Origin of the sequence: Paraliobacillus zengyii (assembly GCF_003268595.1) — a bacterium.
GTDB lineage: Bacteria > Bacillota > Bacilli > Bacillales > Amphibacillaceae > Paraliobacillus_A > Paraliobacillus_A zengyii.
The window spans coordinates 2,453,893-2,569,235 of record NZ_CP029797.1; the positions used below are offsets into that span (position 1 = coordinate 2,453,893).

115 protein-coding genes, 3 pseudogenes and 2 other annotated features (2 of these 120 only partly in view) are annotated in these 115,343 nt (G+C 33.9%); of the genes and pseudogenes, 21 read left to right on the plus strand and 97 right to left on the minus strand.

What is annotated here, in order from left to right:
• The 6 genes from racE to DM447_RS12560 form a co-directional block, all read right to left on the minus strand.
• Positions 1-58, minus strand: partial view of a glutamate racemase gene (gene racE, locus DM447_RS12535; protein WP_112181539.1) — the beginning only. It extends 749 nt beyond the left edge of the window; 58 of the gene's 807 nt are visible here — the first part of the coding sequence; the start codon lies at positions 56-58; its stop codon lies off the left edge, out of view.
• Between the two features lie 26 nt (positions 59-84).
• On the minus strand, positions 85-549 hold the full coding sequence (locus DM447_RS12540; RefSeq protein ID WP_112181540.1) for a MarR family winged helix-turn-helix transcriptional regulator: 465 nt from the start codon (positions 547-549) through the stop codon (positions 85-87).
• A gap of 179 nt (positions 550-728) precedes the next feature.
• A complete protein-coding gene (locus tag DM447_RS12545) occupies positions 729-2,183 on the minus strand; it encodes a PASTA domain-containing protein (protein WP_112181541.1) in 1,455 nt (484 codons plus the stop codon).
• Complete coding sequence (locus tag DM447_RS12550) at positions 2,176-2,847, minus strand: ABC transporter ATP-binding protein (protein WP_112181542.1); 672 nt, start codon at positions 2,845-2,847, stop codon at positions 2,176-2,178. Before DM447_RS12550 ends, DM447_RS12545 begins: the two co-directional genes overlap by 8 nt.
• A 16-nt stretch (positions 2,848-2,863) precedes the next feature.
• Positions 2,864-4,342, minus strand: coding sequence for an ABC transporter permease (locus DM447_RS12555; protein WP_112181543.1), 1,479 nt, complete (start codon positions 4,340-4,342; stop codon positions 2,864-2,866).
• A gap of 282 nt (positions 4,343-4,624) precedes the next feature.
• The gene (locus DM447_RS12560; RefSeq protein WP_112181544.1) at positions 4,625-5,059 is read right to left on the minus strand and encodes a MaoC/PaaZ C-terminal domain-containing protein; all 435 of its coding nucleotides are present in this window, start codon (positions 5,057-5,059) and stop codon (positions 4,625-4,627) included.
• Positions 5,060-5,284: 225 nt separating this feature from the next.
• Between DM447_RS12560 and DM447_RS12565 the strand changes: the two genes are divergently transcribed.
• Positions 5,285-5,761, plus strand: coding sequence for a glutathione peroxidase (locus tag DM447_RS12565; protein WP_112181545.1), 477 nt, complete (start codon positions 5,285-5,287; stop codon positions 5,759-5,761).
• A 41-nt stretch (positions 5,762-5,802) separates the two neighbouring features.
• On the opposite strand, the gene DM447_RS12570 is transcribed toward DM447_RS12565, so the two are convergent.
• Positions 5,803-6,996, minus strand: coding sequence for a class I SAM-dependent rRNA methyltransferase (locus DM447_RS12570; protein ID WP_112181546.1), 1,194 nt, complete (start codon positions 6,994-6,996; stop codon positions 5,803-5,805).
• 202 nt (positions 6,997-7,198) lie between these two features.
• Here DM447_RS12570 and nirB point away from each other — a divergent pair, with 202 nt between their 5' ends.
• Together nirB and nasC are read left to right on the plus strand one after the other, a co-directional pair.
• Positions 7,199-9,553 carry a nitrite reductase large subunit NirB gene (gene nirB / locus DM447_RS12575; protein ID WP_112181547.1) on the plus strand — a complete coding sequence of 785 codons (2,355 nt, stop codon included), beginning with the start codon at positions 7,199-7,201 and terminating at the stop codon, positions 9,551-9,553.
• Between the two features lie 68 nt (positions 9,554-9,621).
• Complete coding sequence (gene nasC / locus DM447_RS12580; protein ID WP_112181548.1) at positions 9,622-11,760, plus strand: assimilatory nitrate reductase catalytic subunit NasC; 2,139 nt, start codon at positions 9,622-9,624, stop codon at positions 11,758-11,760.
• Positions 11,761-11,836: 76 nt separating this feature from the next.
• Here nasC and DM447_RS12585 read toward each other — a convergent pair whose 3' ends face one another.
• From DM447_RS12585 to DM447_RS12595, 3 genes and pseudogenes are all read right to left on the minus strand, one after another.
• A complete protein-coding gene (locus DM447_RS12585) occupies positions 11,837-13,012 on the minus strand; it encodes an acyltransferase (protein WP_117161287.1) in 1,176 nt (391 codons plus the stop codon).
• A 411-nt stretch (positions 13,013-13,423) separates the two neighbouring features.
• A pseudogene (locus DM447_RS12590) lies at positions 13,424-13,513 on the minus strand (helix-turn-helix domain-containing protein); the annotation flags it as partial.
• Between the two features lie 142 nt (positions 13,514-13,655).
• The gene (locus tag DM447_RS12595; protein ID WP_112181550.1) at positions 13,656-14,267 is read right to left on the minus strand and encodes a hypothetical protein; all 612 of its coding nucleotides are present in this window, start codon (positions 14,265-14,267) and stop codon (positions 13,656-13,658) included.
• A gap of 129 nt (positions 14,268-14,396) precedes the next feature.
• Between DM447_RS12595 and DM447_RS12600 the strand changes: the two genes are divergently transcribed.
• The gene (locus DM447_RS12600; RefSeq protein WP_112181551.1) at positions 14,397-14,780 is read left to right on the plus strand and encodes a YhfM domain-containing protein; all 384 of its coding nucleotides are present in this window, start codon (positions 14,397-14,399) and stop codon (positions 14,778-14,780) included.
• Positions 14,781-15,020: 240 nt separating this feature from the next.
• Here the strand turns inward: DM447_RS12600 and DM447_RS12605 are convergent, their stop codons facing one another.
• The 4 genes and pseudogenes from DM447_RS12605 to DM447_RS12615 form a co-directional block, all read right to left on the minus strand.
• Positions 15,021-15,374: a hypothetical protein gene (locus DM447_RS12605; RefSeq protein ID WP_112181552.1), complete on the minus strand. Its 354-nt coding sequence runs from the start codon at positions 15,372-15,374 to the stop codon at positions 15,021-15,023.
• 159 nt (positions 15,375-15,533) lie between these two features.
• Positions 15,534-15,623, minus strand: a pseudogene (locus DM447_RS18855) (hypothetical protein); the annotation flags it as partial.
• Positions 15,624-15,792: 169 nt separating this feature from the next.
• A complete protein-coding gene (locus tag DM447_RS12610) occupies positions 15,793-16,017 on the minus strand; it encodes a helix-turn-helix domain-containing protein (RefSeq protein ID WP_112181553.1) in 225 nt (74 codons plus the stop codon).
• A 229-nt stretch (positions 16,018-16,246) separates the two neighbouring features.
• The gene (locus tag DM447_RS12615; protein WP_112181554.1) at positions 16,247-18,913 is read right to left on the minus strand and encodes a YhgE/Pip domain-containing protein; all 2,667 of its coding nucleotides are present in this window, start codon (positions 18,911-18,913) and stop codon (positions 16,247-16,249) included.
• A gap of 207 nt (positions 18,914-19,120) precedes the next feature.
• On the opposite strand from DM447_RS12615, the gene DM447_RS12620 reads away from it, so the two are divergent.
• On the plus strand, positions 19,121-19,555 hold the full coding sequence (locus DM447_RS12620) for a YslB family protein (RefSeq protein ID WP_232824215.1): 435 nt from the start codon (positions 19,121-19,123) through the stop codon (positions 19,553-19,555).
• Positions 19,556-19,622: 67 nt separating this feature from the next.
• Here the strand turns inward: DM447_RS12620 and DM447_RS12625 are convergent, their stop codons facing one another.
• The 8 genes from DM447_RS12625 to zapA all read right to left on the minus strand — a co-directional run bounded on the left by DM447_RS12625 (position 19,623) and on the right by zapA (position 27,995).
• Complete coding sequence (locus DM447_RS12625; protein ID WP_112181555.1) at positions 19,623-20,081, minus strand: hypothetical protein; 459 nt, start codon at positions 20,079-20,081, stop codon at positions 19,623-19,625.
• A 74-nt stretch (positions 20,082-20,155) separates the two neighbouring features.
• Positions 20,156-21,967, minus strand: a complete 1,812-nt coding sequence (gene uvrC / locus DM447_RS12630; RefSeq protein ID WP_112181556.1) for an excinuclease ABC subunit UvrC — start codon at positions 21,965-21,967, stop codon at positions 20,156-20,158.
• A gap of 104 nt (positions 21,968-22,071) precedes the next feature.
• Entirely contained in the window at positions 22,072-22,386 is a 315-nt protein-coding gene (trxA, locus tag DM447_RS12635; protein ID WP_112181557.1) for a thioredoxin, read from the minus strand.
• Positions 22,387-22,519: 133 nt separating this feature from the next.
• A complete protein-coding gene (locus tag DM447_RS12640) occupies positions 22,520-22,927 on the minus strand; it encodes a DUF350 domain-containing protein (RefSeq protein ID WP_112181558.1) in 408 nt (135 codons plus the stop codon).
• 74 nt (positions 22,928-23,001) lie between these two features.
• Positions 23,002-25,344, minus strand: a complete 2,343-nt coding sequence (locus DM447_RS12645) for an endonuclease MutS2 (protein WP_112181559.1) — start codon at positions 25,342-25,344, stop codon at positions 23,002-23,004.
• A 15-nt stretch (positions 25,345-25,359) separates the two neighbouring features.
• A complete protein-coding gene (gene polX / locus DM447_RS12650; protein WP_112181560.1) occupies positions 25,360-27,078 on the minus strand; it encodes a DNA polymerase/3'-5' exonuclease PolX in 1,719 nt (572 codons plus the stop codon).
• A 94-nt stretch (positions 27,079-27,172) separates the two neighbouring features.
• A complete protein-coding gene (locus DM447_RS12655) occupies positions 27,173-27,727 on the minus strand; it encodes a CvpA family protein (protein ID WP_112181561.1) in 555 nt (184 codons plus the stop codon).
• A 7-nt stretch (positions 27,728-27,734) separates the two neighbouring features.
• Complete coding sequence (zapA, locus tag DM447_RS12660; RefSeq protein WP_112181562.1) at positions 27,735-27,995, minus strand: cell division protein ZapA; 261 nt, start codon at positions 27,993-27,995, stop codon at positions 27,735-27,737.
• 130 nt (positions 27,996-28,125) lie between these two features.
• Between zapA and rnhC the strand changes: the two genes are divergently transcribed.
• Together rnhC and DM447_RS12670 are read left to right on the plus strand one after the other, a co-directional pair.
• Positions 28,126-29,058 carry a ribonuclease HIII gene (gene rnhC / locus DM447_RS12665; RefSeq protein WP_112181563.1) on the plus strand — a complete coding sequence of 311 codons (933 nt, stop codon included), beginning with the start codon at positions 28,126-28,128 and terminating at the stop codon, positions 29,056-29,058.
• A gap of 38 nt (positions 29,059-29,096) precedes the next feature.
• On the plus strand, positions 29,097-29,981 hold the full coding sequence (locus DM447_RS12670) for a S66 peptidase family protein (protein WP_112181564.1): 885 nt from the start codon (positions 29,097-29,099) through the stop codon (positions 29,979-29,981).
• A 70-nt stretch (positions 29,982-30,051) separates the two neighbouring features.
• Here the strand turns inward: DM447_RS12670 and DM447_RS12675 are convergent, their stop codons facing one another.
• Positions 30,052-30,318, minus strand: coding sequence for a hypothetical protein (locus DM447_RS12675; RefSeq protein ID WP_112181565.1), 267 nt, complete (start codon positions 30,316-30,318; stop codon positions 30,052-30,054).
• 41 nt (positions 30,319-30,359) lie between these two features.
• Positions 30,360-30,560 carry a DUF4083 domain-containing protein gene (locus DM447_RS12680; protein WP_112181566.1) on the minus strand — a complete coding sequence of 67 codons (201 nt, stop codon included), beginning with the start codon at positions 30,558-30,560 and terminating at the stop codon, positions 30,360-30,362.
• 169 nt (positions 30,561-30,729) lie between these two features.
• On the opposite strand from DM447_RS12680, the gene DM447_RS12685 reads away from it, so the two are divergent.
• The gene (locus DM447_RS12685) at positions 30,730-30,930 is read left to right on the plus strand and encodes a hypothetical protein (protein WP_112181567.1); all 201 of its coding nucleotides are present in this window, start codon (positions 30,730-30,732) and stop codon (positions 30,928-30,930) included.
• 102 nt (positions 30,931-31,032) lie between these two features.
• On the opposite strand, the gene pheT is transcribed toward DM447_RS12685, so the two are convergent.
• The 3 genes from pheT to DM447_RS12700 all read right to left on the minus strand — a co-directional run bounded on the left by pheT (position 31,033) and on the right by DM447_RS12700 (position 35,630).
• Complete coding sequence (pheT, locus tag DM447_RS12690) at positions 31,033-33,456, minus strand: phenylalanine--tRNA ligase subunit beta (RefSeq protein WP_112181568.1); 2,424 nt, start codon at positions 33,454-33,456, stop codon at positions 31,033-31,035.
• Between the two features lie 15 nt (positions 33,457-33,471).
• Positions 33,472-34,506 (minus strand): phenylalanine--tRNA ligase subunit alpha, encoded by a 1,035-nt coding sequence (pheS, locus tag DM447_RS12695; RefSeq protein WP_112181569.1) that lies wholly within the window; start codon positions 34,504-34,506, stop codon positions 33,472-33,474.
• 64 nt (positions 34,507-34,570) lie between these two features.
• Positions 34,571-34,807: a binding site (T-box leader), on the minus strand.
• A 73-nt stretch (positions 34,808-34,880) separates the two neighbouring features.
• Positions 34,881-35,630, minus strand: coding sequence for a TrmH family RNA methyltransferase (locus DM447_RS12700; RefSeq protein WP_112181570.1), 750 nt, complete (start codon positions 35,628-35,630; stop codon positions 34,881-34,883).
• A gap of 99 nt (positions 35,631-35,729) precedes the next feature.
• On the opposite strand from DM447_RS12700, the gene sspI reads away from it, so the two are divergent.
• Positions 35,730-35,945, plus strand: coding sequence for a small acid-soluble spore protein SspI (gene sspI, locus DM447_RS12705; RefSeq protein ID WP_112181571.1), 216 nt, complete (start codon positions 35,730-35,732; stop codon positions 35,943-35,945).
• A gap of 125 nt (positions 35,946-36,070) precedes the next feature.
• The gene (locus DM447_RS12710) at positions 36,071-36,679 is read left to right on the plus strand and encodes a lytic transglycosylase domain-containing protein (protein WP_112181572.1); all 609 of its coding nucleotides are present in this window, start codon (positions 36,071-36,073) and stop codon (positions 36,677-36,679) included.
• 56 nt (positions 36,680-36,735) lie between these two features.
• Here the strand turns inward: DM447_RS12710 and DM447_RS12715 are convergent, their stop codons facing one another.
• Positions 36,736-37,821, minus strand: coding sequence for a M42 family metallopeptidase (locus DM447_RS12715; RefSeq protein ID WP_112181573.1), 1,086 nt, complete (start codon positions 37,819-37,821; stop codon positions 36,736-36,738).
• 69 nt (positions 37,822-37,890) lie between these two features.
• Entirely contained in the window at positions 37,891-38,376 is a 486-nt protein-coding gene (locus DM447_RS12720; RefSeq protein WP_112181574.1) for a dUTP diphosphatase, read from the minus strand.
• A 128-nt stretch (positions 38,377-38,504) separates the two neighbouring features.
• Here DM447_RS12720 and DM447_RS12725 point away from each other — a divergent pair, with 128 nt between their 5' ends.
• Positions 38,505-38,894 carry a sigma-w pathway protein ysdB gene (locus tag DM447_RS12725; protein WP_112182744.1) on the plus strand — a complete coding sequence of 130 codons (390 nt, stop codon included), beginning with the start codon at positions 38,505-38,507 and terminating at the stop codon, positions 38,892-38,894.
• Between the two features lie 29 nt (positions 38,895-38,923).
• Here DM447_RS12725 and DM447_RS12730 read toward each other — a convergent pair whose 3' ends face one another.
• The 22 genes from DM447_RS12730 to DM447_RS12835 all read right to left on the minus strand — a co-directional run bounded on the left by DM447_RS12730 (position 38,924) and on the right by DM447_RS12835 (position 60,634).
• A complete protein-coding gene (locus DM447_RS12730; protein WP_112181575.1) occupies positions 38,924-39,511 on the minus strand; it encodes a TVP38/TMEM64 family protein in 588 nt (195 codons plus the stop codon).
• Between the two features lie 67 nt (positions 39,512-39,578).
• Positions 39,579-39,845, minus strand: coding sequence for a DUF1294 domain-containing protein (locus DM447_RS12735; RefSeq protein ID WP_112181576.1), 267 nt, complete (start codon positions 39,843-39,845; stop codon positions 39,579-39,581).
• A 572-nt stretch (positions 39,846-40,417) separates the two neighbouring features.
• Positions 40,418-40,774: a 50S ribosomal protein L20 gene (gene rplT, locus DM447_RS12740; protein ID WP_112181577.1), complete on the minus strand. Its 357-nt coding sequence runs from the start codon at positions 40,772-40,774 to the stop codon at positions 40,418-40,420.
• A gap of 39 nt (positions 40,775-40,813) precedes the next feature.
• Positions 40,814-41,011, minus strand: a complete 198-nt coding sequence (gene rpmI, locus DM447_RS12745) for a 50S ribosomal protein L35 (RefSeq protein WP_112181578.1) — start codon at positions 41,009-41,011, stop codon at positions 40,814-40,816.
• 35 nt (positions 41,012-41,046) lie between these two features.
• The gene (infC, locus tag DM447_RS12750; protein ID WP_112181579.1) at positions 41,047-41,550 is read right to left on the minus strand and encodes a translation initiation factor IF-3; all 504 of its coding nucleotides are present in this window, start codon (positions 41,548-41,550) and stop codon (positions 41,047-41,049) included.
• 126 nt (positions 41,551-41,676) lie between these two features.
• Positions 41,677-41,808: a sequence feature (ribosomal protein L20 leader region), on the minus strand.
• Between the two features lie 136 nt (positions 41,809-41,944).
• Complete coding sequence (gene thrS / locus DM447_RS12755; protein WP_112181580.1) at positions 41,945-43,897, minus strand: threonine--tRNA ligase; 1,953 nt, start codon at positions 43,895-43,897, stop codon at positions 41,945-41,947.
• A gap of 390 nt (positions 43,898-44,287) precedes the next feature.
• Positions 44,288-45,109 (minus strand): sporulation protein YtxC, encoded by an 822-nt coding sequence (ytxC, locus tag DM447_RS12760; RefSeq protein ID WP_157967360.1) that lies wholly within the window; start codon positions 45,107-45,109, stop codon positions 44,288-44,290.
• Positions 45,110-45,370: 261 nt separating this feature from the next.
• The gene (gene dnaI, locus DM447_RS12765) at positions 45,371-46,306 is read right to left on the minus strand and encodes a primosomal protein DnaI (RefSeq protein ID WP_112181582.1); all 936 of its coding nucleotides are present in this window, start codon (positions 46,304-46,306) and stop codon (positions 45,371-45,373) included.
• A gap of 11 nt (positions 46,307-46,317) precedes the next feature.
• The gene (locus tag DM447_RS12770; protein ID WP_112181583.1) at positions 46,318-47,694 is read right to left on the minus strand and encodes a replication initiation and membrane attachment family protein; all 1,377 of its coding nucleotides are present in this window, start codon (positions 47,692-47,694) and stop codon (positions 46,318-46,320) included.
• A 66-nt stretch (positions 47,695-47,760) separates the two neighbouring features.
• Positions 47,761-48,225, minus strand: a complete 465-nt coding sequence (nrdR, locus tag DM447_RS12775; RefSeq protein ID WP_112181584.1) for a transcriptional regulator NrdR — start codon at positions 48,223-48,225, stop codon at positions 47,761-47,763.
• Between the two features lie 46 nt (positions 48,226-48,271).
• On the minus strand, positions 48,272-48,652 hold the full coding sequence (locus tag DM447_RS12780; protein WP_112181585.1) for a cytosolic protein: 381 nt from the start codon (positions 48,650-48,652) through the stop codon (positions 48,272-48,274).
• A gap of 162 nt (positions 48,653-48,814) precedes the next feature.
• Positions 48,815-49,192 (minus strand): adenosylmethionine decarboxylase, encoded by a 378-nt coding sequence (speD, locus tag DM447_RS12785; RefSeq protein ID WP_112181586.1) that lies wholly within the window; start codon positions 49,190-49,192, stop codon positions 48,815-48,817.
• A 312-nt stretch (positions 49,193-49,504) separates the two neighbouring features.
• Positions 49,505-50,095: a dephospho-CoA kinase gene (gene coaE / locus DM447_RS12790; RefSeq protein ID WP_112181587.1), complete on the minus strand. Its 591-nt coding sequence runs from the start codon at positions 50,093-50,095 to the stop codon at positions 49,505-49,507.
• Between the two features lie 66 nt (positions 50,096-50,161).
• Positions 50,162-50,797: a sporulation membrane protein YtaF gene (gene ytaF / locus DM447_RS12795; RefSeq protein WP_112181588.1), complete on the minus strand. Its 636-nt coding sequence runs from the start codon at positions 50,795-50,797 to the stop codon at positions 50,162-50,164.
• 96 nt (positions 50,798-50,893) lie between these two features.
• Entirely contained in the window at positions 50,894-51,727 is an 834-nt protein-coding gene (gene mutM, locus DM447_RS12800; RefSeq protein WP_112181589.1) for a DNA-formamidopyrimidine glycosylase, read from the minus strand.
• A 15-nt stretch (positions 51,728-51,742) separates the two neighbouring features.
• A complete protein-coding gene (gene polA, locus DM447_RS12805) occupies positions 51,743-54,376 on the minus strand; it encodes a DNA polymerase I (RefSeq protein ID WP_112181590.1) in 2,634 nt (877 codons plus the stop codon).
• Between the two features lie 169 nt (positions 54,377-54,545).
• Positions 54,546-55,940 carry a two-component system histidine kinase PnpS gene (pnpS, locus tag DM447_RS12810; protein ID WP_112181591.1) on the minus strand — a complete coding sequence of 465 codons (1,395 nt, stop codon included), beginning with the start codon at positions 55,938-55,940 and terminating at the stop codon, positions 54,546-54,548.
• A complete protein-coding gene (locus DM447_RS12815; protein WP_112181592.1) occupies positions 55,940-56,635 on the minus strand; it encodes a response regulator transcription factor in 696 nt (231 codons plus the stop codon). The genes pnpS and DM447_RS12815 overlap by 1 nt, the downstream gene beginning before the upstream one ends.
• Positions 56,636-56,695: 60 nt before the next feature.
• Entirely contained in the window at positions 56,696-56,890 is a 195-nt protein-coding gene (locus DM447_RS12820; RefSeq protein ID WP_112181593.1) for a hypothetical protein, read from the minus strand.
• A gap of 606 nt (positions 56,891-57,496) precedes the next feature.
• Entirely contained in the window at positions 57,497-58,768 is a 1,272-nt protein-coding gene (gene icd / locus DM447_RS12825) for an NADP-dependent isocitrate dehydrogenase (protein ID WP_112181594.1), read from the minus strand.
• 198 nt (positions 58,769-58,966) lie between these two features.
• Positions 58,967-60,082, minus strand: a complete 1,116-nt coding sequence (citZ, locus tag DM447_RS12830; protein WP_112181595.1) for a citrate synthase — start codon at positions 60,080-60,082, stop codon at positions 58,967-58,969.
• An 87-nt stretch (positions 60,083-60,169) separates the two neighbouring features.
• A complete protein-coding gene (locus DM447_RS12835; RefSeq protein WP_112181596.1) occupies positions 60,170-60,634 on the minus strand; it encodes a DUF441 domain-containing protein in 465 nt (154 codons plus the stop codon).
• A 112-nt stretch (positions 60,635-60,746) separates the two neighbouring features.
• On the opposite strand from DM447_RS12835, the gene ytvI reads away from it, so the two are divergent.
• Positions 60,747-61,865 (plus strand): sporulation integral membrane protein YtvI, encoded by a 1,119-nt coding sequence (gene ytvI, locus DM447_RS12840; RefSeq protein ID WP_112181597.1) that lies wholly within the window; start codon positions 60,747-60,749, stop codon positions 61,863-61,865.
• A 29-nt stretch (positions 61,866-61,894) separates the two neighbouring features.
• On the opposite strand, the gene DM447_RS12845 is transcribed toward ytvI, so the two are convergent.
• The 6 genes from DM447_RS12845 to dnaE all read right to left on the minus strand — a co-directional run bounded on the left by DM447_RS12845 (position 61,895) and on the right by dnaE (position 70,774).
• Positions 61,895-62,287, minus strand: a complete 393-nt coding sequence (locus tag DM447_RS12845; RefSeq protein ID WP_112181598.1) for an FxsA family protein — start codon at positions 62,285-62,287, stop codon at positions 61,895-61,897.
• An 80-nt stretch (positions 62,288-62,367) separates the two neighbouring features.
• Positions 62,368-64,128: a pyruvate kinase gene (gene pyk / locus DM447_RS12850; RefSeq protein ID WP_112181599.1), complete on the minus strand. Its 1,761-nt coding sequence runs from the start codon at positions 64,126-64,128 to the stop codon at positions 62,368-62,370.
• Between the two features lie 42 nt (positions 64,129-64,170).
• Complete coding sequence (pfkA, locus tag DM447_RS12855) at positions 64,171-65,130, minus strand: 6-phosphofructokinase (RefSeq protein ID WP_112181600.1); 960 nt, start codon at positions 65,128-65,130, stop codon at positions 64,171-64,173.
• A gap of 207 nt (positions 65,131-65,337) precedes the next feature.
• Positions 65,338-66,285 (minus strand): acetyl-CoA carboxylase carboxyl transferase subunit alpha, encoded by a 948-nt coding sequence (gene accA / locus DM447_RS12860; protein WP_112181601.1) that lies wholly within the window; start codon positions 66,283-66,285, stop codon positions 65,338-65,340.
• Positions 66,282-67,145: an acetyl-CoA carboxylase, carboxyltransferase subunit beta gene (accD, locus tag DM447_RS12865; RefSeq protein WP_112181602.1), complete on the minus strand. Its 864-nt coding sequence runs from the start codon at positions 67,143-67,145 to the stop codon at positions 66,282-66,284. The genes accA and accD overlap by 4 nt, the downstream gene beginning before the upstream one ends.
• Before the next feature lie 284 nt (positions 67,146-67,429).
• Positions 67,430-70,774 carry a DNA polymerase III subunit alpha gene (dnaE, locus tag DM447_RS12870; RefSeq protein ID WP_112181603.1) on the minus strand — a complete coding sequence of 1,115 codons (3,345 nt, stop codon included), beginning with the start codon at positions 70,772-70,774 and terminating at the stop codon, positions 67,430-67,432.
• Between the two features lie 175 nt (positions 70,775-70,949).
• Between dnaE and ytrH the strand changes: the two genes are divergently transcribed.
• On the plus strand, positions 70,950-71,282 hold the full coding sequence (gene ytrH, locus DM447_RS12875; RefSeq protein ID WP_112181604.1) for a sporulation membrane protein YtrH: 333 nt from the start codon (positions 70,950-70,952) through the stop codon (positions 71,280-71,282).
• On the plus strand, positions 71,282-71,785 hold the full coding sequence (gene ytrI / locus DM447_RS12880) for a sporulation membrane protein YtrI (protein ID WP_112181605.1): 504 nt from the start codon (positions 71,282-71,284) through the stop codon (positions 71,783-71,785). The genes ytrH and ytrI overlap by 1 nt, the downstream gene beginning before the upstream one ends.
• 72 nt (positions 71,786-71,857) lie before the next feature.
• Here ytrI and DM447_RS12885 read toward each other — a convergent pair whose 3' ends face one another.
• The 11 genes and pseudogenes from DM447_RS12885 to DM447_RS12935 all read right to left on the minus strand — a co-directional run bounded on the left by DM447_RS12885 (position 71,858) and on the right by DM447_RS12935 (position 82,932).
• Complete coding sequence (locus DM447_RS12885; protein WP_112182745.1) at positions 71,858-72,802, minus strand: DHH family phosphoesterase; 945 nt, start codon at positions 72,800-72,802, stop codon at positions 71,858-71,860.
• 50 nt (positions 72,803-72,852) lie between these two features.
• A complete protein-coding gene (locus DM447_RS12890; protein ID WP_112181606.1) occupies positions 72,853-74,169 on the minus strand; it encodes a DRTGG domain-containing protein in 1,317 nt (438 codons plus the stop codon).
• A gap of 75 nt (positions 74,170-74,244) precedes the next feature.
• Positions 74,245-74,472: a hypothetical protein gene (locus DM447_RS12895; protein WP_112181607.1), complete on the minus strand. Its 228-nt coding sequence runs from the start codon at positions 74,470-74,472 to the stop codon at positions 74,245-74,247.
• A 72-nt stretch (positions 74,473-74,544) separates the two neighbouring features.
• Positions 74,545-76,233: pseudogene (locus tag DM447_RS12900) on the minus strand (IS1182 family transposase).
• 172 nt (positions 76,234-76,405) lie between these two features.
• On the minus strand, positions 76,406-77,086 hold the full coding sequence (locus tag DM447_RS12905; protein ID WP_112181608.1) for a metal-dependent hydrolase: 681 nt from the start codon (positions 77,084-77,086) through the stop codon (positions 76,406-76,408).
• 795 nt (positions 77,087-77,881) lie between these two features.
• A complete protein-coding gene (locus DM447_RS12910; protein ID WP_112181609.1) occupies positions 77,882-79,432 on the minus strand; it encodes a polyamine aminopropyltransferase in 1,551 nt (516 codons plus the stop codon).
• 110 nt (positions 79,433-79,542) lie between these two features.
• A complete protein-coding gene (locus tag DM447_RS12915) occupies positions 79,543-79,938 on the minus strand; it encodes a DUF350 domain-containing protein (protein WP_112181610.1) in 396 nt (131 codons plus the stop codon).
• A gap of 18 nt (positions 79,939-79,956) precedes the next feature.
• Entirely contained in the window at positions 79,957-80,601 is a 645-nt protein-coding gene (locus DM447_RS12920) for a DUF4247 domain-containing protein (protein ID WP_112181611.1), read from the minus strand.
• A gap of 118 nt (positions 80,602-80,719) precedes the next feature.
• Entirely contained in the window at positions 80,720-81,388 is a 669-nt protein-coding gene (locus DM447_RS12925) for a PspA/IM30 family protein (RefSeq protein ID WP_112181612.1), read from the minus strand.
• A gap of 17 nt (positions 81,389-81,405) precedes the next feature.
• The gene (locus tag DM447_RS12930) at positions 81,406-81,915 is read right to left on the minus strand and encodes a DUF4178 domain-containing protein (RefSeq protein ID WP_112181613.1); all 510 of its coding nucleotides are present in this window, start codon (positions 81,913-81,915) and stop codon (positions 81,406-81,408) included.
• 270 nt (positions 81,916-82,185) lie between these two features.
• Positions 82,186-82,932 (minus strand): SDR family oxidoreductase, encoded by a 747-nt coding sequence (locus DM447_RS12935; RefSeq protein WP_112181614.1) that lies wholly within the window; start codon positions 82,930-82,932, stop codon positions 82,186-82,188.
• A gap of 169 nt (positions 82,933-83,101) precedes the next feature.
• Between DM447_RS12935 and DM447_RS12940 the strand changes: the two genes are divergently transcribed.
• The gene (locus DM447_RS12940; RefSeq protein ID WP_112181615.1) at positions 83,102-83,563 is read left to right on the plus strand and encodes a universal stress protein; all 462 of its coding nucleotides are present in this window, start codon (positions 83,102-83,104) and stop codon (positions 83,561-83,563) included.
• Positions 83,564-83,621: 58 nt separating this feature from the next.
• On the opposite strand, the gene DM447_RS12945 is transcribed toward DM447_RS12940, so the two are convergent.
• The 4 genes from DM447_RS12945 to DM447_RS12960 form a co-directional block, all read right to left on the minus strand.
• Positions 83,622-84,806, minus strand: coding sequence for an acetate kinase (locus tag DM447_RS12945; RefSeq protein WP_112181616.1), 1,185 nt, complete (start codon positions 84,804-84,806; stop codon positions 83,622-83,624).
• 134 nt (positions 84,807-84,940) lie between these two features.
• Positions 84,941-85,924 (minus strand): class I SAM-dependent methyltransferase, encoded by a 984-nt coding sequence (locus tag DM447_RS12950; protein WP_112181617.1) that lies wholly within the window; start codon positions 85,922-85,924, stop codon positions 84,941-84,943.
• A 112-nt stretch (positions 85,925-86,036) separates the two neighbouring features.
• The gene (ytfJ, locus tag DM447_RS12955; RefSeq protein ID WP_112181618.1) at positions 86,037-86,453 is read right to left on the minus strand and encodes a GerW family sporulation protein; all 417 of its coding nucleotides are present in this window, start codon (positions 86,451-86,453) and stop codon (positions 86,037-86,039) included.
• A 39-nt stretch (positions 86,454-86,492) separates the two neighbouring features.
• Positions 86,493-86,978 (minus strand): DUF2953 domain-containing protein, encoded by a 486-nt coding sequence (locus DM447_RS12960; RefSeq protein WP_162632652.1) that lies wholly within the window; start codon positions 86,976-86,978, stop codon positions 86,493-86,495.
• 233 nt (positions 86,979-87,211) lie between these two features.
• On the opposite strand from DM447_RS12960, the gene DM447_RS12965 reads away from it, so the two are divergent.
• A complete protein-coding gene (locus DM447_RS12965) occupies positions 87,212-88,012 on the plus strand; it encodes an NAD kinase (protein WP_112181620.1) in 801 nt (266 codons plus the stop codon).
• A gap of 41 nt (positions 88,013-88,053) precedes the next feature.
• Here DM447_RS12965 and DM447_RS12970 read toward each other — a convergent pair whose 3' ends face one another.
• From DM447_RS12970 to ezrA, 6 genes are all read right to left on the minus strand, one after another.
• Positions 88,054-89,652: an amidohydrolase gene (locus DM447_RS12970; RefSeq protein WP_112181621.1), complete on the minus strand. Its 1,599-nt coding sequence runs from the start codon at positions 89,650-89,652 to the stop codon at positions 88,054-88,056.
• A 151-nt stretch (positions 89,653-89,803) separates the two neighbouring features.
• Complete coding sequence (locus DM447_RS12975) at positions 89,804-90,016, minus strand: alpha/beta-type small acid-soluble spore protein (protein WP_112181622.1); 213 nt, start codon at positions 90,014-90,016, stop codon at positions 89,804-89,806.
• 113 nt (positions 90,017-90,129) lie between these two features.
• Positions 90,130-91,332: a tRNA uracil 4-sulfurtransferase ThiI gene (gene thiI, locus DM447_RS12980; protein ID WP_112181623.1), complete on the minus strand. Its 1,203-nt coding sequence runs from the start codon at positions 91,330-91,332 to the stop codon at positions 90,130-90,132.
• 5 nt (positions 91,333-91,337) lie between these two features.
• Positions 91,338-92,477, minus strand: a complete 1,140-nt coding sequence (locus DM447_RS12985; protein WP_112181624.1) for a cysteine desulfurase family protein — start codon at positions 92,475-92,477, stop codon at positions 91,338-91,340.
• Positions 92,478-92,624: 147 nt separating this feature from the next.
• A complete protein-coding gene (locus DM447_RS12990) occupies positions 92,625-92,981 on the minus strand; it encodes a hypothetical protein (protein ID WP_112181625.1) in 357 nt (118 codons plus the stop codon).
• 14 nt (positions 92,982-92,995) lie between these two features.
• Positions 92,996-94,690 (minus strand): septation ring formation regulator EzrA, encoded by a 1,695-nt coding sequence (gene ezrA / locus DM447_RS12995; RefSeq protein ID WP_112181626.1) that lies wholly within the window; start codon positions 94,688-94,690, stop codon positions 92,996-92,998.
• A gap of 307 nt (positions 94,691-94,997) precedes the next feature.
• Between ezrA and DM447_RS13000 the strand changes: the two genes are divergently transcribed.
• Positions 94,998-95,477 carry a GAF domain-containing protein gene (locus DM447_RS13000; RefSeq protein WP_112181627.1) on the plus strand — a complete coding sequence of 160 codons (480 nt, stop codon included), beginning with the start codon at positions 94,998-95,000 and terminating at the stop codon, positions 95,475-95,477.
• A gap of 38 nt (positions 95,478-95,515) precedes the next feature.
• Here the strand turns inward: DM447_RS13000 and DM447_RS13005 are convergent, their stop codons facing one another.
• Positions 95,516-97,381 (minus strand): sensor domain-containing diguanylate cyclase, encoded by a 1,866-nt coding sequence (locus DM447_RS13005; protein ID WP_112181628.1) that lies wholly within the window; start codon positions 97,379-97,381, stop codon positions 95,516-95,518.
• 402 nt (positions 97,382-97,783) lie between these two features.
• Here DM447_RS13005 and rpsD point away from each other — a divergent pair, with 402 nt between their 5' ends.
• Positions 97,784-98,386: a 30S ribosomal protein S4 gene (gene rpsD / locus DM447_RS13010; protein WP_112182746.1), complete on the plus strand. Its 603-nt coding sequence runs from the start codon at positions 97,784-97,786 to the stop codon at positions 98,384-98,386.
• A gap of 555 nt (positions 98,387-98,941) precedes the next feature.
• Here rpsD and DM447_RS13020 read toward each other — a convergent pair.
• From DM447_RS13020 to DM447_RS18380, 18 genes are all read right to left on the minus strand, one after another.
• Positions 98,942-99,961 carry a hypothetical protein gene (locus DM447_RS13020; RefSeq protein WP_112181630.1) on the minus strand — a complete coding sequence of 340 codons (1,020 nt, stop codon included), beginning with the start codon at positions 99,959-99,961 and terminating at the stop codon, positions 98,942-98,944.
• Positions 99,962-100,201: 240 nt separating this feature from the next.
• Positions 100,202-101,215: a DUF4062 domain-containing protein gene (locus DM447_RS13025; protein ID WP_112181631.1), complete on the minus strand. Its 1,014-nt coding sequence runs from the start codon at positions 101,213-101,215 to the stop codon at positions 100,202-100,204.
• A gap of 483 nt (positions 101,216-101,698) precedes the next feature.
• The gene (locus DM447_RS13030) at positions 101,699-103,189 is read right to left on the minus strand and encodes a hypothetical protein (RefSeq protein ID WP_112181632.1); all 1,491 of its coding nucleotides are present in this window, start codon (positions 103,187-103,189) and stop codon (positions 101,699-101,701) included.
• A complete protein-coding gene (locus DM447_RS13035; protein WP_112181633.1) occupies positions 103,189-104,250 on the minus strand; it encodes a hypothetical protein in 1,062 nt (353 codons plus the stop codon). The genes DM447_RS13030 and DM447_RS13035 overlap by 1 nt, the downstream gene beginning before the upstream one ends.
• A 207-nt stretch (positions 104,251-104,457) precedes the next feature.
• On the minus strand, positions 104,458-104,889 hold the full coding sequence (locus DM447_RS13040) for a hypothetical protein (RefSeq protein WP_112181634.1): 432 nt from the start codon (positions 104,887-104,889) through the stop codon (positions 104,458-104,460).
• 50 nt (positions 104,890-104,939) lie between these two features.
• The gene (locus DM447_RS13045; protein WP_112181635.1) at positions 104,940-105,479 is read right to left on the minus strand and encodes a hypothetical protein; all 540 of its coding nucleotides are present in this window, start codon (positions 105,477-105,479) and stop codon (positions 104,940-104,942) included.
• Between the two features lie 262 nt (positions 105,480-105,741).
• Entirely contained in the window at positions 105,742-106,056 is a 315-nt protein-coding gene (locus DM447_RS13050; RefSeq protein WP_112181636.1) for a hypothetical protein, read from the minus strand.
• Between the two features lie 12 nt (positions 106,057-106,068).
• Positions 106,069-106,758 (minus strand): head maturation protease, ClpP-related, encoded by a 690-nt coding sequence (locus DM447_RS13055; RefSeq protein ID WP_112181637.1) that lies wholly within the window; start codon positions 106,756-106,758, stop codon positions 106,069-106,071.
• A 13-nt stretch (positions 106,759-106,771) separates the two neighbouring features.
• Positions 106,772-107,371, minus strand: a complete 600-nt coding sequence (locus tag DM447_RS13060; RefSeq protein WP_112181638.1) for a hypothetical protein — start codon at positions 107,369-107,371, stop codon at positions 106,772-106,774.
• 177 nt (positions 107,372-107,548) lie between these two features.
• Positions 107,549-107,989, minus strand: a complete 441-nt coding sequence (locus DM447_RS13065; RefSeq protein ID WP_112181639.1) for a hypothetical protein — start codon at positions 107,987-107,989, stop codon at positions 107,549-107,551.
• Between the two features lie 2 nt (positions 107,990-107,991).
• Complete coding sequence (locus DM447_RS13070; RefSeq protein WP_112181640.1) at positions 107,992-108,495, minus strand: hypothetical protein; 504 nt, start codon at positions 108,493-108,495, stop codon at positions 107,992-107,994.
• 139 nt (positions 108,496-108,634) lie between these two features.
• Entirely contained in the window at positions 108,635-108,859 is a 225-nt protein-coding gene (locus DM447_RS13075) for a hypothetical protein (RefSeq protein ID WP_112181641.1), read from the minus strand.
• Positions 108,859-108,981, minus strand: a complete 123-nt coding sequence (locus DM447_RS18705) for a hypothetical protein (protein ID WP_277871492.1) — start codon at positions 108,979-108,981, stop codon at positions 108,859-108,861. The genes DM447_RS13075 and DM447_RS18705 overlap by 1 nt, the downstream gene beginning before the upstream one ends.
• Before the next feature lie 189 nt (positions 108,982-109,170).
• Positions 109,171-111,333, minus strand: coding sequence for a phage NrS-1 polymerase family protein (locus DM447_RS13080; RefSeq protein WP_112181642.1), 2,163 nt, complete (start codon positions 111,331-111,333; stop codon positions 109,171-109,173).
• 222 nt (positions 111,334-111,555) lie between these two features.
• Positions 111,556-111,867, minus strand: a complete 312-nt coding sequence (locus tag DM447_RS13085) for a hypothetical protein (RefSeq protein ID WP_112181643.1) — start codon at positions 111,865-111,867, stop codon at positions 111,556-111,558.
• A gap of 138 nt (positions 111,868-112,005) precedes the next feature.
• Positions 112,006-112,284 carry a hypothetical protein gene (locus DM447_RS13090; protein ID WP_112181644.1) on the minus strand — a complete coding sequence of 93 codons (279 nt, stop codon included), beginning with the start codon at positions 112,282-112,284 and terminating at the stop codon, positions 112,006-112,008.
• A gap of 18 nt (positions 112,285-112,302) precedes the next feature.
• The gene (locus DM447_RS13095; RefSeq protein ID WP_112181645.1) at positions 112,303-112,785 is read right to left on the minus strand and encodes a hypothetical protein; all 483 of its coding nucleotides are present in this window, start codon (positions 112,783-112,785) and stop codon (positions 112,303-112,305) included.
• Positions 112,763-113,029 carry a helix-turn-helix transcriptional regulator gene (locus tag DM447_RS18380; RefSeq protein ID WP_112181646.1) on the minus strand — a complete coding sequence of 89 codons (267 nt, stop codon included), beginning with the start codon at positions 113,027-113,029 and terminating at the stop codon, positions 112,763-112,765. Before DM447_RS18380 ends, DM447_RS13095 begins: the two co-directional genes overlap by 23 nt.
• 146 nt (positions 113,030-113,175) lie before the next feature.
• Here DM447_RS18380 and DM447_RS13105 point away from each other — a divergent pair, with 146 nt between their 5' ends.
• The 3 genes from DM447_RS13105 to DM447_RS13115 all read left to right on the plus strand — a co-directional run.
• Positions 113,176-113,742 (plus strand): helix-turn-helix domain-containing protein, encoded by a 567-nt coding sequence (locus DM447_RS13105; RefSeq protein WP_112181647.1) that lies wholly within the window; start codon positions 113,176-113,178, stop codon positions 113,740-113,742.
• A gap of 85 nt (positions 113,743-113,827) precedes the next feature.
• Positions 113,828-115,021, plus strand: a complete 1,194-nt coding sequence (locus DM447_RS13110; protein ID WP_112181648.1) for a tyrosine-type recombinase/integrase — start codon at positions 113,828-113,830, stop codon at positions 115,019-115,021.
• Between the two features lie 196 nt (positions 115,022-115,217).
• A protein-coding gene (locus DM447_RS13115; protein ID WP_112181649.1) for a hypothetical protein crosses the window boundary here: on the plus strand, positions 115,218-115,343 show its 5' portion. Its footprint extends 534 nt past the window's final position; the window shows 126 of its 660 coding nt (coding positions 1-126); it begins with the start codon at positions 115,218-115,220; its stop codon lies beyond the right edge, outside the window.

Consider the following 115,343-nt stretch of genomic DNA (forward strand, 5'->3'; position numbering starts at 1 on the left):
CACTCGCTACTGTCAGACCACCAACACCTGAGTCAATGACTCCAATCGGTTGATCCACTATAAATCCCCTCTTATCTTAAATGTTTACACATTACTATTTTTATCTTGATCCAGTTTCATTTGTTTGTGAAGCAACTTCAAAATATCATACAATACATCTACTCGGTCTGTTGAAACATCTTCTAAGACATCTTCTAAATAATCCTGTCTTTTCTCGATTACTTCTTGAATAATATCTTTACCTTTGTCTAATAAATGTATTCGAACAACACGTCGATCTTTTGTATCTCTTTTTCGTTCCACTAAAAGATTTTTTTCCATTCTATCTATTAAATCAGTTGTTGTACTGAAAGCTAAATTTATTTTATTCGAAACTTCTCCAATTGTTAAATCCCCATCTTCTAATAACCACTGTAAGGCTATAAATTGAGGTGTCGTTATCGGATAGTTTTTTAAAATTTCACGACCCTTTTGTTTAATTATTCCAGAAATATACCGTAGTTCTTTCTCTACTTCTGCAATTGTCGCTGCGTTTTTAACTTCATCCACGAATACTAAACCTCCTTTGACTAAGCTATTCTATTTGTATCATATCATTTTTTTATCAAATTAGGTCAAAATTTGATTATTTCTATATCATGATAAAGTTAAACTATAGCTAGAATATAAAATCAAAACACAAAAATAACGCATGGATCTGATTAAGCACCCATACGTTATTTCTTATGTTATTTCTCAATTTGTTCTGGTAACTCCTCATCTGTTACTGGTTCTATCGGTTGATCAAATTCTTCTTCGTCATCTTCCAAAGGATTGGACGTTGATGCAGCTGAAGCATTATTACTAATCCGCACTTCAACGGTATAATCCATAGAAACAAATGCATTAAATTTACTCATGCTAACAACTGTTCCCTTTACCTCATTAGACTCAACATATTTAACAATATAATCAATTTCTGCCCCTTTAGATTGATAGTCTTCATAAAATAACTTTGGTAAATCTCCTTCCATCACACCACGGTAGTCAGCTAGAAAAGGACGACCTTCAGAATAAGTAACTGTGATAGCGGGAGCCTCCTCACCGGTTAATTTAGTTCCTGCTTCAATCGATTGAGAAACTAATCTTCCATAAGATAGTTTTGATTGAAATTTCTGTTTGACCGTTACCGTTAGTCCAGGATAACTGGCTGCTTCATCCATTGTAAGTTCACCGAAATTTGGTACGACTATCGCTTTACCTACAGATATCTCGACGGTCATTTTATCTTTCTTAGCAATTTTTTCTTCAGCTTTTACACTTTGACTAATAACCTTGCCAACTTCTATCGTATTAGAATCTTTATCTTCAAGCGTTAATGCAATTTCATTCGTATCTGCCCATTGTTGTACTTCTTCTTTTGTACTCGCAGAAAAATCTGGGACACTAATATTCTTCTCAAATACTTCTTCACCTTTAGAGTAATAGACAGCAGCGCTATCCTTGCGACGATATGTTACTTCATCAATTTCGCTATCCTTAATAACAAGTTTAATAAATGAACCAGACTCGACTTTATCACTATATTCTGAAACCAACTTAAGGTTATCAGCTTGTTGCTCCTCTATCCAGAGCTCTGTATCGCTTTGGTTCATTTCAGAAAAGTCAGGTAAGGGAATAACTTCTTCAGGATCTGGTCCTAAACTACTAACTATCGAAAGCGTTTTCCCCTTTCGAATGTTTTTACCTTCTGATATACTTTGAGAAATTACTCGATTAGCTTCAAGATCTGCACTATATTCCTCTGTTAGTTCAATAGCTACATCATTCGTATTGGCCCATGCTCGTGCTTCAGAAACTGGTTTATCCCTAAAATTCTCCACTTCTGCATGAACTACATTATAGTAAGTAACACACATTACGATAAAAGCTAGAGTTGATCCAAGAATAATAAATAACAGCTTGCGGCGTTTTTTCTTCTGATAAGTCGGATCAAACTCTAATTCTTCTCCTACAATACTTCGACGACTACTAGTTGAAGAGAGCGGTTTTGTTTCTGGAATAACTTTCTCTTCTTCTTTTTCTATCACACTATCTTCTGGTTTTGCTATCGAATCTTTCGCTTCAGTTGATTTTCCTTCATCTTGTTCAATCAAAGTACCATCATATTTTTCTTTATTAAATTTTGATAAAAAATCACTCATAAGCTGATAGAGTACCTTTCTGAAGAGTGAAAGTTTGGTCAGATTGTTGTGCAATTTCATTCGAGTGCGTTACAACTACAACACATTTATCATGTTCGTGTGCCAATTTCTTAAAGATATTAATAATTTCTTGTTCCATTTCCTCATCTAAATTACCGGTAGGTTCATCAGCAAGAATTAATTCCACATTTGTAGCTAATGCACGAGCAATGGCTACACGTTGTTGCTCACCACCAGAAAGTTTATTCACAGAACGATCTGCTTTGCTTTTTACAATTCCAATATAGTCTAATAGATTATAAGCAACTGTATTTTGGTCTTTCGGAATTTCATTTTCTGTAATAGACATTGGAACTAGCACATTTTCTACTGCTGTAAACGCAGGAATTAGATTATAACTTTGAAAAATGATGCCGACATTATTGCGTCGATATTGCTCATAACCTATTTCTTTTATGTCTTTTCCATTAAATAATACTTTACCACTCTGTGGTGAATCTAAAGCACTAAGTAATGCTAAAAGTGTTGTTTTACCGGAACCAGATTGACCTAATATTGTATAAAACTTTCCCTTTTCAAATCCAACATTTGTATCCTTCAAAATATAACGACGACTTTCTCCATCTTGATAGAAATAATTCAAATCTATTGCTTCTAATATCATCTATTTCACCTCTCTACTACATCATTATTTTTTTAGGATTTAATCGAACAATATATATTAATGGTATGATTGTTGACACTAGAATCGTTAATAATCCTACTAAATAAAACATTAGTATATAGCTAGAATCCAGTTTCACCTCATACGAATCCATTACATCATCCGTTGTTACACTAGATTGATATGCCTCCAATTCACTGTAATACATCATGTCCTCATCACTTTGAGTATCTTCAGCATTGAGCAACGTTTCAGATATACCCTGCGCCAAAAAATTCCCGCTGAATAGCGATAAGGTAATACCGATTAGTGCGACAACCATTACTTCAATTAAAATTTGGCCTACTACACGAGCACGTCGTTCACCTAAAGAGAGGTAAATCCCTAATTCATGTTTACGATCTCGAAGGAACAATAATACAACTAAACCAATAATTAATACAGTAGCAATTACGGCAACAAGTAAGACATAACCAGCTAATTTAGACATAGATTTAACTGGTGCTGCGATTGTGTCATATTGATCGCTAGCATTACTAACTTTATAAAGTTCTGGTAATAATGGTTGAACTTCTTCCTCAAATGCAATACTATCCTCTGAATTATTCAACACAAAAATAGGTGTATAGTATTCCGTGAGGGCTTCTGCATCTGCTTCAATCATTGCGGCATATTCTTCATCAATTTTCATATACTCTTCATTATAATACGTTAATTCACTACTAACGACTTCATTAGGAACATAAATAGTATTTTGATATTCTATATTCATGAAATCCATTTCTCCACTTTCTTCACTTTCTTCAACACTTGCTGATTTAGGTTCAAATAAACCAATAACTTCTAATATAACATCTCGAGAAGTTGCTAATTTTTCTTCTCCAGTTTCTTCATCATAGCTGTATACCTCATTAGTTAATGTGATATTATCACCAATTTGCAAATCATTTTTCTCTGCTAACTTACTAGATATTATCGCGACACTAGAACCGTTCTCTATTTCACCTGATTCAAAAACGCGACCCTCAATTAAGTTCCCTATTCCTTCTTCAAAATCAATTACTGGTGCATAATTAATACCTTTCAACATGAAGTCGATACTAGGGCCTTCATATTCTACTTCAACCTCTTCTTCCATACCTTCGCCTTGATAACTTTGAACGTTCTCTGATCCTAACCATGTGGACAGGTTATAGTCATAATATTTCACATAAGAAAGCTCTCCAATTTGTTTTATTAATTCAAGATCTAAATTAGATATTTCTAATGTCATTTGGTCTTCTTCATCCATATTTTCTAACTTTTCATAATCAAGTTCAACAGTTGCTGCAGCACCTAATTTTTCTTTTATATTTGTTTCCACATTGTCTGTAGCCTGTTGGATCGAAATAGCACCTGATATTACGTTCCCTAAAATAAATATTACAGCCAATAAAATTAGTGACTTTCCTTTTTTTCTTGAAATACTTAACAGTCCACGCTTAATAAAATTCATTACTAACCCCCTCAAATTAAAAACATTGCATAAATCAAGATTCATAAAAACTGATGTCATGATAATTATTATGTATCAATTCCAAACTCTTCTATTAATCTGTCAATATAAACTTAATTATACATTTACAAACAGAATATACACAACCTAAATTTTGAAATAAATTGTATAATTTTAGTATACATAAACACTGAAATAACTAACCACTTTTCCTCAAAAAGCGCTATTCATAAAATGAATAGCGCTTAAGTTTATCTAAATTATATAATTGGATGATTTACTTTACTCTCTTGTTTTTAACAGTACATCAATCGAAAAGGTTGTAACAGTCTCTTTATTTTGATTATTTATAGTGAACGAAAAAGTTACCGTACCTCTTCCACCTCTTGAAGATAATCGTTTATTCATCACCTCAACAGTACCAATCAATAAATCATTAGGATAGACAGGCTTTGTCCATCTAATTTGGTCAACTCCAGCACCAGCAATCACCTCATCACCCAATACATCCGCTTCAATCCACCTGGACCATACCAGACCGATTGTTTGATACCCAGATGCAATAATTCCTTTAAACATCCCTTGCTTTGCAAATTCTTCGTCAATATGTATACGTTGTGGATCATATTTTTTTGCGAAATCTAAAACATCTTCTTTCTCTACCTTGATTGGTTCTAGATTAAATTGTTGACCGACCTTCAAATCTTCTATATACATTATTATCCACCTTCACAGCTAAATTAAAACCAATAAATATATTACACCAACTTGCTTTATTTTCCAAAAATAATCTACTTTATAATCAAATAATTTAATTGATCGCAAAATAATTAAGCTACTATCAGTAATTTAAATACGAGTAATATTACTAGTCATTATTCTTTAAAGTGTTATACTAATTATATTGTACACAATTTAATTTCGTAAGGGAGTGGGTCAGTTATGAGTATTTACGATATCACAGTTAAAAAGTCTAATGGCACAACATACCAACTTGATGCATACAAGAATCAGGTTATGTTAATAGTAAATACGGCATCCAATTGTGGACTTAACGGTCAATTTGATGGACTTGAAGAAATTCACCAGAAGTATAAGGATAAAGGCGTTGCTGTACTTGGTTTTCCAAGTAATCAGTTTGCTAACCAAGAACCAGGTACATCGGAAGAAGCGGAAGAGTCTTGTCGAATCAATTTTGGTGTAACATTCCCAATCCATGAAATCATTGATGTTAATGGTAAGAATGCACATGAATTGTTTCAATATTTGAAAAGTAATTCCAAAGGATTTTTAGGTAATAACATTAAATGGAACTTCACTAAGTTTTTAGTAGACCAGAATGGTGAGGTTATCGAACGTTTTGGACCTAAAGTTGAGCCAGCTAAAATTGAAAAGAAAATTGCACGTATTGTTTCTTAATAATAAGGAATCCTTCAGTCTATCTAAGGATTCCTTTTTTATTAGAGTTTTTTAAGAAATAGTACTTTGAGATAGTCTCCCTCTTTATACTGCTTTATTGTCTTAAAATCATCTGGTAAAGAAAATGTCTCAATAACCCTGTAAGCCTCATCCATTTCCTTAAAAGCTTGATTAACAAAGTTCTTAAACTTATCCATGCCAAAACCACTAGCATTCGTTGACGCAACAATGATCCCTTGATCCGCTGTAATAGCAATTGCTTCTTTAAGTAAGTTCACATAATCCTTTGACGCACTAAACGTATGTTTCTTGGATCTAGCAAAACTAGGGGGATCAAGAATAACCATGTCAAAATTCAGATTCTTTTTAACCGCATATTTAAAATAATTAAAAACATCCATCACTCGAATGATATGATCGTTCTCATCTAGGCCATTCACTTGAAATTGTTCAATCGTTTTAGGTAAGCTACGATTCGCAAGGTCAACACTCGTCGTCTGTTCAGCACCACCCAGTGCTGCAAAAACAGAGAAAGCACCTGTATATGAAAAAGTATTTAATACTGATTTTCCATTAGCATACTTGTCTCTTATTGTTTTTCTTACCTGCCTTTGATCAAGAAAAATTCCAGTCATTGGACCATCATTTAAATAGACGGCAAAATTCACACCATTTTCCTTGATAATAATCGGAAAATCGCCGCGTTCTCCGGCAACAAAATCATCGTCTTCTAGGTATTTTCCACCAGTATCAAAACGTTTTTTCTCGTAAATACCTTTAAATTCAACTAAGTTCTTTAGTGAATTCAGTATAAGCTCTTTGAACAGATAAATCCCTTGACTATACCAATTTACAACATAAAACCCTGCATAGTATTCAATAGTCAGACCGCCGATCCCATCTCCTTCTCCATTAAAGACACGAAAAGCAGTTGTATCTTTATCTTTATAATAGGCACTTCTTATATCTAATGCCTTTTCGATTTTTTTATCAAAAAACTGCTGATCAATTGGCTCATTTTCATTTTGAGTTAATACCCAACCGAATCCCTTGTTTTGTCTACCATAATAACCTCTTCCAAGAAAATGATTTTTCTCATCAACTAATTGAACGATTATACCTTCTTGATCCAGTACCTCCATATTTAAGATGGCTTCTTTAAATATATGTGGAAAACCTATTTTAAATTTATTAACAAATTTATCTTTAATTTTCAATTGTACGTCATTCTGCATTTCCTTCATCCTAACTGTTTATATATGTACTTACTTTATCATTTGACTTTCTATAAAGCTAGCTTCAATAAGTCTTCCCTCGTATATAACAAATCTAATTCAGGGAATTATGTGTGTAATATTTTCTTACAAACAAACAGATTATTCACCATATGTATGCTAACATTAAATCCAAATTCAGATTTTCTGGGGGATAACTATGATGGGAAAGCAAAAACTTGTTTTAATCGGAAACGGTATGGCAGGTTTGCGCTGTATCGAAAATATTTTAAAAGAGGATAATACCCTTTACGATATCACCATTTTTGGTAGTGAGCCTCACGTGAATTACAGTCGGATTATGCTATCTTCCGTACTACAAGGAGATACAACATTTAATGATATCACAATAAATGACCGTAACTGGTATGATGATCATGATATCCTTCTTCATACTGGTGAAACCGTTACAAATATTAATAAAGAAAAGAAGCTAATAGAGACCGATAAAAGCACAATAACCTCTTATGATAAACTCATTATAGCAACTGGTTCTAACCCTTTTATTCTACCCTTACCTGGTAATGACAAAGAAGGTGTTGTCTCTTTTCGCACAATAGATGACTGTCACAAAATGATCGACACGGCAAAGAAATATAAGAAAGCGATAGTAATTGGCGGTGGACTCCTTGGCCTTGAAGCAGCAAGAGGCTTATTAAATTTAGGAATGGAAGTTGACGTTGTTCATATTTCTGAATATTTAATGAATAAACAATTAGATGAAACAGCAGCACATATGCTCCAAAGTGAATTAGAGTCACAAGGCATGCATTTTCTTCTAGAAAAACAATCTGAAGAAATCATTGGAGACGCTAGGGTTGAAGGAATTCGATTTAAAGATGGAACAATAGCTAAGGCAGATCTTGTTGTGATGGCAGTGGGTGTAAAACCAAACATTCAATTAGCGCAAAAAGCCGGTATTGAAACTAACAGAGGTATTCTTGTCGATGATTTTTTCGCAACGCGTTCAGAGGATATTTATGCTGTTGGTGAATGTGCAGAACACAACGAAATGGTATACGGTCTTGTCAAACCGCTTTATGAACAAGGAGCTGTACTCGCACGACATTTGTGCGCCAAGGATAATGAGCCATATAAAGGATCCGTTTTATCAACACAGTTAAAAATATCAGGAGTTGATGTATTTTCTGTCGGACAATTCTATACAGATGATCAAACAAAGGCCATTCATTTTCATGATGAAGTTGCTTCAACTTATAAGAAAGTTTTCTTTAGAGGTAACAAAGTGGTTGGCAGCGTCATGTTCGGTGACACTAAAGAAGGACCTAGATTGTTAGATATAATTATAAAACAAAAATTCGTCGCTGATCAAGAAAAGGTTGCTTTACTTACGCCTTTAGATCCAAGTGAATCTTATGTAGCTACAATGCCAAAAAATGAATTTGTTTGCACATGTAATGCTGTATCTAAAGGTACTATTATTGAAAATGTCCAACAGCACGCGCTTACTACTGTTGATGAAGTTCGCCAATGTACGAAAGCTTCCAGCTCATGTGGTGGTTGTAAACCAATTGTTAGTGAACTACTAACCTATATAAATAGTGAATATTTTAATGAAGCAGTTGAAGATAAAAGATTCTGTTCTTGCACTAAACTAACTGAGGATGAAATAGTTACAGAAATACAAACGAAGCATTTAGCTAGTGTTACGGAAGTTATGGAAACACTAGGATGGGGAACGAATGACGGTTGTGCAATTTGTCTTCCCGCTATAGAGTATTATTTAGAAATGATCTATCCAGAATATGAACAAAATCAAGAAACAATCTATGTGAATGAAAAGATGAATGCAAAACTTCGTAAAGATGGCACCTATACGATCGTTCCACAACTATATGGTGGAACAGCTCAGACCAGTCAATTGAAAACTATTGCAAAAGTTGCAGAAAAGTACAATATAACTACCCTACCATTAACAAGTGCACAAAGAATTCATTTAGAAGGCATTAAAAAAGAAGATTTATCTTCTGTATGGACAGATCTCAATATGAGGCTTCACTCCGCAGCTGCAAATACAGTACAGAGTATTAAAACTAGCAGTGGTGATCATTTATGCGAGTGTGATAAACTACCAGGTTATCATATCGCACATGAGCTTGAGCGGAGAATGGAATTTCTAAAAACACCTTATCGTATCAGGATTGGAGCATCTGCTTGTAAACATAATGGAGCTGGTTCCACTACAAAAGATATAGGTATTATCAAAATGGATAGAGGATGGGAAATTTATGTCGGAGGTAGTAGCGGTCGCAACAGTCGCTTAGGTGAATTATTAGCTGTCACCGAATCACAGAAAGAAGCAGTTAACATTATTCTTGGTTTCGTCCAATACTACCGTGAATCTGCCAATTACTTAGAACGAACATGGCAATGGATTGATCGAGTAAGTTTAGTTCACCTTCGTGAAGTGCTTTTTGATGAAGAATTACAAAACTATCTAATTGATAGATTAGAAAGAAGTGTGAAGCAGCGTAAATTGTTATTACTAAGTAATTAATAGGTTTCATACTTCTTAACTCTATAAACCAGAACTCCATTAAATCAGCGAGCAAAGGATGAGATATCTTGACAGAGTTACTATTGAAATACTTCAGAGATAAGCAACAAAAAGCTGAAACAGAGAAAATTTATGATTCACAATGCCCTTATTGTAGTATGCAATGCAAGATGCAATTAGTAGAACAAAAAGTTGTTTCGAGAAAAACATATAAAACAATCGGAAAAGATAACCCAACCTCTGAAGGACGGCTTTGTATTAAAGGATTAAATGCCCATCAGCATGCACTTCATAAAGACAGAATTAAACAGCCATTAATGAAGGTTAACGGTGAATTCGTTACTGTTTCTTGGGAAGTCGCATTAGAACAGATAAAAGAGAATTTCAAAAAGATTCAGCAACAAGATGGTCTTGATGCTTTATCGGTTTATGGTAGTGCTTCAATCACTAACGAAGAAGCGTATCTATTAGGTAAATTCGCACGCGTTGGCTTACAAACAAAACACATTGATTACAATGGTCGTTTATGTATGGGAGCTGCTGCAACAGGTGCAAATCAAACGTTTGGTGTAGATCGCGGATTTACGAATACAATAAAGGAAATTCCTAATACGCGCTGCATAATCTTAGCTGGAACAAATATCGCTGAATGTCAGCCGACCATCATGCCTTATTTTGAAAGAGCCAAAGAAAATGGCGCATACATCATTGCTATAGATCCACGCGAAACAGCCACAACCAAATTAGCAGATTTGCACTTAAAAAACAAACCAGGTTCAGATGTAGCCTTAGCTAATGGATTATTAAAGGTAATTATTGAGAATAACTTAGTTGATCAGGCATTTATTCAAGATAGAACTAATGGATTTGAAGAAGTAAAAGAACTAGTAACATCTATTGAGCTTGAGGAAACAGCGCAGTTAACAGGCTTAACTGTTGAGCAAATTAAACAGGCTGCTACTGCTTTTGGACAAGAAACATCAGGTATGATCTTTACCGCAAGAGGCATTGAACAACAAATTGATGGAACAGCTGCAGTACGCTGCTTTATAAACATTCTTTTAGCTACTGGGAAAATCGGAAAACCTAATTCTGGTTTCGGTGCAGTTACTGGTCAAGGCAATGGTCAAGGAGCGAGAGAACACGGACAAAAGTCAGATCAATTACCAGGTTATCGCTCGATTGAAAACGATGAGCATAGAGAATATATTGCAAATGTTTGGGGAGTTAATGCACAAGACTTACCTAGAAAAGGCGTATCTGCATACGAAATGTTTGAGGAAATTGAGCAACAAAAAATTAGCGGTATGTTCGTTATGTGTTCCAATCCAGTTGTTTCAAATCCAAATGCTAACTTCGTCAAAAAAACATTAGAACAATTAAAATACCTAGTAGTTGTTGATATGTTCGTTTCAGAAACAGCAAAACTAGCAGACATCATCCTACCAGCCTCTTCCTATTTAGAAGATGAAGGAACTATGACTAATGTCGAAGGTCGCGTCATGTTAAGAGAAGCAAGCTTTCCACTACCTGGTGAAGTACGACATGATTGGCAAATCATTTGTGATATAGCAAAAGCATTAGGAAAGGAACAGTATTTCCCCTATCAAAGTGCTGAAGATATTTTTGAAGAACTTAGAGTCGCAAGCCGTGGTGGTAGAGCAGATTATTATGGCATTACCTATAATCGGATTCGAAAAGAAGATGGTGTCTTATGGCCATGCCCGGATCCGAATGAATCTGGTACAGACCGTTTATTTGAAAATTCATTTGCTCATGAAGATGGTAAAGCAAAAATGGCAGCCATTTCACACAAATTAAAAATACCCAAACCAATACCTAGCGATGCTTATCCGCTCTTTTTAACAACTGGCCGTGTCATGTCACACTACCTAACTGGTGAGCAAACAAGAAAAAGTCCTTCGCTTGCTGCAAGAAATATTGAAGCGTTTATGGAAGTCCATCCAGATACAGGTTTAAAATATAATCTAAAAGAATCAATGCTTGTAAAAGTCGAGTCAAAACAAGGCTCTATCGTTGTTAGAACGAAATGGTCTACTACAATAAGAAAAGACACCGTTTTTGTACCATTCCACTGGACAGAATCACAAAATGTTAATCGATTAGTTTCTGATGAATTAGATCCTCACTGCAAAATGCCTGGTTTTAAAGTGAGCACAGTTAAAATTAGCCCAGTAAATAGGTAAGTAATTTAGTAATCTATTAAATAAGTCGACTGTTTCAAATAGAAACAGTCGACTTATTTATTTTATGAAACTCACACTACATATCTTTTTTAATTTCATTTTTACTTTGATAACTTCTTTTGATTAATTCGAATGGCTTAAGCATTATCCTACGAAACTTCCTTCTATTAACATCTTGTTGAGTTGCAGGTAATTTACCGAAAATTAAATGAGCAAGCGGTATATAAAGATGAATGGTGCGAATAACCAAATAACAGAAAATGACTGTCACCATATATCGAATCGTTATGTCAAAATGAAACCAATAATTTGGTCTTGTTGGAGTATATACTGCAACTTCTCTTAGGATTAACGGATGAATTAAGTAAAAGGCAAAAGAATAAACTGCGAAGTGTTTTACTCTACCAATCATTTTAGTTGATCCCATTGCTGCAAATTTCTCTGCTAGCTTGTAAAAGAAATAACTTCCTATTACTAAATAGGTAATTTCAGTTAACGTGTAAACTGTACCAGTTACCGTTATTTCTTGGAGTGTATAGCCATAGTAATGTAAATAAAATAAGCTTGATCCCGTAATAAGTGTCATCACACCAAATATAATGATAGGGATGTTATTTTTCCCTTTAGCTTTTTCTGTTTCATAGTGTAATCCTATCCAACCGCCTAAAAGTAAATACGACATATTACTAAGAAATATATGAGAACTCGTTAAATCAAATGTAGATTGGATGACAAAATAAGTGAATTGAATAAGGATACCGCATAACCAAAGGTATTTCTTAATAATTGAAAATCGTTGTGAAATCCAAATTACTGCAGGTAATATCATATAAATTTGAACGATAATAAAAATAAAGTATAATTGATAGTGGGATTCTCCTTGTACTATCCGACTGATAACATCTCCTATAACGAACTCACGTCCTAATCGGGAATACGCATAAAACTCATAAACACTAGCCCATATGAGATAAGGTACAATAATAAACTTAAAACGTTTTTTATAGTAATCTAGTAGATTATCTTTCGTCCATCTTTTTTGTGCATGACTATAGAAAAAAACCAGTCCCGTCAACATAATAAAAATACCCTTTTCCACACGGAGCGTTCGACTTAAGTAATGATACTTTTGAAATGCACCGCTATCCATCTCAAACGAAGTATAATAAGCACCAATTGTATGGATTAACACTACCGATAACATTGCAAACGTTCTTAAAAAATAAACAGCCTCAATATTTTTATTTTTCATTCTATGCCTCTCCCAACAATTCACTTTTATTCCAGCGTGAAATATAATTACTATTATTATAATAATTACATTAACGTAATTTTCTATAAAAATGGAAATTACAATATAAATAATACAATTCTTCATAGACACTTTACATTAGTTATCTACACCACTTTATAAGACGCAAATAAACCGACTTCCCATAAGAATGTCGGTTTTTATTAGAGCTTTAATATTCATCCATTCTTAAAAGCTCTACAACTGCTTGGAACACCCCTTTAGATCAAGACTTTGTATAATCAATACTTATACATTAGTGTTCATTTTATTAATTTGATAAAATTATTACGATTGATTATTTAACTCACTACAGAAGGAGTTCGATCACCAAGCAAAAAAACCGACTTCCCATAAGAAAGTCGGTTTTTATTAGAGCTTTAATTCACCCATTCTTAAAAGCTCTACAACTGCTTGCGAACGCCCCTTTACACCAAGCTTTTGCATTGCATTTGAAATGTATAGTAATTGCGTAATATTTTACTTATCAATAGTACTTAAATATCTAAATAGACCGAAAGATTTAGATATTGTAAAACTATCTGTGTTATTAATTAAAATATTTCACAACCTACTAAACCAGCATAAACAACTTAATCTTATTTTATCTGTATAGTACTTTTATATAAGTTCTCTGAGAAGTTGGGACAGTTTCATAATATGTGTCTAACAAAGTGCCTGAACTGTTGTATTTTTTCACTTCGAACCTATCAAGTACCAGTCGTCCATAAACGGCTGGTCTACTCCACCTGTCGTAGTCAGCATCAACACTGAATCCTGAACCACCGCCTCTCGCGACAGCGATACCTACAACACCGTACGATAAAGAAAAACTGAAATTTGTGGTAGAGCTACTAAACCAGTAAGTATCGGCACGAGTATAACCATTAAAATCTGGATGCCAGCCAAATTTATAGTCATAGTCTGCTATCGATGATGATATCTTAGTGTAATCATAGTGATAACATGTTGCACAAAGGATACCGATATTATTAGATTCCTTTGTTAAATTAAGTGGTGTTGATGTTGAAAAGGTGTTAGGTAATTCCTCATAAATTGTCTTAATATTACCGTCTTCTTGAGTGACATCTACTACTTCTCTATTTAGTAATTTATTTTCTATAGTACTATCAGTAGATGCCGAAATTGAATCTACGACTATAAAAAACATGAAACATATTAAAAAGAAGCTTAAACCTATTTTAAATCTATTCATTTTCTCACCTCCTTAAATAAATAATACCATATTTTCCTATAAATTAAAACGCTTTCAATGGAAAAAATGGTTTTTTACTGTTAAAATTTATAATAAGAATTAATTAGATTACAAAAGGGAGTGTTTTTCTTGAAAAAGGCAACTTATATTTTACTTTTAATGTTTTTATTTCTAAGTGGTTGTGGAACTGATGAATTGTTATTAATAGGAAAAAGAACAGATACAGATATAGTTGAATATAACCAAGAAATTAAAGAGGAAAATATCATTACTCAAGTTAATAATATATTAGAAAATAAAACGAAAAATCAGATCTCAGAAAAACCTAATGTATATCCAGATTTTATATTACTATTGAAAAATAAAAAAGAAAATATAAGTATTTTTAACTATGCTGTTTGGCTAGATAATCGCGAGAATGCTTTATTAAGTGATGAAACCTCTGAAAATAAAAATTATTATAGGCTTTCTAAAGAAAACACAGAAGAATTAAAAGAGATACTAAATAAATGATTGAGATGTGAAATTATCATCCCTTTTTGAAAGGGTAAACGTAAGATAGTCCACACCTATTATTAAGATGTGGACTAATATTATGATTTATATAGATTTATTTGGAACTCGATTTTCACCGTGAACATAGTAAAAGTTGAGCTAACTTAGGCTTTATTAGATGTATTCATATTAGGGAGTTTCTCACACAGATATTGGGTAAATCCGTTTTTCTTGCTCCTTTGCAATGGTTGGTATCTATTATAGGAATGATTTATACTTTTCCTCTTCAGTAGCCTGGAATGTATATTTTAAATCAATTTGTCCATTCTGATACACAACACCAAAATCAATTAATGCCTGGAAAACGTGAAATAAATCCTTGTCTGTATCGTTTAACGCTCTAATTTCTTGCTTTATATACGTTATATTAACTTCATTTTTCTCCTCACTACTTAATAAGAAGAGTTCGTCATTCATACGAGTAATCTCTTGTTCAAGTCTTTCCCTTTTTGCTTCATATTCATACTTATTTATCATTTCATCTAAATAAAGATCTAGTAATCTATTCTTCTTTTGTTCGGTTACTGCAATCGTATGATCCAGCTTCTTCATTCTTTGATCTTTGTTATCGCTCAGTGATTTTTCAAGATTAAAGTTTACTTTTTAGCTTTCACTGATTAAATCTTTTAATATAGTAATCCTTAAATTTTCATAAGTCATTGGAACATGACATTTATATACATTGACCAGAACGTCTATAATTACTACATTTCAGATAGCACCAATGTGTTCCATCTTCTTTCGTTTGCCTGTTTGATTAATGATCATACTACAACCGCAATGTGAACATTTTAATAATCCTCTAAACTCATATTAAATAGTGATATCTTCTTTATTTAATACTTTTTTACTATTTGCTAGATCAAAAACTTCTATTTATACAATTGCTGTATGTGTGAATACATATTTTTCTTTCACTCTACAAAAAGTGTGCAAAAAAACCGACTTCCCATAAGAAAGTCGGTTTTTATTAGAGCTTTAATTCACCCATTCTTAAAAGCTCTACAACTGCTTGCGAACGCCCCTTTACACCAAGCTTTTGCATTGCATTTGAAATATGGTTCCTTACTGTTTTTTGGGATATAAACAGTTCTTGGGCTATATCTTTTGTTGTTTTGTCCTGTACTAATAGCTCAAATACTTCTTTTTCACGTTTCGTTAATAGTTGCTTCGGCTTGTAGTCACTATCTGTCAAGTCTTAACCCCTCCTTGCTATCTTTAGAGTCACACTGTGAAGGGTATTTATTTAGTCAAAGTATTCTATGTTAAAAAAATCCTTTCCGTGCTTGCTTCTATCCCGATTAAATAGAAATACACCTTTGTCCTATGGTAACGCAGCCATTTATCTTGTTTTCACATAAAAAATAAAGCGACACTACTGACTATTCAGTTATGTCGCTTTACTTTAACATTACATATTGCTCTTAATGAATCAATTCACTTTTTTTCGCTTCATTTGAAACATGATCGATTTTGTTTGCTAATGGTTTCTTCAAGAATACAGCAAACACAATGGCGCCAATCATAAAGGCTAGTAATACTAAAATATCTCGAATCACAATAGCCTGAATCATTCCACCTACTGCTTCACGTAATAAGCTAATCGCATAGGTGAATGGTAAATATGGATTAATCGCTTGAAAGAATGGTGGTGCAACTTGGATTGGGAAAGTTCCACCAGATCCAGATAGTTGAAGTACTAGGAATATAATTGCTACACCTTTACCAACATTTCCAAATACAGATACAAGCGTGTATACAATTGACATGAAAACCAAACTAATAAAGATACCAAATATAACAAACCAGATTGGTTCTGCGACATATGCACCTAAAATAAACATATCACCTAATGTTACGATCAGAGCTTGCATAATACCTATAGAAGCAAATGTTAATCCCCTGCCAAAGTATATATGCGTATGTTTATACAATTCATCTTTATTCGCAACATCGACTCGAAGTAGTGAAATTAAAAGTAATGCACCTACCCACAAGCTTAATGTCGTATAGAATGGTGAATTTGCTGATCCATAATTAGGAATAGGAAATACCTTGTTCTCTTTTAATTCAATTGGATTTGCTAAGAAGTCACTCTCTTGTTTAATATCATTCTTTAACAGTTTAATAATATCGGCTAAATCTTGTTCTGATTCAAATTCTCGAATCTTATCAGCTGTATTTCGGACCGTGTCTTCTAAACCTGGTAAATCATCCCTAACGAGGTCAGCGATTTTCCCAACAGCTTCTTCTACCTGTGGCAGTTTGTTTTCAATGAAATCTGCTACTTTAGTGATTTCAGCGGCTGCTTCTGGTAAATCATTATTTACAAAATCTGCTGCCTGATGGATTTTTTCCTCTATTTCTGGAAAGCTATTTTCATAAAAATCTGCAGCAGCATCTATTCCAGCCATTACGTCATCCATTTTTTCATTTATTGCTATTGCAGTTTGATGAATTTCATCACCAATTTCGGGTAACTGTTCTTGTAATTGACTTATTTCTTCTTCACCATATTGTAAAGAGTTTTCCGTGTTTTCTAATATCGTTTCAATTTCAGGCAAGTTTTCTTGTGCTTTTTGTAAATCTTCTGACGCATTAGTAGCATCTATTTGTAATTGTTCAAGTCCACTACTAAGTAATGGATTAATTGTTTCATCAAAACGGTCAACCAGATCAGTAGAAGTTGCTACTGCCTCTTCCGATACATTAACTAATTGGTTGATTATTTCTTGGGAAATACTTTCCACATCTTGGTTCATTTCGGTTATTAAAACTTGTTCTTCTTCAAAATTAGCTCCCAATGCTTTTAGTTTCTCTATATCAGAAGTAAGTGCATCATCGTTTTGTTGTTGATTAATAGCTTCCATCACTTGTACTGATTGATCAATACTTGTTATGCTTGCTTCTAAATCTGTGTTTAACACAGGAATTTTTTCCTCTATTTCACTTGTTGATAGTTCATCATTGTCAAGTGCCACTGCAAATTGATGAACTTCTTCCGCTGTTTGTTGATACAAAAGTAGATTTTGTTTTAAAACAGGTGTAACTGTATCAAAAGCATCTTTATTGTCTTCTAAAAAGGTAGCTATTGCATCCGTATAAGCTGCACCAGATTCCGCAATTCTTTCGATTTCCGGCAAGGCCTCTTGTGCTCGAAATACTACTTGCTGTGCCTTTTGTATATCTTCTAATCCATCACTTACTAACTGTTCAACTTGATTGAAGTTTTCATCCACTTCAATAATTGCATCTGCAATACGTTGAATTTCTGGCATTTCTTCTTGGATAATTAAAATTTCATCCCCGACTTTTTCAATTTCAGGTAACTTATCCTCAAGTGTGACGACTGTTTCTGCAGCTTCCATAATTGCGGGCATCTCTGCTTCTAATTGTAAGATTTTATCTGCCTGTTTATTAATTTCAGGAATTTTCTCTTCTAATTGAATTGCTTTATTACCCATCTCTTCAATATCTGGCAAGCGATTTTCTAATGCAAAAATTTTACTTTCAATATTCCTTATTGTTGGCAATTCTTGTTCTAATTCAATTCCTATATCATTAAATATAGTTAATACTGATTCACTGACTGTTTCTATGAAAGTATCACTTGTTTGCGCTATTATTGTTGTCGCGCCAGAAGATGCCATTTTAGGAGCGATCGCATTAATTTTTTCATTAACACTATATTCTATCTCCGGTTTAATTTGTTCATCATCTAATAAAGTCCCGATCTTTTCTGAGAAGTCCTCGGGAATAGTTATACTTGCATAGAAATCTCCATTCCTTACTCCTTTTTCAGCTGCTTGTTTTGAAACAAATTGCCAACCAAGTCCATCATTCTCTTTTAAATTCGCAATAATTTGATCTCCAACGTTAACATCATCATCTCGAATTATTGCGCCACTATCTTCATTGGTAACTGCTATTGCGATATCACTTGTATTGGAATAAGGGTCCCAAGATGCCTTTAAGTTAAACCAAGCATATAGGGATGGTAATATCATTAAAGCCACAATCAAAAATAAAGCAACTGGTGTTTTGATTATATTAAACCAGTCCGTTTTAAAAATCCTGCCAATGTTACGCAAACGTCAACACCTCTTAGTTGTTTATCAAATTTAAATTCATTTTTTAGTCATAAAGAACATTTTAAAACTTTTTATCTTATCTGTCACGTTATATTTTAATATATTTGTTAAATACATAAGCTAAATGATGGTTGCATTCCCTTCTGTTTCAAGCGATAATAATGAATAGACTAATTTATTGTTACAGTTATGGAAGGGGACAGACTTGTGCATCACAATTTAAATATGACAGATCAAATAGCAGAGCAGCTTCAAACAACTGGTTCTGGATATGATTTACTGCGCTATGTATGCTTACCAGACTTACTCGGAAAAGATGCTACTACAATTTTATATGTACTCGGGAAAAATATCGCAAGACAAATAGAGTGGCAAACTTTTGATCAAGTCGCTGATTTTTTTAATAATACTGGTTGGGGATCACTCACAGATATTAAACAAAAAAGAAGTGAACATATTTTTGAATTAACAGGACCAGCAATTAGTCAACGTATGAAATCTGATCTAGTCGTTGATTATCGACTAGAGGCAGGCTTTTTAGCAGAGGCTTTTCAACAATTAAAAGGGAAACCTTGTGAATGTAGCGAAGAAATCTATCCTAAGAAAAATACGGTTGCTTTTCATGTCTTATATACAAAATAAATCTAAATATGATTCTTTCTCATTATAACCACAAAAAAACTAGAGCATTTTAATTGCTCTAGTTTTTTTATTTAGATAATGGCTTTAATTCATTTCCAAATACATTAGACAGTATTTTCATTAAAAGGTCAATCAATCCAAATAAAGTGCTCGGATAAATACTCACTAGTATTAGATTTATTATATCGCTTCCATCAGAAATAATCGGGAAAGAGCCCTCTAAAAAAAACAATAATGATAAAACAAAGATTCCTGATACCGCGTGCAATAAAAATCGACTTATAACTTTAATCAGAGCATTTCTTATTTTATTTGTTACCTTATCTATTCCAATTGAAATTGAGATTCCAAGAATAAAAACTATTGGAGCAACATAGACGATCGAAATCGCAATTGTAAAAACAAATAAGTCAAATAGAAATGTAATAATACTATTACCCAGGGTAATGCCGTTATTAAATAGTACATAAATTACCCCAGCGTTTATTGTTGTTAAAAATGCAACTACTAATTTCCTTTTAAACACAAACATTCTCCTCATTACTTTCAGCATAAAGAATTAATAAATAAACAATAAACGAATCGAGACCAATGAAAATTTTATGGTTCTTTAGTGGTCTCTATTTCGCTGTCGTCTTTATCCTTCTTTAGATGTTCCAATATTATCTGGGCGGTTGGTTCTGGAATCCCTAACCGTTTTAATTCATCTAATGAAGCTTCTTTAATGTCTGTAATCGATTTAAAGTGTGTTAGCAGTAATTTACGTCGCTTTTCTCCAACACCAGGTATGGAATCTAGCTCTGATTTGAAAGCACTTTTTCCACGCAGCTGTCGATGAAATGTTATCGCAAAACGGTGTACCTCATCTTGAATACGTTGTATTAAATAAAATTCTTGTGATTGGCGTTCTAACTCAATAACTTCTGGTGGATTTCCATATAATAATTCGCTTGTTTTGTGCTTATCGTCTTTCGCCAATCCACACAACGGAATATCCAAGCCAAGCTCGTTTTCTAATACATCAAACGCTGCGTTCATCTGTCCTTTCCCACCATCAATTACAATTAGATCTGGAAGGGGATAACCTTCCTTTAAAACCCGCGTGTAACGACGCCGTATAACTTCACGCATTGTTTCATAGTCATCAGGTCCTTCAACATCACGAACTTTATATTTACGATATTCCTTTTTTAATGGCCGACCATCACTAAATACAACCATCGCTGAAACAGGATCTGTACCTTGAATATTTGAATTGTCAAATGCCTCAATTCGATGTGGTATTTCAATATTTAACCGTTCACCTAAATCTTCCACAGCTTTAATTGTGCGTGCTTCATCGCGTTCAATTAAGGAGAACTTCTCTTCCAAAGCAATTTCAGCGTTTTTGCCTGCTAAATCAACCAATTCCTTTTTTCTTCCTCGATATGGAATCGTCACATCTACTTCCAATAATTCTTTTAGGAGTTGAAATTCTATCGGTGCTGGGACAAGAATTTGTTTAGGTTTTGGATGGTTTTGATGTAAATAAAAACGGCCAATGAAACTCATAAAAGTCTCTTCTGCCTCATCAAAAAACGGGAAAATCGAAACATCTCTTTCAATTAATTTACCTTGACGAATAAAGAAAACTTGAACACACATCCATCCTTTATCATAAGCATAATGAAAAACATCACGATTAACTTCATCATTTAAAGTCATTTTCTGTTGTTCCATTACCGCTTCAATATGCTGAATCTGGTCACGTAATTCCATTGCCCGTTCAAAATTCAATACATCACTCGCTTGTTCCATCTTTTCTTTTAAATTTCGTTTAATGGATTGGTGTCCACCATTTAAAAAAGAAACAATATCTTGAACGATATTTTTGTACCTATCTTCTGAAGGCGGGTCTTCTGAGCAAGCAAGACATTGATCCATATGATAATACAAACAATGTCTTCCCGGAGGATTGTTACATTTTCGCAATGGATAAATACGATCTAATAATTTCTTAGTTTCCCTTGCTGCGATAACATTTGGATAAGGGCCGAAATACTTGCCTTTGTCTTTGTATACACGTCGAGTGATTAACAATCTAGGATGTCTTTCATTAGTGATTTTTAAATAAGGATAACTTTTATCATCCTTTAGTAATACATTGTATTTCGGATCGTATTTTTTTATTAAATTCATCTCTAGAATTAATGCTTCAATTTCTGAAGATGTAACGATATATTCAAAATCTACAATTTCTTGAACTAATCGTTGTGTTTTTTGATCATTTGCGCCAGTAAAATAGGAACGAACACGATTTCTTAATAATTTTGATTTACCTACATAAATTATCGTACTGTGTTTATCTTTCATTAAATAACAACCGGGCTGTGCCGGCAATACTGCTAATTTTTCTTTTATTTTATCAGACATATACAGACACTCCACACTCAGTTTATGCTCTATTATAACAAAGAATAATCCCCTGCTACCATAAAAGTAACAAGGGATTAAAATTTCTAGATGCTATTCATTGTTTATGCGTGTTGGTTAATTAACTCAACTAATGCTTCTTTTGGTTGGAAACCAACAACTTGCTCTACGATTTCTCCATCTTTGAAAAGAAGAAGCGTTGGAATACTCATGACGCCGTATTTTCCAGCTGTTTCTTGGTTTTCATCTACGTCTAATTTTACGATTTTAACTTTATCGCTCATTTCGCCATCGATTTCCTCTAATACTGGTGCGATCATTTTACAAGGTCCACACCAAGTTGCCCAAAAGTCCGCTAATACTACGCCTGAACCTGTTTCTTCTGCAAATGTTTTATCGTCAGCTTTTACAATTGCCATTTATATAGCCTCCTCTTAATTTACTAAACATTATTTAATTCTTCATTGAGTATATCATTCTCATTTGCGCTCTGGCTACTAGTTTGCTCATAGCCTACTTTGCCCATTAAAAATAACCTCATACAGCAATCTTTTAACCAATGCTAGCTCCAATGATAAACGACAATCCAATTGAAATGACCATTGAGATAAATCCAACAGCTCGATTGTCATTTGCAATTTCCGTATCAATTTTATACGTTGGTGTGATAAATTCAAAAATGAAGTAGCCAATCAGTAATAATAAAAAGCCGAATGCACCCCATCCAACACTTTCAAGTATCGAATCATTATGTTCAATGGAAAATCGGAATACATTAGAAATACCAAAGATTTTTCCACCAGTAGCCATTGCCACAGCAAGGTTACCTTTTTTTATCTCATCCCAGTTTTTATAAGAAGTTACTAACTCAAAAACCACGAGAAATAAAATAATACATAATATTACAACACTATACCGTGCAGCAGTCTCAACATAGATATTTTCCCAAAAAGAAGCCATTTTATACACCCCAACCTATTGTTATATAGCATTTTATCATAGAAATAGGTGTTTTGGTAGTATAATCAAACTACTCAAAATTCTAAAATGGTTACACCACTTCCACCTTCATTCATACTACCTGCTCGTTGATTGCTAATATGTCGATGTTTTTTAGCAAATTCCTGCACACCTTTTCGAAGTGCACCTGTTCCTTTACCATGTATGATGGAAACGTTTGGATAACCTGCTAGAAGTGCATCATCTACATATTTTTCTAATTCTCTAAGTGCATCTTCATAACGTTCACCACGTAAATCTAGTTCTGTTTTGACATGACTATTCGATCCTTTAACCGTGGCAATTGCTTTTTCTACAACTGGCTCTTCTCTTTTAATAAATTGTAAATCTTTACGTTTGGCCTTAATCTTCATCATTCCAACTTGAATTTGATACTCATTTTTACCTGTTTTATCTATAACGGTTCCATTCTGATTTAACGTTGCTACTAGAACTTCATCTCCAACTTCTAATTCTGCCGTACTGTTAACTTGTTTAGTTGGTTTACCTGATTTTTTAGTAGACAAGTTTGGTTGGGCCTCATCAAATAACTTACGTGCCTCAATCCACTCGTGTTCTTTTAGTGTTGCACCATGTTTCATCTCACGAATAGTAGCTACAATTTGTTCTGCTTCTTCACGTGCATTTTGTAATGCCTTTTCAGCCTTTTGCTCTGCTTTTTGATAAAGAGATTCCCGTTTTTGATCAAATAACTGCCATTGTTTTTCTAAGTCTTCTTTCAGTTGTTCTGATTCAGTTAAAACTTTTTCAGCTTCTTCATAATCCGACTCTGCATTACGTCTAGCTGTTTCAAGAGAAGCAATCATATTTTCTACACTAGTTGAATCAGTACCAATATGGCTTTTAGCAGAAACAATTACGTTCTCTCTCAAACCTAATCGACGTGAAATTTCAAACGCATTACTTCGTCCTGGTACACCAATTAATAACCGATATGTTGGACGCAACGATTCGATATCAAATTCAACAGAGGCGTTGACTACACCATCTCTATTATAGCCATATGCTTTTAATTCAGGATAGTGTGTTGTAGCGATAATCCGTGCATTACGACTTACGACGTCATCTAAGATTGCCATTGCCAAAGCAGCACCTTCTTGTGGATCTGTTCCAGCACCTAACTCATCAAACAAAACTAAAGTCTTCTCATTGACATGCTCTAAAATATCTACAATATTTGTCATATGTGAAGAAAAAGTACTTAAACTTTGTTCAATTGACTGCTCATCCCCGATATCAGCAAATACATCATGAAAGACAGCCAATTCGCAACCGTCAAGTGCTGGAACTTGTAAACCCGATTGTGCCATTAGTGTACACAGACCAACCATTTTTAACGTAACTGTTTTACCACCTGTATTTGGCCCTGTTATCACAATCGCATGATAGCTTTCACCTAATTCAACATCATTTGCAACCACTTCATCATCACTCAAGAGTGGATGACGTGCTTGGTGCATTTTAATAATTCCTTGATCATTCATTTTTGGCATAGCAGCTCGCATCGATTGCCCTAATTTCGCTCTAGCAAAGATAAAGTCTAAAGAAGCTAATATTGTAACGTTTTGTCTTAAATATTCTTCATCTTCTGCAATCCTCATCGTTAACTCACGTAATATTCGTTCGACTTCTGTTTTCTCTTGGACTCTTGCTTCTTGGAGCTGATTATTCAACTCTACCACCGCTTGTGGCTCCATAAATAATGTTTGACCCGAAGATGATTGGTCATGAACGATTCCACCAATAGCTCCCCGATACTCTTGTTTGACCGGTAACACATAGCGATCATTACGAATCGTCACAATCGCATCAGATAGCATTTTAGCTTTTGATTTCGTATAACTATCCAACCGATCTCTAACTCTGCTTTCATTTGTTCTGATTTTCGACCGCAGAGAACGCAATTGATCAGATGCAGCATCCATTACATGTCCATTGTCATCAATACAATTTCTGATCTCACGTTCCAATTCACTTAGTGGTTCAATTTTTTCTACAAGTTCATTAATAATGAGTAGTTCCAAATCTTCAATTGATTCGATAAAACGACGCAGTGTTTTCCCACCATAAATGGTACCAGCGATATCTAAACATTCTTTTGGGTTTAATACACCACCAATTTCTGCTCGTTTAATACTTGGTTTTATATCAACAATTCCACCAAGCGGAACATTTCCATACAATCGCACAATACTAACCGCTTCATCTGTTTCGTCTTGTAAACGAAGTACTTCAGGTAAATTGGTAGATGGCTTCAAACGATTTGCACTTTCTTTCCCTAAAGAGGATGCGGCTTGATCCTTTAGCATCTGGATAATTCTATCAAATTCTAAAACCTTAAATATTCGCGGGTTCATTATTTGTGACTCCTTTTAACGTTTACTTTGAAAAAGTTCAATTAGGTCATCCTTTGTCCAGGTATTAACTACTGTTTCTGGTCTTAGCCAGCCTTTTTTAGCGACACGAACTCCCTCTTCCATGAAGGACAATGTTTTATAACTGTGCGCATCCGTGTTAATAGCAATTTTCACACCTTGTTCCTGTGCTATTTCAATCCATTTTGCTGATAAATCAAAACGATTCGGGTTTGCATTCAATTCTAGTATAGTATTTGTTTCTTTTGCTTTCGTAATCAATGCTTCTAGATTCACACGATAACCCTCTCTACGTCCAATAATACGTCCAGTTGGATGCGCAATAATGTTAACGTATGGGTTTTCAAGCGCTGTTGTTAATCGCTTCATAATTTCTTCTTCACTTTGATTGAAGCTAGAATGAATTGCACCAATAACGTAGTCCATTTCTTCTAAAAAGTCATCTGTAAAATCTAAAGAACCATCTGGACGAATGTCCATCTCCACTCCAGCAAAAATATGAATTTCGGGATATTCTTTCTTTAATCTTTCAATTTCTTCTCGCTGTTTACGCAAGCGTGTTTCATCAAGTCCATTTGCTACTTTTAAAAATTTGGAGTGATCCGTAATTGCTATATATTCATACTTACGCTCTATAGCCATTTTTACCATTTCTTCTGCTGATTGAGCTCCATCGCTCCATGTTGTGTGCATGTGTAGATCGCCACGGATATCTTCTATTGAAATCAGTGAAACTTCTTGTTCGAACGCTTCTAGTTCACCTCTATTTTGGCGAAGTTCCGGTGTGATATAATGCAAACCAAAATGTTTAAAAAAGGCCGCTTCTGTTTCAAATGTTTCAACCTCACCCGTTTCGGTGTTTTCTACTCCATACTCACTTATTTTTTCTCCTTGCTGTTTTGCACGTTGACGTAATGCAACATTATGATCCTTTGATCCAGTAAAATGATGAAGTGTAGTCGCAAAAGCTTCTGGTGCTACAATTCGAAAATCCACAGAAACATCAAAACGTTTCTCTAACACAACAGATACTTTTGTTTCTCCAGATGCAATTACTTCCTTTATTAAATCAATCTGCAATAAGGCATCTCGAACCGCTAAAGGATCCTTACTTGCAATAATAAAATCAAGGTCTTTTACCGTTTCTCTCATGCGTCGGATACTTCCTGCCCTTGAAAAACGCTCAACTACTTCTAATTCATTTAAGTACGCTTCAATTTCATCTACGATTGGTAACATGAACGCAATTGGCAAGCGTTCTGGTCTCGTTGAAGCCTCAGAAATTGCTTTCAGTATTTTTTCTGCTGTTTTTTGTCCAAATCCTTTTAAATTAGCAACAGCACCACTTTCACATGCAGCTTTTAATGTAGCAGCATCAATTACTTCTAATTCTTTATAAAGCTTGGCAATTTTCTTTCCGCCTAATCCTGGTAGATCTAATAAGGGTACAAGTCCTTCTGGTACTTCTTTTTGTAACGTTTCAAGAGTCTCTGATTGTCCAGCTTCAATATACTCATCAATTACAGCAGCAGTCCCTTTCCCAATTCCGTTCATAGCAGTAAAGTTATCTATTTCAATTAATGATCGATCATCTGTTTCAAGTGCTTGAGCCGCCTTACGATAAGCTGCTATTTTAAATGGATTTTCTCCTTTTAACTCTAGATATACTGCAATTGTATCTAACAAACGGATTACATCTTTTTTATCAATTGTCATTGTCTTTCCTCCGCGTCAATAGTTTTTATAACCTGAGAAAACCCTTGCTATTATAATTCACAAGGGTTTTCAATATTCCATGTAATAAAATATTTCAATCACCGATAAGACCGATGACATGATCAAACCACAATGTTTTGATTTGTGCTGATAAAACAGGCGTATTTTCAATGATAAAACCTGCTATTGATGATCCATCTATTGCTTGTTGTACAGATCCATTTGGTATCAATGCGGCTATGTATAAAATAACAAACAAAATGAAATACGTTTCAAGAAGACCAAATACTCCACCTAATAAACCATTGATCGAGTGTAGAATTGGTAATTCAGCGACAAAATCAAGCATTGAACTAATAATATTTAAAATAATTTTTGCTACGAAAAATATTATCGCAAACGCAATTGCATTATAAAACGCATTTTCTAATGGCAAGGCTTCTAGAAACACAGCCCATGTTTCCCCTTCTGCTAAATCGGGGTATGGTATCCACATTTCTAATTTACTAGAAAGATTGTCGTAATACATCGCTGCAACGATAAATGCTACAATAAAACCAATTAAATGAAATGCTTGTAAAATAAACCCTCGTTTTAATCCTCTTAACACACCTAAAATAAGTAATCCAATTAGTATAATATCTATCATTATCTTTTTATTCCTCTTTCATTTGTATTGAACGTTGGAGTTCTTCGTACTTTTTTTCTAAATTCATGTAATCATTCATTGTATTTACTGCTGTTAATACAGCTAATTTAGTCGTATCTAGGCTTTTATTAGCTGCATGTATTTCGCGCATTTTTTCATCTACTAGAGTTGCCACCATTCGTACATGGTGGGCATTCGCTTTTCCCATTATCGTATATTGCTTACCATATATGTCAACTGTAGTACGTGTTTTATTTGTTTGGGACACGATTATACCCCCCTCACTTGTTTCAATTATTCCTAAATTTAATAGTAACATGAACACAATCATTTAGGAAACTATTCTCTTTCCATTATTTTTGTTATAATAGATATACTATGAATATAGAGGAGATCCTATGGGACAAATTGTACTAACATTTTCGACAAAAAAAACTGAAGAAATGAAACAAGCGTATGAGTCTATGCTAAAACCAGCCCCTGAAGGTGCGCTTTTTGCAGCGACAACGCCTACTAGTTCCATTACCGCTTACGAATCAGGTAAAGTAATATTTGAAGGTGACAACCCTGAAACAGAAGCTGAAAAATGGGGCGATCCAGAAGCTTATGAAGAAGAAACAAAGAAGGCTAAGAAAAAGCCAAAGCATGGCTATGAACCTGATCCTGGTCTTTTCAATCAATCACATATAGGTTCAGATGAGGCTGGAACCGGTGATTACTTTGGTCCAGTAACGGTTGGAGCAGTTTATGTTAAAGCTGAGCAGATGAACATGTTAAGAGAATTAGGAGTAAAAGATTCTAAAAATTTAACAGATTCAGCCATTCAAACAATTGCTAAGAAATTACTTCAATTAGAAATCCCATACGCTCTTGTGATCTTACATAATGAAAAGTACAATGAGCTTCAACAAAAAGGATGGACACAAGGGAAGATTAAGACAATGCTTCATCATCAAGCAGTTACCAATGTGCTTAAAAAAATTGCACCTAAAGAACCTATGGGTATTTTAATTGACCAATTCTCACAACCTAGTGTTTACGAAAAGCATTTGCGGTCTGAACAAGCTACGTTACAAAATAATGTTTACTTTCTAACGAAAGCAGAAAATCATTCCATTGCAGTGGCAGCAGGATCCATTCTTGCTCGAGCAAGTTTCGTCCAAGAAATCAACAAACTCTCAACAGAAGCTAACATAACGTTACCTAAAGGTGCGTCTGCAAAAGTCGATAGCGTTGCAGCTACTATTTTAGAGCGTGGTGGACGAGAAGAACTTGAAAAATATAGTAAAATACATTTCGCCAACACTAAAAAAGCAGAAGCCTATCTTTAGGACACTGCTTTTATTTTTTTTCGAAAAGGATGGATTATATGGGACCGCTATTGAGATATGGAGATACTATTGGGATCATTTCATGTTCAGATGGTAAACCTTCGGAATATGTAACTACTATGAAAAGCTTAGAAGACGTTTTGATAAAGTTGGGACTGAAAATTAAATTTGCTGAAACGATCTACCAAGTAGCCGACACACCATTTAGTGGTTCGCCCGAAAGACGTGGACAAGCATTAATGAACTTCTTTCGTGATCCAACTATTAAAGCAATATTTGATATTTCTGGTGGTGATTCGGCAAATCAAGTTTTACCTTACTTAGACTTTCCATTAATTACTGAGAATCCAAAACCATTTTTCGGTATAAGCGATTTATCTGTTTTACTTAATGGGCTCTATACACGTACTGGTATTTGTAATTATCATTTTAAAATTAGCACGTTAGTCGGCAAGCATTCGTTCGAGCAAATAGATCTTTTTAACCACCTATTTTTAAATGATCATCAATCTGCTAATCAATTTATAACGTTTCCTTACACCTTCTTACGCGGAAATTCGCTCAGCGGAACAGTAGTTGGTGGTAACATTAGATGTTTCTTAAAATTAGCAGGTACTCCTTATTTACCTAATCCAACCAACAAGCTATTATTTCTTGAAAGCCTCGGTGGTGGATCAAATAGGACTGCTTCTTTATTAGCACAACTTGACCAAATTGGATATTTCAATCAATGTAACGGGGTATTATTAGGCACTTTCACGGAAATGGAATCTAAGCAGGCCCAACCAACAGTAGAAGAACTTGTTTTAGAAATTACAGATAAGTACCAACTGCCGATTGTAAAAACAAATCAACTCGGACATGGATCTAATGGACATTGTTTACCTATAGGGGCTCACATTCATTTATCATTACCGGACTAAGTGTTTTTTTACCTGTAAACTATTACTTTGTGATCATTGGAGCATCTACTCTTGCTAAACTCTATTTAGTCTAATCGGTTTTATTATTGAGATATTTTCTGTATCTTATTTCATTAAAAAGCCAGCTTAAAACCCCATACATTAAACCAAATATCACCGAATTTAAAATATAATAAGATAGCATTTCAAACGTATCATTAGAGAAGTAATCTAATCCCAAGCTGATTAAAAAGAACAGAATACCGCCTAAAAGAACACCGTATAGGAGTATATACTTCCACTTACCCATTTTTCTTATCTTTTCCCATCTTTGCCATTGTGCCTCTTTATTGGCCATCCAAATTCACATCCTTCCTTATCACATGCTTTCGTTTATTTTTACAACTTTTCTTTTTCTTTTAGCAAAGTATCTAATTTCTCTTCAATTCTAGTTAAATCACTTTTTCTATTTATACTACTGATAAATAATTTTACAATAAGGATTATAAAAATTATAAAAACAATCATACCAATAAAACTAACTAAAGAAAATAGTATATCACCAGTGTTAAACCCACCTACTCCTATAGCTAAAAACATGTGGTTTTCCTCCCTTAAAAATATTGTTACTTCATTTATATCTTTCAATCATATCTCTAATAATTATTTTAACATAATATAACATTTAGAATTAAATTAGTTCATTTTAAAAATTACATCTTATAAAGTGAAACAATCTGAACATATTAACAATTGAGGTGATGATTAAATGGAACGAAATAATAAAGATCAGACTATACAAGAAGAAAAAAGTCGTGAACGCATAAGTGTAGACTCTGAGCTAACTAATAATTTATTAGACATTGATAGAGAGCAACAGGGCGATTCTATAAATGAGCACAAAAATAGAGAAGCTGGCAATACTTTTATTGCAGATAAAGTGATTAAACAAACATTTAACAATTCATAAAACAATTAAATAAAGTAAATCCGACAGTGTCTAAACAATTAGACACTGTCGGATTCTTATAGTGAATCTTAAAAAACTAATCGTATATTATTCTGAACGTACTTATCCTCTTAATTCCGCTTGATGTTCTGCTTTTACAGCGGTTAATATTTCTTGATAAGAGTTCTCTACTTCCTCATCTGTTAGCGTTCTCTCCGGATCAAGGTAAAGTAAATTGAATGCAATTGACTTCTTACCAGATTCTAGATTCTCTCCTTGATAGAGGTCAAATACGCGTACTTCTTTGACTAAATCTCCTGCTGAAGCTTCTATTGTAGCTTGAATAGAACCTGCTGGTACATCTTGATCTACAACTAAAGCGATATCCCGTGAAACGGTTGGGAAACGTGGAATCTTCGCAAAGTTTGGTTCATCTATGTGAGCATCCATTACGTAATCCAAATCAATATCACATACATACGTATCTTTTAAATCGAATTCCTGCTGCAAGCGTGGGTGAATTTGACCGATAAAACCAACTATTACATTATTTACTTTCACTTGTGCCGTTCTTCCTGGATGCATACCTTCGACCACCGCTTCTTCGAAAGTTGCGACAAGATTTAAACGATCAAGTAATCCCTCTAAAATACCTTTTACAAGATAAAAGTCGACTGATCTTTTTTCTTGTTGCCATGGATGTGTTAGCCATTCACCTGTGATCGCAACTGTTGCTCTCAGTTTTTCTTCTGGTTGCTTTGTTACATTTTCCTCTTCTGATAGGAAAACAGAACCAACCTCATAATAACCTAGATTCACTTGTTTTCTCGCAATATTATACGAAAGAGAGTCAAGCATTTCAGGTAACATGCTCAAACGAAGTGTACTATGTTCTTCACTCATTGGCATCGATAGCTTCACAGGTGTGAATCCTGCTTCCTTAATTTCAGGACTAACTAATAGTGTTGCACGTTCCTTCGTTGTTAGGGAGTACGTGATAGCTTCCATCAATCCAGCGCTTTCGAAGTACTTCTTCACTTCACGTTTTACAGTTTGACGCTTGGTTAAGCCCCCAGCTAATGCTCCTTGAGGTAATGTATAAGGTAATAAATCATACCCATAAATGCGTGCAATTTCTTCTAACATATCCTCAAAAATCGTGATATCTTGTCTCCGTGTGGGTACGTGAATAGTAAATGTCCCCTCGTTTTGGTCAAAAGAAAAGCCGAGCTTTCGGAGAATGTCTGCAATATCATCGACTGAGATATCTGTACCTAGACGATTATTCACACGGTTCGTTTCAATTACTACTTGTTTTTCTGATTTATCTAACTGATCAAACTCGACTACATCAGATAATACCTTCCCATTTGCATATTGACTTAGCAACTGGCAAGCTCGAAGTCCAGCACGTTTGACACGATTTGGATCAACACCTTTTTCAAAACGTGTACTAGATTCACTTCGCAATCCATGAAATTTGGAAGCTATGCGCACTGCTTTTGGATCAAAATACGCCGCTTCTAAAAGAACTGTTGTTGTTTCATCCGTTACTTCAGCGTTTGCCCCACCCATTACACCAGCAAGTGCTGTTGGTGTAGTGCCGTTTGTGATAACTAAATGGTCTGTTTTTAATGTGCGTTCTTTATCATCTAAAGTTTGTATGCTCTCATTTTCTTTTGCACGACGAACAATAATTTCGTTTGATCCAAACTGATCAAAGTCAAACGCATGTAAAGGTTGACCATATTCAAGTAAAACATAGTTTGTAATATCTACTACGTTGTTAATCGGTCGAATACCAGCTGCAATTAAATAGTTTGACATCCATAATGGAGAAGGACCGACTTTAATATCCTTCACAACGAATGCACCATAATACGGATTTAACTCTGGTGCTTCGACTGTAACTTTAACTTGATCTGTCGCCTTTTCTGCAGTTGTTTCTACTGTCTCATCTGGCAGTTGCACTTGTACATCTAAAATTGCTGCTACTTCATATGCAACACCAAGCATGCTTAATGCATCAGATCGATTCGGTGTTAATCCTAATTCTAAGATGGCATCGTCTAAATTCAATAAGGATGCCGCTTCTGTTCCTACTTCTACATCATCAGGAAAAACAAAAATACCATCTGCAATATCTTTCGGTACAAACTTCTCTTCTATCCCTAACTCTTGTAAAGAACAAATCATACCGTTAGATTCGACACCACGAAGTTTAGCTTTCTTAATTTTGAAATTGCCAGGTAACACAGCCCCTGGTTTTGCTACTGCAACTTTTTGTCCTTTTTCAATATTTGGTGCACCACAAATGATTTGTAATGTTTCTTCTCCAACATTAACCTGACAAAGATTTAATTTATCAGCATTTGGATGTTTCTCACATTCTTCAACATAACCAACAACAACATTTGTACTTTTCGCTGCTATATATTCAATTCCTTCTACTTCAATTCCTGTTTTTGTGATTTTATCTGCTAATGATTCAGGTGAAATATCTTCTAAATCAACATATTGTCTTAACCAATTGATTGATACGAGCATGTTTATCCCTCCTAATTACGCTTTATGATATTGTTTTAAGAATCGAGCATCATTTGTATAGAAATGGCGAATATCATCGACACCGTATTTCAACATTGCAATGCGTTCTGGTCCCATTCCAAATGCAAAACCACTATAGACTTTAGGATCATATCCGGCCATTTCTAATACGTCTGGGTGAACCATACCACCACCAAGAATTTCAATCCAGCCTGTATTTTTACAAACAGAACAACCCTTTCCACTGCATACCTTACAAGAGATATCCATCTCAACTGATGGTTCCGTAAACGGGAAAAAACTCGGACGTAAACGTATTTCTCTTTCTTCTCCGAAAAATTGTTTCGCGAATTGATTTAAGACACCTTTTAAATCACTCATTTTTACATCTTTATCAACATAAAGACCCTCAACTTGTGTAAATTGGTGAGAATGTGTCGCATCATCTGTATCACGTCGATACACTTTCCCAGGGCAAATCATTTTTACAGCTTTACTACCTTTATATTCACCCATTGTTCGAGCTTGAACAGGCGAAGTATGTGTTCGTAATAACAATTCTTCTGTAATATAGAAAGAATCTTGCATATCGCGTGCTGGGTGATCTTTCGGTAAGTTTAATGCTTCAAAATTATAATAATCTGTTTCTACTTCTGGACCCTCTCGAACCTCAAATCCCATCCCAATAAATAAATCTTCAATCTCTTCGACAATACTAGTTAATAAATGTGGTCCCCCAACTTGAACAGGCCGACCTGGTAACGTCACATCAATTTTTTCGGTTAACAGTTTTGCATCTAATGCTTTTGTTTCTAGTGCTGCCTTTTTTTCATCTAGTTGTGTCGCAATGGCTTCACGAACTTTATTCGCTAATTCCCCGATAACTGGTCGTTCCTCAGCAGATAGTTTTCCCATCCCTCTTAACACTTCCGTAATCGGTCCTTTTTTCCCTAAGTAAGAAACACGTACTTGCTGTAGTTCCTCTAATGTTGAGGCTTCTTCTACTTTCGCTAAAGCTTCTTCTTGTAACGCTTGTAACCGTTCTTTCATGAAATAACCTCCTTATATTCTTGTTTTCGACTCAATTTACGCACATAAAAAGCCTTCATCCCATAAAAGGGACGAGGCTTCGAATCGCGGTACCACCCTTGTTGACAAATATCTATTTGCCCACTCTAACTTGATAACGGAATTAATTCCGGAACGTTTTTACTTCATAAATAAAGGTCCAAACGTCAGCTCCAGAGTGAAAATTCAACTTTACTCCATGCAAGAAGCTTACAGTCTAAGGCTCCTTTTCCCTGAATCATCGAATAGTTGTAAAGTCTACTGACTCTTTCTTTGCTTGTAAATATATATGTATCTTATCTTATTATAGAAAATTCCAAACAAAGATGCAACTAAAACTCAAAAAATCAACGTTATTACTTTGTTGTGACAATTTGATAGAGCATGATACCAGTTGCAACACTTACATTTAAAGACTCTGCTTGGCCATAAATTGGTATGTGTACACGCTGATCTGCCACCTCTAATAAATTCTGATCAACACCTGCACCTTCATTTCCAACTATTAGTGCTAGTTGTTCTGGAATGGCTATTTCCTGAATTGGACTTGCTTGTTCTAATGTTGAACCCCAAATGCTTACATTTTGGCTTTTTAATTCCTTCGTATATGCAAGTAAATTCTTTCTAGCAATTGGTAAATGAAAAAGTGAGCCTTGTGATGCCCGGATAACTTTATCATTATAAAGATCAACAGTTCCATCTCCTAATACTACAGCATCAAAACCTGCTGCATCTGCTGTGCGAATCATTGTTCCAACATTCCCTGGGTCTTGAATGGCATCTAACAATAACAACTTTTGATTATTCACAATTTTTAATTCTTTCATTTGAACAATTGCCGCAATTCCTTGTGGTGTTTTAGTATCTGTAAGATGTTGCATTACGTTCTCTGTAACATAAGTGATTTTATCTGATAATGCCTCAATTTCCTCAGGTATTTTAGCTCCATCTTGTAGAATTAAAGCTTCCACATCCCAATCACTTCTTAGTACTTCTTGTACAAGATGCAAACCTTCTATTATAAATAGTTGCTGTAGCTCGCGATGTTTCTTGATTTTTAATTTATTCCATTGTTTGATTGTTTCATTTTTTACTGATGTAATCATTTTATTCATCCTTTATTTAATGTCTTTCCTATCATACATATTTTTACTAGGTCTGGTCAAACTAATCTTAGTAAAAAAATATTATAATGGGGTGAATGTATGGATTTAAATCTACGTAAAGCAATTTTGGCTAATGTATCAGATAATGACAAGTCGCAATTAGAAGCAACAATTGTTGATGCCATTCAAAGTGGCGAAGAAAAAATGTTACCTGGTTTAGGCGTATTATTTGAATTAATTTGGCAGCAATCTGATCAAAGTGAGCAAAAAGAGATGCTAGACTTATTAGAACAAGGTGTAAAACAAATACAATAGGTATACATGTAAAGGAGTTGTTCATTTGAGCAACTTCTTTTGGTTTTATGAAATAAATACTAATTGCTATAATGGGCCCCATCCGTTAAAATAGAAGTAATAATAGAACGAAATGAGGTACATTAATGGATATCAGATTGTTACAAAATATGATGCAGGCACAAGCCATGTCGAATTTCTCATCCGGGTCAACTAATTCTTCTAGTTCATCCATGTTTGAAGAAATGTTCCAAATGATGATGAGTGAGTTGACATCCACAATAGACGATACTCCTTCAATTCGTGAAAACATTCAAACGAATACACTAACGAACAACAATCTATATAATACAATTTCTCCAATCCAGCAAAATATATCAGGCGACGTAACCTCTATTATTGAACAAGCTGCATCAACATATAATGTTGATAAGAGTCTAATTCAATCCGTTATCCAAGCTGAATCAAATTATAACAAAAATGCTGTCAGTAGTGCAGGTGCACAAGGGTATATGCAACTTATGCCTGCTACTGCGAAAGGTTTGGGTGTTACAGATTCTTTTGACGCGCAGCAAAATATCTTTGGGGGTACCAAGTACTTGAGTCAGATGCTTGATCGCTATGATGGTGATACTACTTTAGCATTAGCTGCTTATAACGCAGGATCTGGTAACGTTGATAAATATGATGGTATACCACCTTTTAAAGAAACACAGAATTATGTTAAAAAAGTAATGAGTAGCTATTTAGCATAAACAATAAAAAAAGTGGCGGAGATTTTCTAATAATCTTCGCCACTTTTTTCATACAATTAACCAAATGTTATTTCTTTAACCTTAGCAGTATCTAAACCTTTAATTACTTCCACAATTAATTTCACTGCATTATCGAAATCATCTTGATGAATAATTGCAGCATGTGTATGAATATAACGAGAAGCAATGCCAATAGAAAGAGCAGGTACGCCATTTGCTGTTAAGTGAATTGAACCAGAATCAGTACCTCCAGCAGCTAGTGTTGCATACTGATACGGGATGTTCTTCTCATCGGCTGTTCCAACAACAAAGTCCCGCACACCTTTATGCGAAATCATGGAAGCATCATATAATACGATCTGAGGTCCTTCTCCTATCTTACTATCTGCTTCTTTAGGTGAGATTCCAGGGGTGTCACCTGCAATACCTACATCAACAGCAAAACCAATATCAGGTTTTATCGTACTTGTCGCTGTTTTTGCACCACGTAATCCCACTTCTTCTTGCACTGTTCCAACACCATAGACAACGTTTGGATGTTCTTCTCCTTGTAAATGTTTTAAGACTTCAATAGCAATCGCACAACCAATTCGATTATCCCAAGCTTTTGCTAGAAGTAACTTTTCGTTTTTCATTTGTGTGAATTCAAAATATGGTACAGCTGAATCACCAGGACGTACACCAAATGACTCTGCCTCTTCTTTACTAGTGGCGCCAATATCAATAAACATATCTTTTATTTCTACTGGGTTTTTACGGGCTTCTGCAGGCATGATGTGTGGTGGTTTAGAACCAATAATACCAGTTATATCACCTTGTGAAGTTACAATTGTTACGCGTTGCGCTAGCATAACTTGCCCCCACCAACCACCAATTGTTTGGAAATAAACAAAACCATTGTCATCAATTCTAGTCACCATGAAACCTACTTCATCTAAGTGGCCTGCTATCATAATTTTCGGTCCTTTTTCTTGACCTACTTTTTTAGCGATCAAACTCCCTAAATTGTCGGTATAAACTTCGGTAGCAAATGGTGAGATATACTTTTTCATAACCTCTCTCGCTTCTCTTTCATTACCCGAGATTCCTTTAGCATCTGTTAATTCTTTAAGCATTGTTAATTTTTCATTTAATTTTGCCATTATGTACTTCCTCCCTTTTTCATACCATCTATTATAGACTTCTCCATCTTTCACTTCAAAGATTACTACTTAATAATTGGCGTCTTGTCTTGTGAAATTAACTTTATTTTTTTCGAAATAGGCTTGTTGAATATCTTGCTCTTGAAAATCAAGCACTTCTCCTAAACGTAAAAAAGTAGCAAATAATGCTTTGTAATGTAGCATTGTTGGATCTTTCTTTAACTGATTAATCTTCTCATAAACTAGATTAAACAGTACTGTTGCATCACCTTTTATCGGTTCAACTTCAAACGTTTCTTTCGTGTAACCTAAGTCAATTCCGATGGATAATATAAAATGAATACCATCAACATATTCTTCCAAAATAACGGACCTCTCACTTGGCGCTTTAGTACTCCAAAATTTAAAACAGCGGGTCTCATTAGCTAATTCTCCGACTTCAACCAACAACGCTAATACTTTCTTATCAAACAAATCATTTGCATTTATCTGATGATTTGTTTGAATATAAGTATCAAGTTGTTCTTGCATAGTAAATAATTTTTGCCAATCCATAAAAAATCTCTCCTATGTATAACCTATATTTGAACAACATTTAGTATAACATGAAAAAAGTGAAACCTAATAGCAGGATCATTCGTAGATATACTTAGACCTGTTTTAACAAGGAGTCGGTGAAGATGATTGTAGTTTTTTTATTTCGTTTCTTAATAGTCGTCGCTCTTGTCTTTTTATTCTACACTCTATATCAATATATTAATAATCCAAAACGAAAGCTAGAAGTTGCAAGGAATAAGAAGACATTCTATTTTCTTGATGAATCCTCTAATATTAAAAAAAATTTTTTAATAACATATAAAGGGATTTTATTTGAAGGGGAAAAATATCTTGGTACAACAGAAAACTCCTTTGATGTGATTAATATTAGTGTATCTACATGCAACCCGGATGAGTTAAAAGGATTAGAACGGAATGATTTGTATTTTCTTGAAGAAGAGATCTTAATTCACTATCCATACGCATCTATAGAATGGAAGCATCCTATTGATAATTTATTACTTATAAAAAAATGAAACGAGTGTAACTTACACTCGTTTCATTTTTATATACCGGCATTTGATGACTTTACGTTAAAAAAGTCTTGCCAACCTATACGTATCTCTTTTCTTCTTAAAATGTATAAAAACGGTAGAATACAAAGTATTATACTACCTGCAACTAACGGGGAAAAGTTTGTAATTGATCTTCCTATAGAAGTATAAACAACGGCAAGTGGTACATTCGATACAAAAGACGTTCGCATATAATCCTTTAAGTGTGAGGATATTTCTAAAATACATAATGATAGTAGATGAAAGTGAATGAACGGAATAAGACGTAATATTGCAATTTGTCCTGTTGTGAAATTCGGATGGTCTCCTATTAATTTATGTTTCATCCGAATAAATCGATCTAGTGTAGCTGGCATACGTTTGGTCATCTTATAAAAAACAAAGCTAGATAGTGTGATCCCTATCACTGAGTAAATGATGCCTGGAATAACACCAAATAATATCCCACCTGTTATGCATAAAAAAACGACTGGTAGAAACAACAGTGGCCGTAATAAATGCAAAGTAATAAACAATAGTGGAGCAAAAACCCCTCCAGTTTGTACAACTGTCATAACGTAAACACTGATGTATTCCATAGTCAGCCCCCTCTAGATGTGTCTACACTATTAACTATATGACAATAGACGAGCTATTATGACAGTTTTATTTATTAAAATAAATAAAACTTATAACGCTTATATGTAGAATAATAACCATGGGCATGCCAATCGTAAACGTTTTATGCTTTGTTTTATGATGAAAAAGTTTCATACCTATGATACTACCAAATGCTCCACCTAGTACTGCACTAATCCACAATGTATTTTCAGGGATACGCCATTTTCCTCTTTTTGCCCTACGCTTATCTAAACCCATTAATATAAAAGCAATTAAATTAATCAAACAAATATAAATGATAATATACTCCATTATTTCCCCTCTTCCTATTTTTATCTATCTAATACTTTAAATGAAAGACTGTTTTCCACTAAACTATAACACAACCCTATACGCAGACACCTATTGTCACCGAAGTTATCAAGTTATCATCAACTGCGACATAACAGGATTCCCAGAGCCGCTTATCAAGTGAAATTGACTCCCTTTCCGCAGGCACGGCTTCAGCTAACTCGGAAACTAAGAACGTTTCCGAGTGGATCTTCAGCCCGTGGGATTGCGATTACTCATCCCATCGAAAACATGTGCTGTTCCTGCAGGAGTGTCGCCAATTTCACTTGATAAACTAGTTAGGTAGTAATTAACAACAATATGCACTGTGAAAAATCATGCTATCTAGCGAAGGAAGCAAATGGTTGAGACTACTCGAAAATAAAAACCGATTTTCTTGCGATGTGAACCCCTAGAAGCATTCCTTGTCCTATGGGAACAACACATGTTTTCGATGAGATGATTTGTTTTAAAACAAAAAGATTGCTAAACGTATCTAATAAAAAGAAGAACTACTTTCTCACGATGAGAAAACAGTTCTTCTTGTAGTAAAATTATTTTAAAGCAGATTTTGCTTGATCAGCGATTTGTGTGAAAGCTTTTTCATCACTAACTGCTAATTCAGCAAGCATTTTACGGTTTACTTCGATACCTGCTAATTTTAAACCGTGCATTAAACGACTATATGAAAGGTCATTTAAACGTGCAGCAGCATTGATACGTGTAATCCATAATTTACGGAAGTCACGCTTCTTGTTTCTGCGGTCACGATAAGCGTACTGACCTGATTTCCATACTTGTTGTTTTGCTACTTTAAATAGCGCATGTTTCGAACCATAATATCCTTTTGCAAGTTTTAGTATGCGTTTGCGACGCTTGCGTGTAACTGTTCCACCTTTAACACGTGCCATTGTAATTCCCTCCTAGATATATCAACGAATTCCATTTTTTTATTTGTATGGTACCATTTGTTTGATGCGTTTGTAATCGCCGGCAGAAACAACCGAGCTTTTACGTAATTTACGTTTTTGTTTTTGTGACTTGTTAGCAAACAAGTGACTTGTATATGCGTGTGAACGTTTTAATTTTCCAGAACCTGTTCTTTTGAAACGTTTTTGTGAGCCTTTATGTGTTTTCATTTTTGGCATGATTAGTTCCTCCTTCATAACATTTAAGCTAATTCTTATTTTTCGTTAACTGGTGCAAGCGTTAAGAACATGCTGCGACCTTCCATTTTTGGTCTTTGCTCAATTGTGGAAAGATCTTTACACTCTTCAGCCATGCGTACTAAAACTTTCTGTCCTAATTCTTTATGGGTGATCGCACGTCCGCGGAAACGAATCGAAACTTTAACCTTGTCACCTTTATCAAGAAACTTTCTAGCATTGCGAAGCTTCGTATTAAAATCATGTTCTTCAATTCCAGGACTTAGACGTACTTCCTTAAGATTAATGATTTTCTGTTTCTTACGGGCTTCTTTTTCTTTTTTCTGTTGTTCAAAACGAAATTTACCAAAGTCCATTATTCTACACACCGGCGGTTTTGCTGTCGGTGCAACAAGAACAAGGTCTAATTCTCTTGTTTGAGCAATTTCCAATGCTTCTTGACGAGATTTAACTCCAAGTTGATCCCCATTAGAATCAATGAGTCGCACTTCACGTGCTCTAATTTTCTCATTGACATTCATATCTTTGCTAATAATCAGCCACCTCCGTGAATTTTTAAAAGCGTCATGATCTATGATCGATTACTGTTATTTAAAAAGTAATCTTGACCTTTACCAACAGCCATTTTGACAAGCTAGTTAATTATATGCATAAAAAAAGTGTCGGTACACACTGCACCCACACACATCTTCTGTTTAATAATCAGAATGGTAACCTGGAAACTGCATACATATTACATGCGTCAATCAGGCGAGAAGCGGGTGCCTCTACTTGTCTTTAAGATCATATTCAATTTCACTTATAAAATCATAACATGCTATTATAATACTGTCAATTCTTTTATTATCACTAAGTGCTCTTTATAAGACAAAAGACAGATGCCAAAATGACATCTGTCTTAAATGTAACCCTATTTTACTTATTATGCAATACTTTATTTTCAATCTCTAATTTTATCACTTTGATAAAATCTTCTAAACCTATTGTTTCTGAATCTTGCTCACCGTATCGCCTCACATTGACTGCGTTATCTGTCATTTCCTTGTCACCAACAACTAGTGCGAAAGGAATCTTTTGCGTTTGTGCTTCACGTATCTTATAACCAATTTTTTCATCACGTTCATCTACTTCCACACGAATACCAGCAAAACGTAATGTCTCTTCTACTTTCTTAGCATAGTCAGCGTGCACGGAAGCAGACACTGGTACAATTCTTGCTTGTATAGGTGAAAGCCACGTTGGAAAAGCACCTTTATATTCTTCAATTAAAAATGCTACGAAACGTTCCATTGTCGATACGACACCACGGTGAATAACAACAGGACGATGTTCCTTACCATCTTCGCCAATATAAGTTAAGTCAAAACGCTCTGGAAGATGGAAGTCCAATTGAACAGTTGACAATGTCTCATCTTTACCTAAAGCTGTTTTTACTTGTACATCTAATTTCGGACCATAAAATGCCGCTTCGCCTTCTGCCTCAACAAATTCTAAATTCATGTCTTCCATTGTTTCCTTTAAAAGTGATTGAGCCTTATTCCACATTTCATCATTATCAATATATTTTTCTTTATCTTCCGGGTCACGATAAGATAAGCGGAAATAGTAGTCATCGATACCGAAGTCTTTATAAACATTTTGTACCAACTCAACTACACGAATAAATTCTTCTTTTAGCTGATCAGGACGTGCAAAAATGTGTGCATCATTTAACGTCATAGCACGAACACGTTGTAAACCAGCTAATGCTCCAGACATCTCGTGACGATGCATCATTCCTAATTCTGCAATACGAACTGGCAAATTACGATAGCTATATAGTTGATTTTTATATACCATCATATGGTGCGGACAGTTCATCGGACGTAACATTAAATCTTCGTTATCCATTTCAAGTATTGGGAAGTTGTCATCTTTATAATGCTCCCAGTGACCACTAGTTTTATATAATTCAACATTACCAAGGATAGGTGTATATACATGGTCATAGCCAAGACGTTCCTCTAGATCAACAATATAGCGTTCTATTGTACGGCGGATCGTTGCACCTTTAGGTAGCCATAGAGGTAAACCTTGTCCTACTTTTTGAGAAACTGTAAATAAATCTAATTCTTTTCCTAACTTACGATGATCACGTTCTTTTGCTTCTTCACGAAAACGTAAATAATCGTCTAAATCTGTTTTTTTAGCAAATGCTGTTCCGTAAATACGTTGCAACATCTTATTGTTGCTATCACCACGCCAATAAGCACCTGAAATGCTCAATAACTGAAAGACTTTAATTTTACTAGTTGAAGGAACGTGAACACCACGACATAAGTCAAAAAATTCACCTTGTTCGTAGATTGTTACTGTCTCATCTTCTGGAATAGCATCCAGCAATTCTAACTTTAAGTTATCACCAATTGCTTCAAAACGTTTTTTTGCTTCATCACGTGAGACTTCAACACGAACGAATTCTACATTTTCATCAATAATTCGTTGCATTTCCTTTTCAATTTTCGGTAAATCTTCTGGTGTAAGAGACTGTTCCATATCGATGTCATAATAAAAACCATCTTCAATAGTCGGTCCAACGCCCAATTTAACGTCCTCTCCATATAACCTCTTAATTGCTTGTGCCATTACATGTGCACTTGAATGACGCATAATTTCTATACCTTCATCCTGTTTATTCGTAATAATTGCGATTTCACCATCTTTTGGCAGTGGTGTACGTAAATCATAGAATATGCCATCTAAAGTAACAGCTAATGCTTGTTTTCGTAAACCTGGTGATATTGATTGTGCAATATCTTCTCCTGTTGTACCTTGAGGAAACTCCTTGTTCGCTCCATCAGGAAAAGTAATAACTAATTGATCTGACATGTAACTCACTCCTTATATAAAATAAACAAAATGGAAGCAGAGCGCGTAATTAAAAAATCACATATAAAAAACGCTTGTCCCTCTGCCTATATAGCAAAGGGACAAGCGTTAGCTCGTGGTTCCACCCTAATTTCCGAATCTAAACACGCTCGATTCAGCTTCATTGCTCTGTAACGTAGAGAATACGCTGTTTTCTAATCGCTATTGTAGCTTTCAAATCCAGAGTTCAAAGGTGGTAATTATTGTAGACTGAACAGGAAGCTCACAGCTAATACTTCCCTCTCTATAGAACGCCTTACAAAATCAAGTCCTCATCAACACTTTTATGCTTCTTAATATGACTTGTATTATAAAGCTATCCGTAGAAAAAATCAAGCGTGTATCTAAAATTTAAACAATTGCGAACGGAAATTGATTTAATGGTTTAAAAGTAACCTGTTCTTCAAATATATTTATTAATGAGACAGTTTTACCCTCTGATGGATCATCACCATAAATAAAAATAGACTTCGGCTTTAGAGCTAATATAGGTGTTAAGTTTAATTCATTTTCATCTAAACCAACGATATACATTGGTTCCTGCTTAATTTTTATTTTTAATTCTTTGGTAGTGTATAAGTGTCCATCTTCTCTGTAAAACAAAAAATCATTTTTTCCTTGTACCATATAGATATTTTCACATTTAAACGAACTGTTTGCTACATATTCACGAATAGCATTTACAAAGTCTTGGTATTCTTCTTCTTGCTTCCATTCATCAATTGCTCTTCCAACAAGTTCTAATAAAATAGTATCAGCTGCAAGTTGATTAGCTTCTACACAAGCCTCATAGTCTAATACACCGTCTATTGTGTACTCACTAAACCATTCACTAATTGTCGTTTTTATTTCATTTGAAGCTGTGAAAAAAGTGAGCTCATCCCCTAAAATCATATCCATTGTAATTTTTAAGATATGGTTAATTTCTTCCTCATTCTGATAGTAATAATTATAACGAATTATTTCTGAAATCTGCGTTTTTTTGGTATGTGTCATCCATAGTTCCATTAATAAGAGTGCAATTGCATTATCATGCTTTTGAAAAGAAAACTGCTTCTTTATCTCAAAATAATACCCTCCTTTTTGTTTCAAACTCCAATCAAATTCATAATAACCTAGCTTCTCACTAAACAGTTTTGCATCTTGCGCTTTTTCCATGTACACATTTAACATGTCCATCATCCTCATCACAATCAAACTGTTACATTATATGGGACAAGTGAAGAAAACATGCTTTTTTTACCATATAAAAATATAATTCAGCTTTATTCCACCGATTTGTTTTCTGTAACTTTATGAAGTACTATTTTTTGGGCTATTGCTCACTAATTACTACATTCATATCCCACTTCCTAACAAATTAGATTTTATAAAAAAGATCGAGAAGGATAATAATCCAACTCGATCTTTTTTATCTATTTATCCAGAAGCAGGTTATTCTCCTCTACGATTCTCAGAGAAGATCGCAACTTCCTTACTTACTTGCTTAATTCGTTCTATGATTCTGCCTGCCTTAAGTTCCTCGATATCTCCCTTAGTTGATGTTGCTAAATGCTTTTCTAATTGAGCTAAACTAAAATTCGAACTAAAAAATACTGGTAACCGTTCCATCATACGATATTGTAGTATCGATCCTAAAATTTCATCACGAAACCAAGAGGAAATTGATTCAGCACCAATATCATCTATCATAAGTACTGGTACCTTTTTAAACTTTTCAACTTTCTCATTTAATGAATCATCTTTGAATGACGACTTGATTTCGCGAACAAATTCTGGCATATAAATTAACATGGAAGCAATATTTTTTTCAGCTAATTCATTTGCAATGGCACCTAAAAAGTATGTTTTGCCTACTCCAAATGGACCATAAAAGTACAATCCTTTTTCAGGTAATTCACTACCGATTTTGCTAATATACGTCACAACTTCTCTAATTGCTTTATGTCGCTTTTCATCTTGATCATCTAATTTTGAAATTGATGCTTGAAGGATATCTTTTGGCATATATAAGCTTTTAATTAATGACGATTTTCTTCTTTGTTCTTCTTGCTGTATGGTGTATTTACATTTTTCATAAAATAAACGGATTTCTTTACCCTCAATTTCAATCCTAGGTTTATATCCTGGCAATACATTATTCTTACAACCATTTGTTGGGCAATTAGCACAATCTTTATTTTGAGAATGATATTCATATAGTTTCATTAATTGTCTTTCAATATCTTTATCAGATAAAAGCGGATGATTTTCTAACAGCTGTTTGATTTCAGTATCTTGTAAAACCTCTTGCTTCATTTCCTTATAAAAGCTTTGAAAAGACTGATTTTCTCTCATCCATTTTTTTAATGAAGTTTGAATTGGTTCCATGTGCACCACCCTTAAGAATGATTTGATTTTTGTTCTTTATATTTTCGTAACAGTTCACTAACATCTTCGTTTTGCTCTCTATTAGTTACCGTTTTTTCTTTTTCTTTAGCAGCTTGTGTTTGCTTTTGTTCCTTAAACCAATCGGGAACAACCTCTTTTTTCCCAGTTGGTTTATAATAAGATTTTTTATTATTTCCCCATTCTTGGTACTTGTTATGTTCCGATTTTGCTAGTGTAATAGCTTGTCTAACTGTTTTTACGTTTTTTCTAGCCCAATGGCTAGCTATTTTTTCTACATATGATTTTGTTAACTTCATATCTGTTTTAAGTAATACATAATGAATGAGTACGTTCATGACACCAGGTGTAATGCCATGTAATGACATAATATCAGCAACTATTTTTAAATCTTGTTGAGAAGCATGATTTCCACTAGATAAGTCTTCTAATAACTGTTTTGGTGTTCTTTCTTCTAACATTTGCATAAATTGATCTTGTTTACTTTTTGGCTCGTCTGTATTTTTTGTATAAGTTGTTTTCTGATTAACTAAATTTTTTGCTTGTTTTGGTTGAGCTTGCATACTTTCTGATAAATCCATACAAGCAGTTTTAAATTCTTTATGATTCAAGCTATTCTCATCTGTAATAGCCCACAACAATGCTTTTTCAATCTCTAAATTAGTTAAATGATATAATACGCTCATTTGCTCTATTAATTTTATATTCGTTGCAGTTAGAATTTGATTAGTAGGCAACATGCGCTGCTTCAATAATTGTGCCAACCAATCCATATCTATTGTTTGATTGCCAATCATTGGGCCGTCATTTTCTTCGTCTATAGATGAACCATCTGATACTTCCAATTTTGTGTTTGTTTCCTTACTACTAAAAACATCAGTAAAGTGGGCAGTGACATTAACGCCTTTATTATTTGTTGTCACTTTATTCTCTTTAAATATATCATATAACTGATCATATTTATCGGTTCCAAGTTGATGGTACAACAACTGTGACAGCATACCATTCTCGAAAAATAAACCTGGTGAACAAGGTGTCAATAATTTATATGTGAATTTAGTCTGGTTTTCATCATCATATTTAAAAGTTTGTAATATACCGATTGCCTCTAATTTTTGTCTTGCTTCATAAATTTGAGGAAGAGGGATATTTAAATACTGCATCAACATATGATGTGTCTGAACGTCATCAGGATTAGATGAACTAAGATATTGACTAGACAATGTTAAGTAGAGTGAAACGGCATGAATGCCAACTAACGGTTGATATAATTGCATTAAAGCCAGAAGGTGTGCTTGCGTAAGTTGTTGTTGTTCGGATGTTATCACATACCCATGACCTGGCAGTAACTTCCCAATGTGTTGTTGCATTATTTCTCCCCCCTGTCCTTCTATTTAAAGAAAAAAAGAGCCTCTTGGCTCATCTATAATCTTGATTTATTTATCATCTGAATTTTTTATTAAATCCTTTAATTCATCTAGGAACACACTAATATCTTTAAATTGACGATAAACAGATGCAAATCGCACATAGGCAACCTCATCAATTGATGAGAGCTGATCCATAATTAATTCGCCAACTTCTTGACTTTGCACTTCTGCAGTACCACGACTCCGTAATTCGTCCTCCACTTCCATTGTTAACTGTTCCAATTGTTGAAGTGCAACGGGTCGCTTCTCACAAGCTTTAATCAAGCCACGCAGTAATTTTTCCCTACTGAATTCTTCTCTAATTCCCTCTTTTTTAACAACAATTAAAGGAACTTCTTCAATACGCTCAAAAGTTGTAAAACGGAAGTCACATTCTTCACATTCACGTCTTCTTCTAATCGCACGTCCTTCTTCAATTGGCCTTGAATCCAATACTCTTGTGTTTTTATATTGACAATTCGGGCACCGCATCTGTTATCATTCCTATCATTTATTCCCTCTATCTTTGTATGCAAGTTTAATCAACAAGCGTCATTTCCTTTTTTAGGTCATCATAAAGTTTCGGGACTAACTTATGGCTATATCCTAAATCAAAAGGGAAAACTGACTCTGTTGTAACTGAAAAATCAATCGCTGTTCGAAATGGTTTCACCATGATAATGGTTGCTGTAATAAAGACTTTTTTGCCACCTTTAAGGTTACAGCTAATTTCACCATGTTCATCCGATATTGCAATTATTTCGCAACCCTTCTTACTCTTAAAATATTCTTCTACTATCTTAAAAGCTCTATCTTTTGTAGTTTTGAAATAGCGTGTTTGTAATTGTTTGTCCCAATGTTTGTCTTTCGTTTCCGAGTGATTGTTAAAGAATTTATCAATTGATTCTTTAATAGCCATATACCGCACCTCAATATCTTTAGTTACATATTATATACTTCTAAGATTATTCTAACATGTTTCCTATAAGAAAACGATATCAAAGCGTTTAATTTTTTGGATAATTAGATAAAAAACCCCTTTTACTGTTTATTCCAGCAAAGGGGCTGCAAATCAAATTATTTAAAGCGCATTATATTTAGGTACTTGAATTGGACCCATACCACGTGGCAATTCAACTTTTTCACAATTACCAGATTCCAAGGCTTCTGAAATATAATCACATGCTACATTTGGATCAATAATATCACCGCATGTAAATACATCAATACTTGCATAACCATGTTCTGGAAAACTGTGAATCGTTAAGTGTGATTCAGAAATAATTACTACACCACTTACACCATGTGGAGCAAACTTATGAAAAGCAACTTCTCTTATTTCTGCACCTGCTTTTAAAGCTGCGTCAACAAAGATCTTCTCAATTTGTCCCATATCATTTAAAGTATCTATATTACAATCCCACATTTCAGCAATAACATGTCTACCCATTGTATCCATTCGATAATTCCCCCTTATTTATTAATCAATACCTTTTAAATAAACTTGGATGAGCTGCCACGGGGGAAAGTTAGTCCAAAGAGATCCTAACCCTTTAAGCATTCATTAATGCACCTATTTAAAAGCTTTGCTGTTAGTATAACATATTTAGGATGTGTTATTTCTCATAAGCACACGCAAACGAATTATATCTGTTTTTTAAAAGTTTGGCAAGATTTTTTTACAAAAATAAATTTGTAGACATATTATATTTTTCCCTAAAACTACAAAATAAAACCTATCTTCTCAAATTGAGTAGACAGGTTTATATGTTTATACTTGATTTATATACTGTTCGAATTGCTCTTTTGTATCTTCTATTGACCCATTATTATTAATAATAACATCTGCATTTTCAGCCTTTTGTTTTAACGGAATTTGTGCGTTTATTCTACTCTTAGCATCACGTTCTGATAAACCATTGCGTTTCATTAATCTAGTTAATTGTATGGACTCATTAACGAAAACAAGCCAAACTTGATCAACAAGAGAGGTCAACTTATTTTCAAATAATAACGGTATATCTAAAACGATTATTTTCTCATTCGTATTTATATAAGTATTTTTTTGTTTAAATATTTCATCTTTAACATAGGGATGAACAATTGCATTTAATTTCTCACGTGCAATTTTATCTTGAAAAACAATATGACCAAGTTTTTTCCGATCAATGGCACGATCAATCTGTAAAATATTATCACCAAACGCTTCACCTATTTTAAAATAGGCTTCTTTTCCAGGCTCAACAACTTCTTTCGCAATGACATCTGCATCAATTATTGGTATCTGTTTTTCCCGAAATAAATTAGCTACTGTACTTTTACCTGAAGCTATTCCTCCAGTTAATCCGATTATTTTAGTCATCGCTATTTTTCACCCTTGTCTCTTGTTTTACCTGTACCAAATCTTTTTCTACAGTTTATATTGGTTTCATCCTATCATTTTGACAATACCTATGATAATTAATATTATACCCGGTAAAAAACTAAAACGATGCAACCCTTTCCATCCTGATAGAATAACACCACTTTTTAAGCCTAGTGATAAGAACAAACTGGTGGCTACACCGATTCCTACCGCAGAAAGAATAACCGGCAAACCAATTAGTGCTGCACCAATTCCTGCGCCTAGTGAATCAAGCGATAATGCTAAGCCAAGTATAAATACTTCAATACCCGCTATATTACCTGATTCATCCATATCTGCCATCATTGGTTTTTTGAGTATTTGAATAACAATGCCGAGTGATTTTATTTCAAACTTAATCTCATAAGGACCCGTTTTTTCGTGAGATTCCTCTGAACGGAAAAATGAAATTAGTACCCATAGTCCAATAATTACGAGTAAGCCACCACCAATCATCTCAGCGCTTTTTTCAGATAGAAAAGATCCAAGCCAATCTCCAAGTGCCATGGCAGATAGAAAGACTATCCCAGAAATTATACCAATCAAGATGACAGACTGAAATGCTAATTTCATCTGACGCAATCCGTACGTAAAGGCTACCATAAAACTATCTAAACTAACTGCACAAGCCAATAATAATAGGGTTGATAACTCTTTCATACAACTCAAGCCCCTTCATCATACAATTTCATGTTAAAACACATGAGTAGTATATGGAGGGCATAAAACAGTTGTGCAAAAAATCGGTTCAATCGCCTATTCTTTTATAGGTTGGCATCTAGTACAAAGATGTGTACCTCTACCAGCAACTTTTATTTTAACAATTGGTTCTCCACAACGTTTACAAGGTGTATTCTCTTGTCCATAAGCAAACAACTGTTGCTGAAACATTCCAATTTGGCCTTGGCTATTCACATAAGATCGAATGGTTGTCCCACCTTGTGCAACAGCTTCTGTTAGGGTTTCTTTCGCATGTTTTAACAAACGTTTCACTTCAGGTTCACTAAGTTCAGATCCCTTGGTTAATGGATGGATTTGTGCCTTATACAACGTTTCATCCACATAAATATTTCCTAAACCAGCTATGACTTGTTGATCCAACAGAATATTTTTTATTACCCGTTGGCTTCTATGAATTTTTTCGTATAACGCGCTGAGTTTATATCCTTCTTCAAACGGGTCAGGACCAATTTGATTTAACGGTTTTACTAAGAACTCTTCTCCTTTAGGATACAAATGCATTGTTCCAAACTTTCGAACATCTTTATAGCGTAATTCTTTCCCGCTTTCAAAATGAAAAATAACATGTGTATGCTTATCCACAGGAATATCATGTTCAAAAACACCATATTTACCTTCCATGCGTAAATGAGAAACAAGCGTATAGTTTGTTAACTCAAACAATAAAAATTTACCTTTTCTGTGAATATCTAAAATTATTTCACCCTCAACTAATTGACTGAAAATTAGATGGTCATCTGGTTCTTTAATAATTTTCGCCCAGTTGACAGTCACAGCTTCAATTTTTTGATTAACGACTAGCTCTATTAACGTTTTTCTAATTGTTTCTACTTCTGGTAATTCTGGCATCTGTTTCTACCTCACTTATTTTGCATCAAACCAAGTTTCGCCATACGCATAATCAACCTTTAATGGCACAGCTAATGACACAGTATTTTCCATAACTCTTGGGACAAGTTCTTTCAATAGCTCAATTTCTGTTTTTGGTGCTTCTATAATCAATTCATCATGCACTTGTAATAACATACGTGCTTTCAAATTATTTTCTTTAAGTGCGTGTTCTAGATCAATCATTGCTTTTTTTATAATATCTGCTGCACTACCTTGAATAGGTGTATTCATTGCTGTTCTCTCAGCAAAACTACGGAGATTAAAATTGCGATTTGTGATATCTGGTAAATAACGCCTGCGTTGCATAAGCGTCGTCACATACCCTTTTTGTTTCGCTTCTTTAACAATCTCCTCCATATATGTTTTAACACCTGGATAGCTATCAAAATAGCGTTCGATGAATGCCTTAGCTTCTTTACGTGTAATGCCAAGATTTTGTGATAAACCATAGTCACTAATTCCGTATACAATACCAAAATTCACTGCTTTTGCTTGACGTCGCATATTACCATCTACGTCCTCGGCATCTACATGGAATACATCCATTGCTGTTCTAGTATGAATATCCATGTCTTCTTGGAATGCTTGTACTAATAATTCATCCTTTGCGATATCCGCTAGGACACGCAATTCAATCTGAGAATAATCCGCTGCGAAAATTACCCAATCTTTTTCAGAAGGAATAAATGCTTTTCTTATCTTCTTTCCTTCCTCTAGTCGAATTGGAATGTTCTGCATATTAGGTTCTGTCGAGCTTAATCGACCCGTTTGAGTAAGTGCTTGGTTAAAGCGCGTGTGAATCTTTCCAGTATCAGGATGAACCACTTTTAAGAGCCCTTCGATATAAGTTGATTGTAATTTTCTTAGCTGCCGATAAAGCAATAGCTTAGGTATAATCGGATGCTTTTGTTTTAACTGTTCCAATATATCCGCTGAAGTAGAATAACCTGTTTTCGTTTTTTTAATAATAGGTAATTCTAACTTTTCAAATAAAATTGGCCCCAGTTGTTTAGGGGAGTTTAAGTTGAAATCTTCACCTGCAAGCTCATGGACTTCCTCTTCTATTTTATCTAAACGTATTTTCAACTCTTTTTGCATCACATTTAGTTGATCTTGATCTATTTTAACTCCAGTAGCTTCCATTTTGCCTAGGATAACCGCCAAAGGTAATTCTAAATTATATAATAACTCTATCTGTTGATTTGCTTCTAATTCTTCTTCCACCTGTGATTTTAGAGCAAATAACATCATTGTTTTACGTCCGATATGATCCGCTAATTGATCTTGACTTGGAACTTGTAGTTTCGCACCTTTACCATAGACTTCTTCATCAGAAAGCACTTGTTTTTGCCCCATTCGATGACTGATTGCAGGAATGGTATGATGATTCTCTGAAGGATCTATTAAATAAGACGCTAACAATAAATCAAAGGTAATTCCACTAACAACAATTCCATGGTTTAGTAAAGAGACTGTTACTTTCTTTGCATCAAACACCCATTTTTCTTTCTCAGGATCTTCCGCCCATTGTTTAAATGCATCTGATTTCACAGCAATCTCAGTTGGTATAAAATACTTCTTATCTTTATTAACAATTCCAAATCCTTCAATAGGAGCAAGGTGATAATTATCTGTTAAAATCTCTACCTCTAACGCCTCTACTCCAATAAATAGTGATGCTGAAACATTATCTAATATTTCAATATCAACAGCTTCAAGCGCTTCTTTCTCTTCTACAATGACTTCACCAGTAACTTTAGTTAATAATGAATTAAATCCCAAGTCTTTAAACACAGCACTCAACTGATTCACATCATATCCAGAATAAAGCGTATCTTTTAATTCTACTTCAATTGGTGATTCGCAATTGATTGTCACTAATTGTTTACTCATAAACGCATCATCTTGATGGTTTTCTAACTTTTCCTTCAGCTTTTTAGCAGTAACTGATTCTACATTCTCAAAAACTTTCTCTAAAGTATGAAACTGATTAAGTAATTTTACTGCAGTTTTTTGACCAATACCTGGGATACCTGGGATATTATCTGAGCTATCACCCATTAGAGCTTTCATATCGATAATTTGCTCTGGGTTCACTTTCATTTTCTCTTTCATAAATTCTGGTGTGTATGTATCAATATCACTTAACCCTTTTTTTGTTAATTGCACTTGTACCCGATCTGTAACAAGTTGTAACATATCCTTGTCACCAGAAATAACTCGAACATCAAAGGATTCCTTTTCCGCAACTCTAGCTAGTGTTCCAATGATATCATCTGCTTCATAATTAGGTAACTCATAATGCTTAATGGAAGATGCATCGAGTAATTCTTTTATTAAAGGAAATTGTTCTGATAATTCTGGTGGTGTCTTCTGTCTTCCACCTTTATATTCTTGATACGTTTCATGACGAAATGTTGTTTTCCCTGCATCAAATGCTACAAGCATATGTGTTGGTTTTTCAGTTTCAATAATTTTCATCAGCATTGTAGTAAAACCATATACTGCATTTGTATAAACACCTTTATCATTATTCAGTAAAGGCAGAGCAAAAAAAGCACGATACAGAATGCTATTACCATCTATTAATACTAATTTATTAGTCATTTTTAACATAGACCCCTTTCCTAACGTTCACCAAATTCTTTTTACTAATGTCATTTATATTCTACCATGTTTAATTGAAAATAGAAAAAAATCACTGTTTGATAGGGATTAACCTTTATGAATATACATGGTAATGTATATTCAAAAAAAAAAGCTTTTTAAGCTTTTTTCAATCTTTTAATATAAATTTTTTATTAATTGGAACAAGCACAGAGAATGTTGAACCTACTCCTACTTTGCTATCTAAACTGATCGTACCATTATGAGCTTCTACAATATGTTTAACAATTGCAAGACCTAAACCAGTACCTCCAGTATTTCTGCTTCTAGCTTTATCTACTCGATAGAACCTCTCAAATACACGATTCATTTTATCCTCTGGTATACCGATTCCCGTATCAGTAACAGTAATATGCAAATTAGCATCTATTACTTTCACTTTTAAAATTACTTTCCCACCAACTGGCGTATAACTAATCGCATTATTAAGTAAATTGATGCACACTTGTTTTAAACGATCAAAATCTCCATCTATTATTACATTTTGTTCTAAGTTAGTTTCAAACGTAATTTCTTTTCTAGTTGCCTCCTGTTGTACCATAGGTGCTATTTCCTCAATTAATTCCGATATATTCACTTTTTCATACAGAATATGCATTTCGTCTTTTTCCAACTTTGACAATTCTAATAAATCATTAACTAATGCTTGAATTCTTTCACTTTCTTTATAAATAATCTCCAAAAACTTATTTCTAATTTCCTCATCATCCATATTTTCATCCAATAGAGTTTCTGCAAAACCTTTGATTGAAGTAATAGGCGTTTTTAATTCATGAGATACATTCGCAACAAAGTCTTTACGCATTTGTTCCAGACGCTTTAATTCTGTAATATCATGAAATACTAGGACAGCACCTTTCAATTCATTGATTTCATTGAAAATTGGAGCGCCAACAATTTCAATATAAAGTTTTTCCACTTCCATTGAAATCGTAAATGCATTTTTTACTTTCTGTTCATACAAAAAAGCTTCCTGTACCGCTTTATAAATTCGTTCTTCTTCTAATACATCATAGTACAAATAACCGATATAATCTTTCGTTTTTTTACCGAAAATCTTCAGGAACTTACGATTAACCAAATGAACATATCCACGTTCATCAATTAATATAACACCACTTTCCATATTATCTATCACAGTTCTTAGTTGACTGCCTTGTATTTTTTCCTGTATCGTCATTTCTTGTAAGTTTCTAGCAAGTAAGTTAATTGCATTGCTTAATCTACCTGCATCTCCATAATGATTTTCATAAGTTCTTGTTTTATAATTACCTTTTACTAATTCCTCAGCTACAGTTGCAGCAGAACGAACTGGTTTAATATATCGATCAAATAATTGATAAATAATAACTAAAAAAATAATGAAGCTTCCTAGTAATGTTAAGATAACAATGATCTGTTCATTTCCAGAGACAAGTGGTAACATGATAAAACCAATACTACTCAACACTACTGTGACGACAGCTATGTAGGTGAAAAACAAACGAAAATTGGTCTGAATCATTAATAAGGTTCCTCCATTTTATAACCAAGTCCTCTAATAGTCTTTATATATACAGGATGTTTTGTGTCAGGCTCAATTTTATCACGTAGGTGACTGACATGGACATCTACAATACGCGTATCACCGACAAAATCATAATTCCATACCGCACTCAACAGTTGATCACGTGATAATACTTTTCCTTTATTCTTTGCCAAATATAATAATAGTTCAAACTCTTTTCTAGTGAATGAAAGAGTTTCTTCACGAATAACAGCTTCGTATTGTTCAGGATAAATTGATAGTTCTGAAACTCTTATTACTGGTGGTTCCAATTCGGTTTGTTGTTTATTTGATCTTCTTAAAATAGCTTTTATTCTAGCTACAACCTCTTTTGGACTAAAAGGTTTTGTCAAATAATCATCTGCCCCTAATTCCAATCCTAATACTTTATCAAACTCGTCATCTTTTGCAGTTAACATTAAGATGGGTGTCTCGACTTTTCTTTGTCGTAATAACTTACAAATTTCTGTACCTTCTAATTCGGGCAACATTAAATCTAATACGATCAGATCAAACATTCCGGTTGTTGCCTTCTCTAAACCCTCAGTACCAGTATAAGCAACTTCCGTTTTAAAACCTGATCTTTCAATATTATATTGTAGTAATGTTACGATCGATTCTTCATCATCAACAATTAGTATTCTTTGGTTCATTGTAAAAACCCCCATTTTTCTGTCTAAAAAATTTAGATGAAATAATGCAACCCATTCCCTTTAAACAAACTTATCTTTCTTCATCATACATGGAAGCCAACTGTATGTGAATAGAATTGACATATAAAGTAGTCTTTCCTTATGTAAAATTTTATTTACAATTTTAAAGTTTACTTCATAAATAGTACTTTCAGAAGAACTAGCATCTAACAACGCTGTATTTAGATCAACTTGAACTGAAATTACTAGTCCCATCAAAAAAACACTAAATGAGACTTCATTTGTTCATACAGAGAAGCAACAATATTTTTCACTCTAGTATTTTTACATTCCAAAATATTGTCACAATTATCATAAACTGTGACGTAAACCGCCATGTTGATTTTCGCTTCGGTCAGTCGCTTTCCGCGGGCAAGTCTTTTCGATGGGTCGAGTAATCACAGACCCAACGCTTCAACTTCCTCGGAAGCAAAAAGCACTTCCTGTGGGATTTTCAGCTGTTGCTTTTCCCGCAGGAGTCGACTGTCCTACGCTACAATCAATCAGCATAACGTGATCAGCTGTTGTCATTAGTACAATAAAACTTCTGACCAGTAAAAGATGTACCACTTTTAACGCCTATCCAGCGGAGCAATTGAAATGGGTGAGACTCCTGTGGGAACAGCGCGGGCTGAAGATCCACTCGGAAAGCGATCTATGCTTATCCGAGTTAACTGAAGCCGTGCCCACGGAAAGCGATCCCATTTCAATTGTGGAGCGGATATGGAATCTACGTCGCAGTTTCTATCTATTACGACTTAATAAGAAAAAACAACCTCTTATATGTGTTATAAGAGGTTGTTTTAATTTGCTATTACATTATTAATCCATGTTGTTAATTAATGCTGTACCGAATTCTGATGTTTTAACTTCTGTAGCATTATCCATCATACGAGCAAAATCGTATGTAACTACTTTCTCACTAATCGTTTTATCCATTGATTTAGTAATTAGCTGAGCCGCTTCTTTCCAACCAATATGTTCAAGCATTAATACAGCAGATAAAATGACTGACGATGGATTCACTTTGTCTAAACCAGCATATTTAGGTGCAGTACCATGCGTTGCTTCAAAGATTGCATGTCCTGTTTCATAGTTAATATTTGCTCCAGGTGCAATACCAATTCCACCAACTTGAGCCGCTAATGCATCTGATATATAATCACCATTCAAATTCATCGTTGCAACAACTTCAAATTCTTTAGGTCTCGTCAAAATTTGTTGTAAGAAGATGTCGGCAATTGAATCTTTAATAATAATTTTACCTGCTTTCTCAGCTTCTGCCTGAGCCTCATCAGCAGCTTCACGACCTTTTTCTTCAACAATTTTATCATACGTAGCCCATGTGAAAACTTTATCGCCATATTCTTCTTCAGCTAATTCATAGCCCCACGTTTTAAAAGCACCTTCTGTAAACTTCATAATATTACCTTTATGTACTAAGGTAACACTCTTTCTTCCTTCATTGATTGCATAATCAATTGCAGCACGTACTAGGCGCTTTGTTCCTTCCGTAGATATCGGCTTGACACCAATCCCTGAAGTCTCTGGAAAACGGATATTTTTAACTCCCATCTCATTTTGCAAGAAGTCAATAACCTTTTTTGCTTCATCTGAACCCTGTTGCCACTCAATTCCTGCATAAATGTCTTCCGTATTTTCTCGGAAGATTACCATATTTGTATCCTGAGGTCGTTTAACGGGTGACGGAACACCATCAACGTAACGTACAGGTCTTAAACATGTAAAAAGATCCAATTGTTGTCTTAGCGCAACATTTAAAGAGCGAATTCCCCCACCAATTGGTGTTGTTAGTGGTCCTTTTATTGCAATTTTATATTCACGTATCGCATCTAAAGTTTCATCAGGTAACCATTCGCCAGTACGGTCGAAAGCTTTTTGACCTGCATACACTTCTTTCCATATAATTGACTTTTTACCTTGATAAGCTTTCTCTACTGCTGCTTCAATCACGCGACTAGAAGCTGCCCAAATGTCAGCGCCAATACCGTCGCCTTCAATAAATGGAATGATTGCGTGATCCGGAGTTTGTACAACTCCATTTTCTACTGTGATTTTTTCACCTTTTGACATTCTATTACCTCCTAATAGTTGCTAACATTATAAATAAATACATGTAAACCAAAAATAAAATAATTCGAAACGTCAGTCTGTCGAGATCTTTGCCTTTCTTCCTGCTTGTTCGTTAATAAATCAGTTTCTTAATGACCCCACTCAAACTATTTTTTTCACTTTTGCTTTTAAGTAATTGTCTCTATCAAGATTAATAACCTATCTATCCTCCAACGCTATAAATGGTTGTCTGATTGGTCCAATATATTCAGCACGTGGACGAATCAAGCGATTGTTCTCGTACTGTTCTAAAATATGTGCTAACCAACCTGAGGTTCTACTCATCGCAAAAATTGGAGTGAACAAGTCGTGTGCTATTCCAAGACTATGATAGACAGATGCAGAATAAAAATCTACGTTTGCTGGTAAACCCTTTTTTTCTTTAATGTACGCTTCTATTTTAACAGACATTTCATACCATTTAGATTGTCCTGTTACTTCTGTTAATTGTTCGGACATTTTTTTAAGATGTTTCGCTCTCGGATCACCCGTTCGGTAAACACGATGTCCCATTCCCATAATTTTTTCTTTGTTTTCCAGCTTCTCTTGTATATACGGTATAGCATTATCTACTTCAGCTATATCGGTTAACATTTGCATAACTTGTTCATTAGCACCACCATGTAAAGGTCCCTTTAAAGCACCAATTGCTGCGATAACACCCGAATAGAGATCAGACAATGTAGCAACACAAACCCGCGCTGTAAACGTAGAAGCATTTAACTCATGATCAGCATGAAGAACAAGTGCTTTATTAAAAGCTTCTACTTCAATTGCTTCAGCTTCTTTTCCTTTTAACATGTAAAGAAAATTTTCTGCATAACTAAGTCCAGGTTTAGGTGCAATTGGTTCTTCGCCTTCTCTTAGGCGAGAAAATGCAGTGATTACTGTAGATATCTTTGCCTGTAACCGAATAGCCTTTCGCAAATTAGCCTCAGGTTCCATTATGTCTACCTCTGGATCAGATAAACCCAATAAAGATATAGCTGTACGTAAAGCAGCCATTGGATGAATGGCAGAAAGATCATACATATTAAAAAGTTTAATGACTTCATCTGGAAGCACCATATTAGAAGTCAATTCATTTTGAATCTCAGTCAATTCTGATTGTGTTGGAAGTCGTTTATGCCATAATAGATACACAACTTCCTCAAAACTAGAATGTTCTGCAAGATCATCAATTTTATAACCTACATAGGTCAATTGGTCATCAATAATTGAACTAATAGATGATTCTGTTGCAATGACTCCTTCTAGTCCTTTGGTAGTTGACATTGCATTCCACTCCTTTACTTTTACGTTTTTATTCAGTTAGCTAGCATAATTATTATCTAAATAAAATCGACTTATATTTCAGTTCATTTATGGTATAAAAAAGTCTACAATTCGCATAACCATATAAGCAATGCCAGCACCAATTAATGGACCAACAGCTACGCCCTGAAATAAAACCACAGCTAGTATGGTACCCATAACAAGTGCAGTTGTTAAATGTGGATCATTAGCTAATAAGTCTAATCCTCCCTTAGCTACAATTGCGACAAACGCACCAGCTCCAAGAGCAATCCAACCATAGTAAGACTTTACACTTTCGATCAGATCTTTAAATCCAATATCCCCACTAGCGATTGGGATTAGTACAGCTATTGTAATAATAGTAACTCCCCACAACATCCCTTTATCTTGTATATAAGGAAATAACTTGTCATCCATTTTAAAAAGCTTCATACCCAACAATACATAGACGGCTATCATAATTGATTGGTTTTTTCCTATGTAACCTAATGCGAATAATAACAACAAAAATAATGTTGATTGATTAATCATAATTGTGACGCCTCCACTTGCGTTACCAAAAAAGGCAAACGTCGATTAATTTTTATATTATCACATAATATACACAAATGGAAAATATCTTTATATATAGGGAGGGTTGCACATGATACCTAAACATATAATAGCTCGCATTATTCGTTTATTCTATGTTGTTTTACTAGTCTTTCTTTCTATCATAACTTTTACTGTTTTAATAAGATATACCTATCCATTTATAATCGCTTTTATTATTGCGTTCCTATTAAATCCTTTCATCACATTTCTAGAACAAAAGTGGCATTTACATCGTACTTTTGCAAGTTTATTAACGATTTCTATTATTTCCACAATTTTGATTTCTTTTGTGATGATCTGTATGCTCGAATCTATTCAAGCATTGCTGTTTTTAGCCAAATATATCCCTGCTCATTTCCAAGATTTTTTGCACTATATTCAGAGATGGATCGAATCAACTCTATTACCAATATACGATAAACTAATGATTCGATATGAACATTTACAATCTGCACAGCAAACTACTATTGTGAAACAATTACAACAAACGATAAGCGAAATTGCTTCCAGTGGTTCTGCTATCTTAGAAAATTTCTTTTTTACAGCAACAAATTTTATTAGAGGTCTACCAAATTTATTATCTGTTTCTTTTTTTATTTTATTAGGCACGTTTTTTATTAGTAAAGATTGGTACAAGCTTCAAAATTGGTACAATAAAATAATACCAATTAAATTTCTAAATAAGATGGGAGCTGTCACAAAAACATTCAAGCATACGCTATATAGTTTTTTTAAAGCACAGCTCATATTAACTTTAATTTCAACATTGCTTATTTTTATTGGATTACTTGTGATAAATATTGACTATCCTTTTACACTCGCACTTTTAATTGGTATCGTAGACTTTATTCCCTATTTGGGGACCGGCTTATTCTTTATTCCTTGGATTATCTATCAATTTATAAATGGTAATTTTGATTTAACTATCCAATTATGTGCAATATACATGATAGTTATAATCCAGCGGCAACTGATGGAACCAAAATTATTAGCATCTCATATTGGGGTTAATCCATTATGGATGCTGATTACAGCTTTTGCTTCCTATCAATTATTTGGATTATTGGGTGTCTTTGTTGCACCGTTCATCGTCATGTTTATGCAAACATTATCTAAAACTGGTATTCTGCTAAACTTGTGGTGTTACATTTATGAAGGAAAAGATTAACATTATATAAGATTGTTTTTTAAACGATTTTATCGTTTAAATATGGTGATTGTCCCTTTATCCAACATGGATTGTAATACGTTACGTAACCACCGTTTAATTGGTGTTCTTGTTACTGGTAACAATAATAGAAAACCTATTGCGTCGGTAATAAAACCAGGTGTTAATAGAACAACTGCACCTATTAATATACATATGCCATCAAAAATTTGTTCTGCTGGTGCTTGACCATAACTCATTTGCGTTCTAGCTTGATTTAATGTCTCCAAGCCTTGTTTCTTAGCTAAAGCGGCTCCCATAATACCAGTTAAGACAATTAAAGCTATTACCCACCACGTACCGATGTATCCGCCAGCCCAGATAAAAATACCAATTTCTAATGCTGGTACAACTAATATAAATAGTAACAACCATCGAAACAAATGATTACGCTCCTTTTTTATACTGATTCCTAATTAGGTGAAAAAAAGAAGGGAAAATCCCTTCTTTTTATCTAAAACTATTACAATATACTTGCATGTCCACTGTAAATATCACCTTTTTTAGCATCGATTGTAATATCTTGCCCGTCTTCAATTAAATTAATTGCCTTTTCGACTCCAACAATAACAGGGATTCCTAAGTCTAATCCAACTAATGCCGCATGAGAAGTTAATCCACCTTCTTCAGTAACAATACCACTAGCTTTCTCTACTGCTGACATCATCTCTTTATCTGTGCCATAAGTTACAAGAATGTCACCTTGCTTCATTTTTGCATTTGCTTCTTCTGCATTTTTAGCTAGAACTGCTTTACCAAATGAACTTCCTTTTCCAATACCTTGGCCTTTTGTTAAAACATCACCAATAATATGGATTTTCATCAAGTTAGTTGTTCCACTTTCTCCAACAGGTACACCTGCTGTTATGATAACTCGGTCTCCGTAATTAAAATGACCAGCTGATAAACCTTTTTGGATAGCCAAATCTAAGACATCATCTGTAGAATAAGCTAGTTCTCCAAGAATGGATTGCACGCCCCAAACAAGTGATAGACGACGGCTAATTCTTTCATCAAATGTTACGGCAATAATTGGTGCTTCAGGACGATACTTCGAGATCATACGTGCTGTATGTCCACTAGCAGTCGGCGTTAGGATAGCATCTACATTTAAATTCATAGCTGAATGATTAACAGATTGACTAATCGCATCAGTAATCGTTAATTCACTTGATTTAGAACGTATATCTAATACAGACTTATGGTCAATTGCTGTTTCTGCTTTTGTAGCAATATTACTCATTGTTTGAACTGCCTCAACAGGATAGTCACCTGCTGCTGTTTCACCAGAAAGCATGATTGCATCTGAACCATCAAAAATAGCATTCGCAACATCGGATGCCTCAGCACGTGTTGGACGCGGGTTACGTTGCATAGAATCTAACATTTGTGTTGCTGTAATAACAGGTTTGCCTGCAGTATTACATTTTCTAATCATATCTTTTTGTACTAATGGCACATCTTCTGGTGGAATTTCAACACCTAAGTCACCACGAGCAACCATTAATCCATCACTTACCTGTAGGATAGCATCCAGATTGTCGACACCTTCCTGATTCTCAATTTTAGGGATAATATGGATATGAGAAGCATTATTCGTTTCCAATAGCTGTTTAATTTCTAATACATCTGAGGCGCGACGAACAAATGATGCTGCAATGAAATCAACATCTTGCTCAATACCAAATTTAATATCTGCTGCATCTTTATCTGTGATTCCAGGAAGATTAACACTTACATTTGGTACATTTACACCTTTTTTGTTTTTTAATACACCAGAATTTAATGCTATTGTTTTTAATTCTTTTTGATCATTTAAAATGTCAATAACTTCTAATTCAATTAAACCATCATCTAGAAGGATTTTTGATCCAACATGTACATCATCAATTAGTTGCGGATAGCTGACAGAAAATTTTTCTTCTGTTCCTTCAACTTCTTTCATAGAAATGTTAATTTCTTTGCCTTTGGTAATATGTACTTCACCATTTTTCATTGTATTCGTTCTGATTTCTGGACCTTTCGTGTCAAGTAAGATCGCTACAGTTTTCCCTGTTTTCTTAGCAGCTTCTCTTATATTTACGATACGTTGACCGTGCTCCTCAAAATCACCATGTGAAAAATTCAGACGTGCTACGTTCATTCCTGCATCAATTAACTGGACTAATTGCTCCACTGTTTCTGAAGCTGGTCCAATTGTACAAACAATTTTAGTTCTTCTCATTAAAAATTTCCTCCTTCAATTTATAACACTTTTCCCTTTTATCTATATAGATAGTTCATTAGAGAGCTTATACATATCTAAATCAATTTTATGTTTACGCGTTAGCACTTCTATAATATCATGACTAACTAACTGGTTATTTTGAATACCAACCATTTTACCAGCTTCACCCGCAAGCAATAATTCAACAGCTTTAGCACCAAGACGACTTGCAAGTACACGATCAAACCCTGTTGGTTTACCACCACGTTGAATGTGTCCAAGAACTGTCACTCTAGTTTCCATTCCAGTAGCATCTTGAATTTTTTTACCATAGTCCATGCCGTTTCCAACACCTTCTGCAAGTACAATGATACTGTGCTTTTTACCTCTTGCTTGTCCTCTTTTCAAACGATTTACCACGATGTCAAAATCATTATCGTTTTCTGGGATCAAGATACTTTCTGCTCCATCTGCAAGCCCCGCCCATAAAGCTAAGTCACCTGCATCGCGTCCCATAACTTCAATTACATATGTCCGCTCGTGTGAAGTTGCCGTATCACGAATTTTATCGATAGCATCTATAATCGTATTTAATGCAGTATCAAAACCAATTGTGTAATCTGTTCCAGGAATATCATTATCAATTGTACCAGGCACACCGATACAAGGATAACCTTTTGCTGTTAATTTAGCAGCACCTTGGAAAGAACCGTCTCCTCCAATTACAATTAAACCTTCAATTCCAAATTTATTTAACTGTTCAATTGCAACATTCTGCCCTTCTTCTGTTTTAAACTCTTCTGATCGAGCTGAAAATAAGATTGTTCCACCACGTTGAATAATGTCACCCGCAGAACCTAGTTCCAATCTTTTTATGTTACCAGCCATTAACCCTTGGTAACCATTATAAATACCATACACTTCCATATCATGGAAGATCCCTTTACGAACTACAGCTCTAATTGCTGCATTCATACCTGGAGAGTCACCTCCACTTGTCAGTACACCAATCTTTTTCATCTAATACACTCCTACTTAATATTTCCTTTAAAGCGTTTTTTCAAACTTGTCTCTTTTAATTATGAGTACGCTTTATTGCAATTAAAATTATACATGAAAAATCAGGGAAACTCACCCCTAAATATGACGATTTTAAGCAATTTTACAACGATTTCATTATTTATACAAAATTACACTTCTACAAAAACCAATATTTGTAAAAATAATTTAAATTGAACCAATATCTTTATATTTTTCCCATCTACGCTCAACTAATGCATCTGGTTCAAGACCACTCAAACTTTTTAGAGACTTTTTAATAAAGGGATCGATATAAGATGCCTGTAACTCGACATCTCGATGAGCTCCGCCTCTTGGTTCTGGGATCACATCATCAATTATCTTCAAATCCTTTAAATCTTTTGCAGTTATTTTTAATGATTCAGCAGCTTCTTGTGCATGTTTTGCATCTTTCCACAAAATACTTGCTGCACCTTCAGGTGAAATAACCGAGTATGTTGAGTTCTCTAGCATATATAAATCATCTGCAACACCTAATGCAAGCGCTCCTCCGCTACCACCTTCTCCGATAACTACGGAGATAATCGGTACTTCCAAACCGCCCATTTCCATTAGGTTACGTGCAATTGCTTCACTTTGTCCTCGTTCTTCTGCAGCTTTACCAGGGTGTGCACCTTTTGTATCAATAAAAGTAATTATTGGACGATTAAATTTAGCTGCTAGTTTCATATGTCGCAATGCTTTTCGAAAACCTTCTGGATGTGGACTACCAAAATTACGATAAATATTGTCCTTTGTATTCTTACCACGCTGATGACCAATTACCGTTACCGGTGTTCCCTGATACTTGGCTATACCTGTTACTATCGCTGTATCATCTCCAAATAAGCGATCGCCATGCAATTCCAAAAAGTCAGTGAATAAAAGTTCAATATAATCTAAAGTAGTTGGTCGGTCGGTATGACGAGCAATCATAACTCGATCCCATGGTTTTATATTCCCATAAATGTCTTCTTCTAATTTCTCCAGTCGCTTTTCAAGTGTAGTAATCTCATTTGATAAATCCATATCGCTACCTTCAGTTAGCTTTTTTAATTCGTTTATCTTTTCGCGTAATTCTATTACGGGCTTTTCAAATTCTAATACTTGTTTCAAGCTTCTTGCCCCCTTGCCTGGTGAAGATCTAATACGGTTGTTAGAACTTGTTTCATTTCTTTCCTAGAAACAACTTTATCAATTTGTCCATGTTCAAGTTGAAATTCTGCAGTTTGAAAATCACTAGGAAGTTTTTCTCGAATCGTTTGTTCAATAATTCTTCTGCCAGCGAACCCAATAAGCGCACCAGGCTCTGCAAAATGATAATCTCCAATTGATGCAAAGCTTGCTGAAACGCCTCCGGTAGTAGGATTAGTCATAACACTAATCAAGCAACCTCCAGATTTATTTAAGCGTTGAATTGCAATGGATGTTTTAGCCATTTGCATCAGACTAATAACACCTTCCTGCATACGTGCACCACCAGAAGCGGTAAAAATAATAATAGGAATAGAAAGCTTATTTGCATTCTCAATGGCACGGGCTACTTTTTCTCCGACAACAGCTCCCATACTGCCCATTCGAAACCTTGAATCCATAACAACTATTGCCGTGTCATATCCGTTAATCTTACCTTGTCCAGTTACAACTGCCTCATTTAAACCTGTTTTTTCTTTATCCTTTAAAACCTTTTGTTCATATCCTGGAAACTCCAAAGGATCTGTTGATTGCAACTCTTGATCCCACTCTTGAAATGTATCCTCATCACACAGTATTTCAATTCGTTCAAAAGCTGGTAACTGGTGATGCAAACCACATTCTGGACATACATTTAAATTTTTAGTCCATTCTTTTTCATAAAAAATCTTTTGACATCCATTACATTTTTTCATCAATCCGTGTGGTATATCTTGTTTTGCTTTTTCACTTGGAATCGATGCATACTTTTTCTTTTTTGTAAAAATATCTTTTATCGGCAAGGATGACTCCTCCTTATCGTATTTAAGCAATATATTAACTTCATCTTAATTTCACACAGGCTGTGTCTGATTACACCAACCATATTTGATTTCATTGTATATGTATATGCTCCATTTATTTTTTCTTAATTTGTTCACATTGATAATCTAAAACTTTGGTTTGGATAACTAATTCTTACAATTAATAAATTAAAAGATATAGTAAGGCATTTATTATTCTGATCACACAACTCTTCTATTATAGCAGATGCATTATCACTGTAAAGTTATTCTACATAACAGAATCACTTTTTCACTACAACATTTTCTTTACCAAGAGTATCATTAAGCTTACGAAGACACTCTCTTTCAAGTTCTAAATTATACGTGGGTGCCAATTGATACGTCACATCTTTATGGGAGTGATAAACAATAACAGGTGTTTTACCAGGGTGTTTTTCTGCTAATTGCTTTAAGAGTTGCAATGCATCTCGTTCTGTTTGCTGATCAACTTGTACAAACAAACGTTGCTTATTGCTAACTTCTTCTAACAGCATATCATCAAATTGACTTATTTGTGTAACTAGTAATTGGATCTTATTTTGTCGTTCTTCTGACTTTCCTTTGATAACCACTAACATTTCTTCTTTAATCCACCTGTTAATTTCACGATAAACATCTGGAAATACTACTGCATCCATCTCCATTTCTTCATCAGCTAGCGTAAGGAATGCCATTTGATCACCACGCTTTGTTCGAATAACTTTAATTTGTTGAACAACAACAACGGTATGTCGATTGTTTTTACCGATCATATTTTGTAATTGTGTGAGCGATAAATATCCGTTTGCACGAAGCTTTTCACGGTATACTGTGAGCGGATGACTTGATACATACATGCCCAGCAAGTCCTTTTCTAAAGCCAGTTGTTGCATAGTTGTAAATGGTTCTACCTCCACATAGCTTACGTCTAGTTGCAAATCATCTCGAAAGAAAGATGTTTGATCTTCAAAGTCACTAAATAATTCGCCTTGTTCTAATGCTTGATCTATCGTAGCTAACAATTTAGCTCGATCATTATTTGTCTCATCAAAAGCACCAGCCATAATCAAAGCTTCTAGTGCTGGACGATTTACAATTTGAACAGGGACACGTAAACAAAAGTCAAATAAATGTTTAAATTTACCCGCTTTTCTTGCTTGTAAGATTTCTTTTATAACTTGATTTCCGATACCTTTTATCGACCACAATCCCATTCTGATATTTCCCTTTTCTACCATAAAGCCACCATAACTTTTATTTATCGATGGTTGCAGTATTTCAATTCCAAGCTCCTTTGCCTCTTTTGCATATAAGCTTATTTTATCATGTTGACCAGCAACAGAACTAAGTATATCTGTTAGAAAATAAGCTGGATAATTAGCTTTTAAGTATGCCAATTGATAGGAAATTAAACTATAAGCTACTGCATGGCTTCGGTTAAACCCATAATTAGAAAATCGAATAATCCATGTAAACAATTCTTCTGCCACTTTTTGTTGATAACCATTGGTTATACAACCTTGTATAAATTGTTGTTCTAATTGTTCCATCTGTTCTTTTTGTTTTTTACTTACTGCACGACGTAAAATATCAGCTTGACCATATGTAAAACCAGCCATCTTATTAGAAATTTGCATAATTTGTTCCTGATAAATTAGTACACCATAAGTAGGCTCTAAAATGGCTTTCAAGTCAGGATGTGCATAATTCATTGGCTCTTTACCATGTTTTCTATTAACATATGTAGGGATGAATTCCATTGGACCAGGACGATATAAAGCATTTACCGCAACAATGTCCTCAAATTCTGTAGGATATAAATCTTTTAGCACCCGTTGCATGCCTTGGGATTCCAATTGGAATACACCATTGGTTCCGCCTCTTTGCAGTAATTCAAAAGTTGCTCGATCATTTAATGGAATATCCTTTACAATAATCGAACGTTTTTCATTTTGCTCGACTGTACGAACAATTCTTTCTATTAATGTCAAATTACGCAACCCTAAAAAATCCATTTTTAATAATCCAACAGCCTCTATATCCTTCATAGCAAATTGGGTTAAATACATTTCTTCATTCCCACTTGTTGTTAATGGAGTACTTTCAACCAAAGGGCTTTCACTAATAACAATTCCAGCCGCATGTGTTGATAAATGCCTTGGTAAACCTTCTAGTTTTGTTGCAATTTTAAACAATTGTTGTAATTGGTTCGATTGTTTCACATAATCCATTAAAGATGTAGAATATCTAAGGCTTTCGGCAACAGATTTAGCACCCTGATTTGGAATTTCCTTTAGGATAAAAGATTGCTCTTCGGCAGTTATTTCCATCGTTTTACACAGTTCTCTGATAACAGATCTTGTTGCAAAGGTTCCAAAAGTTCCAATTTGAGCAACATGATCTTTTCCATACTTTTCTTTAACATAAGCAATAACTTCGTCACGACGATGATCTGAAAAGTCAATATCAATGTCTGGCATTGAAACACGATCAGGATTTAAGAATCGCTCAAATAATAAATCATATCTAATAGGATCTACTTCTGTAATATCTAACAGGTAAGCAACAATTGAACCTGCTGCGGATCCCCTTCCAGGTCCGACCATAATAGAATGTTGCTTAGCATATTGAACAAAATCCCATACAATTAAGAAATAGTCACTGAATTGCATACGGTTAATTACGTCTAATTCTCTTTCCAAACGATTTCGTATGTCAGCTGTTGCATTAGGATACTTTGTTATAAATGCTTTTTCACATAATTCTTTTAAATAAGCAGCTGCTTCATGTGTTTCAGCTAATGGAAATTTTGGTAAAGTAGGTTGATCTAATACGAGTTTAACATTGCACTGGTCAACAACTTCACTTGCTTTTTGTATTAGCTCAGGCCATTGCTCATAACTTCGCGCCACCTCTTCAGGCGTCTTATAGTAGTGATTCTCCCGTGCACTGGTTTCGGTTTGATAGGCCCACTTCTTTCCTTGTTCCATCGCACGCAAACAATCATAAGCCTTATGATCTTCACGACGTAAATAGCGCACATCACTAATTGCAACAGCTTCGTTTGGAAGCGTATCGCATACTTGTTTTAAAATGGAAAAGTTTGATTTATCTATACTTTGAATTCCTATGTAAATTGGTAAATCAGGTATCACCTTATTCCATTCATTTATATATACAGCCATTTCTTCCGCTTTATTCGCTTCTGCTAAATGTTCTAGCGCTGAATTTGCTACAGGCAAAATAAATATAATATCCTTCCCATACACTAGTAAATCTTTTTGATCAATAAATCCTATTCCGGCAGTCTGAATAATTGAACTAATTTGAAGTAGATTCTTATAACCTTGATTATTTTTAGCTAGAGCAATAATTTGAATCGTTTCTCCTGTATTTTCCTGAACACTAATTACCATACCAATAATTGGTTTCATGTCTGCATTTATGCAAAGACGATAAAAAGAAACGGCACCATGCAAAACATTTTCATCTGTTAATGCAATAGCATCCATTTTAAACTCTTTTGCTTGTTCTACTAATTTATTTAATTTAACTGTACTTTTCATCATGCTATATCCACTACGAACTTGCAAGTGAGTAAATGCCAATTTTCTCCCACCTTCTTGTATGAACTCTGCTGTTTCATTACTTTTATTATATATGAATCTTGTCTAACTTTAAAATCAATAACATACCTTGTCCTTTTTTTTCATATAGTTAGTAAGACTAAATAGTTAGAAATGTTCAGATTATCCAAGCTGAATATATGAAGGAGATACTAAAATGGAAGAACGCTTTTTAGCATCGATGATTCAATGCTATTTCATCGCACTTGGCGTCATTATAGGTGGTGCCTTCATAGGTAGCATTGGAGCTTTTGCAACAGGAGAACCACCAATGACCATGATGGGAAGAATTGCAAAAAGTTTACGTATCTGGGCTATTGTTGCAGCAATCGGCGGCACATTTGATGCGATATCCAATTTTGAAAGAGGGATATTTGAAGGATCAACTTTAGATATGATTAAACAAATACTTCTCATTATAACTGCCATGGGAGGCGTACAGACTGCTTTATTAGTGATCGAATGGCTTATTCAAGAGGAGATAGAATAGTGCATATTCCACCATTTTATAAGCGTGAAAGTTGGCAACGATTTATGGCAGGTACATTTGTTGGTGCAATACTAGCATTCTGCGTCTTTGTTTATATGTATGGCCAATTATATGAAAATTGGGTAGAGGAAAACTTAGAATTACATGCTGCCTTACAAGAATTAAATTCAAATTATAAAGCCTTAGAAGAAAATAATAAAGAATTAGATCAAAAGTATCAACAAAAAGTAACGATTACTTCTATTGAAATCACTATAACAAATCAAGAAAAATTAGACTTAGATCATTTAATAGCCAGGGAATTCGAAGAGAAAATAAAAGCTGAAATGACGGACATAATTGGAAGAGATGTTGAAAGTCTATCTGAAAATTATAGTTTACTTATCAAAACAATTGAAAACAAAACCTATCGGATTGATGATTTTTCTTACCAAGCTGAAGTAAAACACCTATTTATTACGGAAGTGCTCAGCTTACAAATCGAACTAACCCCTGGTACTTAGACATTATTAAAAGAAATAGAAAGAAATACGGATAATTCATATTTCTTTCTAAATTGTTTTACTTGAATAGTTCTATTCAGCAAATTTTTGACATGCTTGTTCAAGTTCAGCTATTACAGTCTCTGTTTCTTTCCAATCATAAATAGTTGCTCCAGAAGCTAACGGGTGTCCACCACCATTGAATTTTGCAGCAATTTTATGAATAACTGGACCTTTAGATCGCAGTCTAACACGAATAAGTTCAGCATCTTCTACAAAGATCACCCAAGCTCGAATGCCTTCAATATCACCTAAAACACCTACAAGTTTACTCGTTTCTTCTGGCGTTAAATGATATTCTGCTAAAATATCCTTCGTTATTCTAATCGCACTAACACCGTTTGGTGATACGGTAAAGTTTTGCAAAATATAACCTTTAAGATGTGCAATATTTTCATTCATTCTATATAAGTTATCATATAATTTCGTTCGATTAAAATCATATTTCACTAATTCAGAAGCATATTGAAATGTAATATCCGTTGCGCTCGGAAAAAGAAATCTGCCTGTATCTCCAACAATACCAGCATATAAAAGCATAGCAGCGCGATCAGAAATCTTAATTCCAACTTCTTTACTATTAACAAAAAGCTCATAAACCATTTCACTTGTGGAACTTGATTGCGTATTTATCCATGAAATATCACCATATACATCTACTTCAGGGTGATGATCAATTTTTATAATCTCTGCTGCTTGAAGATAGCGTTTATCTGAGATTCTTTCCTGGTTAGCTGCATCGCAAATAATTGCTAATGCCCCTTTGAATGTATCGTCATCAATTTGATCCATTTTAGCCAAAAAGAATAGCGATTCTTCTTCATCTCCAACCACAAAAACCTCTTTGTCTGGAAAACTCGTCTTAATAATTTCTGCTAATCCTACTTGTGAACCAAGTGCATCTGGATCAGGCCGAACATGTCGATGAATAATGATTCGTTGATATGATTTAATCTTCTTTATAATATCTTTTGTTATCACACTTACACCTCTTTATTATTTTATATCTTTTGCTTCCATTCCTAATTCTAGTATCGATCAATTAATTGCGCGATTAATATTGCTTTCCCTATTATTTCTTTATCGTGAAAAACTTCTACATCTACTTTAGCAGATTTTCGTCCTACGTCTAGTAACCTTGGTTTAATAAATAGTGTATTTTCTAGCTGAACAGGCTTTAAGAAATAAACAGATAAATTTTCGACAACAATATCAGCCCTTTTAAGTTGACGTATAAGTCGACTTCCCGCTTCAGTTACAAAAGAAACAAGTACACCATTTGATAGGGTCCCCAGTGCATTTGTCATTTGTGGTGTTACGTTTGATCGAAATACCATTTGCTGTGGGTCATTTGATATGACCGAAAGACCACTTGTGATAATATCATCAATCGTTTCTCCAACTTGTGGTTGCCGTTGCACTTGTTGTAGCGCTTTTAATACGTCTTGTCTTGAAATTAACCCGAGTAGCCGATTATAGTTGTCAACTACCGGCATAATTTCAATACCTTCCCAGACCATCATATGTGCTGCGTATGCTAACGATGTTTCTTTTAAAACCGTCATAGGATTTTTAGTCATGACCTTATCAATGGGAAGATGATGCTGTTTACCAATAATATCTTTGGATGTCACAATACCAATTACGCGATTTTGATCATCAACAACTGGATATCGACTATGTGTCGTTTCTTCATTGAACGCATACCATTTTGAAAGTGGATCTTTATTCATTACATAGTACGTTTCTGAAAAAGGGGTGAATATATCACCCACGATAACAATTTCTTTTTTAATAAGTTGATCATATATGGCACGGTTAATCATTGCCGCAACCGTAAATGTATCATAACTAGTAGAAATTATTGGTAGTTTCTTCTCATCAGCTAGTCGCTTAACTTGATCATCTGTATCAAAACCACCAGTAATTAAGACAGCTGCGCCCTCTTTTAGAGCTAGTTCATGGGCTTCAACACGGTTACCGACTATTAATAGCGAATCTTTTTCAGTATAGCGCATCATCGCATCTAATTTCATTGCACCAATGACAAATTTATGTAATGTCTTATATAATCCGTCTCGTCCACCTAATACTTGTCCATCTACAATTCCAACAATTTCAGCAAATGTTAGTTGCTCAAAGTTTTCTTTCTTTTTTTGTTCAATTCGAATAGTACCAACGCGCTCAATTGTACTAACAATCCCTTGATTTTCTGCTTCTTTAATTGCTCGATAGGCCGTTCCCTCACTTACATTTAATTCTTTCGCAATTTGCCTTACTGAGATTTTGTTTCCAACTTTTAATGACTCTATATGTAATAGAATCTGTTCATGTTTCGTGGCCACACCTGTTCACCATTCTTTCTAACTGTACTAATATTTTAGACTATAGTGTTATTATACAGTTGTCTGGTGATTGTATCAATTTTTCATTACTTTTACTTGTTTTACATGCGTAACTTCTTTTTTTGTTTCTTCTTTTTCTATTAGTACAGTTGCCAAGTTTGCACCAATAACTAATGTAAAAAGAACTAACCAACTAAACCAATACAGATGTGCTAACCCTTCTGGATGCGTTTGTACATTTGGAAAGGCTATATACAGTAAAAAACCAGCTAATAATAATCGTAAAACAGCATATTGTTTCATATTATGATCTCCTTATAAAAGTAGTTAGTAACAGTTTATGCTTATATGTATAGGAACATGTTTGATCTTCTTTCAGAGAATAAAAGAGGCTGGGACATAACTAGCCAAAATAACGAAAAAGATTCCGATCATCTTAGGAAGATGGTCGGAATCTTTTTTTGTTGGATTATTTTCAGGATTTGTTGCACCATGCGCATGCTTAGCCGTGTACTTTCTCAAGTTCACCGCCATGAATGCAAATCCTAATTCATTTTCCACTTTCTTCTTGCCTCTTACTGACATACGAGTGAAACGCAAATTAGCCTTCAAAAATCCGAAGACTGGTTCTACATCTATTTTTCGTTTGCCATAGATTTTACCGGTTTCTTTTTCTGAAAGCTGCTGTTTTGTGTATGCTTTTTGTTGTTCCCATTTTTCATTATAATAAATTTTTCGATTATTTCCTTCCTTTGCTTTTGTACAGTGGGAACGCAACGGACAATCCGAACAGTCTTCACATTCATAGACTTTAAAGGATCGGGTGAAGTTATCTTTACCTGTTCAATTAGATAGATACTGGAAAGCCACTTTTTTATCATTTGGACAACGGAAAGAATCACTCGCTTCATCATACGCCCAGTTCATTGTGTTAAAAGGGTCTTGCTTATATTTCTTTGTCTTCTCTTTTCGATACATATTGTATGTAATCAGCGGGATGCGCTCCCGATTAATGCGGACATCTTCATAATTCTGTTCACTTCCATACCCTGCATCAGCTACGATATATGTGGGAAGTTCAAAGAAGCTTTCCTCGATTTTATCTAGAAAAGGAGTGAATGTGCGTACATCAGTTGGATTGGGAAATACGTCATATGCGAGTGTATATTGTCCTTCGGTCGCAATTTGTACATTGTAACCTGCTTTTAATTGGCCATTATTCATATAATCGTCTTTCATGCGCATAAAGGTGGCATCATGGTCTGTCTTTGAATAACTATTGCGCGCTTCAAATATAAGCCTATCCTTTTCGTATTTTTGTTTGCGTGCTACGTAATCTTTAAACTGTTTGCGGTATTTTTTTGGTGTTTTCCTTGCAGAGCGAAACTGCTTCCGTTTGCTGACATCTTTACTTTCTTCGATCTGTTTGTCGTATCCTTCAACGGTCTTCTCTAGTTTCTCAACTACTTTTTCGAGTTCTTTAGTGGATAGTTCTTCCGTACTTTCGCGTTCTATTTCTGGAATAATTTCGTTTGCCAATAATTCATCGTACAGTTGATTTGATTTCTCCACCAAATTCGCACTGTATTTTTCAATCGCTTTTCGCCAAACAAACGTAAATTTATTGGCATTTGCTTCTATTTTGGTGCCATCAATAAAGATCGCTTCCTGGTCAATCAGCTCTTCTTTCACCAGTTGGCATCGAAATTGTACAAAACATTGGCGTAACAGTTCTTGTACTTCTTCATTGACTCGAAAACGATTAATCGTTCGATAGCTTGGCTCATAACCTTGCGCTAACCACATCATACGTACACTATCTTTCAGTAATGATTCAATTTTTCTTCCAGAGAAAACAGATTGCGTGTAAGCACATAAAATAACCTTCATCATCATGCGTGGATGATAAGCAGGACAACCTGTTTCATGTAAGAAAACAGAAAATGCTTTATCAGGTATTTGGTCTACTAAGTCATGGATCGTATAGGCAATATCATTTTTTTGTAATTTCATTTCAAAATCTAACGGCAGAATTACTTGATTCATGTTATAATCTTTAAACATAAGGATACCTCCGATTGTTATTGTGTGGTACTTTAATTTTATCAGAAGGTATCCTTTTTTACTTACTAAAATTTTCGGTTTTATAAAAAAGTTGCATCTTCCAACTACCGTTGGAAGATGCAACTTTTTATTGTTTATCTGAGTTTTGTCCCAGCCTCTTTGCTCATGTATTCTAGATTTCAATATGTTCTCCTGGTTTTAATGCAATTCCCTTACCTGGTTGCACCTTTTGGGCAAATGCATCTCCATCTTGTTCAATTAAAGGGAATGTATTATAGTGGATTGGCACAATATAATCTGCTTGCGTCCACTGTGCGGCAATTAATGCATCTTCTGGTCCCATTGTAAAATTATCACCAATAGGTAGGAATGCAATATCAATGTTATTCATATCACCAATTAACTTTATATCTGAAAATAGTCCAGTGTCACCAGCGTGATAAATTGTTTTTCCTTCTACTGTTAACAAAATACCAGCTGGCATTCCTGCGTATATTGCTTCTCCTTGTTCATCATAAAATACGGAACCATGGAATGCTTGTGTGAACTTCACCTTTCCAAATTCAAAGTGATGTGATCCTCCGATATGCATAGCATGTGTGTTTAAGCCTCTTGATTCCAAATAGTTTGCTAACTCATTTGGAGCTACAACCAATGCTCCTGTTCGTTTTGCAATTGGAATGGTGTCTCCAACATGATCATTATGTCCATGTGTCAATAAAATAACGTCCGGTGTTACCTCATTTGTATCTAAATCACATGTTCCATTACCCGTTATAAATGGATCTATTAAAATACGATGAGAATCGGTCTTTATCTGTACTACAGACTGTCCATGAAATGATACTTTCATATTATTATCCCCTTTCAAATAATTACTACTACTTGTTTACCCGAAAAAGAATAAAAATAAAAGTAAATTAATAAATCAACTCTTCTGTCAAAAAAAAAAAAAAGCATGCGCTAATCGTTATTTTAAGTCTAACTGATAGCTGTTATAATGCTCGTTCGTCTTTCAGAAAAACTACTTTCTATAAGATTTACATCGGAATAACCATCAACTACGACGTAACGTAAAAGATTACATCGCTCTGAAAATCCACTACGCTTTCCGCAGGCACGTCTTCAGCTAACTTGGAAGAAAAACACTTCCAAGTGGATCTTCAGATCGTGGGATTGCGATTACTCATCCCATCAAAAACATACGCTGTTCCTGCAGGAGTCGTAGTGGATTTTCATCGCTGGTCGGTAATATGTTTATTGATGAAGTTGCAATATCAACAATAACAGACCTTTTCGAATAATATTCATATAACTAAATGTTGTCATAAACGCAATAAAACTTTAGGAGCCACTCGATAGCGTATTGTGTATCACTTTTAAGTTCTGTCCAGCGAAGGAAGCAAATGGTCGACTCTCCAGCAGGAACAGCACGGGCTGAAGATCCACTCGGAAAGCGATCTTTGCTTATCCGAGTTAGCTGAAGCCGTGCCTGCGGAAAGGGAGACCATTTGCTGACGTAGCAGGTATGGAAGTTATGTCGCAATTTTCATCAAGTCCGTTATTTGAATCGCTATGATGATTAAGAAATGAGAGCGATACTTTGAAGTCATAACAAGAATTGCTTGTCAATATAATACTGTGAAAGTTAATAATATTCCCAAGATCGTTCATATATCTGAATTAAATGTGGATCGATTAGCGTATTAGGTTTTAACTCGACGATATCACCGTTTTCTGCTGTAATCGTTTGATCAATATCTTTTCCAAAGACAGTTAAACCCTCTAATATATCTGTCGTTAAGTAGCGTGTGTCAACTGATATACTTAGTTCCGATACGTCTATTGTTTGTCTGCTAGCAAGAACAAATCCCCAATTTCCAAAACTAGGCACGTCAACATGGAAATTCTCCGTATTTAAATCATTAGATGCAATTGTTTCAGATATGGTCCAATACACTTCGGTAGCAAAGATAGGACTGGTAGCTTGTACCATCATCGCACCTTCTAATGACATATGATTACGTGCTAAAGCATAAAATTCCTTAGTATATAATTTGTTTAGGCTTTCATCGTTTGGATCAGGGAGATCAACAATAATGACATCAAATACACGACTTGTTTCTTCTAAGAATTTAAAAGCATCTTGATTAATAACATCGACCTTTTCATCTTGTAAAGCATATTCATTTATAGCTAATAATTTTTCATTCTTATTTGCCAAAGTGACAACTGCTGGATCCAAATCTACTAGCGTAATTGACTCTACTTCTTCATATTTTAATACCTCTTTTGCAGCAACACCGTCACCACCTCCTAAGATCAAGACATCCTTAGGTTGAGTTGCTTGATCCATAACCGGATGAACTAATGTTTCGTGATAACGATATTCATCAATTGAACTTAGTTGCAATCCACCATTAAGATATAACCTTAAATCATCCCCTTTTTGAGTGAGAATAATTTTTTGATAGTTGCTTTCTTCCATATGGATAATTGGATCTTTATATAACTTTTGTTCAAACGTAAAAGCCATCTCTTCGCCAAACAAAAAACCTAGTAATAATAATACGCCAATCACTGTAGCAACGATCGCATGAGATATAAAATGTTTTACTTCATTTCGAAATAGCCAAAGTACAATTGTAGCTACGATTAAATTAATACAACCGACAAGAAAAGCTGTTTTTACCATACCTAATTGAGGACGAAGCAAGAAAGCAAATAACAAACCACCAATTAAGCCACCTGCATAATCAGAGAATAATACACGTGCTGTGCTCCTATTTAGTGACACACCAATAGCATTCGCCTTTCGAATAAGGATCGGAAGTTCTACACCCGTTAAAGCTCCGACAGTTAAGGTAATTAAGTATAAAAATAAAGCATCAGTTCCTGGTGGTGAAAAGGCCGTAATTCCAAACATAACAAAACTTGAAAAACCTCCGATTAAAGCAACCATAAATTCGATATAGATGAATGCAATAATAAGATTCTTCATTACTTTTTCACTAAAACTAGCGCCAATTCCCATCCCCGTTAAAAATAACGAGATCACTAGTGTATATTGTTTAACCCCATCACCTAATATGTAAGAACCGAGGGCGCCAAATAACACCTCAAAAATAATCCCACAAATAGAGACAATTCCAGATGCCCAATAAATAAAATGACTTTGTTTTATTGCTAATTGATCCAAGCTTCTTCACTCCGACTTTGTATATATTAACGAAAAATACTGGCCTGACCTCTTTATAAGGTCAGGCCACATCATTTACTACTAAATCAATTTTTACCAACTCAGTTTTGTTATGTAATCGACGCTCCAATTACAAATGCTAAACCAATTGAAACCGCTAAGGATATAATACCAACTGAAATGTTATTTTCTTTGATCTTTTGTTCTACTGAGAAACTTCTAGTAGCGAATTCAAAAATAAAATATGCAATCATTTGCAGTATAACACCATATCCACCCCAAATTAACGTTTCCCAAACTGTCACACTATGGTAAATTGCGAACGCTAAAATAATACATATTCCGATTATTTTTCCAGCTATTGATAAAGCCACTGCTTGATTGTTATTAGCAATTTCATCCCAGTCCTTATATTTCGTTGTAATCCATTCAAAAATCACCAAACCAATCAATACAACTATAATTGCGATTAAAAAATAAATAAATGTACTAATAAACGCATCCATTATAACGCCTCCTTCAAATTATTTTCCTGCACTTGTTCCACCGCCACGAGTTGATGACATACCTCTATTTGTTCGATTTGTTGTTACACTACCACCAAATGTACTCGTTCCAGTACTGTAACCACCATAACATGAACCACTAGTACCACATTGACTCTGTCTATTCTGTGCCCAATTATCAGCAGATAACATCCTGTTGATCATGACATATGTAAAAAAACCATTCAAATAGTTAGGTGAATAATTATTGCGAACAAAAGTATCTGTTGCTACTTCCATTAATACTACTTCTGAATCTTCCTCACTTTGCTTAAATGTAACAAAATGATTTGGATAAATGAGCATCTGTTCGTTATCTTGTTTTTCACTTATTTCATCTGGTGGAATAACCCCTGATACAGTATCTACAATCTCATCAATTGTGAATAATCTTGTTGCATAAATGTTTGCTTCTTCATTATCCCCAACAACTGTATCTAACTTATGAAATGCATCTGATAACAATATTTCAATGTCAGAAGTGCTTGCACTTTCTAATTGATTTGTTATTTCAGATTGTGACGATTCCACAGGTATTTCATCCACAGACGCAGGTTCTGCCTCAGAACATGCTGTGAGAACTAATAGAATGAGTAACGAAAAAAAGCTGATTGTTTTTTTCATGAGATTTTATGCCTCCCTTCCATTCCATACAAATTGGGAAACAAACCTCCGCAGAACTTTAATACAGAGGTTTATCTTCCTATTAATTTCATAACTCATATAGAGAAAAAATTCCCTTTTATTCTTTGTTCATCTTCTTCTTCAATGCTGCTAACTCATCATCAACTTCACTACCACCAAGTTCTTCAAATTCATCATCTAATGTTCTACTTGATTCTGACAAGTCGTCACTTGTATCTGCTTCAGCTTCATACTGCATAACTTTCTCTTCCATTCTAGAAAAGCCTTGTTTTGAGTCATCACTTCCCACAGTAGACATGGTACGATTCATTTTAGTTCTTGTTTGAGCAGATTCTGCACGTGCTTTAAGCGAATCTTTCTTTAATTTCATTTCTTGATATTCTTTTTTCATTTCATCTAATTTTTTACGTAGTTGATCTGCATCTTGCTTCGCGCGTTCCCATGATTGATGTAAGGAATCAGCTTGTTCTACTTGATCTTTTTTATCCTCTAATGCACGACGAGCTAAATCTTCATTGCCAGCCTCTATTGCTCTTTCTGCTTGTGTTTGTCTTTTCTCAACCAATGCGTTCGCATCATCGTACTTTCTTTTCAACATCTTCTCATTGGCAATTTGTTTTGCAACAGCAGCTTCAGCTTCACGTATATCTGATCCCATATCTCTCATAAATTGATCGAGCATCTTCACCGGGTCTTCTGCTTTGTCTAACATTGCATTCATTTCTGCTCCTACTACCGTTTTTACTCTACTGAAAAATTTAAACATGTTTAATTCCTCCTTGATTAATTAGAACCGGCTATAATTTTTACTTCATAATCTTCAATTTCATAGCCAATACTTACTTCTATTTCACTACCCCAGTCTTCTAAACTGAGGAACTCACTTTCACTATCATTGTAATATTCTGCGTACTCCATCACTCGTCCGTTAATATTAACACTTCTTCCCTCACCAACCACTCTAGCCTCTCCATACTCATCTAAATAATAAGTCTTACCTTCATGAGTAAGTTGTTTCGGAAAAGGTTTTTGAACAGACAAAGGTATTGTTTTATAGATACCTAATTCTAGCTCATCATCCATTTCAGCAGATAGCCAAATCGTGTTTCTACCTTCTAAAAGTTGATAGGTAATCCACTTATATGAATCTTGTCGATACGTGATTTTTCCAACAACCTCATAATCACCTAAATCATATTCAATAATATCCCCAATTTCTATCGATAACGGATCCCTTTCTTTCACTTTTGGTTTTGTATTCTTTTTTTGGAAAAGTTTAGAGAACATTCCCATACTTAACACCTCTTCTCTAAAAACCTTATACTATTTGTACGAATGAATATAAAAAAAGTTTCATATTTAAAAAAATATTTATAACTTACTCTAACATAATCTGCAAGCATCTAAAACAAGTAGACTTAAATACTTCTTGTGAAAAAGGTAAAACCTCGATACGGAGGGTTTTTACTCACTAAATATTAATTGGACAGATAAAAGTATTACTTTCCTAATCAAGAAAAAACAACTGGACTACACCAATTGCTTTTAGAATGCATTTTAAAATTAAAGGTGTTGATGAATAACATCTAATCCCCCTGTAATCTCAAATACTGAACCAGTTATCATATCCGAATCTTTTTGACAAAGAAATAATATCGAACGCGCTATATCTTCACCTGTACCAGATCTACCAATTGGCGTATTTTTATCTGGAAAAACTCTACTTTTATCAATAGTTGCTTCTTTCATTTCTCCTGTTATATTTCCTGGACAAATCATATTGGAGGTAATGCCATATTCCGCCTCTTCAAACGCTATTGTTTTGGTTAATGAAACAAGACCAACTTTTGCTACAGCAAATGCTGACCGATTTATCCATCCAGCTGCAGTATTCGCTCCTTGAAAACCATAATTGATTATACGGCCGAATTTTTGTTGGCGCATTGAAGGAATTGTTAATTTTAATAAATGAAAAACTGCGTCTAGATTACCTTTTTGCATGAGCTCCCATTCAGCTTCTGTATAATCCATTAACTTCTTTCGCTCAAATACAAATGGTCCCGCATTATTTATTAAATAATCAATTGGTCCAAATTTATATACCGCTTCATTTACTGCATTTTCTAATTCTATTTTGGATGTTACATCTGCTTTTACGATTTTTAGTGCATCATAATCATTTAATAGTTCTTCTGCTTTTTGTCGATCAGAGCGATATGTAATAGTTACATTATGTCCTGCCTTAAGAAAACATTCTGTGACTTGTCTACCTAGACCTTTGCTACCAGCAGTAATGAAAGCATGCCCCATTTTAAATTTCCCCCTCATCATTCTCAGTATCACCTTCTATCGTACATGATCATACTATTTTTATCTAATTATAGGTTGTTATTTTAGGGCATTTCTACTTCATATTTATGTTCTGTATATATAAAACATGTTACAATATAGGTAGATTAATGAAAGGAAGTGTTTGATAATGCCAACTGAATACAAACATATTTTAGTAGCTGTCGACGGTTCTAAAGCTTCCGAAAAAGCATTTAAAAAAGCTATTGCAATTGCTAAAAGAAATGATGCTCAACTTATTATTTCTCATATTGTAGATACTAAAACGATTTCTTCTGCCGAAGCTTATGATCAATCGTTAATCAATCGTTCAGAATCATACGCCAATACTTTATTAGATGATTATCGTAAACAAGCAACAACTGATGGTGTAAAAAATGTTGAAATTCATCTTGATTATGGTTCACCTAAAGTGCGTATCCCAAAACAAGTTGCTAAAAAATTTCAAGCTGACTTAATTATTTGTGGTGCAACTGGTTTAAACGCAGTAGAGCGCTTTTTAATTGGAAGCGTTTCAGAAAACATTACACGTCATGCAAAATGTGATGTATTAATCGTACGCGCAGATGAAATAGTTGAAGATGATGAATAATCAAAAATATAAAAACTGGCACCAGTTGATCTCCAACTGGTGCCAGTTTTAAATACATTTATGCTAAACGCATAACGTCTCTTGCAATCATTACCTCTTCATTTGTTGGAATAACAATAACTTTAACTGGTGAATGTGGATAATTTACAAAAGCTTCTTTTCCACGTGTGTTGTTTAATGCTGGATCCCAATAAACGCCCATAAACTCTAAACCATCTAATACACGCTGACGAACTTCTGCACTATTTTCACCTACACCTGCAGTGAAGATGATTGCATCTACACCCTTCATTCTAGCTGCATAAGAACCGATAAATTTATGAATACGGTCTGCAAATATTTTTAGGGCAAGTTCTGCACGTTCATCGCCACTTTCTGCTTTTTCTTGAATGTCACGAAGATCACTAGAAAAACCAGATAATGCTAACATACCACTTTCTTTATTAAGTACTTGTAATACCTCATTAACTGACTTTCCTGTTTTCTCCATAATGTATGGAACTAATGCAGGGTCAATGTTACCAGAACGTGTTCCCATTGTTACACCAGCAAGAGGTGTAAAGCCCATTGAAGTATCAATTGATTCACCATTTTCAATAGCCGCAATACTTGCACCATTACCTAGATGACAAGAAATAAGACGTAACTGATCAGAAGGTACACCCAATAAATCTGCTGCCCGTTCCGAGACATACTTATGTGACGTACCATGGAAGCCATATTTTCTAATCCCATACTTTTCATAATATTCATATGGAAGGCTATATAAATAAGACTGCTTTGGCATCGTTTGATGAAAAGCTGTATCAAAAACAGCAACAGCTGGTACGTTTGGTAAAATGTCTATAAAAGCACGTATACCAGTTAGATTAGCTGGGTTATGAAGTGGTGCTAATTCAGATACTTCCTCAATTTCTTTAATAACTTCAGCAGTTATTGGCACTGAATCAGTAAAACGTTCTCCACCGTGAACAACTCGATGGCCAATTCCATCAATTTCATCAAGTGATTTAATTACACCAGATGCTTTCAATTTTTCTAACAGTAGCTTAACTGCTTCTTCATGATCCGGAATATCTGTTACAGTACTATCTTTTTCATCACCAAATTCAATAGTAATTTCAGAGTCATTAATTCCAATACGCTCTACTAAACCTTTTGCTAAAACATTCTCTTCTGGCATATCGATCAATTGAAATTTTAATGAAGAGCTACCAGCATTAATTGCTAATACGTTACTCAAAATAATCCATTCCTTTCAACTTACATTATTATCTTTTAATACATCCAGTACTATTCTAACCAAGTCTATAGTCAAATTGCAACATGAACCTACAATGTTAACGTTTCCAGTTCAAATTTCTTATTTTCTAACAATTAATATCCTTCATTTTTAAACCATTGATTCATTTTCCCTACAATTTGTTCTGTTGCTCGCACATCTTTAAAAGATGGCAACTGTGCCAGTAGCGTTTCTTTTGGTGCCTTTGTATCTTTACCTTTTTTCTGCAAAATCAAGATACTCTTAGCTTGATTTTCATCACGGAATATACTAGATGGTAGCTGTAACAACCCAATAATATGTACGTTTTGTTGCAAATAAACATGTAATTTGTCTGCTTGATCACTATCAAATAAGAAATTAGGTATTACAAAAAGTAAATAGCCACCTTCTTTTGTATAATGGATACTTTGTTCGATTAAAAGATGGTGTGAATAGGCGTGGCCTTCTGTCGAATTTAATTTGAATTGGCTTGACCTAACATCATCTGGATAATAACCTACTGGTAAATCAGATACGATTAAATCTACTGGTTCCAGCAAAAATGGCTGCAAACTATCTTGGTGGAAAAACTCAACTTCAGTTCTTTGTAGATTTGCGCTCATTAAGCTTAATTGTATAAGTGTAGGATCTATTTCACTTCCATAAGCCTGTTTTTTCATCGTTAATTGGTTTAGCACTGCCATCAACAAATTCGCAGAACCTGAAGCTGGATCAAAAACACGTAGGTTTTCTTTTGAACCTATTAGTTTTTGCGCTACATAACCAATAAACATTGCTACTGTATCTGGTGTGATTAAATGTTGCTGTTGTGTTGCACCTTTCATTCCCTTTAAGGTTGTTAACTGTATAACCTTGCGAATTTCTTCTCTATTTAATTCATCGAACGTAAACAACTTATTTTTATTATCTATTTCTTGCTGAACATCTTCTGTAAAAGCAGATGGAGCTATTTCCGTAACAATATACTCTAAACAGATTGTCAATCCTTCTATATACGTTACATTCATTTTTTCTTGTAAATATTCAACCATTTCATCTAATAGTTTAAAATGCTTTTCGACATTTTCCTGAGCCATAAAATCTCTTCCTTCCTATCTAAAATCCAATCATGTCCACCCTTTGTGAATATGCAAAAAAGAATGCCATCAATATTATGAAGGCATTCTCTTGATATGTCTAGCAATTTAATTATTTATCTGAGTCATCCGATTTTCCTTTATTCGAAAGCAAATCTTTCATTTTTTCTAAAGCTTGTGGTGCAACATCTACTAATTTTTCATATAAGTGTGTTTGTTGGTCTAAATGAATCATTTCTACACCTTGCTTGTTTGCTACTAGGAAGGCTACAGGCGTTATTGTAACCCCTCCACCACTGCCTCCACCGAACGGCCTTTTTGGCGAGTCTTCCTCATCATTTTTTGATTCACTTTTACCAAATTCACTACCACCAGCAGCAAAACCAAATCCCACTTTTGATACTGGGATAATAATACTTCCATCGGGTGACTCAATCGGCTCACCTACTATAGTATTTACATCTACCATTGCCTTTAAACTTTCCATTGCTGTTGACATTAGTCCTTCAATAGGATGTGGATTAGTCATACAATTGCCTCCTCATGCAGTTTCAACGTTGTTGACTCGTTATTTACTATTCCATTTTCCGACTTGCATCATGGTATAAATAGCTTGCCCTAAGCGCATAGAAAAAATACATGTACAATTTGAATTAACTAACCTTTGTTGAAACACTGGTGTTACTTTAAATTCTGGACTTTCTTTTATATTTACAAATTGGTCTAAAACAGCACCTATACAACCTTTTACTGTCCAACAAAGTCCAGCCAACAATCCTGTACTCGTTGCTTCGGCAGTGCCAATAGTAGTTTCCCAATTAAGAGAATGCATATTGACTTTTTTTAATCTTGCTCTAATCAATTTGTGGAATTTTTGATTTTTTCTATAAAGCTTTATCTGTGGTTTTACTTTTTCTTGTGATTGATTAAAAAATGTTTGAATCGACTCTATCAAATCCATTGCTTCCTCTTCAAATACATCCTTTAAAACAATTTCATACGCTCTTTCATGCATTTTTATTCCTGCTACATGAATAATAATAGTAGCTGTCATTATTTCTTGACTGCACTCCAAATAAAGTTTCACTTTTATCGATAAACACATCACTAGTAGTAGCAGTATAAGTAAAATTAATAAGAAGATTAAAATGATAGCATACATATTCTAAAACACCTCCATAGTAACAGTATGGCGATCAAACAATATCCTAAACAGATAACGCGTTTAATATTGGTTGATAATGGTTATAAGTAGAATAGTTAGCTTTTACAATTGGGAGGAATTTTATGTCAAATAATAAAAATATATATTTTTATTATCAAAAAGAGAATGTTTCAAAGGAAGAATTAATTAAATTATTTCAAGCTAGTGATCAGAACGGATTTTCAATTGTGAAAAATCATCAAGATGCAGATATAATTGTATGTATCGGAGATGATGGTACTTATCTACAAGGTGTTCGTCACACTGGTTTTCTTGATAATTGCTTATATGTTGGTTTATCTAAGGAAAATGAGGTTGGACTATATGCTGACTTTTCAACAGATCGTATTCATGAGCTATTTGATGCATTAATTTCTAAAGATATCAAAAAACAAAAGTTCCCAATTATAGAAGTATCTATAAATGGAGAGGCACCATTCTATTGTTTAAATGAAGCTAGTGTAAGGTCTTCTATTATTAAAACAATAGTTATTGACGTCTATATTAACGATAGTTATTTTGAGCGCTTTAGAGGGGACGGCTTAATTGTAGCTACACCAACTGGTAGTACTGGGTATAATAAATCAATTTCAGGGGCTATTGTAGATCCTAATATCCCTTGTTTTCAAATGACAGAACTTGCTTCGATAAACAATAATAATTATCGAACATTAGGATCATCATTAGTATTGGGAGAAAATAAAAAATTGCGCTTAGAAATATTACAGGACGGTAATGATTATCCTGTTATTGGATTAGATAATGAAGCCTACTCTATTCGCAATATTAGAGATATATCATTTACAATGAGCGCGAAAACAATTCAGACAATACAATTATCGCAAAATAGTTATTTCGATCGATTAAAACAACTGTATTTATAATGCACCAACCTAAAAAAACAGCTCAACTGAGCTGTTTTTTATTATTTACGCTGATACATAATAGTTCCATCGACTACCGTCTTTTGAACTTTACTAGTGTGAATTGACTCCTTCTCTATCTTAAATAAGTCTTGATCAAATACCGTAAAATCTGCTACATAGCCAGGTAAAATCATGCCACGATCTTGTTCATGGTCAATAACATATGCACTTCCTTTGGTATATAAGGAAACCGCTTCATAAACAGATAGTTGCTCTTTTTCATTATAAATTCTACCGTCTAGACTTGATTTTCGTAAAACAAACGCCTCGATTCCTAATAAAGGATCCACTTCTTCAATTGGTGCATCTGATCCTGCTGCACAAGGGATTTCTTCTTGTAAAAATGTCTTCCAAGGATACGAGTTATTTGCCCGAATTGCTCCTAGCCTTTCTATCACCCAAGGGAAATCGGAAGATACAAATGTAGGTTGAATATCTAATACTACATTTATTTGTTTTAATGCTTTTATTACGTTTGGATTGATAACTAAAGAATGAATAATGCGATCTTTTCTATTGTTCTTTAATGGATACTTTGCCAGCAACCTTGCAATTGTTAAAATAGCTTGATCTCCTATCGCATGAACTGCAATCGGCATTTCTAGTTGACGTGCACGTTTGATTAGTACTTCTAAACTTTCTGGCCTATGAATAGCGATACCATAATTAGATGTGTCATCTGAATAGGCTTCTTGTAGCCAAGCAGTTCGACCACCTAGTGCCCCATCAGAAAAAATCTTCATTGCACCTAGCGAGACATAATCATTACCAGAACCGTAGGCTAAACCTTGTTCATACATATCTTCTATAACTTCATGATGGACAAGTAAATGTGCGCGGAATTTTCGCGTGATCCCATCTATTCCTGCATGAAATGCTTGCCACGTTTTATCAAAGCTATCAGCACCATAATAGGCGAGATCCTCACTGTGTCCACCTACTAGACCTAATCGCAATAAATCATCAACTGAGGTAGTAACTAAATCTCTTAATTCTTTCGTTGAAATATCTGGAATAGCTTGTTTAACTAAATCCTGTGCGTTATCCAAAAAGTAACCCGTTAGCTCTCCTGATTTATCACGGACTATTTTGCCACCTTGTGGATCCATGGCTTCTTTATTTACATTTGCTAGTTCGATTGCGTTGGAATTTGCAATTATAGCATGACGACAAACGCGCGTTAACATAATCGGATGATTTGTTGTAATTTCATCTAGTTCTGTTTTATGAATAACACGTGGATCTTCCCACTGATTTTCATTCCAACCTTCACCAATTAACCATGATCCATTACTTAATCCTTTAATACGGTCTTTAACAGCAAATAATACTTGTTCTGGACTAGTCATCTTCGATAAATCTAAATGAACTATTTTTTCACCGTGTCCGATAATATGTAAGTGACTATCAACAAAACCGGGAAACATTACATTTCCTTTTAAATCTTGATATTCCTTAATAGCTTTCTCATACTTTTCTTTTAATTTATGTAAATGACCACTTTCAATAATATAACCATTTTCCGTATAAATTGCTTCTACAGTTTCTCCTATTTCTCTCATCGTGTATATCGTACCACCATACCATAATGTACCCATCAACTGATTCTCCCTTTATTTGCCTTACTCCTTATAAAAAGCTAAAAGATGATAATTGAAGCAATTCCCTTATATAAAAGATAGCAAATTTTCTACATATTTAAAAGAGTAGTGCTCAGATTGAGCACTACTCATGTTTATGCCATTTTTATTATGATTGTTGTGATTGTCCGCTCATTTGTTGCTCTGCCATTTGAACTAGACGTTTTGTTATTTCTCCACCAACTGAACCGTTAGCACGAGAAGTAGTATCAGCTCCAAGACTTACACCAAACTCTTGCGCAATTTCATATTTCATTTGATCTAATGCTTGGCTAACGCCAGGTACTACTAAGTTGTTTGAACTGTTGTTGTTACTTGCCATGACTTCTTCACCTCCTCTGTGGTACATCTATAGAATGTGCACGAAGGAGTAAAACAATACAATAAAATAATTGGTAGTTGTTTCATCTATCACCTAAATTTGCGTATTGCCTTTTAAAACAGGTCTGTCATGGGATCTGTCTCTTTTGAATTAGTAGAAATCATAATGACTTCAATATTATCAAGAATATCTTGGATATCTTTTTCTATATCCATTTGCTCTTCAAAATAAACTACTTTATCTAGTTTTGGTTTTGTTTTAGGCGCTTTAGGTACAAATACAGTACAGCAATCTTCAAATGGACGAATTGAAATACCGTATGTTCCGATTCTCTCAGCGATTGTGATAATTTCTTCTTTATCCATCGCAATTAAGGGTCTTAATATTGGATAGCGCGTAATATTATTTATAGCATGCATGCTTTCCATCGTCTGACTCGCAACTTGTCCTAAACTATCTCCCGTTGTAATAGATAGGATGCCTTCCTTTTTCGCAATTTTTTCACTAATTAACATCATCATTCTTCGCATTACTGTCATAGAATAACCATAGGGTATTTCTCGATGAATCTTCTGTTGCAATGTAGTAAAAGGAACAATATGAACAGTCACTTTCTTACCGTAATTTGCCAATTCAGCTGCTAAATCCAAGACTTTTTGCTTTGCTGCTTCACTTGTGAATGGTGGAGAATGAAAGTGTACCGCCTCTACATGCACGCCTCTTTGCATTGTTAAGTAACCAGCTACTGGGCTGTCGATGCCTCCAGATAATAGTAACAATGACTTTCCTGCAGTTCCAACTGGCAACCCGCCAGCTCCTTTGGTTCTTTGTGAGGTAATATATGTGGCATCAGTTCGAATATCTAAATGTACTTCTACATCAGGATGATGCACATCGACTGTATAATCTTCCGTATTCGTCAGCAGATGTGAGCCTACTACATGATTAAACTCCTGCGAACCAATCGGGAAATCCTTATTTGCTCTTTTCGTTGTTATTTTAAATGTTTTAACGTTCTCTGCTTCTTTTAAAGCAAATAATGCTGCGTCTTTAATTTGATCTGGATCATTTTCTACTTTGATTGCTATACTCAAACTTTGAATACCAAAAATATATTTACATTTTTCCATTATTTTCTGCGGATCTTCTCCATTTAACATTATAGACATACGATCACGAGCATTTTTAATTTTCACTTTTGGAAATCCTTGAAGTTTGTTTCTAATATTTTCATGTAGTTGATATATGAAAATCTTTCTATTCTTACCTTTTAAAGCCAATTCACCGTATCGAATTAATATATGGTCATATAACATTTTATCTACCCCATTACTTTACTCAATTGTTGTATCACTTTTTTTAACGATCTACTGAATAGTTCAATCTCTTCTTTTGTATTTTGATAAGACAAGCTAATCCTCAATGCTGAGGTTGTTCGATTATGCGGAAAACCTGCAGCTTTTAAAATTGCACTTTCATCTGGTTTTTTCGATGAACATGCAGATTTAGTTGAGATGAATATATCTCGTTCACCTAATGCGTGAATTACTACTTCAGGTTTATAACCAGGTATTGAAATATTTAAAATATGTGGTGCCTGATTTTCTACTGTATTAATTTTAACTGAAGTGATCAACTCTAATTCATCTCGTAACTGTTTATTTAGCTTATATAGGTGAGCATGGTCTGTTTCTTCCTTTTCTGTAATTAGACGCATTGCCTTGACTAAAGAAACGATTCCAGCCAAATTCTCTGTACCAGACCGATAATTCATTTGTTGATGGCCACCATGAAATAAGGGAAATAGGTTGGTACCTTTTTTAATATACAATAATCCGGTTCCTTTTAATCCATGAAATTTATGACCCGAAATAGTCCATAAATCAATTCCGCTATCAGCTAATTGCAAAGGAATTTTTCCAAATCCTTGGACATCATCAACATGAAAATAGGTAGTAGGTATATCTTTTACAAGTTGTCCAATAGCTTTAATGGGTTGAACTGTTCCTAACTCATTGTTTACATGCATCACACTTATTAAAATTGTTTCCTTTGTAAGAGCTGCTTTCACATCATCAATCTCCACAATCCCATCATGATTCACAGGTAAATAAGTAACTTTAAAGCCTAATGTTTCTAATGATTCACATGCTTCTATAACAGAAGGATGCTCAATTTGAGTTGTAATTATATGCTTACCATGACTTTGATGTGCTAAAGCAATTCCTTTTATTGCCGTATTATTCCCTTCCGTTCCACCGGAAGTAAAAATAATCTCACTTTGATCAACAGAAAGAATAGCAGATGCTTGTTGTTGTGCTTTACGAAGCAATGTTCCTGCATCAATACCGAAACGATGAATAGATGAAGGATTACCATAAAATTGTTTTGAAACCTGGTTGAAACTATCTAATACATCTTTATATGGCTTTGTTGTAGCGCTATTATCAAAATAAATCATTGAGAGTCTCCTTAATTTCCTTTTTGCATTGAAATATCTTAACATAGTTCGTCCACATTGGAAAGATGCTGTTTCCTTTAAAAAGTGCATTCAAAAACCCCTCACTATCAGTAGCAAGGGGCATCATAAAATAAGGAACTCACTAATTTATTCTTTACCAATATTTAAAGCAGCTAACAGTTCATCAATGGATACAGCATTATCTACTTCAAAATCATACAATATGTTTTGGTCTATATTTGTATTATCCGCAAGTTGTACATCTTGATTCTCTTCATCCATACTTTCAACTGGCATGTCTTGGTCTGCACTATTTGTTTCTGAGTCTACTTGCTTAAATCTATTCGTTTGATTACTCAAGGCAACTTCTTCTCGTACAGAAGTTGTGTGTTGTTTAGCCATTAATTCAGGAGAATCTCTCCCAATTAAAATGATAAAGAACACGATCCATATAATCACTGCTGAGCTACTTAGTCCAATAATCATCCATTTCTTGATGTTCATGTTTAGTTTCCTTTCTAACTTGGAACTTGTATGCGAGTTTCCAGACGTTTTAACGCACCTGGGTCAATTTCTTCTAATGCATTTGCAGCTGTCTCTAGCGCGCCTTCATAAGCGTAATCTCGAAACTGCTTTTCTGATTCTGCCAATTTCGCAGCTAGTAATGGGTATTTACTACGGTAGCGATTTGCATATTGAATAACTGTTTCAACTAAATATGCTTGCTCAAGTAATAAATTAGTGTCTTCAATCATTGTTTGAACAGAAGTTTCAGCTTCTATTAATACATGTTGCACTTGACCCATATCAAGTGGCTGCTTCGCAAGACTTTCCATTACAAGATTACTTTTTCTTGATGCCTCTTCTAAGCTATTCCATAAAAATGACGGTACGCCAGGAATATTACTTTTTTGTAGTTTTTTGTTTGTATCAAACAAATCCCTTTTTAATTCTTCTACTTTCTTTTTGGCTTCTAATTCATCCTTACGTATTGTCCGTACTTGTTCTTTAAAATCTTGATGAGAAGTCTGTAACTGTTGTAAATCTTGGTAGCTTGTTTCTAATTGATCACGCAGTGCAACGTATGTCTGTTTATCATTTTGTAAATCTGTTTCAATTTGTTCAAGTTGACGTTGTAATTGATGAATCCACTTTTCTAAATTCGAATATAGTTCTAGATCACTTTCTTCTAAATAATAGGTTTGTTGTAAAGTTTCTACTTCTTCATTTGTTGCATCGAAGTCGACCGTTACTTCTTCTATTAATTTTTTAAAGTTAATTAAATGTTTTTCGATATAAGACTTAGCCTGGGCCTCTTTCTCTAATAAAGCATAAATTTCATTAACTCGTTCATCAATCGATTGTAGTAAATCTGAAATTTCTTCTACATCGCCCTTTTCAAGTTGTTTCACGCAATTTTCTAGCTCATTTTGATAACTAGACAACTCTTTTTCCAAACCTAAATGTTCAATTCGATAACCCTGTTCCTTCATTTCTTTTACACCTGTCAAAAGTTCACGAATTTGTTCAGGTAGTTCTCGATTGCATTTTTTATAAATGATTGGAAACTCTTCTATTTTTACTGTTAGATGATTTAAATCAGTTTTTAAGTCCTCAACGAATTGTTTCGCCTCAAAGTAATTACCTAATTCAATAGCAGTAAAATATTGATCTAACAGTTGTTGCAATTCATTGATTTCTACTTCAAACCGAGCTTCAGCTTTTCCGTATAGATGTCGATTTTGTAAAAGTTCTCTTCTTAAATGTTTAATTTGTGGTTGTACTTCTTCAACTTCTTTACGACTTTGCTTTTCCGAATCAAGTAATTGATCTAATTCTACAAACATTTCTTCGATAGTTGATTCAATTCTTTGTAAAGTTTGGTCAACTGTTTTTAGATTTTTCTTAGCTTCTGAAACACGAAATCTATCAGCTGCTTCTTCAGCATCTAACAAATACTCTTCAATATCTGGAAGTTCTCTTGTTAAGATTTGATCCCAACTAACTTTCCAACCTTCAAATTTTTCTTGCGTCTCACCAGACAAGTTTAAACTTTTCACTCTTTGTAATTCCGTTGTCACATTACGATTCATGATATCCATTTTCCAGCTTTCATGCTTATCTACTTCATCATATATTCTTTTGCGTAATAGTAAACCGACAATTATCAATGCAATTACAACGAGAATAACTCCTATGATGTAAGCCACCATGTTAATCCCCCTTAAACAAATAACAATCTTCTATAGTATTGATACACTTATCATTTTCTCAACAGTTCATCTAATAAATTAACATTCTAATAAAGAATATGTAGTAATCTTATGATACCATGTTACACACTTATTTTGCTAAAAAAAATCAAATTATTTATCAAAATGACATTTTTCTTTATATTTTTTTCTGAAACACTTAAAATAATGACATTTTCTTCATTTTTCTTTCGTATTAATTGCCTTATACACTACCTGTAAGCTATACTATTTTTTATAAGAAATATCCATACAGGGGGTAATTTACATGGGAGCTATTCAAACAGATACAAATTCACGTGAAAAAGATTATCAGCTTTTACTCAAGCAAGTGGAAGCATTAATAGAGGACGAAAAAGATTTAATAGCAAATTTATCAAATGCAACAGCATTATTAAACCAATTTCTAAAAGAAATAAACTGGGTTGGTTTCTATCTACTGAAACAAAATGAGCTTGTTTTAGGACCATTTCAAGGACTACCAGCTTGTGTTAGAATTTCAGTTGGAAAAGGTGTATGTGGAACAGCTGTAAGTGAGCGTAAGACCCAAAGAATTGCTGATGTTAATCAGTTTCCTGGGCATATCGCATGTGATGCAGCAAGCCAATCTGAAATTGTTGTTCCACTTATCGTAAATGAAGAAGTAATAGGTGTATTGGATATTGACAGTCCGAATCTCGATCGCTTTGATCAACTTGATCAAGAATACTTAGAGAAATTCGTTACTGTTATTCAAAAATATCTTTAAAAAGAAAGGCCTTTATCATCTGATAAAGGCCTTTCTTTTTAAAGTTTAGCTACTCCATTTTTACCGAGACGTTTTGCTTCATATAATGAGCGATCCGCTCGATCAAAAATAGCATTCATTTTTTCAGGATTACTTTGATCCCAGCAAGCTATCCCAATCGATACGGTTATCTTTGGTTCTGTACGCATCTCAATTAATTTAACAAGTGTAGACGCTACTTCCATACCTTTTTCGAGGTTACATTCAGGTAAATAAACTGCCAATTCCTCGCCACCCCACCTAGCTGCAAAACCATCATTTTTCACGTTATTTTTAATAATGTTTGCAACTTGGATAATCAATTCATCTCCAACATCATGGCCATACGTATCATTAACATGCTTGAAATCATCGATATCTAGCAATAAGAATATACCTTCTCGATCTGTTTCCAAGTGTTGTTTACATTTTTCATCTAAATATTTACGTGAATATAGTTTTGTTAGATAATCAGTAATAACTAGATTTTCTAACTGTTCACGTAACATGGAGTTAACAAAAGCTAGTGTCGAGTGATGAACAATCGATTTAATTAATTTGAAATTCTCAAAAGAAAAGAAATACGGATTTTTATGTAAAATGATAATTGCACCTTTTAGTTGATCTGATTGGATCATCGGCATGACCATCACTGCCTTTAAGCCAAACGAACGATTCGGATATTTCTTCGTAAAATCCCCAACAAATATCGCATCTTTTTCTTCCTGCAATATTTGAAGCATTTCCTCTATAAACACACTTGCGTCTGTTGTATCAAAAAAAGGTGTTGATTCATGCAAGATCTGGTATTTCTCCTCTTCTTCATTTAATAAAACAAAGCCAATCTCTTCAGCATGAAATGAATCTTGCAATTGTTGCTTCATAAACAGTGTTGTTTCATTTAAACGTAAGTTAGAGTTTAACTTATGCGAGATCTCATTTATTAATTGTAAATCCGCTATTAATTGGTTCGATTGCTGATAAAGTTGAGCATTCTCTAATGCATTACCTGCTGTACTTGCTAATAACCGAATGAATTCTACATCACTTTCCGGGAATTTGGAAATATTATAGGCAGTAATTTGTAATACACCATACGTACCTTGTTTCCCATGCAATGGCGCAAACAAGCGTGATTTATTTTTATCGACTTCTAATTTAATTTCTCCAGTTAAAAATGCTTTCACACTTAATTTTTCAGCGAATTCTTCGTTATATATTAATTCTTTAACAGGTAATTTCTTATCACTTTGGTAATCACGGGATAAAAATAAATTACAACTAAAGTCAGGATAAATATATTTTATAGCATCAACAATTTCTGTTAACACATCATTCGTATTCATAGTTGAATGAAACTTTTGGGTCACTCTGTACATTAATTCATATTTACTTGCCTGCTCCATCATCTGTGAGTAATCATCCAAACCATTTAATAGAGAATTTATTTCCGAAGCTACTTTTTCTAAAAAATGATAAAATTGATCATTATCATCTAACTCTGTTTCAAAGGCAATTAACATATAACCAACTTTGGTATCCATTTTATTTAACGCTACTAAAAAGGCAGGATAATCATACTGTTGAAGAAAAGCATCTTGTCCATTGTAAATATTAAACGCTGAATGATACCGTTTGTTTTCTTCTTTACTTAAAATGCCATCAGAAAATAAATACCTTCTAAATGAATTTTCACCATTTGAAGCTATTTTCACTAATTCAAAGTCGTCTTTCCAATGATCATACAAATATACTCCGACATGACTAGCATCTGTAAGTTGTTTGATTTCTGTCACCATCTTATTTACTAATTCTTCTTGGTTATGAATGGTAGAAATCAATTCTTTTGAAAATAGTTTCTCAAATCTCTCTTCGGCAACTTTCATGTTCTCACCTATCCTATTATAATAAGTTAATATGGATCTAGACAAAGTGTGTTATAGCTACGACAAATACAATACATGATTAATAAACTATTCTGATATTTATCATTATAAAGCAAAGTTTGCTATATTCCTATCAATAAAATAGGACAAATTTCTCATACGCGCATGAATGGTTACCTTTCTATTGACTTCATGCATAAAAAGTCATATAATAATCTTTGTGTAAAAAAGGTAGCCTTTGTGAACCACCGATTGTACATTTTGTTCCTTATCTTTTAAAAGTAAGGTGTATCGTGTAACTCTCTGCTGCTGGAGCGATGGTACATGAAAACAAAATGGCAAGCGATTATGGAACACTCTGTCTTGTTTTATGCAAATTCAAAATATAAGGGAGAAGATTTAATGTCTCGCTATACAGGTCCTGTATGGAAAAAATCTCGTCGTTTAGGAATTTCATTAACTGGTACAGGAAAAGAGTTAGATAAACGTCCTTACCCACCAGGTCAACATGGTGCAAATCAACGTAGAAAGCTTTCTGAATATGGTTTACAACTACAAGAGAAGCAAAAACTTCGCTTTATGTATGGCGTTAACGAACGTCAATTCCGTAACCTATTCGACAAAGCTGGTAAAATGCATGGTATTCATGGTGAAACATTCATGATTCTATTAGAATCTCGTTTGGATAATCTTGTATACCGTTTAGGTCTTGCACGTACGCGTAGACAGTCTCGTCAATTAGTAAACCACGGTCACATCACTGTAGACGGAAGTCGTGTTGATATTCCTTCTTATAGTGTTGCTCCTGGTCAAGTAATTGGTTTAAGAGAAAAATCTCAAAAACTAAACATCATTGAAGAAGCTCTTGAAGCTAACGCATTCGTACCAGAATACGTTTCATTCGATGCAGACAAAATGGAAGGTACGTACACTCGCTTACCTGAGCGTTCTGAACTACCTGCTGAAATTAACGAACCACTTATCGTTGAGTTCTACTCACGTTAATCGGGATAGACTGAATAAAGAATGCAAAAAAGCCTTGGAAACGTTGTTAAATCAATGTTTCAAGGCTTTTTCTTTTGTTTTGATATTTGCAAAATAACGCAAGGAAATGTATGTATTTTCGGTTGGTTTTTGGTTGGTTTTTGGTTGGTTTTTGGTTGGTTTTCTTGGTTGAAAATAAAGTGTGGGCAGACGTATGGGAAAGAATAAAAAAAGTATCGTAATTTGTAAACGATACTTAATTGATTACCACTACATGAATGTACCCTCTCCGCCATGTTTATAAACATTTCATTATTTGTTGAACAGTATGGTTGTACTATGCAACAAAATTTCACAAAAAAAGAAGCGGGTTTTATAACATCCGCTTCTTGCTATATCATTAATTATGTCATGTTAGTACTAAAGTAGAAAAGACATGATTTTGAGTCGTTTTCCAAATATTTTCATCTGTAAAATATAAATGTTTTACAGTAATATTAACAGTTATTAAATAGTGGATTGTGTTAATTAATTCTGGCAATAAATTTCATATTGTTAAATACGATTATATTATGGCTAGCTTTTTTTGTATGTATCTATGATTTTCGCTAAAATCTCAACCATGTTATCGGCTTTCAGTTTATCTTGTTGTATCTGGATATCTCCATTTCCTCTATTTTCTTCAACCTGTCCATTGTGACCTATACTTGAGAATTCTCTTAATATTTCTAATGTAATGTCCTCTGATTTAAGTTCAAGTGCCGTTACTAAGGCGAGATATTTAGTTTCAATCTTTGTCATCTCATTTTGGTAATACTTAATTTCTGCTAAGGAAGTCTTATATAATGAAAGAAAAAAGAACGCAAAGACTTCTATAAAAATAACAAGTGATAATTTAGGGACAAATTGCACAATAAAAGAAAGAGTATCATTAGCACTCTCTAAATTACCCTTAAAAACAAACAAATATAATAAATATAAACCTACTCCAGTTACAGTTATTCCTATTGCTAAATTCAGGTTACTTCTAGTGTTTAATGTTCCTATTTCTCGCTTTAACCTATTCAATGTATTAAAGAAGCTTTGTTCAACTTTGTTCTGAAACTGATTATCTTCAACTTTTTCTTCCAATTTTTTGATAAATTTATCATTTGTTTCATCAATTATTTTAGACTTAATAATTTCCTGTATTTCTTCTAATTTCTCCTTATTTAAATTAGAAGAACTCACGTTACTATGTTTTTCCAGATTATTTAGCTTTTCCCTTATATTATTGAGTTCTAATTTAAGATTCTCAACATCTTGTGAATTTTGGACCGAATCATTACTACCATTAATTTCAAGCAATGAACTCTTTTTAAAACCTGTTTGTAAATACAGCATTAGAGTACCAAGTACTGTTAAAACATAAAAGACTCCTGAAAATAAATCTAACGCAGTGATATTTATGTAAAAAGCATTTGATATACTCTCTTTAAAAAAATATGTAAAAGTTGCAATTATTAATGGAGTTATCACAAGTATAATGTAATATCTTCTTTGCTTTTCTGATCTGCTCATACTAATTAGTCCCTTTACTTGTAAATTATAATTCATCTGAATTTTCTCTTTTTACTAGTTTATACCATATAGTTATTAATTTCTATATGAAATCAATATATTCTTTAGCTTTTATTACAATGCATTAGTTTTTTATGTATTTCGTTAAACTACACATTATGATTCTACTATGCATTACTTGTAGTTTTTCAAAACATTAATTATGTTAAGAGAATATGTTTCCGCATACTCCATGTGCTGAGTTAGTAGTGCATAAAAGGGCGGCATTAATTCTTATTATTTATAGAGTGTAATCCTTGAAGCATGTACAAAGTTTCTAATATCACCTATTGTATTACTTGAGATTTCAGATAACCTGTTCAGATGCATTTCGTAAGTTTTTCTACCCTCTTCATCTACATATTGATAATCGATGTTTAATTCAGGATATAAATATAGCCCATCATTCTTACGGAAAAAGTTAACGCCAAGATAGTTTGTATATTTATTAAGTTTGTTTATTAGTTCAGTAAATAAATTCTGTAACTCTTCATTAAAAAATCTTTTAGTTGGTTTAGAATACGTGTAAATAAAATCATATATCTTGTTCGTGCTTTCAAGTTCATATGTACAATAATTAGCTATGTAATCAATTGTGTCAATAAAATATTCACTCTCAAGCTTATCAATAACTTCATTTAATAAAATCTCATCCATATCGAATAACTTGTTACCTTGTGAACTTTGTTCTACTGGTGTATTTTTGTTAAGCTCAGTCCCTCTAACCCAACCTTTAAAATGATATTCAATTTCATCATTTTTCATAAAATTTTGGAGAGCTAAGGTTACCTCATTTGAAATTTGATTTATATCATGAACAAAACTTACTAGATTAGAAGTAACAACATTCTTAAAGGATTTATATTTATCAACATTAGGATTTTCCTCTTCATATTCATTCACCTTTAAGTCAATGTTTTTACTCTTTTTATTAGCTAAGTATTGTTCATTCAATACAACCGCAAATACTGGAATATTGTTTGCTAAAGCAAACTCATATTCTAGTTGGGTGTAACTTTTACCACTTTTCTTCTCAACAGTACCATACTTACCACCTAATATAAGCATAAGGACATCTGATTCTTTAATCCATTTTTCAATAATCTCCCATTGTGTTTTATTATTAGGTATAAACAACTCCATTCCAGCTGGAATATGTCCTGACCTTAGTATTCCTTCTACCGCTTTTTGCCTTTCATCAATTAAATCCAAATAGGTAGAAGAAACAAAGACTTGTAATTTTTTATCCATATTTACACCCTCCACTTCCTTCTATATTACAGAAAATAATAGAAAACTTTTACAGAAGTCAACCTTTCGTTCTAGCTATCAATGTTTATGACATTATTTACACGAAAGAATATTCACAACCTCAGGTGTATTTCATTATTAAAATGATTCGGATAAAAAGAAATTTTCATGTACTAATCTCATACAAAAGTACTCAAAAAACTAAAATATATACTGTTAGTAAATTATTCATTGAAAATGGATCTTTTTAAAACTTAACAACTGTTAAAGCCTAAGTCCATTCTTCTCAAAGTCATCAAAAACTAAAGGCATTTATTGCGCAGTATTTAGTCTACTTCGTCATACTAACGTAAATCTATCGTAGGCAAAGCATTAAGTGCATTATTCCGTGGTAAAGCGTCTGGCATCTATTGGTATAATCTTTGGCGCTTGGTGGTAAAGGTACGATTCAGTGTCCGTAGTCACTTAATCACTAATACAAATTCACTCTCTCATTATCTCAAGAATTCTTCCTAGTACTCCTATTAAATCCTCAATAGAAACATTAATTACAATCAGCATAACGGTAAATGAAATGATTTCCAGAGCCCAAACCATAGAAAATGCAATTACTTTTCTTTTTACATACCCTGTATTTATGTTTAAATAACTAACATCAAAAATTTTATCTAAATCTCCTGGATTTAAAAGATCTTTATAGATGTTTTTAAGTTGCAGATAGTCACTCTCAAATTTTTTAATTTGCTCACGAGTGATATAGATAGAAGCAACTAAATACCCAGTTGACACAATTAGTATCACTATTGCAATGCTCAAAATGTCCCCTGAGAATATATTAGAAACCCTTCCAGCCGATAATGAGTTAAATACGATTACACTTAAGAAAAACGACGCAACAATAAAATTATTATTTCTAAATGAATCTCCGAAATTTTTTATGACATCATTTACCTTCATTGTCAGATCTATTAGATATTCTGACATTTTGTTAGTAACCTCTATATATTGCTGGATATTTTCTTTAAGATATATGGCATAGCCAGATTTTATAGAATTGAAGGTATTTGATTTTAATAATTTTTTTTGATCATCCGACTTGTAGTTTAATGATATAACATTCCTAGCTAAACCTACTTTATCGCTAATAGTTCCTTCATAAAAAACCCACTCATAAATTGCATATATCTCTCTCATTTCCAAATTCAGTTCACGAAAATGTAAACTCTCATTAATTAACTTATAACCATTAATTTTAAAGTGCACTTCATCCGAGTTTTCAATAGAAGAGATATCGGATATAAAAATTAAGGATATCAAACCAGAAAGTTTCTCAAAAAAATAGTTTATCTCTTTATCATCGCTTTTTTCGATTAAATAAAAATCACTGGGTAACAAGGAAATCTCCGAAAAATTAAGTAAGTTGGATACTTCATTTCTTTTACTTATTAATTTATTCCGATCTGAATTAGCTAATTGTACATTTTTAGTGTTAAAAATTAAAGACTGGGAATAAAACACAACTTTAGTTTCATCAAGCAATTCAAAATAAACTTTATCACTTCGTTTTAGTAAATCATCAAAGTCTTTGAGTATGAATTTAAGTTTTGACTTATATAACCCTTCAACAAATTTATTCCAAGAATAAATTGATATCTCACCCTCATTAACATCCTTTATGATTTTTAGCTTCATTTTTACATTTGATAAATGTTCTTCAAGCTTTAATGTTTGTTGAATTTCTTCCAAGTCATCATCTAAAGTGTTCTTAGTTAAAGTGAGTATATCTGATTCCTCAATAAATAAATCAATGTAAAGCTCGTCCTTTGTAGGAAAACTATCAAAAGCTTCGATTATTTCTTGCCTACTTGGAATCTTTATTTTTTTTGAATTAATCGTCGATTCAAATCTGTATACCGTCTCCTCAATTACTTCATCATAATTAACAAAAAATAAACTTACAAAGTTCTTATACATTAATTTTCATTCCTATATTTAAATAATTCATAAACTTCTTCGTTTTCAGTTTCAATTACTAAAAACTTTTTTCCGCGTTTTTCCTCAGAAAATACTACATCTCGCATTCTATCTATATGGGCTTTTAACCTTATCTCAATCTTATCATTTACCTCAAAATATCTTCTTGCTTTAACTTCTTTCTTAATAATGGAAAACTGAGAGTCAAATTTATTATTTTCCGGAAGTACTCTAATATTATTTTTGTATTTATCCAAATCTAACTCTTGTGATTGAGCTTGATATTCTCCAAATATATGCTCAATAATATTATCGATTGTAAAAGATTCTTTAGTTTGAAAATATCCAATTAAATTATTTCTCAATAATGTATAATCTGGAGGAGATACTTTTTTTATTTTTTTGATTTCTCTATCAATCGCTCTAAATGCATCTTTAGTGTTTATCTCATTAGTATTAAGATATTTTAATTCTAAGAAATCTTGGTACCAATAAGCTGCAATTTTATTACTTGAATCAGTTACGTAAATATTGTCTACTTCAAATGTTGGAACTCCATCATCAACCTCTTTGTAACTTGTTCCAGTATCTACTAATTCAATAATACATGTTTTAAGAATTCGTTTTTCAAAAGGAAGACCAACTTGTAAATTATATTCTTTTTCATCAATAAAAGTTTCATGTTCTATTTTTGCTATTAGAAACAAAAATGAGTTAGCAGTTTGAAAACATGATTGAATCAAGCTACCTTTTGGTAAATTCATAAGATGGTTATATCTTTCTTGAGTGTTTTTTTCTTTATCAAACCACCTTTTGGCAATTCTATCAGAATTCTCTATCATTAAATCCCGATTAAAGCCAGAATTTATCATTTCCTTTACTAAGGTATGTAATTCTACTTTTTCACTTGCGAATCTGAATGCTCTTTTATTTTTATTTAATCTGCTTTTCTTAATTAGATCTATTATATAATCTTCTATGGCACCTTCAGTAGCACTTCTCTTTTCAAGCTTGTCTTCTTCTAAGTTCATACTATGTACTGAATCAAAGATGTTTTCCATTATTGTCCCCCATATGTCTTTTGAATTATGTATACTTAACTATACAATTTCGACAAATAGGGTGAATATTCCTGCTTTTTTTAGAAAGTGACAAAACATCCATGAGAACACAACCAAAAAGGAACATTTGTTCTTATTATAATTTAAAATTAAATTATTGTACAGTGATTAATTCTATTAAAAAAAGACACCCTTGTTAAGAGTGTCCTAAGTTAGATACTTATATATATTTTGTGCTATTTCTTTAAAATCCAATACCCAATTAGCATCACAGTCTCCATGATTTAAAACAATTGAATCATCAATGTCTTTGTGCTTTATTTCAAGTTCAAACTTTTTTCCGTTATTGTTTCCTGTTTCAAATAATAAAATTTTCTCTATGTCTGCATTTATAAACTCCATTTGAAAAGCCCTTTGATTCCTAGAAATAATATATAGCTTTTTATTAGAAAACACATAAAAAGTAGTCATACCTTTGTTTGAATCTCCATTTAATAATTGTTTCGGGTATATATAATCTATCTCTTCAAAGTATCTTTCTAAGAATTTTTTTAGTGTGTAATCATGTTTATCAGACCACAATTCCCTTTGTTCTTTTAAGAGTTCTATTATTTCTTCGTCAACAAAATTTAGTTTCATTTTTACACACCTCCTTTTTATGATTAACCTAATTTGAATTGTCTCAACTATTAATACACATAAATATAATCAAAATGGATATTATTATTTTTGTTTGTAAAATCTAAGTCAATAAAAACATTAGCTTCATTACTGTCTTTTCCTAATTCAACAGTTGCGAACTCAAAGTTCTCAATTGGAAATTTATTCTTGAAATCCTCAGCTTTCTTAATTCCATTTCGAATTGCTTCTTCTTCATTTTCTTTGCTTGAAGGCACTGTATTGTAAAAGTGTTTTGTGATAATGAAGCTCTCAATTTCTTTTTCTTTCATCCTCTTTAATTTCAATGTACTTTTATCATAAAGCTGGTATTTGTCGCAAATAACAGGTTTTATATATAATCGGAACGCAGCATACTGCATTATTTCGTCTTCGTCTTCTTCAAACAAACTTATGTATGACTTTGGGTTTTCTAGAATCGCACTTTCTATTCCGTCATATTCACTATGGGAAAATTGGTTTGGATAACTACCTCTTGGAGTAACAATTAGTAGTACATGTCTTTTTCCCTTACCTTCTAAACAATCGATGTATTTATTTATATCATTCATTTTTACAAATCTCCTCTCCCATTTTACCTGGTAAAACTTCTCCTACCTCTTCAGCCTTTTTTTGGTTTTTGGTTTGGCATGTAACCACTCCTTAGTTACTGTATTCGACAAAAATTATGGAATTCCTGCCTTTAGGACTATAGAAAAACCACAGAATTTAATATGTGGCTCTTGATATATAATAAAATATAAGAATGATCAGATATTAATCTAATACAGAAAAGCACCTATACACAAGATAGGTGCCCTTCTTAATAAATTATCACTTAAAATGTCGTACTTTCTTAACATCCACACTCACACTCTGCAGCATTTGATTAACCATTACCAAGCTTGAAAGTGTTTCTTGGTACCATTGCTTTTTGTCTTCTTCAGACATTCTCTTCGGATTTTTTTCCACTTGCTTAGTAATTAATCCATCCACAGAGTTGTGTATTAAGTCTATCTGGTCCCCAATCTGATCTGCTATATCTAGTAATGGTGTGAATTTATTTTCTTTATAAAAATTGAGATTTTCTCTTTGAAGTTGCACATTTTCTTTATACATAACTAGATTTTCGTTTTTTGTTTCTGGCATTGTCTTTCCCTCCTATAAATACATGAATAATCTTGAAACATTTTTCTTTGAATTCGTTTGATGATTGCTGTTAGATCTATTATTACTTTTCATATCACGATATTTCTCAATTACGCTATAAGGCAACAAGTTAGAAGTATATGAACTTGCAACTAGGAATTCAGAGACGTTTTCTGAGGAAACTCCCATAATCTCATCAACAAACCTTTGTTGTAATGCACTTTTTGCTGATAGCCATGTTTCTTTATTCATCAAATCCAGTATCTCTTTTTCTAATTTCCCTGTCTTTAATATATAAGCATTTGCAATACTTCGATTCATTTCTTTAAGAACATCAGATTCGTGTAGCATTTTGTTATAATCTCCTTGCGCAATACTACTTACATTGTGGATCATCATTTGGGCTGTTGGGACAATAATTACATGGTCACCAGACATAGCTATAACGGATGCAGCGCTTGCGGCCATGCCTGCTATTTTCACAGTTACTTTTCCTTTGTAATCTTTTAACAAGTAATAAATCTCACTTCCAGCATCTATGTGGCCACCACCACTATTAATAACTACTTCGACCTGTTCTTGATTCTTTGGGAGCTTATCTGATATATCATTTGGACATGTAGATTCCATGTCATAGAAGTCATAAACTTCTTTAAAATCGTTGCCAATTATGGCACCTCTCACATTAATTTTTACTGTCATTATTTTCACGTCCTTATTTCAATGTTGTTTTTATTTGATTAATCAGTGTCTTTACTTGACTAGAAAGCTTAAAATCTCCACTACGAAAGACATTAACAGGGGGTCTTAAAGTCGACCCGTCATATCGAGAACTACTTATTGGTAATTCAATAAAACTTCTTCTTCTTCCAATGACTTTATTTTTAAGCATGTGAAAGCTAAGCTCTAACCTTTCAATTTCTTGCATTTCAGCTACAATTGGATCTAATTCCTTTGCGAGTTTTTGTAGTTTTACTTTCAATTCCTTATCCAGACTTTTATACCTATCATAATGTGGTTTAAACTCCTTATTATATATCTCAGGAAGTTTTTGTAATTCGTCCTCTGTGAATTTTTTTGCACGTTTTGGTTGTACCCGCATTTCTATATCCAGTTCTGTTAGTTGGTATTTGTAATTTTCGATACTCTTCAAAACACTGGTATGATCCTCTGCTGATTCACAATGAGGTAGCTGTTCTTCTGCTTTTTCAATCTTTCTTTTAATGTCGGTACTCTTTGCGGTTATTCGATTTCTATCAAACACTTCATCTGCTTTCTTGTGTATAGCTAAAGATTCTGGTAATAATTTTTCCATTTTTCATTCTCCTTTTTTTATATAAAATATAACGTATTTCTGCATTGCTTAGCTTGGGGGAGGGAGGGGGTAATATATTTCGATACATCTGCTGAATTGCCCCCCCTTAACCGGTGCCCCCTGATGAAATAAATCGCAAAAATATTTAGGCGGGGGGTGTTATATCTTTATTTCTAACTAGCACATCCATGAAAACAGTTCATTTTTCTCTTGTTCTGGTGACTCATTAAATTCTTTAAGAAGTCGGTTCACCTCCTTAAGAGATAATGTTTCAGCTGGCACTGACTGTATGCCCATAGCCTTATTAAATTGTTCTTTGTACTTCTCTTTAGCTTCATTCAAGAATGCTTGGAAATCTGATTCGTAAATGATTCTTATCTCCCTATACTCTTTTAACGTTATACCGCGCTCTCTGGCTAGCACACTATCATTTATAGGTAAGCCATCAAACACACGATATTTTTCAGCTAGTAGCTTTCTCTGTGACTCTGTTAGTTGCTTCAAAGCTGTATATAGTATTTTAATATTTACTTTTTCTACATCTGTTAAATAATTTATATTTTGATCAAAGTATGGCCACTTTCTTAAAAAGAACTTTGCTTGTTGGTTTCTAGCCATTATTACACCTCTATCATGTCAAGTATGTTATTGAAATCCTCCTCTAAGACTTCGTTATCTAATTCAAGAAAATCACTTAAATCAGGCGCAATGCCACGCATATAATTCATTGCTTCTTCAATTTCATGTAGCTCGTCATAAAACTCCAATTCTATTTTTGTTAACGAATCCTCAATTTTATGATTCGTGTATTTGTTTAACAAGAATTGCTTGTTATCTGGATCCAGCATGTGAAGATAGTCATTTACATAACGCTGCTTTAGTCGTAGTCCTTCTATTCGATTCTCATAATAAGTAATCAGATCTAGATGATTAATTACTTCTTTTTCTACCTTAAATCCTCTTGAGAAAAGGCCTAATTCTGTCCAGCGAATGCCACTGGTCATGGTCTGATCATAGAAATGTATTTTTATAATCTTTATTTGGTCCTTAAATCTCCTTATCTCGCAATCAAGGTTTAAATAGAACCATATTTTCTTTTGTTGTTCTAGAATATTACCTTCCACATTTGATAACACCTGCCTTGATATAAACTAGACTGTCAATCTCTGTTTATTATATTTTTTTGATTAAGCTTGCCGATATAGTATCTCGTTCTGTTTTTTTCTTACTTTGGATATTTCCTCAAATTACTCACCCTCTTTCTTAAATTTCTCTAAACTGAAATTCATTCTTTTCTCCATTTGTATAATGATCATATCTAACTACATAACAATGGATAATTATATTTGTTCTATAAGTGTGATAAGTTATATCACGTACTGATTTCCCTACTTTATCGCAATGCTGCAAGAATTCATTCAGTTCATCAGTGGCTTCCTCTGAGGTACTTGCTTTGATATGTTTAAATCTAAAACCGTCTATGTTCATTATTGGAACTCTCCTTTTTCATTTTGTTTAGTCGATTGTTCTATCACACTCTTGTTAATCGCCTCTTGTTGATTAAATGTAATTTGTAATCCTTGATGTAATTCGGAAATCCCTTGAAACATAAGGGACTGGAGATTTCCATTACTTATTACATTATTTTTTAAACTTTCCTCTATATGCTTCTAACCTCTATGCTTATTCCATTTTCTAAAACTTTTAAAAAAAGTGTAATATGTAATAATTGAGCCTGTAACCATTGGGGCTCTAAGGTTATATAGCATTACACTTTTCATTACATATTACATTTTTGATTACTTTCTCATAAACCCTCTTTGAGTCTTACCATCAATGAAAACGGGTTTCTTTTCCCAACCAACCTTATTATCCATGTAAAGATTTATTTTCTTCATTTGTGATTTTGAATTTCTGTCATTAGCTTCTACTTCAAGAATATAAGCAACCTCTTTTGCTGTTGTTTTATGAATTTTTCTTATTCCTTCAGTTGTTCCATTTCGTTGGAGTCTACCAAAGTACCATCTTTTGTATGACATTGATTTTGTATCCCAATTATCAGGAACTTTCATGTCTAAATAATCATCAATATTTATAAATAGAAGATTTTCCTCAGTTGCTTGATTTCTGTAGTGTTCAGCTAACTCTTCATCTAACTCATTGTCTAGATAGAGCGTTTCGCCATTCTTGTATATTTCATAAGATTCAGCCCATATTTGTTGAACTGTTTGCTTATCTAGGGAAAACACATCTTTGATCGCTTTATTTTTTAAAATGATTGGGAAAAACCGTCTATTACCTGTTAAATCATTCAAAAATTGTTCTGAGTTAGTAGTTCCAATAAATACAGATGTACGATGATATTTCTGTGTGATTTTGCCATAAGGTAAACGAATTTTATCAAACTTAGCACTAATAAATGATTTTACTTTTTCCGTGTTAGTGCTGTTCAAACTAGATAACTCTCCTAGTTCAATAATCCATGACCCAATCAATAACTGGTAATCATCTTTCGTATTACCTAATGACGCTAAAGTATCAACGAAAAACTCACCGCCTAATTTGTTGGCAAGTGTACTTTTTCCTGCCCCCTGCTTACCTTGCACGATTGGAACAATCTCCATTTTTATACCCGGTTCGTAAATTCTAGCTATTGCTCCAGCAAGCCATTTTCTCGCTACTGATCGGGCATAAGAGTTGTCCTCTGCTCCTAAATAATCTATGAATAGCGTTTCGGCTCTTGGTGCCCTATCCCATTTTTTACTTTCTATGATTTTCTTTACTGGGTGATAAGAATTTATTTCTCTAGCAATAGAGGAGACCATTCCTATTACGTCGTCTTTTGTGAAAGTGATATAATAATTAGTATCCACATTTAACCTAAGATCTGTGATAAAATCATCCGTGATGGGATTGCCGTTAATTGTTACTTCTTGCGTAAATTCATTGAAACCAATTCCTTTTAAAAGAGGTTCAAAAAGTAATATTTCTCTTAAATTAGAAAGAAGTTTCTTAACCGTGTCTTTTTCTGTTAATACTAAATTGGGCTGTTCATGTTTTCCTTTCACATTCAATTGAAATTTTTGCTTTTGTTGATATGTTGCACGTAATCCGTCAATAGCCTTTTGAATTGTCCATGTTTTATAATCCTGCCTATCCCACTTCTCACGATATAACCCACTAGCTGTAAAGATACGATCTACCTGTTCTTGGTCTTGCGTATAAAATGCAATGTAATTACACAACGCTTGATCTGCTTCACTTTGGCTGCCATATGTGGAATAATCACCTGTGTACAGCTTTTTAAATTTCTGTCCATTTTTTGCCTTCAATGCTATGTTTATTACCTCGTCATCTGATAATGGAGGGCTGCTCAAATTTGAGTTGACCTCTGTGGCTCCCCCTTCTGGAGAATCACCATCACCCTTATTAGCAAAGTAACTATCATAAATGTAATTCAACGTGTCTTGTCGTTCATGTATTTCTAATGGCATTCCATCTAATGAATTACCCGTCATCACAATGAACCGTTTGTTATCATATATTTCAATGCCCTTATTGGCGTTTTTAGATCGTGTACCTGGTTTCTTTGCCTTAATAAATATGTGAAGCCCATTGCCGCTCTGGCTGTATTCTGTGTAGCTTTCTAATGTATTTACTATGGATTGCGCTTCTGATTCTATATCTCCATCCTTTATACAATCATCTAAATCAATAACGGTGTAAGGGTCATCTTCTGTTAAAACGTATCCAACACCACTATATTTGTATTCGTTCTCCCAAGCAGATAAATAACTTGTCCATGTTTCTGGGTTAGTTGCATTTGCCTTCTGTCCATTGATCTGGTATGGTATTTTAGTTGGTTTCTTCTGTCCTCTGATATATTCTAATTTCCACATAACCCATTGGTTACGATTAATTAATTCATCTGGTATTTTTACGTTCTCTATGGTGTTTTGCAAAAAGCTCCACCTCCCTTCTTGTTTCAGTTATAACTATTTGATATACTATAAACAACTAAATATTTTCTCGTGTATGAATTGCCGTTCATACATTTTTTTATGCTTTTTTTTCATCACAACCGCTCCCACAAAATCAAGATGTTCACAAGCAAAATTACGATCACTGGTCCATAAAAGAACAAGTATTCTAAATGAAAATGTTCATCTTTAAAGAAAAAGTCATTAATATTGTTTAATAGTTTCATCTTCTGCACCCCTATCATTATCAAATAATTCTTGAGCAATCTTATGAGCGGATGTTATTTCTTTTCGACTATCTGATATAGAATTTTTCAACATTGAATTTATTGCAGCTAGTTTTTTTGTAATTATCCCTTCAGCAAAAAAACTAGCTGCCGCTTCTGGAGACTCCCGCATATCTCCTAGCAAATCATCAAATAGGTGAATCGCTCCTTCCATTTCCGTTAAACTATCCAACGTACACCCAGTATTACAATCTAACTCTATTAATTGACTCATGTTCGTATTTTTCATTGTGCTTCCCCTCTCAATAGATTGATAGATTCTTTTCATGAACCATCCTCAATTTATGACGGTTATTACCAACTCGTATCAATTTGGTACGAGTTAATAAATTCTTTCCTATAAATCTGCCCACGCTTTATTTTTTATTTACCAATCACTATCCATAATCGATTTTATTGCTTCTAAGACTTGAGGGTAGAGCCATATACGCTTTCCTCTTTCATTTTTACGTCTTTCTAGCAATTTGACACTAGGTTTGTGTAAAAACTCATCTTCAAGATACCGTTTCGATAAGCTAGTCATATACACTAGTCTATTAATATCTACAAAATGAAGTTGATCTGTCAGTTGTTGATTGATTTTTTGTTGGATATATTCTTTAATTTCTTCTTCATTCACCTCTACACTAATTTGCGCTGGAATCACTTTTTACTTCACCCCTTTCTATTCTTCTGGATCCACAAGGTTATAAAGTTGTTCAATAGACCAATTAATATAATGGTCCAGGAACTCTTCTCTACTTGCTTCATGTGGCCTTGTTCCTTTTTCATCAGTGACTTGCATTATATAAGGTCCTTCTTTTGTTGCAGCAGCTTCAAGTACCTTTGTAATTTCTAAAACACCTTCTGGATCATGGCATACTAAATCTTTGTCTTGTACATCGAGAAAAATATTTTTTTCATCTTCTGAATTGCTTGGTTGCACACTATTAATAATTGCTGATACTTCTTCATTGGTCATTACTTCATAACCTTTGCCATCAACGTATTTAATTGGCTTATTATCCCGATAATAGATAGTACGATATGCTTGTCCTTCTTTTCGTAATTCACTTTCAATTTTAGAAACCTGGTTCATATCGAAAACAAACCCTGTATCGTTAGATGTGAAGATCACCCATTTTTCATTTGGCTTTATGTTTGTCAATTAAACCACCTCTTTCCTTTGCGTCTTTTTGCGTCGGTTTGTAGGTAAAAAAAATATCATCGATTGTTATTTTAGAATTGGTTTTTTTTACTAAATTATAGAACTTATCTATTTCATTTTGTTTAAAAAAAGAGTTTCCTTTTTCTTTATTCCTATAAGTTCCTTCTGAAACATTTAATTCTTGGGCCATTTCCTTCTGTGTTAAACCTGCCATTTTTCTATACCCGGCAACGATATTATTCAAATCAACACACCTCTTTTCGCGTCTTTTTACGTCTGTAAATTAATAATAACAGGTGTGTTTAAATAAAGCAATGATTTCCCGTCGTTTTACGTCGATTATTTTTCGTTTTTATGTTATCATCATTTATGAGAAGTGGAGGTTAGAAAATGGAGGAAAAAGAAAAACAGAAAAAGGATATTGGATCAAGAATCAGTGTTATCAGAAAAGAGTCAGGGATGACCATGAAAGAATTTGGACATTTATTTGACCCACCAGCCAGTGATAGCATTGTCTCACGTTGGGAACGCGGCATAAGCATACCTAACAACGACAGACTGCAAAAAATTGCAGCTTATGGAAACGTATCAATGTTGTATCTGACGACTGGTCAAAAAGCATTCAGAGATCTTACAGATGAGGAAATTATTGAATCCTTTAACGATTTAAAAGATTTTTTTGCGAACCATGGTTTTGAGCATAAAAAATACATGAATGGAGACTTACAAAGTGAGGAATGGGGTTCGAATGAATTTCTTTATCTGGTTAATGCATTAGATTTTTTAAAGTATTCTGATTCTGAATATGTATTTTTTTTATCTCAATTGATCAATACTCTCAGAGAATTTGACGATTTAAAAATGAATGAATCAACTAGCAAAGAATATTTAGAAGAATATATCACCCATGAAGTTAAAAACATTGAGGGTTATTTAAGAAAAAGATTCTTAGAATAAAACAAAAAGAAAATAAAAAGAACAACTAAAACAAATAATTTTCCTTCCTATACGTCTGCCCACGCTATGAAGGGAATAAATAATCATGAAGTTACACAAAACAAAAAAAGATCAAGAATTGTTTTATTATTTTAATGTAAAAGATGAAAAATGCTGGATGTATCGTCATAGCTACAAAGATTATACTGGTAAATGGAAAGAAAAAAGAAAGCAAGGCTTTAAAAGTGAAAAAGAAGCCTACCGCTCTTTATTAGAAGTGAAAGCTAAATCAGTTAATGGATTTTTAAAGGAAATAGATCACAGTAATTTAACAATTAGCAAGTGGTTTGATATATGGTTTGAAACTCATCAGAATGATTGGAAGGTAACTTCTAAACAACAAAGAGAGATGGCCATAAGAATTGTTATTAAGCCATTGCTAGGTCATTATAAATTACACGATCTAGATAAAACCACATACAAGCGTGTATTTATTAATAAGCTGCTTAAATCGTACAAGCCTAGCAGCGTTCAGTTATTTCATAGATTATTTAAGATAGGGATTAACGCAGCTGTAGATGATGAAATCTTACCTCGTAATCGTTTCACAAAAATAACGATAAACCAGAACTTAAAAGATGACGATAAATTACAAGGGAATTTCTTAAATGCTAATGAATTGCACATTCTTTTAAGGGATGCTAAGGAAAATGAGAACATAACTGTCTATACTGTTTTATTGCTTTTAGCATACACAGGTTTAAGAAGAGGAGAATCTTTTGGTTTGAAGTGGAGTAATATTGATATAAAAGAAAAAACGCTCACAGTGGAGCGCACAAGAGATAACAAAGGTGTTAGATCACCTAAAACAAATAATAGTTATAGAACCATTTCAATTGATGACAAACTAATTAACCAACTCCAATTATACAAGACCTGGTGTAAAGAAACAAAGTTATCGTTTGGTAAAAAACTCAAGCAAGATGATTTTATTTTCATTTCTTTTCAAACTGGAGAAGCATACACTGATTCATCAATTCTGTACGCTCTAAGACGTTGCATTAAACGTACTGGCATAAACGCTATCACACCACACGGATTAAGGCATACACACGCTACTTTATTAATTAATCAAGGCGTAGGTGTCAAATATGTAGCTGAGCGCTTAGGAAACACTCCAATGATGATCCTAGATATTTATGGCCATACATTCAAAGAAGTTGAACGTGAGATCGTAGATATGTTTAGTGCTTCTATGGATAAAGTTTCGGTTGGTTTTTCGGTTGGTTCTGAAAAATAACCGCTCAACCATTGATATAACAAGGCTTTTTCATTACGTTCATTTCTACTCACGTTAATAGGTTATAGTTAGTATTAAAGCCCTAAAACAATGTTTTAGGGCTTTTTTATATGCAGTTTTATTTTGACTTATTACTGACACATTGACTTGATAGAATATGCTTGAATAATTCAGTCTAATGAAAGGAAGTGAAAAAATGTCTATTAACATTAGTAACTTATCAACGGCCTATTCGAATTTGTACACAACACTAGCTGCAAACACGACTACGTCAGAATCAAGCACTTCATCAAGTAATACTGATCTTACTTCAATAAGTGAC

What these genes read in the sequence shown, in the direction of transcription:
- DM447_RS12545 (WP_112181541.1), bottom strand. Translation starts at nt 2,183, where the DNA reads ATGAGTGATTTTTTATCAAAATTTAATAAAGAAAAATATGATGGTACT.
- DM447_RS12550 (WP_112181542.1), bottom strand. Translation starts at nt 2,847, where the DNA reads ATGATATTAGAAGCAATAGATTTGAATTATTTCTATCAAGATGGAGAA.
- DM447_RS12555 (WP_112181543.1), bottom strand. Translation starts at nt 4,342, where the DNA reads ATGAATTTTATTAAGCGTGGACTGTTAAGTATTTCAAGAAAAAAAGGA.
- DM447_RS12560 (WP_112181544.1), bottom strand. Translation starts at nt 5,059, where the DNA reads ATGTATATAGAAGATTTGAAGGTCGGTCAACAATTTAATCTAGAACCA.
- DM447_RS12565 (WP_112181545.1), top strand. Translation starts at nt 5,285, where the DNA reads ATGAGTATTTACGATATCACAGTTAAAAAGTCTAATGGCACAACATAC.
- DM447_RS12570 (WP_112181546.1), bottom strand. Translation starts at nt 6,996, where the DNA reads ATGCAGAATGACGTACAATTGAAAATTAAAGATAAATTTGTTAATAAA.
- nirB (WP_112181547.1), top strand. Translation starts at nt 7,199, where the DNA reads ATGGGAAAGCAAAAACTTGTTTTAATCGGAAACGGTATGGCAGGTTTG.
- DM447_RS12585 (WP_117161287.1), bottom strand. Translation starts at nt 13,012, where the DNA reads ATGAAAAATAAAAATATTGAGGCTGTTTATTTTTTAAGAACGTTTGCA.
- DM447_RS12595 (WP_112181550.1), bottom strand. Translation starts at nt 14,267, where the DNA reads ATGAATAGATTTAAAATAGGTTTAAGCTTCTTTTTAATATGTTTCATG.
- DM447_RS12605 (WP_112181552.1), bottom strand. Translation starts at nt 15,374, where the DNA reads ATGAAGAAGCTGGATCATACGATTGCAGTAACCGAACAAAAGAAGAAT.
- uvrC (WP_112181556.1), bottom strand. Translation starts at nt 21,967, where the DNA reads ATGTCTGATAAAATAAAAGAAAAATTAGCAGTATTGCCGGCACAGCCC.
- trxA (WP_112181557.1), bottom strand. Translation starts at nt 22,386, where the DNA reads ATGGCAATTGTAAAAGCTGACGATAAAACATTTGCAGAAGAAACAGGT.
- DM447_RS12640 (WP_112181558.1), bottom strand. Translation starts at nt 22,927, where the DNA reads ATGGCTTCTTTTTGGGAAAATATCTATGTTGAGACTGCTGCACGGTAT.
- DM447_RS12645 (WP_112181559.1), bottom strand. Translation starts at nt 25,344, where the DNA reads ATGAACCCGCGAATATTTAAGGTTTTAGAATTTGATAGAATTATCCAG.
- polX (WP_112181560.1), bottom strand. Translation starts at nt 27,078, where the DNA reads ATGACAATTGATAAAAAAGATGTAATCCGTTTGTTAGATACAATTGCA.
- DM447_RS12655 (WP_112181561.1), bottom strand. Translation starts at nt 27,727, where the DNA reads ATGATAGATATTATACTAATTGGATTACTTATTTTAGGTGTGTTAAGA.
- rnhC (WP_112181563.1), top strand. Translation starts at nt 28,126, where the DNA reads ATGGGACAAATTGTACTAACATTTTCGACAAAAAAAACTGAAGAAATG.
- DM447_RS12670 (WP_112181564.1), top strand. Translation starts at nt 29,097, where the DNA reads ATGGGACCGCTATTGAGATATGGAGATACTATTGGGATCATTTCATGT.
- DM447_RS12675 (WP_112181565.1), bottom strand. Translation starts at nt 30,318, where the DNA reads ATGGCCAATAAAGAGGCACAATGGCAAAGATGGGAAAAGATAAGAAAA.
- DM447_RS12680 (WP_112181566.1), bottom strand. Translation starts at nt 30,560, where the DNA reads ATGTTTTTAGCTATAGGAGTAGGTGGGTTTAACACTGGTGATATACTA.
- DM447_RS12685 (WP_112181567.1), top strand. Translation starts at nt 30,730, where the DNA reads ATGGAACGAAATAATAAAGATCAGACTATACAAGAAGAAAAAAGTCGT.
- pheT (WP_112181568.1), bottom strand. Translation starts at nt 33,456, where the DNA reads ATGCTCGTATCAATCAATTGGTTAAGACAATATGTTGATTTAGAAGAT.
- pheS (WP_112181569.1), bottom strand. Translation starts at nt 34,506, where the DNA reads ATGAAAGAACGGTTACAAGCGTTACAAGAAGAAGCTTTAGCGAAAGTA.
- DM447_RS12700 (WP_112181570.1), bottom strand. Translation starts at nt 35,630, where the DNA reads ATGATTACATCAGTAAAAAATGAAACAATCAAACAATGGAATAAATTA.
- sspI (WP_112181571.1), top strand. Translation starts at nt 35,730, where the DNA reads ATGGATTTAAATCTACGTAAAGCAATTTTGGCTAATGTATCAGATAAT.
- DM447_RS12710 (WP_112181572.1), top strand. Translation starts at nt 36,071, where the DNA reads ATGGATATCAGATTGTTACAAAATATGATGCAGGCACAAGCCATGTCG.
- DM447_RS12715 (WP_112181573.1), bottom strand. Translation starts at nt 37,821, where the DNA reads ATGGCAAAATTAAATGAAAAATTAACAATGCTTAAAGAATTAACAGAT.
- DM447_RS12720 (WP_112181574.1), bottom strand. Translation starts at nt 38,376, where the DNA reads ATGGATTGGCAAAAATTATTTACTATGCAAGAACAACTTGATACTTAT.
- DM447_RS12730 (WP_112181575.1), bottom strand. Translation starts at nt 39,511, where the DNA reads ATGGAATACATCAGTGTTTACGTTATGACAGTTGTACAAACTGGAGGG.
- DM447_RS12735 (WP_112181576.1), bottom strand. Translation starts at nt 39,845, where the DNA reads ATGGAGTATATTATCATTTATATTTGTTTGATTAATTTAATTGCTTTT.
- rplT (WP_112181577.1), bottom strand. Translation starts at nt 40,774, where the DNA reads ATGGCACGTGTTAAAGGTGGAACAGTTACACGCAAGCGTCGCAAACGC.
- rpmI (WP_112181578.1), bottom strand. Translation starts at nt 41,011, where the DNA reads ATGCCAAAAATGAAAACACATAAAGGCTCACAAAAACGTTTCAAAAGA.
- infC (WP_112181579.1), bottom strand. Translation starts at nt 41,550, where the DNA reads ATGAATGTCAATGAGAAAATTAGAGCACGTGAAGTGCGACTCATTGAT.
- thrS (WP_112181580.1), bottom strand. Translation starts at nt 43,897, where the DNA reads ATGTCAGATCAATTAGTTATTACTTTTCCTGATGGAGCGAACAAGGAG.
- ytxC (WP_157967360.1), bottom strand. Translation starts at nt 45,109, where the DNA reads ATGTTAAATGTGTACATGGAAAAAGCGCAAGATGCAAAACTGTTTAGT.
- dnaI (WP_112181582.1), bottom strand. Translation starts at nt 46,306, where the DNA reads ATGGAACCAATTCAAACTTCATTAAAAAAATGGATGAGAGAAAATCAG.
- DM447_RS12770 (WP_112181583.1), bottom strand. Translation starts at nt 47,694, where the DNA reads ATGCAACAACACATTGGGAAGTTACTGCCAGGTCATGGGTATGTGATA.
- nrdR (WP_112181584.1), bottom strand. Translation starts at nt 48,225, where the DNA reads ATGCGGTGCCCGAATTGTCAATATAAAAACACAAGAGTATTGGATTCA.
- DM447_RS12780 (WP_112181585.1), bottom strand. Translation starts at nt 48,652, where the DNA reads ATGGCTATTAAAGAATCAATTGATAAATTCTTTAACAATCACTCGGAA.
- speD (WP_112181586.1), bottom strand. Translation starts at nt 49,192, where the DNA reads ATGGATACAATGGGTAGACATGTTATTGCTGAAATGTGGGATTGTAAT.
- coaE (WP_112181587.1), bottom strand. Translation starts at nt 50,095, where the DNA reads ATGACTAAAATAATCGGATTAACTGGAGGAATAGCTTCAGGTAAAAGT.
- ytaF (WP_112181588.1), bottom strand. Translation starts at nt 50,797, where the DNA reads ATGAAAGAGTTATCAACCCTATTATTATTGGCTTGTGCAGTTAGTTTA.
- mutM (WP_112181589.1), bottom strand. Translation starts at nt 51,727, where the DNA reads ATGCCAGAATTACCAGAAGTAGAAACAATTAGAAAAACGTTAATAGAG.
- polA (WP_112181590.1), bottom strand. Translation starts at nt 54,376, where the DNA reads ATGACTAATAAATTAGTATTAATAGATGGTAATAGCATTCTGTATCGT.
- pnpS (WP_112181591.1), bottom strand. Translation starts at nt 55,940, where the DNA reads ATGATTCAGACCAATTTTCGTTTGTTTTTCACCTACATAGCTGTCGTC.
- DM447_RS12815 (WP_112181592.1), bottom strand. Translation starts at nt 56,635, where the DNA reads ATGAACCAAAGAATACTAATTGTTGATGATGAAGAATCGATCGTAACA.
- DM447_RS12820 (WP_112181593.1), bottom strand. Translation starts at nt 56,890, where the DNA reads ATGGGACTAGTAATTTCAGTTCAAGTTGATCTAAATACAGCGTTGTTA.
- icd (WP_112181594.1), bottom strand. Translation starts at nt 58,768, where the DNA reads ATGTCAAAAGGTGAAAAAATCACAGTAGAAAATGGAGTTGTACAAACT.
- citZ (WP_112181595.1), bottom strand. Translation starts at nt 60,082, where the DNA reads ATGTCAACTACCAAAGGACTAGAAGGAGTCATTGCAACAGAATCATCT.
- DM447_RS12835 (WP_112181596.1), bottom strand. Translation starts at nt 60,634, where the DNA reads ATGATTAATCAATCAACATTATTTTTGTTGTTATTATTCGCATTAGGT.
- ytvI (WP_112181597.1), top strand. Translation starts at nt 60,747, where the DNA reads ATGATACCTAAACATATAATAGCTCGCATTATTCGTTTATTCTATGTT.
- pyk (WP_112181599.1), bottom strand. Translation starts at nt 64,128, where the DNA reads ATGAGAAGAACTAAAATTGTTTGTACAATTGGACCAGCTTCAGAAACA.
- pfkA (WP_112181600.1), bottom strand. Translation starts at nt 65,130, where the DNA reads ATGAAAAAGATTGGTGTACTGACAAGTGGAGGTGACTCTCCAGGTATG.
- ytrH (WP_112181604.1), top strand. Translation starts at nt 70,950, where the DNA reads ATGGAAGAACGCTTTTTAGCATCGATGATTCAATGCTATTTCATCGCA.
- DM447_RS12895 (WP_112181607.1), bottom strand. Translation starts at nt 74,472, where the DNA reads ATGAAACAATATGCTGTTTTACGATTATTATTAGCTGGTTTTTTACTG.
- DM447_RS12905 (WP_112181608.1), bottom strand. Translation starts at nt 77,086, where the DNA reads ATGAAAGTATCATTTCATGGACAGTCTGTAGTACAGATAAAGACCGAT.
- DM447_RS12915 (WP_112181610.1), bottom strand. Translation starts at nt 79,938, where the DNA reads ATGGATGCGTTTATTAGTACATTTATTTATTTTTTAATCGCAATTATA.
- DM447_RS12920 (WP_112181611.1), bottom strand. Translation starts at nt 80,601, where the DNA reads ATGAAAAAAACAATCAGCTTTTTTTCGTTACTCATTCTATTAGTTCTC.
- DM447_RS12925 (WP_112181612.1), bottom strand. Translation starts at nt 81,388, where the DNA reads ATGTTTAAATTTTTCAGTAGAGTAAAAACGGTAGTAGGAGCAGAAATG.
- DM447_RS12930 (WP_112181613.1), bottom strand. Translation starts at nt 81,915, where the DNA reads ATGGGAATGTTCTCTAAACTTTTCCAAAAAAAGAATACAAAACCAAAA.
- DM447_RS12935 (WP_112181614.1), bottom strand. Translation starts at nt 82,932, where the DNA reads ATGGGGCATGCTTTCATTACTGCTGGTAGCAAAGGTCTAGGTAGACAA.
- DM447_RS12940 (WP_112181615.1), top strand. Translation starts at nt 83,102, where the DNA reads ATGCCAACTGAATACAAACATATTTTAGTAGCTGTCGACGGTTCTAAA.
- DM447_RS12950 (WP_112181617.1), bottom strand. Translation starts at nt 85,924, where the DNA reads ATGGCTCAGGAAAATGTCGAAAAGCATTTTAAACTATTAGATGAAATG.
- ytfJ (WP_112181618.1), bottom strand. Translation starts at nt 86,453, where the DNA reads ATGACTAATCCACATCCTATTGAAGGACTAATGTCAACAGCAATGGAA.
- DM447_RS12960 (WP_162632652.1), bottom strand. Translation starts at nt 86,978, where the DNA reads ATGACAGCTACTATTATTATTCATGTAGCAGGAATAAAAATGCATGAA.
- DM447_RS12965 (WP_112181620.1), top strand. Translation starts at nt 87,212, where the DNA reads ATGTCAAATAATAAAAATATATATTTTTATTATCAAAAAGAGAATGTT.
- DM447_RS12970 (WP_112181621.1), bottom strand. Translation starts at nt 89,652, where the DNA reads ATGGGTACATTATGGTATGGTGGTACGATATACACGATGAGAGAAATA.
- DM447_RS12975 (WP_112181622.1), bottom strand. Translation starts at nt 90,016, where the DNA reads ATGGCAAGTAACAACAACAGTTCAAACAACTTAGTAGTACCTGGCGTT.
- thiI (WP_112181623.1), bottom strand. Translation starts at nt 91,332, where the DNA reads ATGTTATATGACCATATATTAATTCGATACGGTGAATTGGCTTTAAAA.
- DM447_RS12985 (WP_112181624.1), bottom strand. Translation starts at nt 92,477, where the DNA reads ATGATTTATTTTGATAATAGCGCTACAACAAAGCCATATAAAGATGTA.
- DM447_RS12990 (WP_112181625.1), bottom strand. Translation starts at nt 92,981, where the DNA reads ATGAACATCAAGAAATGGATGATTATTGGACTAAGTAGCTCAGCAGTG.
- ezrA (WP_112181626.1), bottom strand. Translation starts at nt 94,690, where the DNA reads ATGGTGGCTTACATCATAGGAGTTATTCTCGTTGTAATTGCATTGATA.
- DM447_RS13000 (WP_112181627.1), top strand. Translation starts at nt 94,998, where the DNA reads ATGGGAGCTATTCAAACAGATACAAATTCACGTGAAAAAGATTATCAG.
- DM447_RS13005 (WP_112181628.1), bottom strand. Translation starts at nt 97,381, where the DNA reads ATGAAAGTTGCCGAAGAGAGATTTGAGAAACTATTTTCAAAAGAATTG.
- rpsD (WP_112182746.1), top strand. Translation starts at nt 97,784, where the DNA reads ATGTCTCGCTATACAGGTCCTGTATGGAAAAAATCTCGTCGTTTAGGA.
- DM447_RS13020 (WP_112181630.1), bottom strand. Translation starts at nt 99,961, where the DNA reads ATGAATTATAATTTACAAGTAAAGGGACTAATTAGTATGAGCAGATCA.
- DM447_RS13025 (WP_112181631.1), bottom strand. Translation starts at nt 101,215, where the DNA reads ATGGATAAAAAATTACAAGTCTTTGTTTCTTCTACCTATTTGGATTTA.
- DM447_RS13030 (WP_112181632.1), bottom strand. Translation starts at nt 103,189, where the DNA reads ATGTATAAGAACTTTGTAAGTTTATTTTTTGTTAATTATGATGAAGTA.
- DM447_RS13035 (WP_112181633.1), bottom strand. Translation starts at nt 104,250, where the DNA reads ATGGAAAACATCTTTGATTCAGTACATAGTATGAACTTAGAAGAAGAC.
- DM447_RS13040 (WP_112181634.1), bottom strand. Translation starts at nt 104,889, where the DNA reads ATGAAACTAAATTTTGTTGACGAAGAAATAATAGAACTCTTAAAAGAA.
- DM447_RS13045 (WP_112181635.1), bottom strand. Translation starts at nt 105,479, where the DNA reads ATGAATGATATAAATAAATACATCGATTGTTTAGAAGGTAAGGGAAAA.
- DM447_RS13050 (WP_112181636.1), bottom strand. Translation starts at nt 106,056, where the DNA reads ATGCCAGAAACAAAAAACGAAAATCTAGTTATGTATAAAGAAAATGTG.
- DM447_RS13055 (WP_112181637.1), bottom strand. Translation starts at nt 106,758, where the DNA reads ATGACAGTAAAAATTAATGTGAGAGGTGCCATAATTGGCAACGATTTT.
- DM447_RS13060 (WP_112181638.1), bottom strand. Translation starts at nt 107,371, where the DNA reads ATGGAAAAATTATTACCAGAATCTTTAGCTATACACAAGAAAGCAGAT.
- DM447_RS13065 (WP_112181639.1), bottom strand. Translation starts at nt 107,989, where the DNA reads ATGGCTAGAAACCAACAAGCAAAGTTCTTTTTAAGAAAGTGGCCATAC.
- DM447_RS13075 (WP_112181641.1), bottom strand. Translation starts at nt 108,859, where the DNA reads ATGAACATAGACGGTTTTAGATTTAAACATATCAAAGCAAGTACCTCA.
- DM447_RS18705 (WP_277871492.1), bottom strand. Translation starts at nt 108,981, where the DNA reads ATGTTTCAAGGGATTTCCGAATTACATCAAGGATTACAAATTACATTT.
- DM447_RS13085 (WP_112181643.1), bottom strand. Translation starts at nt 111,867, where the DNA reads ATGAAAAATACGAACATGAGTCAATTAATAGAGTTAGATTGTAATACT.
- DM447_RS13105 (WP_112181647.1), top strand. Translation starts at nt 113,176, where the DNA reads ATGGAGGAAAAAGAAAAACAGAAAAAGGATATTGGATCAAGAATCAGT.
- DM447_RS13110 (WP_112181648.1), top strand. Translation starts at nt 113,828, where the DNA reads ATGAAGTTACACAAAACAAAAAAAGATCAAGAATTGTTTTATTATTTT.